This window comes from Nostocoides sp. F2B08 (assembly GCF_009184895.1).
GTDB lineage: Bacteria > Actinomycetota > Actinomycetes > Actinomycetales > Dermatophilaceae > F2B08.
The window spans coordinates 1-106,333 of sequence record NZ_WESE01000011.1; the positions used below are offsets into that span (position 1 = coordinate 1).

80 protein-coding genes and 3 riboswitches are annotated in these 106,333 nt (G+C 70.0%); of the genes, 56 read left to right on the forward strand and 24 right to left on the reverse strand.

Annotated features, from left to right (window positions below; genetic code table 11):
- Positions 1-234: 234 nt before the first annotated feature.
- Entirely contained in the window at positions 235-621 is a 387-nt protein-coding gene (locus tag GA707_RS18115) for a nucleotide pyrophosphohydrolase (RefSeq protein ID WP_152179868.1), read from the reverse strand.
- A gap of 159 nt (positions 622-780) precedes the next feature.
- On the opposite strand from GA707_RS18115, the gene GA707_RS18120 reads away from it, so the two are divergent.
- Both GA707_RS18120 and GA707_RS18125 read left to right on the forward strand, forming a co-directional pair.
- Complete coding sequence (locus GA707_RS18120; RefSeq protein WP_226963933.1) at positions 781-2,601, forward strand: DUF2075 domain-containing protein; 1,821 nt, start codon at positions 781-783, stop codon at positions 2,599-2,601.
- A gap of 56 nt (positions 2,602-2,657) precedes the next feature.
- Positions 2,658-3,314, forward strand: coding sequence for an HNH endonuclease (locus GA707_RS18125; protein ID WP_152179870.1), 657 nt, complete (start codon positions 2,658-2,660; stop codon positions 3,312-3,314).
- Between the two features lie 61 nt (positions 3,315-3,375).
- On the opposite strand, the gene GA707_RS18130 is transcribed toward GA707_RS18125, so the two are convergent.
- Both GA707_RS18130 and GA707_RS18135 read right to left on the reverse strand, forming a co-directional pair.
- The gene (locus GA707_RS18130; protein WP_226963934.1) at positions 3,376-4,068 is read right to left on the reverse strand and encodes a hypothetical protein; all 693 of its coding nucleotides are present in this window, start codon (positions 4,066-4,068) and stop codon (positions 3,376-3,378) included.
- 10 nt (positions 4,069-4,078) lie between these two features.
- A complete protein-coding gene (locus tag GA707_RS18135) occupies positions 4,079-4,618 on the reverse strand; it encodes a GNAT family N-acetyltransferase (RefSeq protein WP_226963935.1) in 540 nt (179 codons plus the stop codon).
- 204 nt (positions 4,619-4,822) lie between these two features.
- Between GA707_RS18135 and GA707_RS18140 the strand changes: the two genes are divergently transcribed.
- The 6 genes from GA707_RS18140 (at position 4,823) to GA707_RS18165 (ending at position 13,786) form a co-directional block, all read left to right on the forward strand.
- The gene (locus GA707_RS18140) at positions 4,823-7,186 is read left to right on the forward strand and encodes a helix-turn-helix domain-containing protein (protein WP_152179871.1); all 2,364 of its coding nucleotides are present in this window, start codon (positions 4,823-4,825) and stop codon (positions 7,184-7,186) included.
- 222 nt (positions 7,187-7,408) lie between these two features.
- Positions 7,409-8,872, forward strand: coding sequence for a DUF222 domain-containing protein (locus tag GA707_RS21410; RefSeq protein WP_152179872.1), 1,464 nt, complete (start codon positions 7,409-7,411; stop codon positions 8,870-8,872).
- 31 nt (positions 8,873-8,903) lie between these two features.
- Positions 8,904-9,395: a hypothetical protein gene (locus tag GA707_RS18150; protein WP_152179873.1), complete on the forward strand. Its 492-nt coding sequence runs from the start codon at positions 8,904-8,906 to the stop codon at positions 9,393-9,395.
- Positions 9,396-9,438: 43 nt separating this feature from the next.
- Complete coding sequence (locus tag GA707_RS18155) at positions 9,439-11,112, forward strand: nuclease-related domain-containing DEAD/DEAH box helicase (RefSeq protein WP_226963936.1); 1,674 nt, start codon at positions 9,439-9,441, stop codon at positions 11,110-11,112.
- Positions 11,113-11,196: 84 nt separating this feature from the next.
- Positions 11,197-12,378: an NAD(P)/FAD-dependent oxidoreductase gene (locus GA707_RS18160; protein WP_152179874.1), complete on the forward strand. Its 1,182-nt coding sequence runs from the start codon at positions 11,197-11,199 to the stop codon at positions 12,376-12,378.
- An 82-nt stretch (positions 12,379-12,460) separates the two neighbouring features.
- Positions 12,461-13,786 (forward strand): nuclease-related domain-containing protein, encoded by a 1,326-nt coding sequence (locus tag GA707_RS18165; RefSeq protein WP_193315409.1) that lies wholly within the window; start codon positions 12,461-12,463, stop codon positions 13,784-13,786.
- 118 nt (positions 13,787-13,904) lie between these two features.
- Here GA707_RS18165 and GA707_RS18170 read toward each other — a convergent pair whose 3' ends face one another.
- From GA707_RS18170 to GA707_RS18180, 3 genes are all read right to left on the reverse strand, one after another.
- Positions 13,905-16,334, reverse strand: a complete 2,430-nt coding sequence (locus GA707_RS18170; protein ID WP_152179876.1) for a M14 family metallopeptidase — start codon at positions 16,332-16,334, stop codon at positions 13,905-13,907.
- Between the two features lie 242 nt (positions 16,335-16,576).
- Positions 16,577-17,101, reverse strand: a complete 525-nt coding sequence (locus tag GA707_RS18175) for a hypothetical protein (RefSeq protein ID WP_226963937.1) — start codon at positions 17,099-17,101, stop codon at positions 16,577-16,579.
- Between the two features lie 85 nt (positions 17,102-17,186).
- Positions 17,187-18,623: a tyrosine phenol-lyase gene (locus GA707_RS18180; RefSeq protein ID WP_152179877.1), complete on the reverse strand. Its 1,437-nt coding sequence runs from the start codon at positions 18,621-18,623 to the stop codon at positions 17,187-17,189.
- Between the two features lie 249 nt (positions 18,624-18,872).
- Here GA707_RS18180 and GA707_RS18185 point away from each other — a divergent pair, with 249 nt between their 5' ends.
- The 3 genes from GA707_RS18185 to GA707_RS18195 are packed head-to-tail and all read left to right on the forward strand — an operon-like array spanning position 18,873 to position 21,968.
- On the forward strand, positions 18,873-20,186 hold the full coding sequence (locus GA707_RS18185) for a hypothetical protein (protein ID WP_152179878.1): 1,314 nt from the start codon (positions 18,873-18,875) through the stop codon (positions 20,184-20,186).
- A 51-nt stretch (positions 20,187-20,237) separates the two neighbouring features.
- Positions 20,238-21,242 carry an NAD(P)H-binding protein gene (locus tag GA707_RS18190; protein ID WP_370460060.1) on the forward strand — a complete coding sequence of 335 codons (1,005 nt, stop codon included), beginning with the start codon at positions 20,238-20,240 and terminating at the stop codon, positions 21,240-21,242.
- A gap of 3 nt (positions 21,243-21,245) precedes the next feature.
- Entirely contained in the window at positions 21,246-21,968 is a 723-nt protein-coding gene (locus GA707_RS18195; RefSeq protein WP_152179880.1) for a CPBP family intramembrane glutamic endopeptidase, read from the forward strand.
- Positions 21,969-22,002: 34 nt separating this feature from the next.
- Here GA707_RS18195 and GA707_RS18200 read toward each other — a convergent pair whose 3' ends face one another.
- Complete coding sequence (locus GA707_RS18200) at positions 22,003-22,611, reverse strand: polysaccharide deacetylase family protein (protein ID WP_226963938.1); 609 nt, start codon at positions 22,609-22,611, stop codon at positions 22,003-22,005.
- A 501-nt stretch (positions 22,612-23,112) separates the two neighbouring features.
- On the opposite strand from GA707_RS18200, the gene GA707_RS18205 reads away from it, so the two are divergent.
- The gene (locus GA707_RS18205; protein WP_152179882.1) at positions 23,113-23,799 is read left to right on the forward strand and encodes a SprT-like domain-containing protein; all 687 of its coding nucleotides are present in this window, start codon (positions 23,113-23,115) and stop codon (positions 23,797-23,799) included.
- A gap of 30 nt (positions 23,800-23,829) precedes the next feature.
- Here the strand turns inward: GA707_RS18205 and GA707_RS18210 are convergent, their stop codons facing one another.
- Positions 23,830-24,729, reverse strand: a complete 900-nt coding sequence (locus GA707_RS18210; RefSeq protein ID WP_152179883.1) for an alpha/beta fold hydrolase — start codon at positions 24,727-24,729, stop codon at positions 23,830-23,832.
- Positions 24,730-24,775: 46 nt separating this feature from the next.
- On the opposite strand from GA707_RS18210, the gene GA707_RS18215 reads away from it, so the two are divergent.
- The 4 genes from GA707_RS18215 to GA707_RS18230 are packed head-to-tail and all read left to right on the forward strand — an operon-like array spanning position 24,776 to position 27,706.
- A complete protein-coding gene (locus tag GA707_RS18215; RefSeq protein WP_152179884.1) occupies positions 24,776-25,645 on the forward strand; it encodes a patatin-like phospholipase family protein in 870 nt (289 codons plus the stop codon).
- Positions 25,646-25,690: 45 nt separating this feature from the next.
- Positions 25,691-26,914, forward strand: coding sequence for an ornithine--oxo-acid transaminase (gene rocD, locus GA707_RS18220; protein ID WP_152179885.1), 1,224 nt, complete (start codon positions 25,691-25,693; stop codon positions 26,912-26,914).
- On the forward strand, positions 26,911-27,273 hold the full coding sequence (locus tag GA707_RS18225; RefSeq protein ID WP_152179886.1) for a hypothetical protein: 363 nt from the start codon (positions 26,911-26,913) through the stop codon (positions 27,271-27,273). Before rocD ends, GA707_RS18225 begins: the two co-directional genes overlap by 4 nt.
- Positions 27,266-27,706 carry a hypothetical protein gene (locus GA707_RS18230; RefSeq protein ID WP_152179887.1) on the forward strand — a complete coding sequence of 147 codons (441 nt, stop codon included), beginning with the start codon at positions 27,266-27,268 and terminating at the stop codon, positions 27,704-27,706. The genes GA707_RS18225 and GA707_RS18230 overlap by 8 nt, the downstream gene beginning before the upstream one ends.
- Positions 27,707-27,804: 98 nt before the next feature.
- Here the strand turns inward: GA707_RS18230 and GA707_RS18235 are convergent, their stop codons facing one another.
- The 8 genes from GA707_RS18235 to mgrA all read right to left on the reverse strand — a co-directional run bounded on the left by GA707_RS18235 (position 27,805) and on the right by mgrA (position 36,562).
- Positions 27,805-29,157 carry an ABC transporter substrate-binding protein gene (locus GA707_RS18235; RefSeq protein WP_152179888.1) on the reverse strand — a complete coding sequence of 451 codons (1,353 nt, stop codon included), beginning with the start codon at positions 29,155-29,157 and terminating at the stop codon, positions 27,805-27,807.
- 69 nt (positions 29,158-29,226) lie between these two features.
- The gene (locus GA707_RS18240; protein WP_152179889.1) at positions 29,227-30,480 is read right to left on the reverse strand and encodes a branched-chain amino acid ABC transporter permease; all 1,254 of its coding nucleotides are present in this window, start codon (positions 30,478-30,480) and stop codon (positions 29,227-29,229) included.
- Positions 30,477-31,391 (reverse strand): branched-chain amino acid ABC transporter permease, encoded by a 915-nt coding sequence (locus tag GA707_RS18245; protein WP_152179890.1) that lies wholly within the window; start codon positions 31,389-31,391, stop codon positions 30,477-30,479. Before GA707_RS18245 ends, GA707_RS18240 begins: the two co-directional genes overlap by 4 nt.
- Complete coding sequence (locus tag GA707_RS18250; RefSeq protein WP_226963939.1) at positions 31,391-33,298, reverse strand: long-chain fatty acid--CoA ligase; 1,908 nt, start codon at positions 33,296-33,298, stop codon at positions 31,391-31,393. The genes GA707_RS18245 and GA707_RS18250 overlap by 1 nt, the downstream gene beginning before the upstream one ends.
- A complete protein-coding gene (locus GA707_RS18255; protein WP_226963940.1) occupies positions 33,295-34,113 on the reverse strand; it encodes an ABC transporter ATP-binding protein in 819 nt (272 codons plus the stop codon). Before GA707_RS18255 ends, GA707_RS18250 begins: the two co-directional genes overlap by 4 nt.
- Before the next feature lie 26 nt (positions 34,114-34,139).
- The gene (locus GA707_RS18260) at positions 34,140-34,925 is read right to left on the reverse strand and encodes an ABC transporter ATP-binding protein (protein WP_152179892.1); all 786 of its coding nucleotides are present in this window, start codon (positions 34,923-34,925) and stop codon (positions 34,140-34,142) included.
- Positions 34,926-35,076: 151 nt separating this feature from the next.
- Positions 35,077-35,523 (reverse strand): nitroreductase family deazaflavin-dependent oxidoreductase, encoded by a 447-nt coding sequence (locus GA707_RS18265; RefSeq protein WP_152179893.1) that lies wholly within the window; start codon positions 35,521-35,523, stop codon positions 35,077-35,079.
- Positions 35,516-36,562 (reverse strand): L-glyceraldehyde 3-phosphate reductase, encoded by a 1,047-nt coding sequence (gene mgrA, locus GA707_RS18270; RefSeq protein WP_304650384.1) that lies wholly within the window; start codon positions 36,560-36,562, stop codon positions 35,516-35,518. Before mgrA ends, GA707_RS18265 begins: the two co-directional genes overlap by 8 nt.
- A gap of 47 nt (positions 36,563-36,609) precedes the next feature.
- Positions 36,610-36,729: riboswitch (SAM riboswitch) on the forward strand.
- A gap of 44 nt (positions 36,730-36,773) precedes the next feature.
- Between mgrA and GA707_RS18275 the strand changes: the two genes are divergently transcribed.
- The 6 genes from GA707_RS18275 (at position 36,774) to GA707_RS18300 (ending at position 46,483) form a co-directional block, all read left to right on the forward strand.
- Positions 36,774-38,129 carry a bifunctional o-acetylhomoserine/o-acetylserine sulfhydrylase gene (locus tag GA707_RS18275; RefSeq protein WP_255425105.1) on the forward strand — a complete coding sequence of 452 codons (1,356 nt, stop codon included), beginning with the start codon at positions 36,774-36,776 and terminating at the stop codon, positions 38,127-38,129.
- Positions 38,130-38,195: 66 nt separating this feature from the next.
- Positions 38,196-38,483 (forward strand): hypothetical protein, encoded by a 288-nt coding sequence (locus GA707_RS18280; protein WP_152179895.1) that lies wholly within the window; start codon positions 38,196-38,198, stop codon positions 38,481-38,483.
- Between the two features lie 4 nt (positions 38,484-38,487).
- Positions 38,488-39,729 carry a hypothetical protein gene (locus GA707_RS18285; RefSeq protein ID WP_152179896.1) on the forward strand — a complete coding sequence of 414 codons (1,242 nt, stop codon included), beginning with the start codon at positions 38,488-38,490 and terminating at the stop codon, positions 39,727-39,729.
- Positions 39,730-39,817: 88 nt separating this feature from the next.
- A riboswitch (SAM riboswitch) is annotated at positions 39,818-39,933 on the forward strand.
- A gap of 65 nt (positions 39,934-39,998) precedes the next feature.
- Positions 39,999-41,393 carry an aminotransferase class V-fold PLP-dependent enzyme gene (locus GA707_RS18290; protein ID WP_152179897.1) on the forward strand — a complete coding sequence of 465 codons (1,395 nt, stop codon included), beginning with the start codon at positions 39,999-40,001 and terminating at the stop codon, positions 41,391-41,393.
- Between the two features lie 88 nt (positions 41,394-41,481).
- Positions 41,482-45,402: an ATP-dependent RNA helicase HrpA gene (hrpA, locus tag GA707_RS18295; protein WP_152179898.1), complete on the forward strand. Its 3,921-nt coding sequence runs from the start codon at positions 41,482-41,484 to the stop codon at positions 45,400-45,402.
- 148 nt (positions 45,403-45,550) lie between these two features.
- Positions 45,551-46,483 carry a proteasome assembly chaperone family protein gene (locus GA707_RS18300; protein WP_193315410.1) on the forward strand — a complete coding sequence of 311 codons (933 nt, stop codon included), beginning with the start codon at positions 45,551-45,553 and terminating at the stop codon, positions 46,481-46,483.
- Positions 46,484-46,520: 37 nt separating this feature from the next.
- On the opposite strand, the gene GA707_RS18305 is transcribed toward GA707_RS18300, so the two are convergent.
- Positions 46,521-48,242 (reverse strand): DNA polymerase, encoded by a 1,722-nt coding sequence (locus tag GA707_RS18305; RefSeq protein ID WP_226963941.1) that lies wholly within the window; start codon positions 48,240-48,242, stop codon positions 46,521-46,523.
- 111 nt (positions 48,243-48,353) lie between these two features.
- Between GA707_RS18305 and GA707_RS18310 the strand changes: the two genes are divergently transcribed.
- The 6 genes from GA707_RS18310 (at position 48,354) to GA707_RS18335 (ending at position 54,489) form a co-directional block, all read left to right on the forward strand.
- Complete coding sequence (locus tag GA707_RS18310; protein WP_152179900.1) at positions 48,354-49,064, forward strand: EcsC family protein; 711 nt, start codon at positions 48,354-48,356, stop codon at positions 49,062-49,064.
- Positions 49,065-49,243: 179 nt separating this feature from the next.
- Positions 49,244-49,630, forward strand: coding sequence for a YkvA family protein (locus GA707_RS18315; RefSeq protein ID WP_152179901.1), 387 nt, complete (start codon positions 49,244-49,246; stop codon positions 49,628-49,630).
- A 95-nt stretch (positions 49,631-49,725) separates the two neighbouring features.
- Complete coding sequence (locus GA707_RS18320) at positions 49,726-50,847, forward strand: DUF4192 domain-containing protein (protein WP_193315411.1); 1,122 nt, start codon at positions 49,726-49,728, stop codon at positions 50,845-50,847.
- Between the two features lie 21 nt (positions 50,848-50,868).
- Positions 50,869-50,984, forward strand: a riboswitch (SAM riboswitch).
- 18 nt (positions 50,985-51,002) lie between these two features.
- Positions 51,003-52,181: a homoserine O-acetyltransferase gene (locus tag GA707_RS18325; protein WP_152179903.1), complete on the forward strand. Its 1,179-nt coding sequence runs from the start codon at positions 51,003-51,005 to the stop codon at positions 52,179-52,181.
- A gap of 82 nt (positions 52,182-52,263) precedes the next feature.
- Entirely contained in the window at positions 52,264-52,656 is a 393-nt protein-coding gene (locus tag GA707_RS18330) for a universal stress protein (protein WP_152179904.1), read from the forward strand.
- A gap of 282 nt (positions 52,657-52,938) precedes the next feature.
- On the forward strand, positions 52,939-54,489 hold the full coding sequence (locus tag GA707_RS18335) for an RNA polymerase sigma factor (RefSeq protein ID WP_152179905.1): 1,551 nt from the start codon (positions 52,939-52,941) through the stop codon (positions 54,487-54,489).
- A gap of 79 nt (positions 54,490-54,568) precedes the next feature.
- Here GA707_RS18335 and GA707_RS18340 read toward each other — a convergent pair whose 3' ends face one another.
- Complete coding sequence (locus GA707_RS18340) at positions 54,569-55,564, reverse strand: LacI family DNA-binding transcriptional regulator (protein WP_255425103.1); 996 nt, start codon at positions 55,562-55,564, stop codon at positions 54,569-54,571.
- 158 nt (positions 55,565-55,722) lie between these two features.
- On the opposite strand from GA707_RS18340, the gene GA707_RS18345 reads away from it, so the two are divergent.
- Together GA707_RS18345 and GA707_RS18350 are read left to right on the forward strand one after the other, a co-directional pair.
- On the forward strand, positions 55,723-57,084 hold the full coding sequence (locus GA707_RS18345; RefSeq protein ID WP_152179907.1) for an ABC transporter substrate-binding protein: 1,362 nt from the start codon (positions 55,723-55,725) through the stop codon (positions 57,082-57,084).
- Between the two features lie 91 nt (positions 57,085-57,175).
- Positions 57,176-58,867 carry a glycoside hydrolase family 13 protein gene (locus GA707_RS18350; RefSeq protein WP_152179908.1) on the forward strand — a complete coding sequence of 564 codons (1,692 nt, stop codon included), beginning with the start codon at positions 57,176-57,178 and terminating at the stop codon, positions 58,865-58,867.
- Positions 58,868-58,937: 70 nt separating this feature from the next.
- Here the strand turns inward: GA707_RS18350 and GA707_RS18355 are convergent, their stop codons facing one another.
- Genes GA707_RS18355 through GA707_RS18365 form a run of 3 tightly spaced genes read right to left on the reverse strand, consistent with a single transcriptional unit; the run spans position 58,938 to position 63,582 of the window.
- Positions 58,938-61,364 (reverse strand): DUF3488 and transglutaminase-like domain-containing protein, encoded by a 2,427-nt coding sequence (locus GA707_RS18355; RefSeq protein ID WP_152179909.1) that lies wholly within the window; start codon positions 61,362-61,364, stop codon positions 58,938-58,940.
- Complete coding sequence (locus GA707_RS18360) at positions 61,361-62,620, reverse strand: DUF58 domain-containing protein (protein WP_152179910.1); 1,260 nt, start codon at positions 62,618-62,620, stop codon at positions 61,361-61,363. The genes GA707_RS18355 and GA707_RS18360 overlap by 4 nt, the downstream gene beginning before the upstream one ends.
- Before the next feature lie 8 nt (positions 62,621-62,628).
- Complete coding sequence (locus tag GA707_RS18365) at positions 62,629-63,582, reverse strand: MoxR family ATPase (RefSeq protein ID WP_152179945.1); 954 nt, start codon at positions 63,580-63,582, stop codon at positions 62,629-62,631.
- Positions 63,583-63,967: 385 nt separating this feature from the next.
- On the opposite strand from GA707_RS18365, the gene mraZ reads away from it, so the two are divergent.
- The 23 genes from mraZ (at position 63,968) to GA707_RS18480 (ending at position 92,059) form a co-directional block, all read left to right on the forward strand.
- Positions 63,968-64,399 carry a division/cell wall cluster transcriptional repressor MraZ gene (mraZ, locus tag GA707_RS18370; protein ID WP_152179911.1) on the forward strand — a complete coding sequence of 144 codons (432 nt, stop codon included), beginning with the start codon at positions 63,968-63,970 and terminating at the stop codon, positions 64,397-64,399.
- Between the two features lie 214 nt (positions 64,400-64,613).
- A complete protein-coding gene (gene rsmH, locus GA707_RS18375) occupies positions 64,614-65,615 on the forward strand; it encodes a 16S rRNA (cytosine(1402)-N(4))-methyltransferase RsmH (protein WP_152179912.1) in 1,002 nt (333 codons plus the stop codon).
- A complete protein-coding gene (locus GA707_RS18380) occupies positions 65,612-66,097 on the forward strand; it encodes a cell division protein FtsL (RefSeq protein ID WP_152179913.1) in 486 nt (161 codons plus the stop codon). The genes rsmH and GA707_RS18380 overlap by 4 nt, the downstream gene beginning before the upstream one ends.
- 92 nt (positions 66,098-66,189) lie before the next feature.
- On the forward strand, positions 66,190-68,262 hold the full coding sequence (locus GA707_RS18385; RefSeq protein WP_152179914.1) for a penicillin-binding protein 2: 2,073 nt from the start codon (positions 66,190-66,192) through the stop codon (positions 68,260-68,262).
- A gap of 37 nt (positions 68,263-68,299) precedes the next feature.
- On the forward strand, positions 68,300-69,841 hold the full coding sequence (locus tag GA707_RS18390; protein ID WP_152179915.1) for a UDP-N-acetylmuramoyl-L-alanyl-D-glutamate--2,6-diaminopimelate ligase: 1,542 nt from the start codon (positions 68,300-68,302) through the stop codon (positions 69,839-69,841).
- Positions 69,838-71,292: a UDP-N-acetylmuramoyl-tripeptide--D-alanyl-D-alanine ligase gene (gene murF / locus GA707_RS18395; RefSeq protein ID WP_152179916.1), complete on the forward strand. Its 1,455-nt coding sequence runs from the start codon at positions 69,838-69,840 to the stop codon at positions 71,290-71,292. The genes GA707_RS18390 and murF overlap by 4 nt, the downstream gene beginning before the upstream one ends.
- Positions 71,277-72,359 (forward strand): phospho-N-acetylmuramoyl-pentapeptide-transferase, encoded by a 1,083-nt coding sequence (mraY, locus tag GA707_RS18400; RefSeq protein WP_152179917.1) that lies wholly within the window; start codon positions 71,277-71,279, stop codon positions 72,357-72,359. The genes murF and mraY overlap by 16 nt, the downstream gene beginning before the upstream one ends.
- On the forward strand, positions 72,349-73,866 hold the full coding sequence (gene murD / locus GA707_RS18405; protein ID WP_152179918.1) for a UDP-N-acetylmuramoyl-L-alanine--D-glutamate ligase: 1,518 nt from the start codon (positions 72,349-72,351) through the stop codon (positions 73,864-73,866). The genes mraY and murD overlap by 11 nt, the downstream gene beginning before the upstream one ends.
- Before the next feature lie 2 nt (positions 73,867-73,868).
- Entirely contained in the window at positions 73,869-75,143 is a 1,275-nt protein-coding gene (ftsW, locus tag GA707_RS18410; protein ID WP_226963942.1) for a putative lipid II flippase FtsW, read from the forward strand.
- A gap of 1 nt (position 75,144) precedes the next feature.
- Positions 75,145-76,233: an undecaprenyldiphospho-muramoylpentapeptide beta-N-acetylglucosaminyltransferase gene (gene murG, locus GA707_RS18415; RefSeq protein WP_152179919.1), complete on the forward strand. Its 1,089-nt coding sequence runs from the start codon at positions 75,145-75,147 to the stop codon at positions 76,231-76,233.
- Complete coding sequence (gene murC / locus GA707_RS18420) at positions 76,230-77,687, forward strand: UDP-N-acetylmuramate--L-alanine ligase (RefSeq protein WP_152179920.1); 1,458 nt, start codon at positions 76,230-76,232, stop codon at positions 77,685-77,687. Before murG ends, murC begins: the two co-directional genes overlap by 4 nt.
- Positions 77,687-78,499, forward strand: a complete 813-nt coding sequence (locus GA707_RS18425; RefSeq protein ID WP_152179921.1) for a cell division protein FtsQ/DivIB — start codon at positions 77,687-77,689, stop codon at positions 78,497-78,499. The genes murC and GA707_RS18425 overlap by 1 nt, the downstream gene beginning before the upstream one ends.
- A 249-nt stretch (positions 78,500-78,748) precedes the next feature.
- Positions 78,749-79,981 (forward strand): cell division protein FtsZ, encoded by a 1,233-nt coding sequence (gene ftsZ / locus GA707_RS18430; protein ID WP_193315412.1) that lies wholly within the window; start codon positions 78,749-78,751, stop codon positions 79,979-79,981.
- Positions 79,982-80,758, forward strand: a complete 777-nt coding sequence (locus tag GA707_RS18435; protein ID WP_152179922.1) for a polyphenol oxidase family protein — start codon at positions 79,982-79,984, stop codon at positions 80,756-80,758.
- On the forward strand, positions 80,755-81,477 hold the full coding sequence (locus GA707_RS18440) for a YggS family pyridoxal phosphate-dependent enzyme (protein ID WP_226963943.1): 723 nt from the start codon (positions 80,755-80,757) through the stop codon (positions 81,475-81,477). Before GA707_RS18435 ends, GA707_RS18440 begins: the two co-directional genes overlap by 4 nt.
- A 65-nt stretch (positions 81,478-81,542) precedes the next feature.
- Positions 81,543-82,046, forward strand: a complete 504-nt coding sequence (locus GA707_RS18445) for a cell division protein SepF (RefSeq protein WP_152179924.1) — start codon at positions 81,543-81,545, stop codon at positions 82,044-82,046.
- Between the two features lie 52 nt (positions 82,047-82,098).
- Positions 82,099-82,380, forward strand: a complete 282-nt coding sequence (locus tag GA707_RS18450; protein ID WP_152179925.1) for a YggT family protein — start codon at positions 82,099-82,101, stop codon at positions 82,378-82,380.
- 159 nt (positions 82,381-82,539) lie between these two features.
- Complete coding sequence (locus tag GA707_RS18455) at positions 82,540-84,024, forward strand: DivIVA domain-containing protein (protein WP_152179926.1); 1,485 nt, start codon at positions 82,540-82,542, stop codon at positions 84,022-84,024.
- Between the two features lie 235 nt (positions 84,025-84,259).
- On the forward strand, positions 84,260-84,760 hold the full coding sequence (locus tag GA707_RS18460) for a TraR/DksA C4-type zinc finger protein (RefSeq protein ID WP_152179927.1): 501 nt from the start codon (positions 84,260-84,262) through the stop codon (positions 84,758-84,760).
- Positions 84,733-85,311, forward strand: a complete 579-nt coding sequence (lspA, locus tag GA707_RS18465) for a signal peptidase II (protein WP_152179928.1) — start codon at positions 84,733-84,735, stop codon at positions 85,309-85,311. The genes GA707_RS18460 and lspA overlap by 28 nt, the downstream gene beginning before the upstream one ends.
- Complete coding sequence (locus GA707_RS18470) at positions 85,308-86,246, forward strand: RluA family pseudouridine synthase (RefSeq protein WP_152179929.1); 939 nt, start codon at positions 85,308-85,310, stop codon at positions 86,244-86,246. Before lspA ends, GA707_RS18470 begins: the two co-directional genes overlap by 4 nt.
- 63 nt (positions 86,247-86,309) lie before the next feature.
- Positions 86,310-89,879: a DNA polymerase III subunit alpha gene (dnaE, locus tag GA707_RS18475; RefSeq protein ID WP_152179930.1), complete on the forward strand. Its 3,570-nt coding sequence runs from the start codon at positions 86,310-86,312 to the stop codon at positions 89,877-89,879.
- Positions 89,880-89,905: 26 nt separating this feature from the next.
- Positions 89,906-92,059, forward strand: a complete 2,154-nt coding sequence (locus GA707_RS18480) for a S9 family peptidase (protein ID WP_152179931.1) — start codon at positions 89,906-89,908, stop codon at positions 92,057-92,059.
- A 4-nt stretch (positions 92,060-92,063) separates the two neighbouring features.
- Here the strand turns inward: GA707_RS18480 and GA707_RS18485 are convergent, their stop codons facing one another.
- Positions 92,064-93,551 (reverse strand): gamma-aminobutyraldehyde dehydrogenase, encoded by a 1,488-nt coding sequence (locus tag GA707_RS18485; protein ID WP_152179932.1) that lies wholly within the window; start codon positions 93,549-93,551, stop codon positions 92,064-92,066.
- A 61-nt stretch (positions 93,552-93,612) separates the two neighbouring features.
- Here GA707_RS18485 and GA707_RS18490 point away from each other — a divergent pair, with 61 nt between their 5' ends.
- From GA707_RS18490 to GA707_RS18500, 3 genes are read left to right on the forward strand one after another with little or no spacing between them, the layout of a single operon-like run.
- Complete coding sequence (locus GA707_RS18490; protein ID WP_152179933.1) at positions 93,613-96,354, forward strand: glucosidase; 2,742 nt, start codon at positions 93,613-93,615, stop codon at positions 96,352-96,354.
- Between the two features lie 52 nt (positions 96,355-96,406).
- On the forward strand, positions 96,407-96,970 hold the full coding sequence (locus GA707_RS18495) for an isochorismatase family protein (protein ID WP_152179934.1): 564 nt from the start codon (positions 96,407-96,409) through the stop codon (positions 96,968-96,970).
- Positions 96,971-96,979: 9 nt separating this feature from the next.
- Entirely contained in the window at positions 96,980-97,762 is a 783-nt protein-coding gene (locus tag GA707_RS18500) for a 4'-phosphopantetheinyl transferase superfamily protein (RefSeq protein WP_152179935.1), read from the forward strand.
- A 10-nt stretch (positions 97,763-97,772) separates the two neighbouring features.
- On the opposite strand, the gene GA707_RS18505 is transcribed toward GA707_RS18500, so the two are convergent.
- Entirely contained in the window at positions 97,773-103,205 is a 5,433-nt protein-coding gene (locus tag GA707_RS18505; protein ID WP_152179936.1) for a carboxyl transferase domain-containing protein, read from the reverse strand.
- A 69-nt stretch (positions 103,206-103,274) separates the two neighbouring features.
- Positions 103,275-106,333, reverse strand: a 3,059-nt coding sequence (locus GA707_RS18510; protein ID WP_152179937.1) for an SDR family oxidoreductase, incomplete at its 5' end; no start/stop codon positions are given.

Below are 106,333 nucleotides of genomic sequence, written 5' to 3' on the forward strand. Positions count from 1 at the left end.
ACCGCCCGCGCTCACACGATGCCCTCCCTGTGAGCATTCCCCCGGCGGTGCGGACGCCGCGTCGGTCATTCCAGGGTCGAGAACTCGCAGGCTGCGAAAGGAGAACTGTGCTCACCCCGAATAGTGCACCCCTACCAGTACGTAACCCCGGCGGCGGGACTTCGGTCCCGCCGCCGGCCCACCGACACAACGGCGCCCCGATGAATCGGCTCTCGGGGCGCCGTTGTCGTGTGCTCAGCGCTTCTCGGGCGCGATCCCTCGCAGGTCTGCGGCGGGGAACCGTTGGCGGGATGCGTCCAGCTTCTCGCGCGCAGCGACGAGCAGGTCCACCTCGAGGACGTCGGCAAGGCCGAGCAGGTAGATCAGGACATCACTCATTTCCTCGGCTGCCCGCTGCTGCTTGGCCGGCTCGCTGAACTGGGTGGCAGCCTCGTCGGCCGGGACCCACTGGAACAGCTCGGCCAGCTCACCGACCTCACCGACCAGGGCGAGGATCAACGACTTGGGATCGTGGAACTGCGCCCAGTCACGCTCGTCCCGAAAGGTCCGCAACTCGGCCTGCAGAGCCTTGAGGCTGTATCCATCACCTGGCGACTCGCCATCTTCACCGTTCCGGCTCATGGCGCGATCCTAGGCACTGCGACGGACGTCGCCGGTGTCTAGAGTGGTGGCTCACGCGGATCGACGAGCTTCCGTCGCCGGACATGCTCCCCCGCACGCCACGTCGTGCTGCCCGGGAGTTCACCGTTGTCGTCGTTGCTTCGCCACTCTGCGGCGAACGTGTCGCGTTTCGAACGCGACCTCGCAGAGAGGCTGGCCGAGCAGTTGGCGATCTCCGTCGGCCACACCGCCGGCCGGGCCGAACGCCGGTCCTGGGAGCGCAGCATCCCGGTTCTGGCGGCCGACCTGACCGATGCCGGACGGGGCGGCGTCGAGATGCTCCTCGAGTTCAAGCTTCCGCTGTCGAGCAAGCGCGCGGACGTCGTCCTCGCCGGTGTTTCGCACGCCGGGGAGCCGAGATACGTCGTTGTCGAGCTCAAGCAGTGGAGTGAGGCCCACAGATTCGAGGACAGCGACTCGCTCGTGACGGTGAGCGGGTACCCGCGACCGGTTCTGCATCCCGTCGACCAGGTGACCGGCTACGGGGAGTATCTGCTGGACTACGCGGCCGTGCTCGAGGAACACCCGGAGCGGATATCGAGCGTCGCGTACCTCCACAACGCAACCGACTTCGGGGTGGCCGATCTGCTCGAGCGTCCCGACACGGCTGGCCGGATCTTCACCGGTCAGCGACGCGGTGCGTTCCGTGACTACCTGAGGTCCGTCTTCGCCCCGGAGTCGGGAGCCGAGGCTGCGGACCTTCTGCTCGGTAGCAGGATCGCGCCGTCGAAGCAGCTGATGGCACTGGCGGCCGACGAGGTCCAACGCCGGGAGATGTTCGTCCTCCTCGATGAGCAGAGGGAGGCGTTCGAGTACGTGCGCCACGCGGTCGAGGCCGCTCGTCGGAGGAACACGAAGACCGCAGTCGTCGTCGCTGGAGGTCCTGGATCCGGGAAGAGTGTGATCGCCCTGTCGCTCATGGGCCAGCTGGCTCGGGAAGGGCGGACCGTCATACACGCGACGGGTTCCCAGTCCTTCACTCAGACGCTGCGCAAAGTCGCAGCCAAGGGGTCGCCGCGCGTGCGGAAGACGTTCCAGTACTTCAACTCGTTCATGACCGCCGAGCCCAACGAGCTCGACGTGCTGATTCTCGACGAGGCTCATCGGATCCGGGAGACCTCGGCCAACAGGTACACCCGGGCTTCCCTGCGAACCGGACGTCCTCAGATCGACGAGCTTCTCTCGGCTGCCCGCACGCCGGTGTTCCTGCTCGACCAGAACCAGGTCGTGAGGCCAGGAGAGCTGGGCACGGTCGCGGACATCCACGCCGCGGCCGCCGAACGCGGCATCGACGTCCTCACCGTGACGCTGGATGACCAGTTCCGTTGCGGAGGATCCTTGGCGTACGTCGCCTGGGTGGAGCGCCTGTTGGGTCTTCGGTCCGGGGGTCCGCAAGCGTGGGGCGGAGACGACGACTTCTCCGTAACCGTCATGGACTCACCCCACGAGCTCGACACGTGGCGTGGCGCCCGGGAGGGCGAGGGGTACGGTGCGCGCCTGACCGCCGGCTTCTGCTGGCCGTGGAGCGATCCGAGACGAGATGGGTCACTCGTGCATGACGTGACCATCGGGGATTGGTCGCGTCCGTGGAACCTCAAGGGCGACAGGTCGGTCGGCGGCGCGCCGCCAGCGCCGCTGTGGGCGACGGACCCGGCCGGTTCCTGGCAGGTCGGCTGCGTGTATACGGCTCAGGGCTTCGAGTACGACTTCGCGGGCGTCATCATCGGTCCCGACCTCGTGTGGCGGGAAGGGTCGTGGCGCGTCGTGCGACAGGCCAACAAGGATCCGGCCCTACGAAGCCGGTCGGCGCTGTCAGACCCGGAGTTCGAGCGGCTCGTGAAGAACGTGTACAAGGTGCTGCTCACCCGCGGAATGCAGGGGGTCGGCATCTACTCGACGGACCCTCCCACCAACGACTTCCTCAGATCGCTCATCGGATAACCACACTCCGGAATTAACTCCCGGGAGATCGCCGGCAGTACAAGTATCGAGTCCCCATGATGGACTTCCAGGATTTGCCACAGATCGACGTGAGGTACTCGGACTTCGGACTTACTGGACGTCCCGATGTGGAGTACGTCCCAGACCATGTTCAACGTGACCTCATAGCGCGACTGGGTCTCCGAGTCTCGGCAATCGAGCTCGCCTTCGACCAAGTTGCTGAAGCAATGACTAGCGGGGGCTCGGAGCCACTTCGGTACGACGAGGATCACCGCATGTGGATCCCGGGAAGCGTCGTCCTTCGCCGCGGGGCATCCAGGTTTCGTGACCAGCTGATACGGGCCTACTCAGGCGAGTGCGCTGTCACTGGCACGTCGATCCCTGGATTGCTCGAAGCCGCCCACATCTCCCCGTACAAGGGTGACCACACGGACACTGTGAGCAACGGGCTTCTTCTCCGGGCAGACATCCACACCCTGTTCGACCTCCACCTGCTGACCGTGTTGCCAGACTTCACGATTCGCGTCGCGCCCGACGCCTTGGCCGAGCCGTACGCCGCCTACGACGGGACCGCGATGAGCGTGCCAGTACGCGAGTCGCACCGTCTGGATCCAGCCGTCCTGACGTCGCACAGCGGCGCCTGCATCTGGTTGAGTACTCACTCAGAGCCGGGCCATCGTGCTCTTCTGACAGTTACCGCCCAGGACCGGTGAACGCACCGACGGCGCCACACCCGACTGACTGCGCAGGTGTGACGCCGTCGCCTGATGAGACTCAGCGCTCCCTGAGCAGCGCGATCGTCACGATGAGCAGCCAGAGCGGCCCGGTCATTCCGGCCATGTACTGCAGCGGGCTGACGGCGAGCAGCGTGGTGAGGGCACCGAGGACGAGGCTGACCCAGGTGAGCCAGCCGGAGACGGCACCGTAGCGGCGACCGGCGACACCGACGGCCAGAGCGGCCAGGCCCGCACCGGCCCAGTACCACGGCACCGTGCCGATCCAGTGACCGTAGAAGACGGCCGTCTCCGGCACGAGCAGCGAGGTGTCGAACAGGCCGAAGATGAACTCGGTGTTCAGCGCCGTGCCCATGAGGAGCACGACGGACACCAGAAGCAGCCCGGTCGAGGCGACCTGGGGCGCCAGGTGGTCGAGCGGGGTCCGCTCGATGAGGAACCGCCGTAGGCCGGCGGCGAAGACGACGAGGAGCAGGGCGGCGATGGAAGATGCGACATGGAACACGACCATTGGGACGACCTGCTCCGACATCTTCTCGACGATGCCGGCGGCGTCGCCGGCGAGCGAAGGCTCGTAGACCGCGCCGGACATCATGCTGGAACCGATGCCGACGACGGACGCGACGGCGGCGCCGATGCCGGCGACGACCCATCCCCGCCTTCGGGGAGCATCGAACGTCGGCTCCAGAGAGTCTGGCGCGGTGGTGGTCTGGGGAACTGCTGTGTCTGTCATGGTCTTTCCTTCACTGGTTGGGGTGGTTCTGGTTGGGTTCTTCGGACGGGAGGTCCGGCAGCGCGGCCCACTCGGACCACGTGAGGTCGCGCCCGATGTGTCGGACGCGCTCGAAGGGCCACTCGCGCTCGAGCCAGAGCGGCACGAAAGCAGCCATCGCCGACTCGACCGGGCCGCCGACGAGCAGGTCGACGACCCACCACGACACCTCGGCGTCGGCGCCGATCTTGGTCGGCGGGTCGATGTAGACGCGGCCGAGGAGCTCGGTCTCGCCGGTGTCGAACAGGGCGTAGTTGAATGACTCGTGCCGCTCGATCTCGGCCTCATGGCGGGCCAGGTCCTCGCGGTCCTGCTCCGCGGTCATAGTGGCCGGCGGCCAGCCCCACGCCTCGCCGTAGATCGACCAGAGCCGTGGCTGGGACCCCATGACGGCGACCATGTCGAGGTCGACGTCAGTGGCCCTGATCGGACGCAGGTGATGGCCGGTCGCCAGCTCTACGCGGGTGGGATGCTCCCATCCGGCCGGAAGCCAGACCGTGGTGGTCATCATCGGTGAACCTCCTCTCTCGTATGCGGCGCGCCCCTATGCGGGTCACTTGCCTCGTCGTTTGCGTGCGGATCAAGTCTCGTGACAGCGGAGTTCACACACCACGCTCAGGACCCGCACACTGCTCGCACACTTGGCGCACCGACTGTTCCGTGAATTGCCGATGAGGTGCTTCTCCGCATCCACGCAGGTCAATAGGCTGCGGCCATGCCGGAGCAGGGTGTCGACACCGAACCGTTCGCCGTCCTACTGCGCCGGCTCCGCGAACGAGCCGGCCTGACCCAGCAGGAACTGGCCGAACGTGCCGCGCTGACCCCGCACGCTGTCAGCGCACTCGAGCGCGGCACGCGCACCCGGCCCTACCCGCATACCGTCAGAGCCCTGGCCGATGCGCTCGGTGCCACGGACGAGGACCGGGCCACCCTCATCGCCTCGGTACCCCGCCGCCCCGGCGGCGCCGGGCGGGGTCCGCTTCCGGATCCCCAACCGGGACCGCCTCGGCCGCGTGGCCTGGCCGCTCCGGTGACCACCCTCTACGGGCGGGAGCACGATGTGGCGCGCGCCGCATACCTCATCCGGAGCGGCACGCGTCTCCTCACCCTGACCGGGCCCGGGGGAGTGGGCAAGACGCGCCTCGCGATCGCCCTGTCGGAGGAGCTGCGACAGGACTTCCCGGGCGGGGTCATCCAGATCTCCCTGGCTCCGCTCGCCGACGCGACCGATGTCATGGGGACGATCGGCCGCGCGCTCGGCGTGGTCGGAAGCGACGGGGACGACGCTATCGACACCGTCGTGGCGCACCTGTCCGGCGAGCAGGTCCTCCTGGTTCTCGACAACTTCGAGCACCTGCTGTCCGCCGCTGCCGAGATCGCCCGTCTCTGCGCGCTCTGTCCGGATCTTGCGGTCCTCGTCTCCAGCCGCTCGCCGCTGCGGGTCCGCGGAGAGCGTGAGTATGCGGTGGACCCGCTTCTTCTGCCCTCGCCCGATGTGCGCAACCTGAATGAGCTCGCCGCTGCTCCTGCGGGAGCGCTGGCGCTCGACCGGGCCAGGGCACTCATGCCGGATGAAGATCTGTCGGGGGAGGACGTGGTCGCGCTGGCCCAGCTCTGTCACCGCCTGTCCGGTCTGCCGCTCGCGATCGAGCTGGCCACCGCGCACCTGCGGATGCTCGACCCGCACACCCTGCTCGAGCGGCTCGACGACCTCTGGGCCTCCGCGGGCGATCGAGATCTGCCGGAGCGACAGCGGACCATGCGCACAACCCTGGACTGGAGCCTGGCGCTCCTCTCGCCCGACGAGCAGCGTCTGTTCCGTCTGCTCGGCGTCTTCCGCGGGGGCGGCACGCTCGAGGCGGTCGAGGCCGTCGTCTGCGCCGATGGCTTCACCGAGACGGTGGACGTGGTCGGCCTCCTCGGGAGGCTGGTCGAGCACTCGCTCGTGCTCGTTCGCACCGGGGTGGACGGCCAACGCCGCTTCGACCAGCTCGAGCCGATCGCCCAGTATGCGCGTAGCCAGCTCGTCGGCGAGGAGGCTCGGTCCTGGGTGAGGGCACATGCGGGGCATTACCTGCGCCTGACGCAGCGCGCGGCCGTCGGCTTCGAGAGAGCGGACCAGACCGAATGGCTGGCACGGACGGAGGCGGACGAGGCTAACCTGCTCGTGGCGGTCGACCGAGCCCTCGACACCGGGGATGGAAATACCGCGGGCGGGATCACGTGGGCCCTGTGGCTGTACTGGTGGCTGCGCGGCCAGTCCTCGATCGGCCGTCGCCGCGCCGAGCAGTGTCTGGGGCTGACGCTGCCGCCGACGCTCGAGGCCCGCGTTCATCTGACCGCAGCCACGATGAGCTACGCAGCCGGGGATGCGGCAGCGGCCGCCGGCCATTGGCGGGCGGCACTCGCGCGCGGTGTGGCCGAGGACGACCCGGAGGTGTTGTGCAAGGCGACGGCAGGTGTGGGTCTGGCCGCCTTGTCGGCGGACGACACCGAGAGTGCGATCACTCATTTCCGCGAGGCACTGGAGTACGGCGCGCGTGCGGGCGAGGCGGGGGTGTGGCTGCGTTCGCTCACCCATGTGTGGCTGGGCACTGTGCTGATCCTGCAGCAGGACTACGAGAACGCGACTGTGGAGATCGAGCGGGGAATGGACCTTGCTCGTGGTCGTGGTGACCGGCTACCGACGTATGTGGCGCTACACAACCTCTCTGTGCTGGCGATCGCCCAAGGCGACCATGGTCAGGCCCGGGAGTACCTCGATGAGGGGATCCGCCTGTCCGAGGAGACGCAGGACAAGGCCAATCTCGCCTACTTCCTCGAGGCGCTCGCCGTGGTGGAGTCCTTCGACGGGCGGTCGAGTCAGGTGGCGCGGCTCCTCGGCGCCGTCCACGGGCTGCGGCAGGACGTCGGGTCGAACGTCTACGCGTACTACCGACCGGACGAGTCGCTTCGTGCCGAGGCCGAGGCCGCCGCTCGGGACAGGCTCGGAACGGAGGCCTTCGACGCGGCGTTCGTCGAGGGTGCTCGGCTCGGGCTGACCGAACTGACCCCTCCCGCTCTCCCTGCCGGAGAGTGACGCCGCCATCCTGCGCCGCGAGGGATGGTTCGGCGGTGGCTATCGGGGGTGGTAGCCACCGCTGCGCCGTCCGTGGCGCGCCAAGCCGGGGCAGCTCGGTTGTCCACATCCGGGTGGGGTGTCCGGCGTGTCGCGGTGTGGTGCCAGACGCGGCGAATCGCGTTTGTGGATAACCCGATTCACTCGGGAAGCAGTGTCAGTGGTGCCCCCTAGCGTTCTTGCATGGACCAGAACACCACCCCCGGAACAGAGCCCACCACCGCCACCCCGTTGACCACGGCCGACATCGCCGCGTTCATCGGGCGGCTCGCAGCCGAGTCGCCGGCCGGGGACGATTCGGCACGGATCGACCGGATCGGGATGCTCGAGGCGTTGAAGGCGGCGGCTGCGGCGGCGCAGGCGCACGACCTGGTCGCCTTCGCCGACTCCCAGGCCGCCGACCAGGCCGCCCGCGGTGTCACGGCCCGTGACCGGGGTTCGGGGGTCGGCGCCCAGGTGGGCCTTGCCTGTCGTCAGTCGCCGTACCGGGGTGGGCGGATGCTCGCCACCGCCAGGGCCCTCCTGGAGGACCTGCCGCACACGTTGGCGGCGCTGGCCCGGGGGGAGACCAGCGAGCACCGGGCGGGCATCATCGCCAAGGAGACCGCGGTGCTGGAGACTGAGCAGCGCCGCGACGTCGACGCGGCCCTGGCCGAGCGGCTGCCCGAGCTCGGGGACCGGCGGGTGGAGGCCGAGACCAAGGAGTGGGTGTACCGCCTCGACCCGCACGCCGTGGTCAAGAAGGCGGCCAGGGCGCGCGCGGACCGGCGGGTCACCTGCCGTCCCGCGCCGGAGACGATGACGTACCTGACCGGGCTGCTCCCGGTCGAGGACGGTGTCGCGGTGTACGCGGCGTTGGATGCCGCGGCCAAGGCCGCCGCAGCGTCCGGCGACGGCCGCTCCCGCGGTCAGGTCATGGCCGACACCCTCGTCGAGCGGGTCACCGGCGTGAGCAGCGCCGAGCATCCGGTCGAGCTGCAGCTGATCATCACCGACACCGCCCTGCTCGGCGGCGGGGAGGAGCCCGCGCAGGTGCCCGGGTACGGCCCGATCCCCGCCGAGACCGCCCGCCGCTGGATCCTCTCCCTCCTCGACACCGACGACCACGACGCCGCCGACGACCACGGCAGCCGCGATGACCGCGGCGGGACGTCGGACCCCGACGATCCGGCGGTGCGGCGGGCGCGGTTCGAGCAGGGCCGGGTGTGGCTGCGCCGGCTGTACACCTCTGCGGACGGGCGGCACCTGGTCGCGCTGGACTCCAAACGCCGCTCGTTCCCGCGGCTGCTGCGAAGGCTCATCGAGTACCGCGACCGGATCTGCGCGACCCCGTACTGCGGGGCCCCGATCCGGCACGTCGACCACACCATCCCGCACCGGTCCGGTGGACCCACCAGCTACCGCAACGGCCGCGGCGTGTGCGCCGCGTGCAACCACGCCAAAGAAGCACCCGGCTGGACCGCCACCGTCACCGACACCACCCACACCGAGGACACCGGTACCGAACCGAAGGAGCGGGCCGTCACCCTGACCACCCCCACCGGCCACACCTACACCAGCCACCCGCCACCCGCGCGACCACCGCGACAGAAGACGGAGCCAGCGGACACTCCAGCAGGGGCGGGGTCACTCGGTCGGGCCGGGTGAACTGTCGGTCCTGACTTCTACCGTCACGTGCATGCACCTCAACCCCGTGCCGCCGTTCTCGTTCGGACCGACTGCCCTGCCCGTTGGTGCGAACGCGGAGGGCTACGTCGCGGCAACCGAACCTGATGCGACCAGGGCCGGGGCGCCGCCCGACGATCTGCGCTGGTGGCTGCAGCTCGCACCAACCCTCGAGTGGACGTGGGCCCGCACCTATGCGAGCACGGCGCCGCACTGGTACGTCGTCCTCGGCCGGACGCCCGGACTGACCGTCGACGACTACGTCAGAGTCGGACGCACGATCCGGACGTTCGGTGAGCCTGGCGTCTTCCACTCGTCGACCAACCTCTACCTCTACACCGGAGACCGGGGCCTGAAGTTCTGGTGCATGTGGAGTCACGAGCCTCAGGACGGGGAGGCAACCCTGGTCAACCTCGCCACGACCGAGCGGAGCTATGGCGACCGACGAGCCATCGATCTGAGCCGGGTGCGTCGCCTGCGTCTCAGCATGCCTCTCCCTGATTGACTGGGCTGCAACCAGAGGTGAAGGTCCGAAGCGGAGGTCGAACGTGGGTGCGGAGGGTCCGAGAGCCAGTCCTGAGGATCCGCAGTTCCGGACCGACTCCGAGCGCGAGGTGTGGAATCGGCTGCGCCGACAGGCCCATGAGGACTGGATCCTGCTCGCCAACGTCCGCCTCACGGACGAGAAGAAGGACCACGAGCTCGACCTCGTCGTCCTCATGCCCGACGTGGGCATCGTCGTCGTCGAGGTCAAGGGCGGTGTGGTGTCGTACGAGGATGGCACGTGGCTCACCGGCGCGGGCGGGCGACGTCGCGCGATCCATCCCGTGGACCAGGCGAGGGATGGGAAGTACGCACTTCGCGCATACATCGAGAGGGACCCGCGCTGGAAGAACTCGTGCCGCTCCAGGGTCCGGTTCGGTCACGCCGTCGCGCTGCCCTATACCGAGGTGGCGGAGGACTTCGCGACGCCGGACTGTCCGCGGTGGATGGTCCACGGACGCAGCGATCAGAAGGATCTCGCAGTCCGCCTCTACGACATCGCCGCTCTGCAGGAGAGCGGTCATCGCGTGCCGAGCGAGGACGACTGCGACCTCATCGTCGAGATCCTTCGCGGGCGATCTCTGCCGCAGCGGAACCTTCTCGCGGAGGCAGACGAGCGGGAGAGTCGCGCGGACCGGCTCACGGTCGAGCAGGCGTCGATCCTCGCCGTCACCAGGCTGCTGAAGCGCGTTGAGGTGCGCGGGGGAGCAGGAAGCGGCAAGACCGTCCTGGCGATGACCCAGGCCCGCCAACTGACCCGCGGCATGCACGGGCTGAAGTCACAGCGGGTGGCTCTGGTCTGTTACTCGATCGGTCTCGCGCAGTGGTTCTCACGATCGCTGGCCACGGTGCCGCGACGGGAGCGACCTGCGTTCGTCGGCACGTTCGAGGAGCTTGCCGGCTACCTCGGCGTGAGCGAGTTCGGTGGCCGCGACGACGTGCGGTTCTGGGAGGAGCGGCTTCCCGCGCACATGGCCGAGCTGGCGAAGGGCCTGCCCCCGGAGAAGCGGTTCGATGCTTTGGTCATCGACGAGGCGCAGGACTTCGCGGACGACTGGTGGACGCCGATGGTGCGGTGTCTGCGCGACGAGGAGCAGGGCGGTCTGTTCGCGTACAGCGACGAGAACCAGCGCGTCTTCGCCCGCTTCGGCCGTCCGCCCTTCCCTCTTGTTCCGCTCGTGCTCGACCACAACCTGCGCAACACGAGGCAGATCGCCGAGGTCTTCGTCCCGCTGGCTCCGATGCGGATGTATGCGCGGGGCGGCGATGGCCCGGAGGTCACCTTCGTCACGTGCGAGGTGGGGGAAGCGATCGACACCGCCGATGACCGGATCGACCCGCTGCTGGACGAGGGTTGGCGCCCCGAGGACATCATGTTGCTGACGACCGGCGCGAGGCATCCCGAGCAGGTGGCCCTCCAGGAGACGCTGGGGCAGGACGGGTACTGGGCGACGTTCTGGGACAAGGATCTCGTCTTCTACGGGCACGTGCTCGGATGCAAGGGCCTCGAACGCCGTGTCGTCGTGCTGTGCGTGAACGACTCCGCGGTGCGCGAACGCTCGCGGGAGCGGCTCTACGTCGGCCTGTCCCGAGCGACCGACCGACTCGTCGTTGTCGGCCCACCCGACCTCGTGCGCGAGATGGGTGGACCCGAGGTCGCGGCACGCCTCGGCCTGTGACCGGCATCGCCGGGGTGGACGGGGGTTAGTTTGGAGAACCAACCCGCTGTGGTCTGTTCGGCGGGAACGCACAGGGGAGGGGTCATGGATCGATCGCACGACGTCGTCATCGTCGGCGGGGGCAACGCCGGAATCTCCCTCGCGGCCCGGCTGCGCCGACTGGGGTTGGACGACGTGGCGATCGTGGCCCCTGGTCCGGTCCACCGCTATCGTCCGCTGCTCAACTACGTCGCCGGGGGACAGGCCGATCTCGACCGACTCACCAAACCGCAGCGCGAGGTCATCCCGGACGGCTGCGTCTGGATCCAGGATCGGGCTGCTGCTGTCGATGAGAGCCGCAACCAGGTCGAGCTCGAGGGCGGTGAGCGAGTCGGCTACGCCGACCTGGTCCTCGCGCCTGGGCTCGAGCACGACCTGCATGCGATCCTCGGCCTCGAAGCCTCCATGCATGACGGATGGTCCACCACGGCGCACCTCAGTGCAACCGCAGAATCGACCTGGACCGCGATCCAGCGGACCCGCCGGGGGAAGGTCGTGTTCACCATCCCGCCGGAGCCGGCGCCCTGCGGGGGCACGGCCCTGAAGCCCCTCTTCATGGCCTGCGACCACTGGAGGCGTGAGGGCGTGCTGCCGGACATCGATGTCCACCTCGTCTCGCCGTACTCAGAGATTCTCGACGTGCCGTCCGTTGAGAACCACCTCCGCCGCGGCGTGGAGCGCTTTGACGTCACCGTCCGCCATCGAGCCACGGTGGCCACCATGGACCCGGCGACGCGGACGATCACGCTCGACAGCAACGGGGTCGACGAAATCATCTCCGATGTGGAGCAGGCCTTTGTCGTGCCCCACTATCGAGCGCCGAGATGGCTCGCACCCCTCGCGGGCGATCAGAGCGCAGGCCTCGTCGACGTCGACCCGCGGACCCTGCGCCATCGGCGACTCGATCGCGTCTGGTCCCTCGGGGACGCCGCGGCGGTCGACACCCGCCCGTCGGGCGGTGCACTGCGCAGGCAGGTCGACGTCCTCGCTGACAACATCCGCCGGAGCCGGTCGGGTGAGACGTTGAGGGAGTACGACGGCTACACGATCATCCCGATCACGCTCGACCGTCGCCGACTCCTCCTCGCGGAGTTCGACCGTGACGGCAACCCGCAGCCGACGGTCTCGTTCGTCGACCTCACGGCACCGCGTCGAGTTCTCTGGGCGTTCGATCGCTACCTCGAGCCGATCGTCTACTACCGCGGTCTGCTCAAGGGACGCGTCTGACCTGGCCTCCTGGGTCGGCCGTTCGGCCATGAGGCTCGCAGCGCCGACTGTGGGAGCGGACTGATCAGCGAAGATGCGGCATGTGACGGGGGAGAGTGCACGACGGAAGGCCGAGTCTCTCGCCGCTGCAGGTGACCCCGATGCGGCGAAGTGGTTGGCCGGGGCTCGCGGCGAGCAGCGGGTCGCAGAGGCGCTGGCCACCTTGCCCGCGGCGTGGACGGTGACCCATGACCGCCTCCTGCTACCCGGTATGGCCGAGTCGAACATCGACCATCTGATCATCGGACCCCCGGGCGTGGTCATGGTGGATGCCAAGAACTTCTCGGGGGATATCACGGTCTGGAACGACTCACTGTTCCAACACCTCGGGGGAGGCGAGCACCGCACCTCGCGGAACCTCGTTCGAGAGCTGCGGAAGGTGCACTGGATGGCGGTTCAGGTCAGCACGCGCCTGCGGGTGCCGGTCACCCCGGTGCTGTGCTTGGCGGGTGATCGCCCCAATCGCTTCGGAGAGCCGCAGCTGGTATGCGGAGTCTGGGTCCTCGCACACTCCTCCTTGGTCGGGTGGCTGAGGAGTCTGCCGGCTCGCATCTCTGACGATGGGATCAGGCGGCTCGTCCCTCGGGTCCTCAGCGAGTTCCCCTCCACCATGACCGATCCCGAACTGCTCGCAGCCATCGGTCGGGACCTCGCCCGAACCTCGGCGGCCGACGGTGAGCAGCGGGCTCTGATCAGTCCGAGCGGTCAATGTCAGTCTGCGCGGAGGAGGAAGGATGGACACCCCCGACGACGCGGCGGCCACCGCTCACTGAAGAGACTGCTCCGCTTCGCGCTGGTCGGCGGTCTTCTCATCTGGGGCTCTCAGTACATCTCTGTCGTCAGTGGTCACGTCGCGACACTCGTGACCTCGGTGCTCGTCGGCGGTCTTTCGCCAGGGGGACATGCATCGGATTCCTCAGCCTCCCTTGCTCGATCGGTCGAGGGTCGGCCGCCCGTCCTCGGCGGGTTGGACTGCCAAGCTCTCTCTCCGGAGCGTCTGTCGTCGTACGTCAAGGTGGACGTCGCGCCGTTGCACGGGGAGGACGGCACGTGCAGGTGGCTGGCGGATCCGCAGGACCCGGCGACCGTCGTGATGACAGCAGAACAGCTCGAACCCCACTCGGTGGCCCACCTTCCCGGTGATCTGGTGAGCCTGACGGCATCTGCCAGTCTCGCTCCGCCGGGACCCACCTCCATCCTGTTGGGCCGGCCGGGTCAATGGATTCCCGTGGCCGACAACCGAACCGAGACTCAATGGCCGATCCGGCTCGAGATATACCGGGGACAGCTCGGAATCGACGACCACCGAGGTCAGCAGATTCTTCGAGCAGCCGCTGCCGACCTCAACGGTGCTGCACAAGGGCAATGAGCTCCCCGTGTCAGCGGCCCGCCGTGCGAGGGTACGCACCGCATACCGCACGAAGCGATAGAGAACGTGAACCGGCCGCGACGCACGAGGCGCCGCGGCCGGTCCGACCGATCATCCGTCAGCGGACGGTGGTCTTGTTGAAGTTCCTTCCGTTGCCGTCGGGGCGATAGTTCTTCTCGACGTTGCCGGCGGCGTCGACGGAGAAGAAGTGGATCGTCGTGCCCACCGCGACGGTGATCGTCTCGGCGCCCTCACGGATACCTGCGGAGGCGTAGAGCGTCGACTCGTACGTCGGGGTCGACTTGTCGAGGGTGTAGAACACCGACGCCGGTTCGGTCGTGTCGAACATGACGTCGACGTGGCCGGGCTCAGCGCTCGGCATGGTGCGGACCGAGCTTTCCGGACGCTGCTTGTCCTTGTCGAAGTCGTACGCGACACGCATGAGCTCGACGAGGCCGTTGGCGAACTCCTGGGACTCCGCGTGTGCCGACGCGCCGTTGGGGTTCTCATTCTCGAACGGCGGCTGGAACTGCGTGCCGACCTCGAAGTTCCAGGCGTAGATGCCGTACTTGTACCAGAGCATGTCACCGGAGTTGCCGGCCGCCGAGTAGAGGACGTCGGAGATCGGGCCGGTGCGAGCCGGCGTGACCGAGAGTCCGCGGTGCCGCTTGATCTCGGTGAGGATCCGCGACGACGAGCCCCAGAAGAACGACTCGTCCTCGAGCGTGGGACGCGGAGCGGAGATCCGACCAGGCGTGATGTACGCACCCGGCGACCACATGAAGTAGTTGCCCGAGCTGTGCAGGTTCATCGCGAACTTGATGTTCGGGTTCTCCCCGGCGATCCAGTCGAGGTTTCTGTTCTCCGGCTCGCTGAGCTCGGATGGTCCGGCGAACGTGCCGCTCGTGCAACTCGTGCTCGCTCCGTTGTAGCCGTCGAACAGGCTGTAGGTGTCGTAGTTGCGGTTGTTGTCGACGCCCCAGTTGTTCCGGGCCAGGAAGTCGCCGACCGTTGTCCCGGCGCAGTAGTTGGTCATGTTCTTGCGCTGGGAGTTGAAGTCGTAGAACGAGTAGTGCCCGCCGTCGGGGTTGATCGACGGGGCGATCCAGATGTCCAGGTTGTTGACCAGCTGCTTGGTCCGCCCGTCGTGCTGGTAGTTGCGCAGCAGTCGCTCGGCGGTCTCGATCGTCACCAGCGGCGGCACCCACTCACGCGCATGCTCCTGGGCATAGGCGAGGACGCCGGGCTTGGAGCCGTCGCGGACCTTGCCGATTCGCAGCGCGTAGACCGGGTGCGGGTCGCGAGACACGGACGCGGGGGCGCTCAGTCCGTCGGAGAGGGTTGCGGTAGTCGCCGTGACGGTGCCGCTGCCTGTGCTGCCGCGGTAGGTGCTTGCGGTGACGAGTGCGCTGGCGACACTGTCGGCATTGATGGCCGAAACGACCTGCGCCGCAGTGCTCGTGAGTGTGCCGGACGCGTTCGTCGCGAGTGACACCGTGACCGTGGACCCGCTCACCGAGACGCCCAAGGCTGAGTCTGCAGTGCCGGGATCGACGAACGACACCGAGATGTCGTTGCCGCCCTCGTGGCCCCAGGCCTTGGAGTCGATCGCGACGCGAGTGGCGTTGGACGAGCCGAGCACGGCCTGCGCCGCCCGACGGTAGCCGTTCGTCTCGTACGGCAGCTCGACGATCTCGGAGATCTGGGGGAACTCCGCTGCAAGAGCGTGGATCCGGTCGTACAGCTCGGTCGGGGTGAGGTAGGAGGTGATGAAGTCCTTCTGGTAGTTCGGGCCGAAGACGTCGTCACCCTCCAGAGGCAGCCAGTCGGTGACCTTCGCGGTCGCGACATCCCCGGTCGGGCTGGTGATGTGGATCGTGTCCGGTCGGGTTTCGACCGCGGCAGCGCCCCGGTGGTAGAGGTAGACGCCCGCATCGACGAAGCGGCTGATGTTCTGCGATCCGCCGGAACCCATTTCGGTGCCGGGTCCGCTGTCGCGTTGGACCGTCAACTGCGAGCTGCTGGTCTGCCCATTCGCCCACTTGGCCTCGACGTTGAGGAAGCCCTGGCCGAAAGAGGTGTAGTAATCGGCGCGGATGATCTTGACGTCCGAGACCTCGGCTGCGGCCGCCTCGGCGGCGAACGCAGTGTTCTCGGCGCGGGCGGCCGAGAGGGTCGCCTCGCGCTCGGCGAGGATCTCAGCCGTGTCCTCCTGCTCGTGGACCGTATCGGCGAAGACGAAACCGCGGGCCTTGAGGGCCGCCTGCTCCGAGGCCGTGGCCACGACATGAGCCGTGATCGAGCCGTCGGCGTTCGGGTGAACGTGGTGGTCGAGGTCGGCTCCCGTGTCGACGAGCCGGTCGAGCTCGCCGACGTCCGGCAGGACGACCTCGAGGACCGAGACCTCTTCATTCGCTTCGCGGAGCAGCTCCGGAAGCGGTTCGGTGCCGACCGCAGTCGGTGCCGTGAGAGTGGCGGCGACGAGTGTCGCCCCACATGCCAGCGCGGTCGCCCGGCCGATCAGCCGGTTGCGAGAGTTTCTGGACATACGTCGTTGTATCTCCTTGCCAGGGAGCGCATGCTCCCCCTTGTGAGGGGTGGTGCCGTCGATGAGGGTCGACAGGTGACGTCTCCGTTGTCGTCACCCGGCGTCAGCGTGGCACAACCGGCCCGACTCGGTGGGGGATAGGTTGACGCGAGTTTCCGCGTGCTCGCACGAGCAGGGAACGAATCACGGCTCAGCTGTGGACGCCAGAGACCGATGTCGTGATCGGCGCGCCAGCGACCGCCTCAGCGGCTGTCGCGCTTGGCCTGCCGTCGGGCACCGGCAGCGGTCGTCTGCGCACGTCGGCGTTCGGTGCGCGCGTTGCGCTGCGCGGCGTCGCCGCGGGGACGGTCCACCTGGTCGCCGGCAGGGGAGCCGTCGGCTGACGAGTCTTCGACCCCACCGCCACTGGAGACACCCCATCTCACCGACCGCGCAGCGGCCAGCCGCTCGGCCTTCAGCTCGCGCGCGGACTCGTTCGCCAGCACGCCGAGGCGACGGCTCACCCTGGCCAGCGCCTCCTCGAACGCCTCCGCGCGCAGCGCCGCTCGCTGGTTGGCCGGACGGGCCTTGCCGCGCCCACCTTTGGCCGGAACCCGCGCGGAGGCTCCCCTGCGGTACTGGCCGGCGTACTTGTTACGGGCCCGCCGGATCCGCTGGTGCAGCTCGAGGGCCGCGTCCTCGTCGAGCTCGGCCAACGCGTCCTTCTCGGTCTGCGCGACGAGGAACCGCTCGTCGGGGGTCAGGGCGGCGAGCAGGGTGGCGTTCACGTGGACCTCCGAGGAGAGGGGCGGGAGTCTGCCTAGGATGGCAGTCGCGCAAACGCTGCACAATGATTCGGACCGCGCGAATCGGCTAAGTCAGCGCCGGCTCCTGCGCGAACCGCGTCGGTGAAACCTCAGGACCGGCGCCGGTCGGGACCTGGAGCGGCTCGAACCGAGCAGTGAAGAACCGCAACGACGGTGGCTCGTAGACGAAGCGCAGCCCGCCGATCGTCTCCCGCTTTCGGTACAGCTCGATGACGGCATCGGCGACGACGTCGAGGTGCCGGTCGGTGTAGACCCTGCGTGGCACCGTGAGCCGCACGAGCTCTAGCTTGGGATGCCGGTCCCGGCCGTCGGCGTCCCGCCCGGCGGAGACGATGCCGCGCTCCATCGAGCGCACGCCCGACTCGACATAGAGCGCCGCCGCCAGGGCCTGAGCGGGATAGTCGTCCTGCTCCAGGTGGGGCAGGAACTCCCGGGCGTCGAGGAACACCGCGTGTCCGCCGACGGGCGTCACGATCGGGATGCCGGCCTCGAGCAGCCGTTCACCGAGATAGCGGACCTGCCCGACGCGGTGGGCGAGGTAGTCGTCGTCGAGGGCCTCGACGAGACCCTGCGCCATCGCCTCCATGTCGCGGCCGGCCATCCCGCCGTACGACGGCATGCCCTCATAGACGACGACGAGCTCGCGGGCCTTGACGAGGATCTCCTCTGAGCGCATCGCGAGGAATCCGCCGATGTTGACGAGGCAGTCCTTCTTCCCCGACATCGTCACGCCGTCGACGTAGCCCATCATCTCCTTGGCGATCTCCGCCGTGCTCACGTCGGCATAGCCGTCCTCGCGCTGCTGGATGAAGTAGGCGTTCTCCGCGAGACGGGTCGCATCCGACCAGTGGACGATCCCGTGCGTCTGGCAGAACTCGTGCACCTCGCGCAGGTTCCGCATCGAGACCGGCTGTCCGCCGGCGAGATTCACGGTCACCGCGTGGTTGACGTAGGCGATCCCCTCGGCCCCGTGCTCGTCGACGAGCCGCTCCAGCTTGGCGAGGTCGATGTCGCCCTTGAACGGGTGGTCCGCATGGGGGTCGTGCGCCTCGTCGATGACGACGTCGACGAAGATCCCACCGGCCGCCTCCTGGTGGTACCGCGTCGTCGTGAAGTACATGTTGCCGGGCACGAACTGCCCGGGATCGATGAGGATCCGGCTGATGATGTGCTCGGCGCCGCGCCCCTGGTGGGTCGGCACGACATGCGGGAATCCGTAGTACGCCTGCACCGCGGACTGGAGCCGGTCGAAGGAGGACGACCCCGCGTAGGCCTCGTCGCCGATCATGAGCATCGACCACTGGCGGTCGCTCATCGCGCTCGTCCCGGAGTCCGTGAGCAGGTCGATGTAGACCTTCCGCGACGGTAGGAGGAACGTGTTCCAGCCCGCCTGGGCGATGGCCTCCTCCCGCTCCTCGCGCGTCGTCATGACGAGCGGCTCGACCATCTTGATCCGGTACGGCTCGGCGGGGTGGCGCATCATCGCGATCTCCTCTCGGTGGGCGTTCACCGTGAGTGTTCACCGAGGCTGATGGGGCGCGCAACCTGCATCGATGCGACCGGATAAAGTGTGCTGAATGACAAGACTGACCCGGCAGGCGCTGAGCACACTGTCCAAGATCCGGTATGCGTCGCAAACCTCCGCTGTGCGTCTCGCCACGCCGTCGGGCCGGTTGCGTGCAACGGCCCACATCCGGGTCGTCGGCCGAGCCGTCGCTCCTACGATGAAGAGGTGACTCGCGCGGTGCGCCTGCTGGGGCTCGTCCTCCTCGCCGCGCTGATGACGCTCTCGCTCGTCTGGCCCCCACCGGCCGCCGCGGAGCCGACGGACGGCGAAGCGCCCGAGCTCGTCCTCTTCTACGGCGATGGCTGTCCATACTGCGAGATGGAGCGGGAGTGGCTCGATGAGGTGCGTCGGGAGTATCCCGACCTGACCGTCCGGGAGTACGAGGTCTGGTACGACGAGGACAACCAGACCCTGCTCATGGAGGTGGCTGCCGACCTCGGCTTCGAGGTCCAGGGCGTGCCGGTCACCGTTCTCGGCGAGCGGCACTGGATCGGGTTCTCGGATCCGCTGCGGGACGATATGGTCGTCGCGATCGAGGCGGCCCTGGCCGAGAACGCCGCTGGCGACGTCTCCGCCGAGACCGCGCCGCAGACGACTGCGATCGAGGTCCCGCTTCTCGGGGAGGTCACGCTCGGCGACTCCCTCGTCGCCTCGACACTTCTCATCGGCTTCGTCGACGGCATGAATCCCTGCTCGCTGTGGGTCATCACCGTGCTCCTCGCCATCGTCGTACGCACCGGTGACCGGGGGAGGGTCTTCGCGATCGGCATCACCTTTCTCCTCGTCACGGCGCTCATCAACGGCCTGTTCATCATGGGCGTGTACTCGGCGCTCGGCCTGGTCTCCCACCTCGGCACGGTCCAGGTCGTCGTGGCGCTGGTCGCCGGCGCGTTCGGCGTCATCGGCATCAAGGACTACGTCGCGTTCAAGCAGGGCGTGACGATGTCGATCAGCGACTCGGCCAAGCCGGGTCTGTACCACCGGATGCGGCGGGCCGCCGGCCACGAGGCGCTGCTCCCGGCGCTCGCCGCGACCGCGGTGCTCGCGATGGGCGCCTCGCTGCTCGAGATCCCGTGCACGGCAGGGTTCCCGCTGCTGTGGGCCGGCCTCCTCGAGGCGAACGGCGTAGGCCCTGCCGAGGCCGTCGGGCTGCTGGTCCTCTATCTCATCCCCTTCCTGCTCGACGAGCTCATCGTCTTCACCGTCGCGGTCGTGACCATGCGCTCGTTGAAGATGCAGGAGCGCCACGGCCGGCTCCTCAAGCTCGTCGCCGGGACGATGATGCTCGCCCTGGCCATCACCGTGCTCGTCGACCCGGAGGCGATGAGTGACCCGGGCACGGCCGTCCTCGTCTTCCTCGGTGCGTTCGGAGCGGCCACGCTCATCCACCTCACGTGGTCCCGGTGGGGTCGCGATCTGGACCGCGACGGGGCAGGTGAGCACCGCATACCCCCACGTCAGCGGTCCGACGTGCGCTGACGGGTGGCCTGCCGACCAGCGCAACCCTCCAGACCTGAGACGATGGCGAGCATGCCTGACCGAGACGAGAGACAGCCCCGCAGAGCGCTCGTCACCGGGGCGACCGGCTACATCGGGTCGCGTCTGGTGCCGAGGCTGCTCGAGGAGGGCTGGACCGTGCGCGTGCTGACGCGCAACCGCGCCAAGATCGAGCAGCGACGCTGGGTCGACGAGGTCGAGGTCGTCGAGGGCGACGCGACCGCCAAGATCACGTTGGCCGAGGCGCTCGCCGATGTCGACGTCGCGTACTACCTGCTGCACTCGATGGACGGACAGCCGGGCTTCGCCGACCGTGACCGGGACATGGCCCGCACCTTCGGCGTCGCGGCCTTCGAGGCGGGCGTCGGGCGTATCGTCTACCTCTCCGGCCTGCACCCCGAGGGTCATCTCTCGGACCACCTCGCCTCCCGCGTCGAGGTCGGCGACCTGCTCATGGCCAGCGGCGTTCCGACCGCGGTCCTGCAGGCCGCGGTCATCCTCGGGTCGGGTTCGGCGTCCTTCGAGATGCTGCGCCACCTCACCCATCGCCTGCCGGTCATGGTGGCGCCGAAGTGGCTGAACAACCGGATCCAGCCGATCGCCGTGCGGGATGTCCTGTACTACCTCGTCGCCGTCGCCGAGCTGCCTCCCGAGGTCAACCGGACCTTCGACATCGGCGGCCCGGACGTCCTCACCTACCGCGACATGATCCAGCGATATGCGCGGCTCACCGGCCACGGCGGCCGCGCCATCTACACGGTGCCGGTGCTCACGCCCTGGCTCGCGAGCCACTGGGTCGGTCTCGTCACGCCGGTGCCCGCTGGCATCGCCAAGCCGCTCGTGCAGAGCCTCGTCCACGAGGTGGTCTGCCACGAGCACGATCTCGACGAGCTCGTGGGCGCTCCCACCGGTGGCGCGCTCGGGTTCGACGACGCGGTGCGCGCGAGCATCGACGCCGAGCACGGTCCGAGACCGGAGCCCGGGACCGTCGACCCGGCCCGGATCACCGCCGCCGACCCGAAGTGGGCGGGAGACTGACCCGTGCGAGCAGCGATCGCCGAGCTCCAGGCCTTCGTCCACGCCGCGCTCGTCGAGCCGGTCCCACGCGACCACGAGGAGTCCGACGCGCGGTTCCGTCGCCGGCGCGTCGTGGCCGTCGTCACGCTCCTGGTCGGCGCCGGTGTCCTCGGGTGGGCGCTGCGGATCGAGCCGGGTGACGAGCTCTTCTACGTCGCCACGGTCGCGCTCGCGGTCGTCTGGCTGGTCGGAGCGTTCGCCTCGGGGCAGCTCCACCTGGGTCACACGGTCACCCGCCGGGGTGAGCACTCCCGCCCGGTCCTCCAGCCGATCATCCTCGGCATCATCCTGCTGGCGGTCTTCTGCGCCGGCGCGCTCGTCGTCGGACGGATTCCCGTCCTCCGCAACCCCGTCCAGGACCTGCTCGACCACGCGCAGTTCGGCTCGCTACCCATCGTCGCGCTGATCACCGCTCTCAACGGGATCTCGGAGGAGCTGTACTTCCGCGGCGCACTCTATGCGGGCGTCGGCCGCAAGCATGCCGTTCTCATCACGACCATCGTGTATGCGCTGGTCACCGCCGCGAGCGGCATTCCCCTCCTGGTGTTCGCGGCCGTCATCCTCGGTGTCGTCGTCGGGCTGCAGCGGCGCGTGACCGGCGGGATCATGGGCCCGATCATCACCCACCTGATCTGGTCGCTCGGGATGCTGTTCCTGCTTCCGCCGTTGTTCGCCTGGGCGAGCTGAGCCAGTCGGGGGACGGCTCTCGGGGGGTCATCGCTCACCGGGGAAGGGTCACGAGGGTGTAGCCGGCGGCCCGGATGCCGTCGATGATGCGCGGAAGCGCGTCCGCGTCGAGAGTGGTGCCGTCCTTCGGGTTGGAGCCGACGTGCATGAGCACGATCTCGCCCGGCTGGAGGCCGGCCATGACGCGTTCGTAGACGATCTCGGCGGTGATGCCGCCTGAGGTTCCCTTCCAGCCGAGGGTGTCGACCGTCCACCGGTAGGCGACGTAGCACTCGTCGTTGACCAGGCCGATCGTCGTCGCGTCACGGGCGCCGAACGGGAAGCGGAACAGCGGCCGCGTCTCGGCGCCGGTCTGGGCGCGGATCGTCGCTCGACCCGAACGGATCTGGTCGACCACCTGGGTGCGGGTCAGGGTCGTCAGGTCGGGGTGCGTCTGGGTGTGGTTGCCGACCGGGTACGAACGGGCGATCTCCCGGGCCAGGGCCGGATGGTCGAGAGTGAAGTCGCCGGTGAAGAAGAAGGTGGCCGGTGCGTTCTTCGCGGCGAGGGTGTCGAGGATCTTCCGCCCACCGGCGTCGCTGGCGCCGCCGTCGAAGGTCAGCGCGACGACCCGCTTCGTCGTCGCGACCCGCTCGACGTCCATTCCCTCGTAGGGGCCGAGGTCGCATGAGGGTGCCGGGGGAGGGGTTGTCGGCGCTGGGGTTGTCGCCGCGGTAGGTGTCGGCGCTGGGGTCGTCGGCCCAGGGCTTGTCGGTGCAGGGGTCGACGATCTCGTGGTCCAGGTGCGCGTCGGCGGCGTCGCGGTGGGGGCGGCGGTGCTCCGTCCCTGCTCCGGAGCGTCCGAACCACAGGCGCTGGCGACCAGTGACACCGTGAGGAGGACTGCGGCCACCGCGCACCGAGCCCATCGTGACCCTGTGGTCGTCGTCCGCATCACGATCGCCTCCTCGGTGGCCACCGATACGACGCCCGAGGGGACCGGACGGTTGACGGCTGACGACGACGTCACAGTGGACGTCGACGTGACGAGCGGACCGTGTCGAGAGGGCTGTGGACGACGGACCTGCGCTGTCGGTGGCGACGCCTACGCTGGTGCCCGCACCACCGCATACCCCCGACTCGAGCGCCAGGAGGAAGGCCGCCGATGCACACCGCGACCGCGCTGCGGCTGGCCCGATCCCTGCTCGACGAGCACGGACTGCGGGACTGGACCCTGGCACTCGACCGGGCGAAGACCCGGGCCGGGGCCACGCATTTCAGGAGCCGCCGGATCACGCTGAGCGGGCCACTGACCCGCGCACACGACGAGGATCTCGTCCGCGACACGATCCTGCACGAGATCGCCCATGCGCTCGTCGGGCCGGACCATGGTCACGACAGGGTGTGGAAGGCCAAGGCCCGCCAGATCGGGGCCAGCGACCAGCGGTGCTTCTCGTCCGAGGCCGCGCGCGAGCTGGCGCCGTTCATCGGCATCTGCCCCGCCGGGCACGAGGTCCGGCGCCACCGGCGTCCGACGCGGCTCATCGCGTGCGCGCAGTGCTCGTCGTCGTTCGACCCTGCGCATCTGTTCGAGTGGACCTACCGCGGCCGAGGTTTCACCGCACACCCGGACTATGTCCGGGCCGTGGCCGGAGCCCGCTCCGACGGTGGTCCCGTCGGCATGATTGCGCAGAAGCCGATGCTCGAGCTCGGGACCGTCGCCCGCATCGTGGCGGACGGACGGTTCCACGGCTGCACCGGCGAGATCGAGGGCGTCGGCCGGAGTCGCTACCAGGTCCGCGTCGACGAGGGCATCCTCAGCGTTCCGTTCGACCTCGTCGAGCCCGCCTGAGGCCGGGCCTCACCGCTGCCGCCACCGCGGTCAGGCCGGAACGACGGCCCGTCGCGCGTTGCGGTCGATCTCCTCGGCCATCTCCGCCAGACGTGGGGTCGGGAGGTCATGCCCCATGTCGGGGAACATCAACAACCGGGAGTGCCGGATCGCTCGTGCGGTCGCGACGCCACCACTCGGAGTGACGAGCTTGTCGCGCATCCCGTGGATGACGAGGGTGGGACATTCGATCCGACGCAGACCCTCGGTGCGGTCGGGGCTCGCACCGATCGCGATGAGCTGACGCACCCCGCCCACGGTGTCGGTGCTGCGCTCGAGCGACAGCTCGACGATCTCCCGGATCCGGTCCTCGTCGTAGTGCGGTCCGGAGATGGAGCGCCACGTGCGCAGCGCCCGGTCGACCGCCGCAGCGCGGTCCTTCGGGGGCTCGGCGAGGAGCGTGGACGGCAGCTTGGTCAGGAGCGAGGGATGGACCCGGCCGACGGTCTTGCGACCTGTCGTCGACATGATCGAGCAGAGCGAGGCGACCCGCTCGGGGTGGTCGATCGTGATCTGCTGGACGATCATCCCGCCCATGGACGCACCGACGAGGTGGACGCGGTCGTGGCCGAGATGGTCCATGAGGCCGACGATGTCGGCCGCCATGTGCTCGATGAGGTAGTCGGCCTTGGCCCGGGCCTTGGCGGGACGGACCACCGACGTGATGACGTCCTTGCGCTGTGGGGCAGGTCCCTCGGTCTTGCTCGACAGCCCGATGTCCCGGTTGTCCATCCGGACGACCTGGTACCCACGCCCCACGAGGTCGTCGATGAGCTCGCGCGGCCAGGCGACCATCTGGGTGTTCAGCCCCATGACCAGATAGAGGGGCACCCCGTCGCCGAACACCTCGTACTCCAGCTCGATCCCATCGGTGACAGCGGCTCTCGGCATGGCGCCAAGTCTACGACCCGGGTGAGCGCCCGCTTAGCATGGTCGTATGCGCGAGTCCGGATCCACGCGCCGTGCCCTCGTGCTCGGCAGCGGAGGACATGCCGGCATCGCCTGGGAGATCGGCCTCATCCTCGGACTGGCCGAGCACGGTATCGACGTCACTGCGGCGGATCTCCTCGTCGGCAGCAGCGCCGGGTCCGTCGTAGCGAGCCACCTCGCCCTGGGGCGGGACATCCACGAGGCGTTGGACCGGCTCGACTCACCCGCCGTCGCCGCCACCGGCACGCGGATGGGACCGAGCGTCCTGGCCCGCTACCTGGCCGCCTCAGTGCGGCCAGGGTCACGCGCGAGCGGGCGGGCCTGGTTGGCCCGACGGGCCGAGCGCTCGGCCGTCATCGACGAGGAGTCCTTCGTCGCCGCCGTCGCTCAGGGGATCGACGACGCCGACTGGCCAGATCGCGACCTGATGATCACGGCCGTGCGGGCCGACACGGGGCAGGCCGTCGCCTTCACCCGCGACAGCGGCGTGCCGCTCGCGCGGGCCGTCGCCGCGAGCTGCGCCGTGCCGCTCCTCTACCCACCCGTGACGATCCACGGGGACCGCTACGTCGACGGGGGCATCCGGACCGTGGCCAACGCCGACATGGCGATCGGCTGTGACCGAGTGCTCGTCATCGCGCCCGTCGCGTTCGCGCTCCGGCGCTCCGACCGCCCCCGGGCCCAGCTCGCCTCGCTCGGGCCTCGGGTGCGCTCGACCTGCATCGTCCCCGACGAGGCATCCCTGGCGGCGATGGGCCGCAACCTGCTCGACCCGACCTGTGCGCCGGCCGCCCGGGAGGCCGGCACCGCCCAGGCCGCGCACGTGGCCGGCCGGGTCGTCGAGGTGTGGCACGAGCCGGTGCGAACCGACGGATAGGCTGCACCGCATACCTCCGACCCCCTGCCCCAGAAGGACCTCGCCGTGACCGACCGCGACGACGCGCAGCACCTCATCACCCTCACCGAGACGTATGCCGCGCACAACTACCACCCGCTGCCCATCGTGTTGCGCGAGGGCCACGGAGCCTGGGTGACCGACGTCGACGGCCGGCGCTTCCTCGACTGCCTGGCGGGGTACTCGGCCCTGAACTTCGGCCACGGACACCCCGATCTCGTGGCGGCGGCCCACGCCCAGCTCGACCGGCTCACGCTGACGTCACGAGCCTTCTACAGCGAGGAGATGGCGCTCTTCGCCCGCGACCTGGCCCGCCTGACGGGCAAGGAGATGGTGCTGCCGATGAACTCCGGCGCCGAGGCTGTCGAGACCGCGATCAAGGTCGCCCGTCGATGGGGCTACGAGGTCAAGGGCGTTCCGGCGCACCAGGCGTCGATGGTCGTCATGGACGGCAACTTCCACGGCCGGACGACGACCATCGTGTCGTTCTCGACGGACGAGGTGGCCCGAGTCGGCTACTCGCCCTACACCCCCGGCTTCCGACTGGCCAAGTACGGCTCGCTCGCCGCGATCGACGAGCGCATCGACGACACGACCGTCGCGGTGCTGCTCGAGCCGATCCAGGGCGAGGGCGGCGTCGTCATCCCTCCGGACGGCTTCCTCCGTGAGGTGCGTGAGATGTGTTCCGCCCGGGGCGTGCTCATGATCGCCGATGAGATCCAGTCGGGTCTGGCGCGCACCGGGCGCACCTTCGCCTGCGACCACGAGGACGTCGTCCCGGACATGTACATCCTCGGCAAGGCGCTCGGAGGCGGCATCCTGCCGGTGTCCGCCGTCGCCGCCGACCGGGACGTCCTCGGCGTCATCACCCCCGGCTCCCACGGGTCGACCTTCGGCGGCAACCCCTTCGCCGCCGCGGTCGGGCGCGCCGTCGTCGCGCTTCTCGAGACCGGCGATTTCCAGGACCGGGCGGCCCGCCTCGGGAGGCGGCTCGAGGAGGGTCTGCGTCCGCTGGTGGGTGCCGGGCTCGTCGAGCTGCGGGTCCGCGGCCTGTGGGCCGGCCTGGACATCGACCCGGGCATCATGACCGGACGTGAGATGTCCGTCGCCATGATGGAGCGCGGCCTGCTCGCCAAGGACACCCACGGCTCGACCATCCGCCTCGCGCCCCCGATCGTCGCGAGCAAGAAGGACATCGACCTCATCGTCTCGACGATCACGGAGATCCTTCGGGAGCGTCGGGCCGGATGATCTTCGCGCTCACCCTCGTCGTCTGCGCGGCCAGCCTCGTCCTCATGGTGCTCGCGGGGGTGTACGCCTACCGCGACCGTCTGATCGACGACCCGCTCCTCGGCGTCGCGGCGGTCGTCCTGCTCGGCACGCTCGTCCAGCTCGTCATCGGGCTGGCCCGGATGTCCTCGATCGACGAGGGGAGTGAGCTGGCGACGTTCGCGGCCTACCTCGTGTCGTTGCCGTTCATCCCGCTGATGACGACCTTCCTGGCGATCAAGGAGAAGACGCGGTGGGCGATGGGCTCGATCGCCGTCGGCGCGTTCGCCGTGCTCGTCATGACGGCGAGGCTCCAGCAGATCTGGAACCTCAATGTCTGACCCGGTCTCGACCCCCCACCCCGGGACGACCCGTGATGCCTCTCACGACCTGCGCTCCGGGCCCGGCATCATCATCGTCTCCGTCTACGGAGTCCTCGCCCTCGCGGCGACGGGCCGATCGATCCTCCAGATCGTCGAGTACTTCGAGCGGGCTCCGCTGTCGTACGTGCTGTCCGCCTTCGCCGCCGTCGTCTACCTCATCGCCACGGTCGCCCTGGCCCGCGGTATGCGACGGCTGGCCTGGGTGGCCATCTCCATCGAGATGGTCGGGGTCGTCGTCGTCGGTATCGCCTCCTACCTCGTGCCGGACGCCTTCCCGGACCGCACCGTGTGGTCCCAGTTCGGCAACGGCTACGGCTACGTGCCCCTGGTCCTGCCGGTGATCGGGCTGTGGTGGCTGGCCCGCAGCGGGCGAGCGCCGCATACCGACTGAACGCTCCGACTGGCGCGCCGCGCACACCGAGGAGCCCCCGACCACCGAGGTGGTCGGGGGCTCCGCATCACCCGACGTCCGTCAGGTGACGGACAGGGTCACGAGGTCGACACGCAGGCCTGGTCGTAGTCGACCTGGTCCCAGGTCGGACCCTCGAAGAAGTCACCGAGTGACACGACACCGAGCGGGTTCTCGGCGTTGGGCTCGAAGACCTTGATGGCGGAGACGGCGATGTCCTTGCCGTTGCCGTTGTAGGACTGGTTCGTCGACATGCCCTGGTAGTCGACCTCGACCTCGGGCACGGCTGCGCGGACCCCCGCCCGGGTCAGGTCGCCGTTCTCCGCGGCCTGCTCGAGCACGGCGTGCATCGGGTAGGACATGAGCCAGCCGATGAGGTAGCCACCGTTCGGCGGCGGGGCGTCGAGGGTCTCCTTCATCGCGGCCAGGCCCTCACTCTCGCCGTCCCACTGCTCGCCGATGGACATGTGGTTGTAGAGAGCGGTGAGGGCCGGCGCTGCGGCACTGTCGAGGAGGGCTGGGTTCCACGTCGGCAGCGAGCCCATGAAGCGGCCCGTGAAGCCACCGGCGGCGAGCTTGCCGACGATCTCGGCGTTCTCGGCCGGCCCGACCGCGAGCACGACGACATCTGGGTCTGCCTCGGTGATCGCCGAGACGACGGCGTCCTGGTTGCCGGTGACCTGGTTCGGACCGGTCGGGACGACCGTGACGTTCTCGGCGGCGATGCCGTTGGCCTCGGCCCACTTCTCGACACCGGCCGCGGAGTCGCCGCCGTAGTCACCGGGGTATCCGACCGCGGCCACCGACTCGGGTGCGGTGTGGTTCTCGGCGAACCAGTCGAGGCCGACGATGGCCTCCGTGCAGTACGAGTAGCCGTTCTCGAGGATGAGACCGAAGTCGTTCTCCTCGAAGGCGTAGCCGGACCACCAGGACGCCGGGGCGCCGACGATGTCGGCGGCGTCCATGTCGGGCAGGATGGCCTCCGTGTTGACGGTACCGAGCGTCTGCGCGAGCGCGAGGATGTTGGGCTCGATCTGCTGGTAGGCGGCTGCGTGCTCGGCGGCCTGGTACTTCGTGTCGCGGGTGTAGGTGTCGATGTCGACCTCGTAGCCGGCGATACCGCCGTCTGCGTTGACCTGCTCCCAGTAGGCGCGCTGTCCGTCGACGATGGGCACGGCCAGCGCCGCGAACGGGCCCTCCGTGAGGTCGGAGAGGACTCCGAGGTAGATGCACCCGGTGTCGGGGTTCACCGCCTCGGGGCAGGGCTCCTCGGTGACGCCGTCACCGATCTGGATCTCGTCGGTCGCCGAGGTCTCGGTGCCGTCGGCGGTGTCGCCGTCGCCGCTCTCGTCGACGGCCGTGCACCCGGCCAGGACGAGCGCGCCTGCGGCTGCGAGGGCGACTGCCCTGCTGATGGGTCGGGGTTTCCTCATGGATGAGCTCCTTTGATCTCGTGAGGCGGGTGGAGAGGGTGGTGTTCTTCGGTCGGGGTGGTGGGGTGGTCAGTAGCTGAAGGGCCAAGCCTTGAAGTAGGTCCGGACGCGGTACCAGAGGCCGAACAGGCCCCGTGGCTCGAGCGTCAGGAACAGGATGATCAGAGCTCCGAAGAGGATGGTCTCGAGCTGGAAGATCGTGATGATGCCGCCGCCCGTGGCACCGCCGATGAAGGGCAGGTACGGCGCGAGCTCCTCGAGAATCCGGGGGAGGAGCACGACGAACGCAGCACCGATGATCGTCCCGGTGATGGTCGCGACGCCACCGATGACGACGACCGCCAGGAGCTGGATGGACAGGAAGATGTTCCACTGCTCCGGGACGATCCTCCCCACGAGGAGGGACATCAGCGCCCCGGCGAGGCCCGCGTAGGCGGAGCTGAGCACGAACGCGAGGGTCTTGGTCCGCAGCAGGTTCACCCCCATGATCTCGGCGGCGATGTCGCGGTCGCGGACCGCGGCGAAGGCCCGACCGGTCCGGCTCCGAGCGATGTTGCGCGCCATGACGCCGAGGGCGACGAGGAGGGCGAGGCAGATGAGGTACAGCGAGATGTCCTCGTCGATGATCCACGGCCCGAGGGCGTACCGGACCGACAGGTCGCGGCCGAACAGGACGGGGAGGGCGACGCCTCGGCCGACCCCCGAGCCACCGGTGAGCTGGCTCCACTGCTTGAAGATCTGCTCACCGAGCATCAGCAGACCGAGGGTGAGCACCGCGAGGTAGAGCCCGCGCACGCGCACCGCCAGCGGCGCGACGAGCAGACCGACGACCGCCGGCACGAGTGCGGCGATGGGAAGCGCGATCGCGAGATCCAGCTCGAACCCCCAGGTGGTGCTGCCCGGGCTGCCGCCGAGAACGGCGGCGGTGTAGGCGCCGAGGGCCATGAAGAACGGATGACCGAGCGAGATCTGTCCCGCGTAGCCCGTGAGGAGGTTCAGGCCGATACCCGAGATCGCGAAGACCATCGCCATCGACAGCAGCAGCGTGAGGTCGCGGGTGAGGTAGAACGGCGCGAGCAGGGCGACGACGAGAGCAGCGATGGTCCACCACCGCTTGGCCGGGGTGTTGAGCAGCGCCTGGTCCTTGGCGTACGCCGTGACGAGTCGCGGTCGGCCGCGCCGGGCCGCGCCGGGGACCGTGCCCCCGCCCTCCGAGGAGCGCAGGGAGCGGGAGTACCCGGTGAGTCGCTCCAGCCCCTGGGCCTCGCGAGCGACGGCGTCGGCCGTGCCCGGGGACGCGTCGGGTTCGGTGGCGGTGGTCATACCCGCTGCACCTCCTTGGTGCCGTACAGACCGTAGGGACGGATGAGCAGGACGAGGATCATCACGAGATAGGGCACGACGTTCTCGAAGTTCGGCCCGAGCCATGGTGCGTAGATCGGCTGGTAGGTGCTCGTGATCGAGGAGATCAGGCCGATGAGCAGACCTCCGACGACCGCACCCTTGAGGGAGTCGATGCCGCCGAGGATCAGCGCCGGCAGCGCGACCAGGGCGAACAGGGCGTCGGTGGCCTGGACGACCGAGCCGTTCGCGGCGAGGAGGATGCCGGCCAGCGCCGCCAACGCCCCTCCGATCGCCCAGGAGAGCGAGAAGACCCGGCCGACGTCGATGCCCTGGGCCAGGGCCGCCTCCTGGTCCAGCGACGTGGCCCGCATGGCCAGTCCGATCCGCGACCGGCTGAGCCACCAGCCGAGCAGGCCGAGGACCACCATCGAGATGACGAACCGGGCGATGGTGTTGTGGTAGACGGGGATCGCACAGCCCGTGTCGCTCGCGAGGAGACACACCTGCTCGAGCTGCCACGGGTCGTTGATCGTGCGTGCCGCCGAGTCGAAGAGCCGGAAGGCGACGATGAGCAGGATGGTGAACAGCCCGACCGTGACCAGGGCCGCCGCGAACACCGGCCTGCCGACCATCGGCCGGATCGCCACGCGCTCGGAGACGATTCCGACGAGAGCGGCGACGAGCATCGCGAGCACGACCGAGACGTAGAACGGCAACCCCTGTGTCACGGCGAAGTAGGAGCAGAAGAAGACTCCGATGATGAGCAGGCCGGGCTGGGCGAAGTTGAGCACACCGGTCGCCCGGAAGATGATGACGAAGCTCACGGCGAGCAGGCCGTAGACCGCTCCCGTCCCCAGTCCGCTGATCACGGACGTGATGAAGGTCGTCATCAGCCCCTCCCGAGGTCGGCGCCGGGGTACTCGCTGGTGCCGGCGTACATGTCGTCGATCAGGTGCGGCACGGTCGCCGCGAACGCGGACCGCTTGAGCTTCTGGGTCGCGGTGAGCTCGCCGTCCTCGTGGTCGAGCTCCTTGTGGAGCATGCGCAGCTTGCGCACCGACTCGACCCGAGCCAGGCGGGTGTTGACGTCGCGGACCACGTCGGCGATCAGCTCGATCACCTCGGGCTTGGTCGACAGGTCGCGATAGGTCGTGTACTCGATCCGCCGGCGGGAGGCCCAGTCCGCCACGGTGTCGAACTCGATGCCGATGATCGCGGTGAGGTAGGGACGCTGGTCGCCGATGACGACCGCCTCGCGGACGTACGGGCTCGCCTTGATCGCGTTCTCGATCTCGCTGGGGGAGATGTTCTTGCCGCCCGCGGTGATGATGATGTCCTTGATCCGGTCGACGATCTTCAGGTGCGTCCCCTCGACCCACTCGCCGACGTCGCCGGTGTGCAGCCAGCCGTCGGCGTCCACCGTCTCCGCGGTGGCCTCGGGCTTGTTCCAGTAGCCGATGAAGGTCCCGCGGTGGCGGGTGAGGATCTCCCCGGTCCGGTCGTCGAGGCGCAGGTCGATCCCCGGCTGGGGCTCCCCGACGGTTCCGAGCCGCACTCTGCCGGGCCGGTTCGCCGTCGCGACTGCGGTGTTCTCGGTCATCCCGTAGGCCTCGTGGATGAGGACGCCGATACTGAGGAAGAAGGTGAGGACCTCGGTCGAGATCGGCGCGGCGCCGGAGAGCGCCATGCGGACCTTGGCGAGGCCGAGGTGGCGACGCAGCTTGCGCCCGGCGAGGACCCAGGCGCAGAACGTCAGCACCCGGGACAGCGGAGTGTGCGCACCACCGGTGCCGATCCGCTCCTGGGCGGCCCGGTCACCGAGACGTCGCGACAGGTCGTAGGCCAGCCGCTTGACCCGGGAGGCGTTCGCCATCCGGATCGCGACGCTCGCCTGGATCTTCTCCCAGATCCGCGGAACCGCGAAGAGCACGGTCGGCTGGACCTCGGCGAGGTCGGCCACGACGGTGTCGATCGACTCGGCGAAGTGGACGATCGTGCCGTTGCGAAGGCCGCCCCATGTCGTGACTCCCCGCTCGACGACGTGTGAGAGCGGCAGGTAGGAGACGAGGACGTCGTCGTGCGTGAGGCCGTCGGAGCCGAACATCCCGTCGTCCTCGGCGAACACGTCGGTGCCGTAGGAGATGTTGTCCGCGGAGAGCATGGCACCCCTCGGCGGACCCGTCGTCCCCGAGGTGTAGATCAGGGTGACGAGGTCCTCGGGAGTCTTCTCCGCGTCGATCCGGCTCAGCAGCTCGGGGTCGCTCGCGCGCCGCTCTGCGCCTCGAGCGACGGCCTCGTCGAGGGAGAGCAGGCGTGGGTCGTCATAGTCGGCGAGGCCGCGGCTGTCGAGGTAGACGACCCACTCGAGGGTGTCGACGTCGTCGATGACCGCCATGGCCTTGTCGACCTGCTCCTGGTCCTCGGCGACGAGGACCCGGGCGCCGCTGTCCTGCAGCAGGTAACGGATCTCGGCGACCGGGTTGGTCGGGTAGAAGCCCACGACCGCGGCTCGGAGCATGTTGGAGCCGAGGTCGACGTAGAGCCATTCCGGACGGTTCTCCGACTGGATCGCCACCCGGTCGGTGGGTCCGACGCCCAGGGCGGCCAACGCATACGCCACCATCTCGACGTTGGCGAGGTAGTCCGCCCAGGTGATGTCTCGCCAGATGCCGTGTCGTTTCTCGCGCAGGGCGACCCGCTGCGGCATCTGCGCGGCGTTCTCGCGCAGCTGTCGGGACAGGTGCCAGGTCGCGTGCGTGGTCGCGGCGGAGCTGGTGGGGGTCGTCGTCGCGGTCACGAGCTCGCCTCCGAGTGGTCGAACTGACCCTTGACGTCATCGGTGGCTCCGCCGAGGTATGCGGCGATCACCGCCGGGTCGCGCTGCACCTGAGCGGGAGTCCCGAGAGCGATGCGCTGGCCGAAGTCGATGACCATGACCCGGTCGGCCAGGTCCATGACGAGCCGCATGTCGTGCTCGACCATGATCATCGCGATGCGCAGCTGGTCGCGGACGTCGAGGATGAAGCGGGCCATGTCCTCGGTCTCCTCGGCGTTCATGCCGGCGACGGGTTCGTCGAGGAGCAGCAGGACGGGGTCCATCGCGAGCGCCCGCCCGAGCTCGATGCGCTTCTTGATGCCGTAGGGGAGGATGCCGACCGGCATCTGCCGAACAGCGGTGAGGTCGAGGAACTCGATGATGTTCTCGACGTCGCGCCGGGCCCCGAGCTCGGCCCGGCGCGCGGACGGCAGCCACGCCATCGCCTGCCACCACGAGCCGCCCATGTGCTGGTGCCGGCCGAGGAGGAGGTTCTCGAGCACGGTGAGGTTGTCGAACAGCTCGATGTTCTGGAAGGTCCGCGCCACACCCTTGGCGGCGACGGTGTCGGGCCGCATCCCGAGCAACTCCTCGCCGCGCAGGCGGATCGAGCCCGTCTGGGGGCGGTACACCCCGCTGATGCAGTTGAAGGTCGACGTCTTGCCGGCCCCGTTGGGCCCGATGATCGCGAACAGCTCACGTTCGGCGACCTCGAAGGAGACCTTGTCGAGCGCGATGTTGCCGCCGAACCGGAGGGTGAGGTCATCGGCCTGGAGAAGGGGCGGGATCCCGCTCACAGATGATGCTCCTGTCGTGGGTGAGGTCATGACAGCCACCGCTTGCGCCGCTTGTAGTGCTTGACCTCGCGCAGCGATCGCTTCTCGCCGGCACCGCCGAGGTAGAACTCCTGGATGTCCGAGTCGCCTCGCAGCGTGGCGGCCGGGGCGTCCATGACGGTGAGGCCGTTCTCCATGACATAGCCGTGGTCGGCGATCGACAGCGCCATCGCTGCGTTCTGCTCGATGAGCAGGACACCCGTGCCTGCCTTGTTGATGTCGACGATGAGGTCGCGGATCTGTTCGACGATCTTGGGCGCCAGGCCGAGGCTGGGCTCGTCGAGGAGGAGGTAGGACGGCTCGGACATCATCGCCCGGCCGATCGCGAGCATCTGCTGTTCGCCGCCGGAGAGGTAGCCGGCGCGTTCGGCCTTGCGCTGGGCCAGGATCGGGAACATGCCGTAGATCCGGTCGTACTTGTCCTTCAAGCCGCTCCCGGCCTGGGTGTGCGCGCCGACTCGGAGGTTCTCCTCGACCGTGAACTCGGTGAAGACCCGCCGCCCCTCCATCACCTGGCTCACGCCCGACGCCACGACACCGGCTGCCTTGCGGGTGTCGATCTTCGCGTCGTCGAGGCTGACGTAACCGCGGGTGATCCGGCCGCGGTGGATGTCGAGCAGACCGGTCATGGCGCGAAGGAGGGTCGTCTTTCCGGCGCCGTTCGCGCCGAGGACGGCGACGATCGAGTCGGGGGCGACAGACAGGCTCGCGCCGCGCAGCGCGAGCATGACGTCTTCGTAGACGACCTCGAGATTGTGGACGGCGAGCGTCATTGCTCTCCTCGGCCTGGTACTGGTCGGGGGAGTCTCGAACGGTAGTGAGCGCACGCGCCGTGGAGGGGTTTGGCCCCACCCCCGTTACCAAGATGTGACCGACGAGTAACCCGCCTCGATCGGCCCGAACGCCACATTCGAGCGGCTGGGGTCAGACCCGCTCGAGGAGGAAGACCGGGATCCGGCGCCCGGCCGCCGTCGCGGTCACGACGTAGTCGGCGTACGGCGGGAAGGCCGCGACGCACCGCTGCCACCACTCGTCGTACTCCGCGCCGTCGATCTCCCGTGCCACCGTCGGCCAGGAGTCCGTGCCGTCCATGAGCTCGACACGTGGGTCGGCCACGAGGTTGTGGTACCACTGCGGATGCTTCGGGCCGCCGCCGATCGAGGCGACCGCCGCATACACCCCGTCGTGCTCGACCCGCATGAGCGGGACCTTGCGGATCGCCCCGGACTTCGCTCCGCGCATCGTCAGCAGGACGACCGGACGGTTCTGGATGTGGACCGAACGCGTGTCGCCGGTCTCCTCGATGACGTCCACCTGGGAACGAACCCAGCCGGTCGGGCTCGGCTCGTATGCGGCGCTCCCCTCATCCATCGGAGGACCGCTTCCACAGGTTGATGCCGGCATCCACGGCGTGGCCGTCGATCCGCTCGAGCTCCTCATCGGTGAAGTCGAGCCGCTCCAGTGCCCCGAGGGAGTCGTCGAGCTGCTCGACGCTCGAGGCGCCGATGAGCACCGACGTCACGCGGTCGTCGCGAAGCGCCCACGCAAGAGCCATCTGCGCCAGCGACTGGTCGCGTCCGCTCGCGATCTCGTCGAGCGCCCGGATGTGCGCGAGGGACGCGTCGGTCAGGAGGGCGGGGTCCAGCGACTTGTCCTGCGCGGCGCGGGAGCCCTCCGGGATGCCGCCCAGGTACTTGGCCGTGAGCATTCCCTGGGCCAGCGGACTGAACGCGATGCACCCGACACCCTCGTCGCCGAGTACGTCGAGGAGGTCTTCCTCGATCCAGCGGTTGAGCATCGAGTAGGACGGCTGGTGGATGAGCAGTGGGGTGCCGAGATCGCGCAGGATCGCGATCGCCTCTCGGGTGCGGGGTCCGGAGTAGGACGAGATGCCGGCGTAGAGCGCCTTGCCCTGACGCACAAGCGTGTCGAGGGCGCCCATGGTCTCCTCGAGTGGCGTCGTCTCGTCGAAGCGGTGGCTGTAGAAGATGTCGACGTAGTCAAGGCCCATCCGACGCAGCGACTGCTCGGCGCTCGCGATGAGGTACTTGCGCGAGCCGCCGCCCTGGCCGTAGGGACCCGGCCACATGTCGTAGCCGGCCTTGGAGCTGATGACCAGCTCGTCCCGGTAGGGGAGGAAATCGCGGCGCAGCAGGGTCCCGAAGTTGCGCTCGGCCGACCCGTAGGGCGGGCCGTAGTTGTTCGCGAGGTCGAAGTGCGTCACCCCGCGGTCGAAGGCCCGGCGAAGGATGGCCTGCTGGCGCTCCAGCGGGACGTCGTCCCCGAAGTTGTGCCAGAGGCCGAGCGAGATGGCGGGCAGGTCCAGGCCCGAGCGGCCGCAGCGGCGCCAGACCATCCCGGCGTCGTACCGGTCGCCCGCGGCGAGGTAGTCCAGGTCGTGATACGTCATGGTCGGCAAGCATGGCACGCTCCGGCCACGGGGGTAAGGTGGGCGCAGGTCATGAGTGCCAGCACGACAAGCCCCGGCTCGCTGGCCGGCAACCCTCCACTCGCGGTGGGGTGCCCCGGGTGAGGACCTGGCGGGCGCATCGTGAGGTGGGCCCGCAAGCGCGGGAGGTGTCCCGCACCCGTTTTCCTGCCGCGGGCCGTGCCCGTGGCCTCTGCTCCACTTCACGGAAAGGGACGATCACTCGATGAGTGACACCTGGGCCTTCGAGACCCGACAGATCCACGCCGGTCAGCAGCCGGACTCGGCGACCGGCGCCCGGGCGCTGCCGATCTACCAGACCACCTCGTACGTCTTCAACGACACCGAGCATGCGGCGAACCTGTTCGGGCTCAAGGAGTTCGGCAACATCTACACCCGGCTGATGAACCCGACGACCGACGTCGTCGAGCAGCGGATCGCCAGCCTCGAGGGCGGTGTCGGCGCGCTGCTGCTCGCGAGCGGCCAGTCCGCCGAGACCCTCGCCATCCTCAACATCGCCGAGGCCGGCGACCACGTCGTCGCCAGTCCGAGTCTGTACGGCGGGACGTTCAACCTGCTCAAGTTCACCCTGCCGAAGTTCGGCATCCAGGTGGACTTCGTCGACGACCCGACGTCCCTGGAGTCCTGGCGGGCGGCGCTGCGGCCGAACACCAAGCTGCTGTTCGGCGAGACGATCGCCAACCCCAAGGGTGAGGTCCTCGACATCGAGGGGATCGCCGGAGTCGCCCACGACCACGGCGTGCCCCTCGTCGTCGACAACACGATCGCGACACCGTTCCTCATCCGTCCCCTGGAGTGGGGGGCCGACATCGTCGTGCACTCGGCCACGAAGTATCTCGGCGGCCACGGCACCTCGATCGCCGGCGCGATCGTCGACGGCGGTCGCTTCGACTTCGCCGCCGACCCGGAGAAGTTCCCCAACTACAACACTCCGGAGGAGAGCTACCACGGCCTGCGCTACGGCCCCGACCTCGGTGTCGGGAGCCCGTTCGGGGCCAACCTGTCCTTCATCCTCAAAGCACGCGTGCAGCTGCTGCGCGACATCGGCCCGGCAGTCTCCCCCTTCAACGCCTTCCTCGTGGCGCAGGGCATCGAGACGCTGAGCCTGCGCATGGAGCGGCACATCGAGAACACCCACAAAGTGGCCGCCTTCCTCACCGGCCACGACCAGGTCGAGAAGGTCATCTGGGCCTCGTTGCCGGACGGGCCGACCCACGACCTGGCGCAGAAGTACTCCCCGAAGGGTGCCGGCGCGGTGATCTCGTTCGAGATCGCCGGTGGCGTCGAGGCCGGTCGACGCTTCGTCGAGGGGCTCTCCCTGCACAGCCACGTCGCGAACATCGGCGACGTCCGGTCCCTCGCGATCCACCCCGCCACGACGACCCACTCCCAGGGCACCGACGAGGGCCGGCTCGCCGCGGGGGTGACCCCGGGCCTCGTGCGCCTCGCGGTCGGCCTCGAGCACATCGACGACATCGTCGCGGATCTCGAGGCGGGCTTCGCGGCGGCGGCCGCGAGCGACGCCTGAGCCGTCCCGAAACGGGCCTGTGGATAACCCGCAGGCGTCGTCGCCGGACTGTGGCAGCGTGTCGCCATGGCAACCCTGCGTGTCGACGGTGCCGCGGTCGCGGCGCTCGGTGAGGACCTCCGCGAGGTGGCGGAGGTCCTCACCGACCTCGACGGGGTCGGGGTCCACGCGGGCGACCTCGGCGACGTGTCGGTGGCCCGCGCCCTCGACGAGCTCCTCGGCAACTGGACCGCGGTCCGGGTCGAGCTCGTGAGCGGACTGACCGCCCTGGCGTCGGCCGCGGGTGAGGCGGGCGCCGCATACCTCCAGGTCGAGGCGGAGGTCGGAGCGATGTTCGGTGGCGTTCGTGGGTAGCGGGATGACCCTCGGCGGATCGCTGGTGCCCGTGAGCGGCAGCACGGCGGGGATCCGGTCGATGGCCGACGGGCTGCGCGCCGTGGCTCTGCGGGTCGGGCTCGTGGGCGAGCGGCTCGCCGACCTGCGCGGCGCCGCCGCGTGGGAGAGTCCCGCGGGAGACCGGTTCGCGGTCGCGCTCGGGGTGCTGCCCCCGGCGCTCGACCAGGTCCGGCACCGCTACCTGGCAGCCGCCGACGCGCTCGACGAGTTCGCCGGTCACCACGACCGGGCCGCGTCGGAGACCGAGCGGCAGGCGGTGGCGCATCGCGCGGCGCTCGACGACGTCCACGCCATCGAGGACGAGATCACCCGGGCCGCGGCCGAGCCCGGCGGGGAGCACCGAGTGCCGGACCTGTATGCGCGGCAACGGGCCGCGATCGCGCGCGGCACGGCGGCGGAGGAGGAGTTCGGGGCGCAGTGGCGGTGGTTCGACGCGGCGGCTGCCGAGTGCGCCACCCGGCTGCGAGCGGCCGCCCAGGACGGGATCGTCGACACCGGCGACTACGAGGCTCTGCGCCGCGTGCGGGACCTGGCGCAGGACCTGACGTCGGCCTTCGGAGTCGCCGGCATGCTTCCCACCCCGGTCAAGGCGTTCTCGGCGGCTGCTGCGGGGGTCGGGGCGGGGGTCGTCATGGCGGCGGACACCCTTCTGCTGCTCGGCTACGACGAGGGCTCGTGGTCGGCTTTGGTCGAGACCGCTGGGTGGAACCTCGCCGGTCGGGGCGCCGCGACGATGTCGAGCGCGGCGGGGATCGGAGCGGTCAAGGGCCTCGACGGACGATGGCGCGGACAGCACCTGGCGACGGGCGACCGGCTCCGACAGGGACGGGACGAAGTACGCACACAGTCCGCCCGCCAGCGGGCCGCCCTGCGCACGCCGGTGGCCGACCGGGAGCTCTACTCGCCGCGGACGGGAGGCACCCGACCCGCGACGATCGGTCCGCGTCAGCGGGCCCACGTCCGCCTCGTCCGAGCCGTGGAGGACCGGATCGCGGTCAAGGTGGCGGGCGTCAACGACCGATGGCGGATGGCCGCCTCGGGGGGCTCCAACGCTGTCGTGCTGCAGGTGGGTGCCGACGCGGTGCGGGTTGCGGCGGCGGCTCGGGCGACCGAGCAGCACGTCCGGTCTGCCCGTGAGACGGTCCCCGCCGCGGCCGAGCGGACGAGGGACCGCTGGCAGGCGTGGCGCGAGGGCGACCGCTAGCTCGACCCGCGGGAGCGATGTCTCACATCGCGGGAGACCTTCGGGACGGCTCGACATCAGGCGACGCGGATCCTCTACGGTTGAGCCAGGTCATGAGTGCCAGCGCCAAGCCCCGGCTCGCTGGCCGGCAACCCTCCTTCCGCGGTGGGGTGCTCCGGGTGACGACCTGGCCGACGGACGCCCGTCCGGCGGCAAGCGCGGACCCGTGGTGAACCCTCCGATCCAAGGTCGGTCGACGCCTCCGGGTCCATCAGGACCAGGAGATCTCCATGTCGACCATCGCTACCGACCCTCGACCGCTCGCCGCCGGTCCGGGCCTCCACGTCGCCGGGCCGAGCCCCGTGCCGACCACGCTCGCGGCGGGGCTCACCTGTCGGCTCGCCGACGGACGGGTCGTCGAGCACGCCAACCTCGACCACGGTGCATCCGCACCGGCCCTGACGACCGTCAAGCAGGCCGTCGACTCCGCGACCCGAAGCTACGCGTCGGTGCACCGGGGGAAGGGCCACGCCTCCCAGGTGTCGAGCCGCTACTACGAGGCCGCCCGCGACGAGGTAGGCCGGTTCGTCGGCGCCCGGAGCCACGACATCGTCGTGTTCACCCGCCACACCACGGACTCGATGAACCTCCTGGCCTCCGCCCTGCCGGCCGGGACAATCGTCTTCGTCTTCGAGTCCGAGCACCACGCGACCCTCCTGCCCTGGGCACCTGAGACGACCGTCCGCCTGCCGATCCCGCACACGGTCGAGGAAGCCGGCGAGATCCTCGAGGCCGCCCTGGCGGCACACCCGGCGGCCCATCGTCTGGTGGCCCTCACGGCCGCCTCGAACGTCACCGGCGAGGTGTGGCCGCTGCACCGGCTGACCCCCATCGCCCGACTCCACGGCGCACGAGTGGTCATCGACGCGGCCCAGCTCGCGCCTCACCGGCCGGTCGACCTGCGCCGGCTCGGGGCCGACTGGGTCGCCTTCTCCGGGCACAAGCTCTACGCACCGTACGGAGCGGGAGTCCTCGTCGGCCGCCGCGACTGGCTCGACGCGGCCGACCCCTACCTCCGCGGCGGCGGAGCCTCGGTCGCGGCCACGCGCACTCACGTCGCGTGGCACCGCGGGCCGGCGCGCCACGAGGGCGGAAGCCCCAACGTCCTCGGCGCGGTCGCGCTCGCGGCGGCCTGTGCCACGTTCACCCGGCACCGGGCCGCGATCGAGGATCACGAGCGCGCGCTCTTCGAGGGCCTGCAGGACGCGCTGGCGGCGATCCCCGGGGTGCGTACCCACAGCCTCTTCGGCGCCGAGCACGACCGGGTCCCCGTCGTCACCTTCACCGTCGAGGGGCTGGACGCCGACCTCGTCGCGACGATCCTCTCCGTCGAGCACGGCATCGGGGTCCGGGACGGCCGGTTCTGCGCCCACCTGCTCGTCGACGAGCTGCTCGGGCGGGCAGGAACGGCCATCGGGTCGGGCGCCCAGCAGCGGAGTGCGGGCGCCGGGTCGGCTGTCCGGGTCAGCCTCGGGCTCGGCAACCGCCCGGAGCACGTCGAGCGCCTCGTCGCCGCCGTGCGCGATCTCGCGGAACGCGGGCCTCGGCGCACGTGGCGCCGCGACGTGCAGGGCGTCTGGCGCACCCCCGGCGTTCCGGAGGCGCCCATCGACCTCCCGTGGTGAGCGGGACGCGCCCGGGGGCCCTGCGGCAGGGCCACTCGAGTGACGTGCGCGCACCGAGAACCCGAGGTGCCCGACGTATCCTGGGCCGATGCCCCTGGCCGCAGCGCGATCCGGCGGGCGGCCCAGGTCGGGCGCCTCCGACCCGACCCCCTGGCAGGGCCGTCCGGACCTGCTCGGCTACCCCGAGGAGCTGCCGGTCGTCGCGGCCCACGACGAGATCCTCGCGGCGATCCGGGACAACCAGGTGGTCGTGATCGCCGGCGAGACCGGGTCGGGCAAGACCACGCAGATCCCGAAGATCTGCCTCGAGCTGGGTCGTGGGGCCGACGGGACGATCGGGCACACCCAGCCCCGACGGATCGCGGCCCGCTCCGTCGCCGAGCGCGTCGCCGAGGAGCTCGGGGTCGACCTCGGCGCGGAGGTCGGCTACCAGGTCCGGTTCACCGACCGCTCCACCCGCGACACCCGCCTGAAGGTGATGACCGACGGAATCCTGCTCGGTGAGCTGCAGCGCGACCGCGACCTGCGTCGCTACGACACGATCATCATCGACGAGGCGCACGAGCGCAGCCTGACGATCGACTTCATCCTCGGCTATCTCAGGTCGCTCCTGCCTCGCCGTCCGGACCTGAAGGTCGTCGTCACGTCCGCCACGATCGACCCGGAGCGCTTCGCTCGACACTTCACGACAGACCCGAGCCGACCGGTCCCGGTCATCGGGGTCTCCGGCCGGACCTATCCGGTCGAGATCCGCTACCGACCGCTGGTCGAGCGGGACGAGGAAGGCCGCACCACCGCCGACCGCGACCAGGTCACGGCGATCTGCGAGGCCGTCGAGGAGCTGTGGACCGAGCGGGCGCCGGGACCCGGCGGCCAGGACATCCTCGTGTTCCTCTCGGGCGAGCGGGAGATCCGAGATGCCGCCGAGGCGCTGCGCGGGATGGAGCTGCCGCGAACCGACATCCTCCAGCTGTACTCCCGGCTCTCCGCCGCCGAGCAGCACCGGGTGTTCGAGCGCGGCTCCAATCGGCGGATCATCCTGGCCACCAACGTCGCCGAGACCTCGATCACGGTTCCCGGCATCCGCTATGTCGTCGACACGGGCACCGCGCGGATCTCCCGCTACAGCCAGCGGACCAAGGTCCAGCGGTTGCCGATCGAGGCGATCTCCCAGGCCAGCGCCACCCAGCGCTCCGGACGGTGCGGCCGCCTCGCCGACGGCATCGCGATCCGTCTGTACGGCGAGGAGGACTTCGAGTCCCGGCCCGCCTTCACCGAGCCCGAGATCCTGCGCACCTCGCTCGCCGCCGTCATCCTCCAGATGACCTCGCTCGGCCTCGGCGACGTCGCGCGGTTCCCCTTCATCGACGCGCCGGACTCGCGACAGGTCGCCGACGGTCTCCGGCTCCTCGAGGAGCTGCATGCGATCGAGGACGCCCAGGTGAGCGGACGCGCGGACCGGCGGAGGGGTCGGGACCGACGCGGAGGGCGAGGGGAGCGCAGACGGCTCACCGCATACGGACGTATGCTCGCGAGACTCCCGCTGGACCCCCGCCTCGGGCGGATGCTCATCGAGGCCGACCGACGTGGCTGCACGGCGGAGGTCCTCGTCATCGTCGCGGCGCTTTCCATCCAGGACGTCCGGGAGCGGCCGACCGACCAGCAGACTCAGGCCGACCAGGCCCACGCCCGCTTCAAGGCGACGGGTGCAGGTGAGGGAAGTGACTTCGCCTCGGTCCTCGCCCTGTGGCGCTATCTCAAGGCGCAGCAGAAGGCGCTGTCCGGCAGCGCGTTCCGCCGGATGTGCAAGGCCGAGTTCCTGCACTACCTTCGGGTGCGCGAGTGGCAGGACCTGCACACCCAGCTCGTCTCGGCTTGCAAGGACGTCAAGCTCGACCCCCGCCGCTCGACGGCGGCGCCCGACGCGGACCCGGACTGGGACCGGATCCACCAGGCCCTGCTCGCAGGGCTGCTCTCGCACGTCGGACTGCGCGACGAGCGCACCCGCGACTACCTCGGTGCTCGCGGAGCGCGCTTCGCGATCCAACCGGGGTCCGTGCTCTTCCGACGCCAGCCCGACTACGTCATGGCGGCCGAGCTCGTCGAGACCACGCGCCTGTGGGCACGCACCAACGCCCGGATCGACCCGCGGTGGGCCGAGGAGCTCGGCGCCCACCTGGTGAAGCGGTCCTACGCCGAGCCGCACTGGTCCCGCGCCCAGGGGTCGGTGCTCGCGCGCGAACGGGTCACCATGTACGGCGTCCCGCTCGCGGTGGACCGGCGTGTGCAGTACGGCCGGATCGACCCGGAGGAGGCGCGCGAGCTGTTCATCCGGCACGCTCTCGTCGAGGGCGACTGGGACACCCGGCACCGTTTCCTCGCCGACAATGCCCGCTTGCGCACCGAGCTCGAGGAACTGGAGGAGCGATCCCGCCGCCGTGACATCGTCGTCGGCGACGAGGTGGTCTACGACTTCTACGACCGTCGCATCCCGCCCGACGTCGTCTCCGGACGGCACTTCGACTCGTGGTGGAAGAAGGCCGGTCGCACCACGCCGGACCTGTTGACCATGACGCCCGACCTGCTGACCCGCGAGGAGGCCGACGACGTCAGCGAGCGGGACTACCCCCTGCGCTGGAGCCAGGGGGAGATCGACCTGTCGGTCGGCTACCAGTTCAACCCCGGGGCGACCGACGACGGCGTCACGGTGACCGTTCCCGTCGGGGTGCTCAACCAGGTCCGGCCCGAGGACTTCGAGTGGCAGGTCCCCGGGTTGCGTGGCGAGCTCGTCACCGCACTGATCAGGACCCTCCCCAAGGAGCTGCGCCGCCGGCTCGTGCCGGCGCCCGACCACGCGGCGAAGGTGCTGCGCGACCTCCACGAGGGGCGCGGGCGCCTCGTCGACGAGGTCGCCCGGCTCGTGCAGGAGCAGACCGGGGTGCCCGTGAAGACGGCCGACTTCGACCTCGCCCGGCTGCCGGACCACGTGCGGGTCACGTTCGCCGTCACCGACGACTCGGGCCGCGTCATCGGCCGCGACAAGGATCTCGACGCACTGCGGGAGCGGCTGGCGCCGGAGGTCCGAGCCTCCGCCGAGTCGATCAGCGCGGCCGTGGGCATCGAACGGGCGGGCCTGCGGACGTGGGACCTGGGTCATCTCCCGGACGGACGTCTACCCGAGGAGATCCGGACGGTCGTCGGAGGGCTCGAGGTCGTCAGCCACCCGGCGCTGGTCGATGAGCACGACAGCGTCCGGTTGACGACACTCCCGGACCGGGCCGAGGCCGAGGCCGCGACGCGACTCGGGGTCCGGCGGCTCCTCCTGCTCGGCACCAGTCCGCCGTGGAAGCGGGTCCTTGCCCGGCTGGGAAACACCCAGAAGCTCGCCCTCGGACACAACCCCCACGGCAGCGTCCCGGCGCTGCTCGAGGACTGCCTCGCCGCCGCCGTCGACGACATCGTCGCCGAGCGCCTGCCCGCGGACGCGGTGGTCCGCACCCCAGAGCAGTTCGCCGACGTCCTGGGCGCGGTGCGCACCCATGCGGCGACGCGCGTGCTCCTCGTCATCGAGGACGTCGAGCCGGTGCTCACTCTCGCCGCCGGCGTCCGCGCCGATCTCGCCCGGCCCCGCCCGCCGGCGATGGCGGCCACCGTGGCCGACGCCCGGGCCCAGCTCGACAGCCTGATCCGACCCGGCTTCGTCGCCACTACGGGCGTGGCCCGGCTGCCGCATCTGCGGCGGTACCTCACCGGCATCCAGGTCCGGATGGAGCGTGCCGACGAGTCACCGAGTCGTGACGCCGGCCTTCAGAGCGGCATCGACGAGGTCGAGACCGCCTATGCCGATCTTCTCGACTCCCTGAGTCCGGGACGCGCCCGTGCGGCGGATGTCCGGGACATCGCGTGGATGATCGAGGAGCTGCGGGTCGGCACCTTCGCCCAGCGCCTGGGCACGGCGCATCCGGTCTCCGTCAAGCGGGTGTTGAACGCCATCCGAGCGGTGGACTGAGGGCCTGTCGCCCACCCTGCCGGTCGGCCGAGGTGCTGGGTCGGGAATGCGGACAGCGCGCATACTCGTTGGACAGGTAGTTCCCGACATGTCCGGCGGCGACGTTCCGACGGACGACCCGACACCGACGACACGAGAGGCTGGCCCCGTGCTCGACCCCCGCGCACTCCTCCGCTTCGAGGCCGACGCGACCGCCCAGGACCTGCGTCCCGGGCCGCTCGTCATCGCCATGGGTGCCTTCATCGACGCCGGGGCGACGGCCCGGCTGCTCGGCGAGCACCTGACCGGCTCCAGCACCGCCCGCGTGCTGTGCTCCTTCGACATCGACCAGGTGCTGGACTACCGCGGCCGACGCCCGGCGATGGTCTTCGAGACCAACCGGTGGACCGCATACGACGACCCGTCCCTCCTCCTCTACGCGATGGAGGACCGCGACGGGTCGCCGTACTACCTCCTCGTCGGTCCCGAACCGGACTACCAGTGGGAGCGCATGGTCGACGCCGTGCGGTTCCTCGTCGACGCGCTCAAGATCACCCTCGTCGTGCACGCGCACGGCATCCCCATGGCGGTGCCGCACACCCGGCCTGTCGGCATCACGGCGCACGCGACCGACCCCCGGCTCATCGCCGGCGCCGAGTCGCCCTTCGGGACCGTCCAGGTGCCCGCCTCGTTCACCTCGCTGCTCGAGTACCGTCTCGGTGAGCAGGGTCGCGACGCGATCGGATACGCAGTTCACGTGCCCCACTACCTGGCGCAGTCCGAGTTCGCCGAGGGCGCGCTCACCGCGCTCAACGCGATCGTCGACTCGACCGGCCTGAACCTGCCGAACGACGAGCTCGTCGAGGCGGCCGGCCTGAACCGGGCCCAGATCGCTCAGGAGGTGGCGGGCAACGACGAGGTCGGACACGTCATCACCGCCCTGGAGAAGCAGTACGACGCATTCGTCGAGGGCCGACAGCGGCCGAGCCTGCTGGCGACCGAGAGCAGCGATCTGCCGTCGGCTGACGAGCTCGGAGCCGAGTTCGAACAGTTCCTTCGCGGTGTGGGCGACCACGACCAGGACGGACCGGGCAGCCCCTGACCCGGCCGGGCGCCCTGTGAGGGCGCTCGACCCAGGGTCAGGCCTTGGCTTCGGACCACCGCTCGATCACACTGACGTCGGCGACGAACCGCACGTCCTCGGAGCCGAGCCATCGGCGGGCAGCGTCGGCCAGCGCGGCGTCCACCCGAGCCGCACACTCGGAAGCGGCCTCGACCGGCACGTGCACGAGCACCTCGTCGTGCAGGCACAGGACGATCTCCGCCCCGAGGTCACCGGTGGTCGCCCGGATCGTCGCGGCCCACGCCTTGAAGAGCTCGGCGGCACTGCCCTGGATCACCGCGTTGCGCGCGAACCGGCCACGGCCGGCCGCGACAGGAGGTGCCACGATCGCACCCTCCTCACCCGGCCGGGCCGTTCGGACCAGCCGCCCTCCGAAGGTGCGCACCGGTTCACCCCGTGCACCGCGCTCGGCTGCGTCCTCGAGCAGCGCCATCGCGACCGGGTATGCGCGCCGCAGCCCCGCGAGTGCCTCACCGGCGGTGCCGCTTCGCTGGCCGTACATGGCCGCCAGCACGGCGACCTTGGCCACCGACCGGTCCACGCCCAGACGGGAGGCGACCGGCGCATACAGGTCCGGGAAGGCGGTGGCCTGGGCCAGCGCGCGGTCGCCCGAGACCGCCGCGAGCACGCGTGGCTCGATCTGACCCAGGTCGGCGCGGACGAAGCGGTGCCCGGCGGCGGCGCGCACAGCCGGGCGCAACGCTGCCGGGAGGTTGTGCAGGCCGTTCTCCGCGGTCATCCGACCCGCCGCTCCGTCGGAGGCGGCCCAGCGGCCCCGGAGCCGGTCGTCGGGACCGACGTGGGCGTCGAGCCAGCGCCAGCCGTACGTCGTCGCGATCCGCTCACGGGTGCGCCAGGCCAGCAGCGCGGGGACGACCGGGTGCGCCTCCCGGAACGACTCCAAGGTCCATTTGCGGGTGTCGCGGACCTCGATGCCCGCCGCGAGCAGCAGCGCCCGCACCTGTGCCGGGTTACGCAGATCGGTCGACTCGCGGCCGGGAAGGTGACGCAGCACCACCGCATCGCGCTCGGCTCGGGACGCCAGCTCCTCCTCGAGGCTCGTCGGCCGGGGTCCGGCGCTGTTCGTGATGAGCTCGACGAGCCGCTCGCGGTCGACGGGCAGACCGGCCCGCTCCAGCTCGAGGCACAACAGGGCCGCGGCCGACTCCGAGGCTGCCGTCGCCAGTGCCCGCGACGCGGACCCTGAGCCCTGCCCCTGCTCGCGGGCCAGGGCCGCCTGTTGGTGCTCGGCCACCTCGAGGAGCGCGTGAGCCCACGTCAGCAGCCGCGTGGTGTCGTTCGGCAGACCCTGGGTCTGCCACGAACCGTCGAGCGCGTCGCCGCGCAGGTAGCCGGCCGGCGTGGTCAGCGACTCGGGCTCGGCCCGGTCCGCGTTCTCCTCGAAGTCGAAGAGGTCGGATCGTGGAGCGACGGGAGCGTCGGACACCGGCAGGCCCGATCGATCGCACCACAGGGTCTGCACCGAGGCGTCCACGCCGCCGCGGCGAAGGCGGTGCACCTCGGCGCAGTCCCAGACCCGCCGAGGTGCTGTCCCCAGGTCGAGGAGCGGCCTGAGGTCGGACGCCGACCAGACCGCCCAGCGCGGTGAGGGATCCAGACGCTCCACCTCGGCGATCGCTCGCGGCGCGTCGGACACGGCGCCCACCCAGGACCAGTCGTGGCGCCGGATCGCGGCATGGGTGCCGGATGGGCTCGTGACCAGGCCGTTGAGGGACACGACACCGACGATAGGCCCACGCGGGGACACCGCACTCGTGTCACGATGGCACCCGACACCGAACGATGGACCGGCCGACGAACCCCGATGCCGGCGAGGAGGAGGGCCGAGATGGGCATGTTCGACCTGATCAAGAAGGACGAGGCCCGAGAGCGCAGACCATCCGCTCTCGAACAGGCTCAGAACCCCGAGGACCCCGGGCTGGTCGGGGGTGCCGCGGTCTCGCTGGTCACCCGGCTCCTCGAGAGCGGTATCGACGGTCGCGGCCCGCTCGGCAGTGCGGAGGAGGTGGCGGCGGACGCGCTCGCCAAGTCGGGTACCCCGGAGAAGGCGGTGCTTCGTGTCGTCTCGAACCACGTCAAGCTCGCAGCGGCCCAGGGCTTCGTCACGAGCCTCGGCGGGTTCATCACCCTGCCGGTCTCCCTTCCTGCCAACGTCGCCGGTTTCTACATGGTCGCCACTCGGATGACGGCCGCGGTGGCGCACCTGCGCGGGTACGACATCGCCGACCATCAGATCCGCTCCGCCGTCCTCCTGACGCTCGTCGGTGCGGAGTCCGACGACCTGCTGCGCAAGGCCGGATCCGTCGCCCCGCCGTCCGCTATGGCGAACCTCGCGGCGCAGGGGCTGCCGGGCCCGGCGCTGATGATGGTCAACAAGGCGGTGGGCTTCAAGATCCTCACCCAGGTGGGCAAGACCTCGCTGTCCAGGTTCGGGCGCGCGGTGCCGGTCATCGGCGGGGTGGTCGGCGCCGGCCTGGACGGCATGCTGATGAAGTCCGTCGGCAAGCAGGCGGTCGAGGAGTTCCCCCCTCGCTCCTGATCTGATCGGCCCCGAGCTGACCCTGAGCTGATCGGAATGTCGAGTCGGATTGTCACGGTGGGTGACGCGCGTCACGTGACGTCGAGTGCGTCACCGCGGGAATCCGGTAGGCGGGTTCGACGTTCTTCTGGATGCGGCACCGTCCGGTGCCATGGCCACACCCCATCAGGAGCCTCGACATGGCCCGTGCCCGCTCTCGCGTCGTGCTGTTGACCACCTTCTACCGTGCCGCCCGAATCGCCATGCGTCCCGGCGGCCCCGGACTGGCCGCCCGTCTCCGCGCGGTTCCTCGGATGGTGTCCGCGACCCTCAGTGGCCGGTACGAGGGACTGGGCAAGGGTCCGCTGGCCTTGATGCTCGCAGCTGTCGCCTACGTGGTCTCACCGGTCGACCTCGTCCCCGAGGGGGCGCTGCTGATGCTCGGCCTCGCCGACGATGCAATGGTCCTCGGCTGGCTCGCCGCGGCCCTCGTGGGCGGGACCGAGGACTTCCTCGCGTGGGAGCGGAGCGAGCCCACCGCCCCCGAGGACGTCGGCCCGGCAACCGTGGTGTCGAGCACCCGCTGAGGCCTATCCACAGCGCCTGGTGAGATCGGGCGTGTCGTCCCCACCGGGAGACACGCCCGATGTCGTGCACGCGTCCGATGGGCTTGGCTCGGTGCATGCCCACCTCGACATCCCCCGCAGCGCCGACCGTCCGCCTCAGATCTCCCGGCGAGATCGTCTCCGCCGTCCCCTTCCTCCTCGGCTTCGCGCCGGAGGCCTCCGTCGTCGTCATCGCGCTCCGTGGAGGTCGGATGACCCTCACGTGCCGCGCCGACCTCGGCGATGTGCTGTCCGACCCGGGGCCGGCCGGCAGCATCGTGGCGGCCACACGACGCTCCGGGGCGACCGACGTCCTCCTGATCGGCTACGCGGACGTGCGCGCCTCGGCCGCCGTCGCCGTCCGTGCGCTCAGCGCCGGGGTGCAGTCTGCAGGGCTGCGGGTGCAGGAGGAGCTGACGGTCGCCGGAGGTCGCTGGTACAACGAGGTCTGTCACGACGAGCGGTGCTGTCCGAGCGACGGGGTCCTCGTCTCGGACCACGATGCTGCACCGAGCACGATGGCCTTCCAGACGCTGAGCGAGGGATACCGCTCGGGTCGGGACGATCTGGTCAGGGAGTGCCACCCGGACCGGCCGCTGCTCGCTCAGTCCATCAGGTCGGAGCTGCTGCACCCCGCCGATGACGAGGACCTCCTCGAGGAGACCCTGGTCGCCGACCTCTTGGCCGTTCTCCAGTGGTCGGGCGGGTCCGAGCCCACCGCGGCCCAGCTCGCGCGGTCCGCCCTGGCCTGCTCCGACCCCTTCGTCCGCGACCTCTGGTACGCGGTTGTCGCGCCCGCCGTCATGGGCACCACGGCTCCCACGATGCACCGGGCCTACGAGGTGCTGCGAAAGGCCGGGCAGGATGCGGGTGAGCTCGACGCGGATGGTCGGGCCCACGACCCGGCGACGCGGGACCGCGTGCTGCAGCGCGTCCTTCGGTTCGTCCGCAACCTGCCGGACGAGCTCCCCGAGGTCACGATGCCGGCATTGGTGGTCGCCGCCGCCGCGCACTGGGCTGCCGGCGACGGTGCTCGGGCCCGCATCCTCGTCGAGCGCGCTTCGGCTCTGCCGGTCCAGCCGCTCGGGATGCTCGACACCATCGCGCAGTGCCTCGCCCGTGGCGTCGGCCCACAGGAGCTGGAGCGTCCTGGTTCCGCCGGTCCGGGGGACGGACGAGAGAGCCGTTGTATCGCGTAGTGCTCCTATACTGGCGGGCACGGTCATGAGTGCCAGCGCAAAGCCCCGGCTCGCTGGCCGGCAACCCTCCTCGCGGTGGGGTGCCCCGGGTGATGACCAGGCCCGCGCGTGGTTCCAGCGCCGGGCAAGCGCGACGTGAGCTCGAGGGCAGACCGATGGACAGGCAGCGGCACCGTGATCCGGCAACCCGGTGGTCCGGGCTGCAGTCGGTCCACGTCGGTGACGTCGAGCTCGTCAACGGGGAGGTGCTTCCCGATGTCGTCGTCGCCTACGAGACGTGGGGGACGCTCGACGGAGCCGGTGGCAATGCGGTGCTCGTCGAGCACGCCCTGACCGGCGACAGCCACGTCGTGGGTGGCACCGGTCCGCAACACCCCACACCGGGCTGGTGGGACGGCCTCATCGGACCGGGCGCGCCGTTGGACAGCGATGAGCTGTTCGTCGTCGCCACGAACGTCCTCGGTGGGTGCAGGGGTACGACCGGGCCGTCCTCTCCGGCACCCGACGGCCGAGCCTGGGGAAGTCGGTTCCCGCGCATCACGATCCGTGACCAGGTCCGCGTCGAGGCCCGGGTCGCCGACCTGCTCGGCATCGACCGCCTCCGTGCGGTGCTGGGCGGTTCGATGGGCGGTATGCGCGCCGTCGAGTGGGCGGCGACCTATCCCGAGCGCGTCGACACGGCGATCGTCCTCGCCTCGACGGCGCGCGCGTCGGCCGAGCAGATCGCGTGGGCCAGTGTCCAGAACCAGGCGATCCGCGCCGACCCGCACTATTCCGGTGGGGACTACTACGACTCAGGGTCCGCCCCTACGACGGGTATGGCCATCGCGCGCGAGATCGCTCAGGTCACCTACCGCTCCGAGCCGGAGCTGGCGGACCGGTTCGGCAACCGCACCCTCGCGCCGGACGAGGTGAGTGGCCGGGCCCATCTCGACAGAGGTGAGGGGCGGCCGCTGTTCCAGGTGGAGTCCTATCTGCATCACCACGGAGCGAAGCTGGTGAGCCGCTTCGACGCCGGGAGCTTCCTCGTGCTCAACGAGGCGATGTCCACGCACGATGTCGGCGCCGGACGCGGGGGAGCAGCCGCTGCCCTGAACGACTTCCAGGGGCGGCTCCTCGTGGTGAGCGTCGACTCCGACCGCCTCTACCCGCCGAGCCAATCCGAGGAGCTCGTCGCCGCACACCCACGGGCCCGACACGTCCAGATCAAATCCCCGCACGGACACGACGGCTTTCTCATCGAGCGGGAGCAGGTCGGCCGGGTCATCCGTGAGGCACTGCGCGGGGTTCCGGCGATCGATGCCGACACCGGACGCACACGCACGAGCGCATGAGGACATCGGGTAGCGTCGAGGTCGAGACAGACCAGCGTCGCCCGTCTCGAGCGGGGACACGTCACGAAGGAGTGCGTCCGCTATGAGCGTGATCGTCGGCTACGTCCCGACCAAGGAAGGCCGGGCCGCGCTCGACTACGCAGTTCAGGAGTGCCTCCTGCGCGGCACCGACCTCGTCGTGGTGCAGACACCACGACGAGGAGGAGACGTCGACTACCACGACCTGGGGCCCGAGCTCGAATCCGCACGCGGCGAGCTGGAGGGTGCCGATCTCACCGTGTCCGTCACCTCGGGAACCGACGGCAACGAACCGGCAGAGGACCTGATCGAGGCCGTTCGCAACGGTCCGGACGACCTCATCGTCATCGGCCTGAGGCGGAGGACGCCCATCGGCAAGCTCATTCTCGGCTCGAACGCGCAGCGCATCCTGCTCGACGCACCCTGTCCGGTCATCGCTGTCAAGGCCGAAGCCTGAGAGGGGATTTCCACCGGTCGGACGGACCGAAGAGGGCGCGGGGACCGGCGTGCACCGGATGGGTTTTATAATGGTGGGACGAGGACACGCCGACACCACGCATTGCGACCACTCTCGGGCACGCCTGACGTTGAACCCCGACCACACACTTGTTCGCCGCAGCGCGATGTCCGAGTCCCGGTAGACGCCACAACTGGAGCTCGTAGGGCATGACCCGTCGGCATGCTCGTGCTTCGCCCGCGCCGCGGGCCGCACGTTCGATGTGCACCCCCTCGACCTCCCATGACGAAAGGCCCAAGGACCTTGGCTCCGTCCCGGACGACGACACCCGCGAAGAAGAGCACCGCGAAGAAGGCCGCCGCAAGCGCGGCACCGAGCGACACCACATCCCCCGCGAAGAAGTCAGCGGCCAAGAAGTCGGCCGCGACGAAGTCAGCGGCCAAGGCCGCCACGACGAAGAAGGCGCCGGCGAAGAAGGCCCCGCCGGCGAAGAAGGCCGCCACGACGAAGAAGGCCGCATCCGCGGCGTCGAAGGCTGCCGCGCCCAAGGCCGCGGCGCCGGCGTCGAAGACCACGACCCGCAAGAAGTCCACCTCAGCGTCCCGGACAGGGCAGGCGGCTGCGGCCGACCCCGCCGGCGACGACACAACCGACGACGACACTCCTGCCGAGCCCGGCGAGGATGTCGAATCGGAGCTCGTCACCGACGACGCCTCGGGCGATGAGGCCGGCGAGTCGGGCGACGCCGCGGACGAGGGCGTGACGGTGACCGGATCCGGCACGCCGACCCGCTCACGGACCCGCCGGGGGGCGCGGTCGGGGGACGACGCCGCTGAGCCGGAGGAGAGCGACGAGGGTGGCGGGTTCGTCATCCGCGACGATGACGAGGACGATGCCCCCGCGCAGCAGGTCGTCACGGCCGGGGCGACGGCGGACCCGGTCAAGGACTACCTGAAGCAGATCGGCAAGGTCGCGCTCCTCAACGCGGAACAGGAGGTCGAGCTCGCCAAGCGCATCGAGGCCGGCCTCTTCGCCGAGGAGAAGCTGAACTCCGGCGAGAAGATCGACATGAAGCTCAAGCGTGAGCTCTGGTGGATCGCCCAGGACGGCAAGAAGGCAAAGAACCACCTCCTCGAGGCCAACCTGCGGCTCGTGGTCTCCCTGGCCAAGCGCTACACCGGGCGCGGCATGCTCTTCCTCGACCTCATCCAGGAGGGCAACCTGGGTCTGATCCGGGCGGTCGAGAAGTTCGACTACACCAAGGGCTACAAGTTCTCGACCTACGCGACGTGGTGGATCCGGCAGGCGATCACCCGAGCGATGGCGGACCAGGCCCGCACGATCCGCATCCCGGTTCACATGGTCGAGGTCATCAACAAGCTGGCTCGCGTGCAGCGTCAGATGCTCCAGGACCTCGGTCGGGAGCCGACGCCGGAGGAGCTGGCCGCCGAGCTCGACATGACACCCGAGAAGGTCGTCGAGGTGCAGAAGTACGGCCGTGAGCCGATCTCCCTGCACACCCCTCTCGGTGAGGACGGCGACAGCGAGTTCGGCGACCTGATCGAGGACTCCGAGGCGGTCGTCCCCGCCGACGCCGTGTCGTTCACCCTGTTGCAGGAACAGCTGCACTCGGTCCTGGACACGTTGTCCGAGCGCGAGGCCGGCGTGGTGTCGATGCGTTTCGGCCTCTCCGACGGTCAGCCGAAGACCTTGGACGAGATCGGCAAGGTCTATGGCGTTACTCGTGAACGAATCCGGCAGATCGAGTCCAAGACCATGAGCAAACTGCGGCACCCGAGCCGCTCCCAGGTGCTGCGCGACTACCTCGACTGACAGACCGCTCGTCGTCAGCGGGCGCCCGACGTGACGGGTGAGGCGCCACCCCGACGGTCCCGCAGCGCACCCCAGGAGGTCAGTCCCGCGCGCCCACAGCAGGCGGGGCGGTGCTCCGGCGCACCACGAGCTTCGCGGGGAACGTCGTCGACGACGGGAGATGCTGTCCGTCGATCATCTCGAGCAGCGTGGCTGCGGCGCGCTCACCGATCGCACGGACCGGCTGGGCGACGGTCGTCAGATCGGTGAGCGCCGCGATGGGGTGATCGTCGATGCCGACCACCGAGATGTCGCCGGGCACGTCGAGCCCAGCCCGTCGGGCGGTTCGGATGGCGCCGACGGCGATCTCGTCCGAGTGAGCGTAGACGGCGGTGGGTGGTTCCGCGCGGCTGAGCAGCTGCGCCATCGCGTCGGCGCCGGCTTCGCCACCCCAGGGAACGGTGCAGACCAGGCCCGGCCCCGAGCGTATCCCGGCGCGGTCGAGCGCGTCGTGGTACGCCGCGCTGCGCGGCGCGAGGGTGGGCCAGCCGGGCTGGTCCGGGTCGATGGCTTCGATCATGGCGATCCGCCGGTGACCAAGGTTGAGCAGGTGGGTAACCGCGATGGTGCCGACCTCGTAGTCGTCGACGCACGCGTAGGGGTAGGCCTCCTGCTGGCCCCCGGCGGACACGATGGACACGCCGAGCAAGTCAAGGCGTTCGCGCTCGGCCTCGAGGACGGGGAAGCCGACGACGATGAGACCGTCGATCTTGCGACGCGCGGGGAGCCGATGGAAGAAGTCGCGGCGGTCGTCGGCATCGCCGACGCGGAAGAGTAGTACGTCGAGGCCGGCGTCACCGAGCACCCCTTCCGCGCCGGCGACCAGCGTGCCGAAGAACCAGCGGTCGATGTGGGGGACGACCAGTCCGACACGCCCGGTGCGTCCACCCGCGAGCCGGGACGCCTCGGGGGAGACGACGTAGGCGAGTTCCTCGGCGGCTGCCAGGACCCGCCCGCGGGTCTTCGTCGAGACGCCATAGCTGTCGTTGATGGCCCGGGACGCGGTGGCGAGGGAGACGCCGGCGCGACGCGCCACGTCGACCAACGTCGTTTGCCCGCTGGGTGAGTGCGACATGGTGGCTGACCCATCGTGATCGGATACGTTTCCGAAACATTCTAACAGTGGCTTGACGTACCTCGTGACCCGTGCGATTCTAAGTTCGGAAACGCTTCCGAAAACCAAGGAGAAGTAGCATGTGGACCTTCAAGCGAGTACGTGTGGTGGCGCCCATCGCGGTCGGGGCGCTGTTGCTGTCGGCATGCGGGGAGTCGTCCGACTCCGATGCAGCCGCAGCAGCCGCGAACGTCGACTGCGCTGCCTTCGAGCAGTACGGGGACCTGTCGGGCTCGACGGTCACCTTCTACACCTCGGTCGTGGCTCCCGACGACGCGCCCTACATCGCTGCGTTCGAGCCCTTCGAGCAGTGCACTGGCGCCACGGTCGAGTACGAGGCGAGCAAGGAGTTCGAGGCGCAGCTCGTCGTGCGGGTACAGTCCGGGAACGCACCCGACATCGCCCTGTTTCCCCAGCCGGGCCTGCTCCGCACCGTCGTCCGGGACACAGGCGCGCTCGTTCCAGCGCCGGCCACGGTGGTCGATAACGTCGACGAGTACTACTCCGAGGACTGGAAGCCGTACGGCACTGTCGACGGCACGTACTACGCGGCGCCGAACGGTGCCAGCGTGAAGTCGCTGGTGTGGTACTCGCCGACGAAGTTCGTGGAGGCCGGGTACGAGGTCCCCACCACCTGGGACGAGATGATCGCCCTGTCCGACCGCATCGTGGCCGACAACCCCGACGGCGCCGCCAAGCCGTGGTGTGTGGGCATCTCGTCCGGCGACGCCACCGGCTGGCCCGCAACGGACTGGATGGAGGACGTCATGCTCCGCCTGCAGGGGCCCGAGGTCTACGACCAATGGGTCAACCACGAGATCCCGTTCAACGGTCCCGAGGTCGCCGAGGTGATCGCTGAGACCGGCGGCATCCTGAAGAACCCCGACTACGTCAACGGTGGCTTCGGTGACGTCCTGAGCATCGCCTCGACGACCTTCCAGGACGCCGGCCTGCCCATCCTGGACGGGTCCTGCTACATGTACAAGCAATCGTCCTTCTACTCCTCGAGCTGGCCCGAAGGCACGACCGTAGCCGAGGACGGCGACGTGTGGGCTTTCCCGCTTCCTCCGATGAGCGAGGAGACCGGCAACCCCATCCTGACCGGCGGTGAGTTCGTCGGCGCCTTCAGCGACCGCCCCGAGGTGCAGGCCTTCCAGACGTACCTGACATCCCCCGAGTTCGTGAACGCACGTGCCGGCCAGGGCAACTGGACCGCTCCCCACAGCGGCCTCGACCCGGCAAACGTGGCCGACCCGATCGCCCGTCTCGGCCTCGAGCTGCTCCAGGACCCGGACCTCACCCTTCGTTTCGACGGCTCGGATCTGATGCCTGCCGCGGTCGGCACCTCCTCGTTCTGGACCGAGATGACCGAGTGGATCGCCAGCGACAAGCCCGATCAGGACGTCCTGGACGCCATCGAGTCGACCTGGCCGACCTCCTGACACATGCCCAGGACGCTCGGGTGGGGTCGGACCAGCACGGCCGGCCCCGCCCGACGCGTGGCACAGCGAGACCCGAGTGAAGGAGCCCACCATGACCCGTGAGAAGCCGGCGACTCACTGGTGGCGGTCCGCAGTGGTCTACCAGGTGTACCTGCGTAGCTTCGCGGACAGCAGCGGCACCGGCACCGGCGACATCCGCGGCCTGATGGATCGGCTGCCACACGTGGTCGACCTCGGGGCCGACGCCCTGTGGCTCAGCCCGTGGTTCCGGTCCCCGATGCACGACGGTGGGTACGATGTCGCCGACTATCGCGACATCGACCCCACCTTCGGTGCCACGTCGGATGCTCTGGCGTTGATCGATCGGTGCCACGACCTGGGACTACGCGTCCTGATCGACCTCGTGGCCAACCACACCTCGACCGACCATGCCTGGTTCCGCGCCGCCGTCGGCTCGCCTCCCGGGAGCCGGGAGCGGCAGCGCTATCACTTCCGGCCCGGACGTGGAGAGGGCGGCGAGGACCCGCCCAACAACTGGATCAGTGCATTCGGTGGTCCTGCCTGGACCCGCATCATCGAGCCCGACGGCACCCCGGGGGAGTGGTACCTCCACTTGTTCTCGGAGCACCAGCCAGACCTCAACTGGGAGTGCCCCGACGTCGTCACCGAGTTCGACGACGTCATCCGGCACTGGTTCGACCTGGGCGTGGACGGCATCCGCGTCGACGCTGCGTCCGCGCTCGCCAAGGACCCCGACCTGCCGTCGGTCGATCTCGATCTGTCCCGAGGTTTCATTCCTCGGGACTGGCCCGGAACCCCCTTCTGGGATGTCGAGCGCGTTCACGACCTCCTGCGCCGCTGGCGTGCCATCGCCGACGCATACGAGGGGAACCGGTGCCTCGTGGGCGAGGTCGTCGTCAACACCCCGGACCGCTTCGCAGCCTATCTTCGTCCCGACGAGCTGCACTCCGCGTTTGCTTTCGACCTCCTCCATTCCCCATGGGACGCCACGGAGATGCGGGCGGCGATCTCTCGCAGCCTTGCCGTGGTGGAGAAAGATGCCGACAACCCTGCGACCTTGACGTGGGTGCTCTCAAACCACGACGAGATCCGCCACGTCACCCGCTACGCGCCCACCGTGGCCAGGGGCGGTGACTGCACGGTTGCCCTCGACATCGGGTTGTCACGCGCTCGCGCCGCCCTCCTCCTGGTTCTGGCGCTGCCCGGGGCGACCTGCCTCTACCAGGGCGAGGAACTCGGTCTGCCCGAGGTGCTGGACCTTCCTGCGGAGCTGCGTCGGGACCCCACCTTCCACCGGACCGCAGGCGCCGTCCTTGGGCGGGACGGCTGCCGGGTACCGCTGCCCTGGTCTGGCGACCGCCCCCCCTTCGGCTTCACGGCCGCGGAGCCGTGGCTACCTCAGCCGGCTGACTGGGCATCGCTGACCGCAGCGGCCCAACGGAGTGAGCCGACCAGCACCCTCGCCCTCTACCGCGACGCGCTGAGAGTGCGGCGGCGGCTGCTCGGCGCGAACGACACTGCGCTGCGCTGGCGGGAATCGTCCCCCGGAACATTGGTCTTCGACAGGCCAGGAGCCCTGACCTGTGTCGTCAACGTCGGTGCCGAGCCCGTCGTCCTCGAAGCCGAGCCGGTACTCCTCAGCCATCACCAGGATGACCCGATGCTCCTGCCACCCGGTTGCGCAGCATGGCTCGGTTGGCAGCGGACCGACGAGGACGGCGGCGCGCCACCTTCCCCCGCCGGACCTGCCTCCACGGTCTGACAGCCTGCAGTCCCGGATCTGGCGGGCTGCCGCACACGGCACCACAGCGTCAGGCGTCCACCCTCTCGGACTACCTGGATTGCGCGGACTCGGCAGCGGACGTCGAGTCGTTCGGCCGGCTGAAGGCGTCCGACGCGGTCGAGTCGACCGGTGCGTCGAACTCCGGCTCGGACGCCCTGACCCTTGTGCGGGAGAGCCGGTCGGTTGCCTGCTGGGCGAACCGGCCCCAGGCGCGCACCCCGGCCGTGGGCCACCACGTGGCACGGATCCGCTCCGAGCGTTGGAGCGAGTCGACGATGTTCGACGACACGAGGTGGGCGTCCTTCTCCAGGGCGGCGATCCACTCGGGATCGGCCACCTCGGTGGGTCGTGCGTAGCGCGCCCGCTCGACCGCGGCGACCACGCGCCCCAACGCCGTACGCGACTCCTTGGTCAGGAACGTCTCGTCCCAGATGTGCGCGCCCACCTGGCGCGGCGAGGCATCCGGGGGAGCCGTCACGCCGACGTCGTCGAGCCGCTCGAGGAGGTCCTGCCAGATGACCTCCACCCGGGCGGCATCCCCTCGCGCCGCCCGGCGGCGGCGTCGGCGCTCCCACCACGCCGAGACGGGGAGGGTAGCGGCCCCGAGTGCTCCGACGAGGAGGACGAGGCCGAGCCACGCATACCGGTCGATGACGGCCCGGATGCCGCTGTTCTCCAGGGAACCTCCGCTCTGGAACTGCGGGTCGTCGATGGGGACGTCCTGCGGTAGGTCGCGCGTCGGCGCCGCCGTGGCTGTCGGCGTGGATGTCGGCGTCGGACTCTCCGCGGTCGAGTCGCCCCAGCTCGCGCTCGTGTAGCCCGGAGTGCCACTGACCCGGGACGCGGGCGTGGGCTCGAACCGGAGCCAGCCGAGCCCGTCGAAGTAGAGCTCGGGCCAGGCGTGGGCGTCCGCCGCGACCACGGTCCGCTCACCCTCGGCCGACGCGCCCCCGGGCAGGAACCCGATGGCGAATCGCGCCGGGATGCCCTCGGTGCGGGCCATCATCACCATGGCGCTGGCGAACTGTGTGCAGTAGCCCTGGCGGGTCAGCAGGAAATGGCTCAACGGGTCGAGCTGGACGAGGTTCCCGGAGCCGTCGACGGTCGGGCCGGCCAGGTCGAGGGAGTAGGTGTAGTCCGGACCGCGCAGGTGGTCCTGGATCGCCCGAGCCTTGTCGATGGGGGACATGTCGTCCGAGACGATGTTCGAGAGGACCGACGCGACGACGTTCGCGGATGCGGCGTCGACCCGCAGATGTTGCAGGCCGACTCCGGCGGGAACCTCCCGTGACGCCTGCAGGTCCTCCTCGGTGGGGACGCGTGAGAGGTACTCGGCGCTGTAGGTGTCGACGCGCTGGTCCACGAGGACCGTGCCATCGCCGCGTGTGCGCCACCTCGTCTCGATCGTCAGGTCGGACGGGGGATACGGAATGGCCAGCTGCGGCGCGGCGAGGTTGTTCGTCGACACCTCGATCGTCTCCCGCTCGGAGGCCTCGTCGACCGGACCCGGAACCAGGGCGTCGAAGCGGGGAACCCCGGCCAGGGCCCCCTCCCGCTGCCGCCACTCTCCGTCCTCGTACACGTCGAGAATCGCGACCCGAAGTGGCTCGGGCGTCGTCGCCGTCGTGGCGTAGGTGAGCACGGGGGTCTCGGACTGGCTGTCGAGGCTGCGCTCCAGGTTCACGGTCGAGTTCAGAGTCATGCTCTCGGTCGAACCGGTGGCGTTGGTCGAGCGCCCCAGCCCTTCGAGGAGGAACCGGGTGGGCAGGTGGGGGAGAGCGGCGGCGACCGCCGCTGCGACGACGACGGACGCGAAGGCGACCCCCCGGGCCATCGACGCCAGTCGCCAGCCGCTGGGCCCGGTCCGCTCGCGGCGCAGAGCGGCGCGACTCGTCGCATCCCACCGGGAGAGCGCGAGCGTGCCCGATCGACTGAGCATGAGCAGCCAGACCAGCGCGGCGACGGCGAAGTACAGCACGGGCATCCCGGAGCCGGAGTTGCTCGCCGCGATGAGGAAGGCCACGAACAGCGGAATCCCGGCCAGTGCCGGCGATCCTCGCGTCACCGCGAGGAAGTCCACGAGCAACATGGTGACCCACACGATCAATGCCATGGCGAGGAGGATCCCGCGACCCGACGGAGCCGGGGGCGCGAAGGTCGTGATGGTCTCCCGGGCGTCGACGAGGATGTTGTTGAAGGCGATCATCGTTCGCCACGTCGGCAGGCCGTACCAGAGGTGTCCTCGGCCGAAGAGCCAGCCGGCCAGGAGCACACCGACGACGACCTGGGCGACGACGACGGGCACGTCGCGGCGGGTCAGAGTCCGCACGAGCATCCCGGTGACCGTCACGCTCACCGCCATGATGACGGCTCCCGGAATCCAGGAGTCCGGAGTGAAGAGCGGCCTGATGGGCGCGACGACGGCGGCGACGCAGAGCAGGGCGAGCAGGCTGTCACCCACCCGTGCGCGCGTCACGAGCGCACCTCCGCGCGGGAGGCGCGGGCCGTCAGGTCGGCCCACGCCTGTGCCCACGTCTTCGCGGGGCCGACCAGGGTGGTGTCCCACCCCGCGCTTCGCAGGACCTCGGCCGTGGCGAACGGACCGCCCCCGGGCGGGAGGTCTTCCGTCGAGGCCGACATCGTGGTGCGGTCCACGACGATCGCGGATCCGGTGCCACCGGGGGCGCGCAGTGACGCTATCGCGCTGGCCGTCTCGTCCGTGCACGTGCCGACGATGGCGATGACGAGGCCGCCCGCGCCGACGAACGGCCCGGCGGTGTGCAGGACTCCCGTGAGGTCCTCCTCGGGTCCGGGCGTGACCAGGGCGAGGGCCTCCAGGGACGTCGACAGCCGACTGGTCTCGCGGCCGATGCCCGCCCGGGGAGAGGCGGTCACGAGATGGACGGCGTAGCCGAGCCGCTCGCAGTGGGCGACGATCGAGGCCGCCATGGTCACCGCCCACTCCAAGGAGGGAGAGACAGAGAGGCCGTGCACCGAGGCTCGGGAGTCCAGGATGACGACGGCACGTCGCATCGCGGGCCGGTCCTCCTGGCGGACCATCAGTGACCCGGTGCGGGCCGTGGCCGGCCAGTGGACCCGCCGGAGGTCATCGCCGTCCCGGTAGTCACGCACCGCGATGTCGTCCTCGCCGTGCAGGGCCACCATGTGGGGGATCGTCCCGTCCGATCCGACGCCTCTCGCTCCCGCCCCGCCCGAGCCGAGCCAGACGACTCTTGGAAGGACGAGGATCTCCGAGCTGCTGCGCAAGGTGACGAGTCGGTCGGTCAGACCGAACGGATCGGAGACCGCGAGCGAGAGTGGTCCGAGCCGGTGCAGGCCACGCACGGGACTGCTGACCTCGTAGGCCACGGTGTGGGCGGCCCCCCGGCGGAGTGGCGGGATGACCCAGCGCGGCACGTCTCCGAGGACGAGATCGACGTCCTCCTCCGCGACCAGCACGGGGGAGCGCACTCTCGACGGATTCGCCACGGTGAGCTCGACGCTGGCCGGCTGGTCGATCTGTACCTGGGCCGGCAGCAGACGTCGCGTCACCTCGAAGCCCAGAGGGTGCCGGCGGACGATGAGCAGGGTGAGCAGGGGCAGAAGGAGCAGCAGGGCGCCGATGCGGGTCAGGTCGATCATGCCCAACCCGGGCCCGGTGATCAGCAGAGCGATACCGAACAGGGCGAACAGCCGGCCGCGCCGGGTGAGCGAGGACACGATGCCGGTCACCGGACGGGTCAGCTCTCTCGGGGCACCGGCACCCGGACGCGGTGCAGGAGCTCGCCGAGGACGTCCGCCGACGACCGGCGGGCCGACTGGGTCTCTCCCGTCGTGAGTATGCGGTGGGCCAGGACCGGGACGACGACCCGTTGGACGTCGTCCGGGAGCACGTGGTCGCGACCGGCGAGGACCGCATAGGCGCGAGCCGCGCGCAGCAGGTGCAGGGTCGCACGGGGTGAGGCACCGAGCCGCAGCGCGTCGCTGCGCCGCGTCGCGTGGGCGATCTCGACGATGTACTGACGGACCGACTCCGCAACGTAGACCTCTCGGACCGCCTCGATCATGCGTCGCACCGACGCGGCATCGACGACCGGCCGCAGGTTCTCGAGGGGGGAGGCCAGGCCGTGGCCGACGAGCATGTCCATCTCGCTGCGGGCGGACGGGTAGCCCATCGAGATGCGGGCCATGAACCTGTCCCGTTGTGCCTCGGGCAGCGGGTACGTCCCCTCCATCTCGATCGGGTTCTGGGTCGCCATCACGATGAAGGGAGCCGGCAGCACGTAGGTGTGGCCATCGACCGTCACCTGGCCCTCCTCCATGCACTCGAGGAGAGCCGACTGGGTCTTGGGCGAGGCCCTGTTGATCTCGTCGCCGACGACGACGTTGGCGAAGATGGCCCCCGGGCGGAACTCGAAGCTGCGGACGTCCTGGTTGAAGACGCTGACCCCGGTGATGTCACTCGGCAGCAGGTCGGGGGTGAACTGAACCCGTCGGACGGTGCAGTCGATCGACCTGGCCAGTGTCTTGGCCAGCATCGTCTTGCCGACACCGGGGACGTCCTCGATGAGAAGGTGCCCCTCGGCGAGAAGCACCATGACCGCCGTCGAGACCACCTCCGGCTTGCCCTCGATGACCGAGTTCATCGTCGCCATCAGGTCGGCGGCGAGCCGGCGCACCTGCTCCAGACGCATGGGTTCCGCGGTGCTTCCGCCCGCGCTGGAGGGCCCGACGACCGACAGGTCGCCCGAGGCCAGGTCCTCTCGTCCACCGGGTGCCGGTGTCGATGACGTCACCAGGACGCCCCCTTCCACGTGGTTCTTCCTCGATCGTGCCCTATGCCAAGCCCAAACGTCACCGGGTCGAAGACAGTTCCGTGCCGTCTGCTTCACCCGAGCCCATCGGATGGCGCCGAGGTGGAGATCTTCCTCCACTTTCCTCCACCTGTTTGACCTGCATAAATTGCGAGATGAAAGCGATCACAGGCCGATCTTGCGTGATTTGTGGAGGAAAGTGGAGTACGGTGGGGCAAGCGGGAGCGCCGTGGCGATCGAGGGTGAGAGGTGGAGGTGACGGCCCATGTTCATGGGGACGCACACGCCTCGACTCGACGACAAGGGCAGGCTCTTCCTGCCGGCCAAGTACCGGGACCGGCTCGCCTCGGGCATCGTCGTGACGCGGGGTCACGAGAAGTCGCTGGTGATCTACCCGGCGGATACCTTCGAGTCGCTCGCCGGCCGGGTCATGGCCATGCCGACGACGAACCGCCGGGCACGCGCATACAGCCGCCTCCTCCTCTCCGGAGCCTCCGACCAGATCCCCGACAAGCAGGGGCGGATCTCGATCCCGCCCCACCTGCGTGAGTACGCCGGACTGCTCCGTGACATCACGATCACCGGCGCCGGAGACCACCTCGAGGTCTGGGACAGCGCTGCGTGGACCGAGTACCTCGAGGCATTCGAGGGCGACTTCGCCGACCAGGAGGACGAGGTGATCCCCGGCCTGATCTGAGCGTGCGGCTGGCGCGGCCGCGAGACACCAGTCCACCGACGCACGATCGCTGACCTGCACCTCGGCCTCCAGCCGGAGACCGCCCCCGACACGCCTTCCCCCGTGCCGGGTCCGGACCGGATGGGGACCAGGGTCCAGGTCAGAGCCGTACCAGTCCCGAGCATTCCCCCAGGGCAACCAGAACGTGAGAGACGAGCGAGAGGAGAGACCGGCCATGGCGGCTACCGATTCCGGCGCGGAGCGGCATGTGCCGGTGCTGCTCCAGCGCTGCGTCGACCTGCTGGCGCCGGCCGCCACTGCGTCCGGCTCCGTGATCGTGGATGCCACGCTCGGGCTCGGTGGGCACAGCGAGGCGCTGCTCGCGGCGTGTCCCGAGGCCCGCGTCATCGGCATCGACCGGGATCCAGCCGCGCTGGCCCTCGCCCGAACCCGTCTGGCCCATGTGGGGGACCGGTTCGTCGCCGTCCACGCGATCTACGACGAGCTGCCGACGGTGCTCGCGGATCTCGACGTCCAGCACGTGCAGGGCATCCTCTTCGACCTCGGCGTCTCCTCCCTGCAGATCGACGAGGCCGACCGTGGCTTCTCCTACATGACCGACGCTCCCCTGGATATGCGCATGGACCCGACCACCGGCCCGAGCGCTCGTGAGGTGGTCAACGACTACCCGTCCGAGGAGATCGAGCGCATCCTGCGGCGGTTCGGTGAGGAGCGGTACGCCCGACGCATCGCCGAGCGCATCGTGCACGAGCGCCGCGACGCCCCCATCCTGCGCACCGGCCAGCTCGTCGACATCGTCCGGGCGGCGATTCCCGTCCGGGCCCAGCAGGGCGGCCATCCGGCCAAGAGGACGTTCCAAGCGCTGCGTATCGAGGTCAACGCAGAGCTGCGCGTCTGGGAGCGCGCCGTCGAGGTGGCGATCGAGGCGCTGGCGGTCGGAGGCCGGATCGTCGTCCTCAGCTACCACTCCCTCGAGGACCGGATCACCAAGCGCGCCCTGGTCACCGCGTCCCGTAGTTCGGCGCCGGAGGGGCTTCCCGTCGAGCTCCCGGAGCACGCTCCCACCCTCCGACTGCTCACCCGCGGCGCCGAAGAGGCCTCCGCGCAAGAGCAGGCCGCAAACCCACGCTCGGCCTCGGTCCGTCTCCGAGCCGCCGAACGCATCCGTCCGTCCAGCACCACCCGTTCACCGGTCACGACAGGGGTCACTCCATGAGCACGCTCGCATCCGCACCGCTGCGCGACACCGGCGTCCGCACCCGCCGCCGCGGGGCGCCGCGTCCGGTCCTCACCGCGGTGCCCGCCCCCGCCCCCAGCCACGGGGGGATGCTCCTGGTGTGTGCAGGTCTGCTGTTGTCCGGGCTGCTGACGCTGTTGTTCCTCAACATGTCGCTCGCGGAGGGCTCCTTCACCGTGCACGAGCTGCAGCGCACCGCCGGCGAGCTCGCGGAAACAGAGGACGCTCTCGAACAGAGCATCACCGCAGTGAGCTCGCCGGCGGCGCTCGCATCTCGGGCGAGCCGGATGGGCATGGTTCCCGCCGCGAGTCCGGCCTTCCTTCGACTCGACGACGGTGCCGTCCTCGGCGTGGCGGAGCCGGCCTCGGACGACACCGCCTTTAGCGTGGTCGTAAAGCCGCCGCGCACGGCTCCTCCAGCATTGGCCGTCGCCCGCAGTGCGACGACCGACCGGCGGTGACCTGACAGGCCGGCGGACCCGTACAGCACGGCGACTCGCACCCAGATGGACCTGACCCACCCGGATCGCACCACCATGAACCCAGAGGATCGATGACCCCTCCGGACCAGCCCCACAGTGGCCGCCGACGTGCCGACGGCGGCACCCGGCGTGCCCGGCCGCCCGGCGCGTCCGGTGCGCGCCACGCCGCCCGGCCCACGGGTGCTCCGGCGAAGTCCACGGGCACGGCGGGCGGCCGGCCGGCGCAGAGAAGTCGCGGGCGTGGTGGTTTCACGCGCACGGCGCCGGGGTCTCGCGCGGGCACCGCCCGGCCCGTCGGCGCGCGCTCGGCGCCGGCGCCCCGCCCACGTCGCACCCGCCGGCCCGTCCAGATCAACTCCCGACGTCGGGTCCGCGGCATCCTCGTCATCACGCTCGCGGTGTTCTCGCTCTTCGCGGTCCAGCTCGTCCGGATCCAGGGTCTGGATGCCGCGGCGGTGGCGGCCGAAGCCCTCGACCAGCGCAACCGCACCGAGGTGCTGCCGGCGTTGCGCGGTCAGGTCGTCGACAGTGAGGGCGTCGTCCTCGCCCAGAGCATCGAACGGCGCACGGTGACGGTCGACCAGACCGCCATCCCGGAGTTCGTCCAGCGCGTGGACGGCGTCCGAACCAAGACCGGTGTGTGGGGAGCCGCCCAGGAGCTCGCGCCGTTGCTCGGCATGAGCGACACCCGGCTGCGCGACGAGCTGATCGGCACCGCCCGCTACAAGATCATCGCCAAGAACGTCACGGTGCCGACCTGGCGCAGGATCAGCGCCCTGGGTATCCCCGGCGTGTACAGCGAGCGCACCGCCGAGCGCGACTACCCACAGTCGACGACCGCGGCGTCACTCGTCGGCTGGGTGTATGCGGACGGCCGGGCGGGGGGTGGCGTCGAGTCCATGGTCGACGAGGTCCTGGCCGGCTCCAACGGCTCGGCCAAGTACGAGACCTCGCCGAGCGGACGGATCATCCCCAACGGCCGACAGGTCCTCGAGGAGGCCGTCGACGGTCGGACCGTCCAGCTCACCATCAACTCGGCGATCCAGTGGTACGCACAGAACTCTCTCGCACGAGGGATCTCGCGGGTCGGCGGCGAGTCGGGGACGGTCGTGGTCCAGCACGCGCGCACCGGAGAGCTGCTCGCCGTCGCCTCCTATCCGTCCTACGACCCCAACGACCTCTCGTCCGTCAAGGGGTCGCTCGACAACCTCGCGTTCTCCCAGATCTTCGAGCCCGGGTCGACCAACAAGATCGTCACCATGGCGGCCGCGCTCCAGGAAGGCGTGGTCACCCCCGACCAACCGGTGGTCGTGCCCAACCGACTTCCGCGGGCCGACCGCAGCTTCAAGGACAGCAGTGACCACCCCACGTGGTACCTCACCGCCACCGGCGTCCTCGCCAAGTCGAGCAACATCGGCACGATCCTGATCGGTGAACAGCTCGAGCCCGAGGTCCTCGAGAAGTACTTCCGCGACTTCGGCATGGGCGCGATGTCCGGGGTGGACTTTCCGAACGAGTCACCGGGCCTGGTCACCCCCGCCGACCAGATGAGCGGGTCTCAGCGGTTCACCGTCATGTACGGCCAGGGTATGTCCGGCACTGCGATCCAGAACTCGATGGCCTACCAGGTGATCGCCAACGACGGGGTGCGCGTGCAGCCGAGCCTGATCAAGTCGGTCGAGACCGACGACGGGGTGATGATGCCCGCCGAACCACCGGAGAGCCGGCGCGTCGTCGACGCGGACGTGGCCCAGCAGGTCATGGCGATGCTCGAGGGAGCGGTCAGCGACGAGGGAAGTGCACCGCAGGCCGCGATCCCCGGATACCGCGTCGCGGGCAAGACCGGCACGGCGGACCGCTACGACGACCGACTCGGCCGCTACAGCGGCAAGACGGCCAGCTTCATCGGCATCGCTCCGGCCGACGACCCCCAGATCATCGTCAGCGTCTTCGTCCAGAAGCCCAGCATCCTCTTCTACGGCGGCCTCGTGGCGGCCCCGATCTTCAAGGACGTCATGACGTATGCGCTGGCCGAGCTCGCCATCCCGCCGACGGGGGCGGAGCCGGTCGAGCAGGTCATCGAGCTCGACGAGCCGCCGGCCCGGAGCGACCAGCGGGTCCTCGGGTCCGAGTACCTCCCGTAGTTCTTGGATACCCGTAGTTCTTGGATAATGGTCGCCCGTGTCGACACTCCACCCTCAGACCGCAGGCCTGACGCCGGCCGCGTGCGCCAGGATCGCCGGCGGGCGCCTCGTCGATCAGACACCCGATGAGGGGATCGGCCTCGTCCACGGCGTCACGCTGGACTCGCGAAGCGTCATGCGAGGCGACCTCTACGCCGCGCTGCCCGGGGCCAACGCCCACGGAGCGGACTTCGCGGTCCAGGCCGCCGGATCCGGTGCGGTGGCCATCCTCACGGACGATGAGGGGGCGGACAAGGTCGCAGCCGCCGGGACATCACTGCCCCTCGTCGTCGTCGCAGATCCGCGGTCGGTCCTCGGAGCGGTCTCGGCCGCGGTCTACGGCACGACCGACCTCGGCCTGCGGATGATCGGGGTGACGGGCACCAACGGAAAGACGACCACCGCATACCTCATCGCCTCCGCCCTGGGTGCGCTGGACCGGCGGGTCGGGCTGATCGGGACGGTGGAGACCCGGATCGGCGCCGAGCGGGTCCCGAGTGTCCGCACGACCCCCGAGTCGTGCGACCTGCACCGGCTGCTCGCGGTGATGACCGAGAGGTCCGTCGACGACTGCGTCATGGAGGTCTCCAGCCACGCCCTGGCCCTGCACCGCGTCGACGGGGTGCGCTACGACCTGGCGCTGTTCACGAACCTGAGCCAGGACCATCTCGACTTCCATCCCGACATGGACGACTACTTCGCCGCGAAGGCGAGCCTGTTCACCCCGGAGCGGTCCGGGCGGGCGCTGATCTGCGTCGACGACGAGTGGGGTCGTCGGCTCGCGGCGCAGTGCCCCGTGCCCGCCGTCACCATCGCCCGCGCGCACGGCCCCGGAGCCGTGGGGGCGGACTACGTCGTCGAGTCGGCCCATACGGGGGAGTTCGTTCTCACGGGACCGGACACCTCGCTCCGGCTGCGGTCGGCCCTGCCTGGGGACTTCAACGTCATGAACACCGCGATGGCGGCCGTCTCCCTGCTCATGCTCGGGCACCCGGCGGACGAGGTCGCGATGGCCGTCCTGACCGACCCGCACGTCCCGGGACGGATGGAACGCGTCGGACCGTCCGGCTCACGGGTCCCGCTCGCGGTGGTGGACTACGCCCACACCCCCGACGCCGTCGAGGCGGCGATCGCTGCCCTGCGACCCGGCACCGACGGTCCCCTCGTCGTCGTGCTCGGAGCCGGTGGGGAACGCGATCGCGGCAAGCGGGCCGCCATGGGCCGGGCCGCCGCCACCGCCGATGTCGTTATCGTCACCGACGACAACCCCCGCAGCGAGGACCCCGAGGTGATCCGGGCGGCCATCCTCGAGGGCGCCCGCTGCGCGGGGACGCACGCACGGATCGAGGAGGTGGGCGAACGACGCGATGCCATCGCCCGGGCGGTCGAGATCGCCGCCCCCGCCGGGTCTGCGGCGACCATCGCCGTCGTCGGCAAGGGCCACGAGACCGGACAGGAGATCGACGGCGTCGTCCACCCCTTCGACGACCGCGACGAGCTCAGCCGCGCCCTGAGTGCCCGCCTGGGAGCGGACGCATGATCGCGTTCACGCTCGCCCGCCTCGCCGAGCTCACCGGAGGTCGGTTGACGGGCATCTCAGCCGAGCAGGCGGCGCTCACCGTCATCGACGGACCCGTCGTGACGGACTCCCGGGATTGCGCACCCGGTGGCCTGTACGTCGCGCGCATCGGCGAGCACGCCGACGGTCACGACTTCATCCCCCAGGCGCTGGAGGCGGGCGCACTGGCGGCGCTCACCAGTCGCCCCGTGGACGGGGTGGCGTGCATCGTCGTCGACGACGTCCAGGACGCCTTCGCCGCGCTCGCCCGCGGCGTCGTCGACGCGGCGCCGCAGCTCACCGTGGTCGCCATCACCGGATCGTCCGGCAAGACCTCGACCAAGGATCTGCTGGGCCAGGTGCTCGCCGTCGCCGGCGAGACCGTGGCGCCGCACGGTTCCTACAACTCAGAGGTCGGCGTTCCCCTCACCGTCACGAGGGTCACGGAGAGCACCCGCTTTCTCGTCGCCGAGATGGGTGCCCGCGGCGTGGGGCACATCGCCTACCTCACCCGCATCGCTCCGCCGGACGTCTCGATCGTGCTCAACGTCGGCACCGCCCACCTCGGCGAGTTCGGGTCGCGCGAGGCCATCGCCCTCGCCAAGGGCGAGATCGTCGAGGCGCTCGCGTCGACGGGGACGGCGGTGCTCAACCACGACGACCCGGCGGTCTCGGCCATGGCCTCGCGCACCCGTGGATCGGTCGTCACCGTCAGCGCCGCGGGGGACCCCGCCGCCACCGTCCGCGCCGAGGAGGTCGAGCTGGACGCCGCCTCCCGGCCCCGCTTCGTCATCACCGACGGCTCGTCCCGCTGGCCGGTCGCCCTCTCCCTCCACGGTGTCCACCACGTGGGTAACGCGCTCTCCGTCTTCGCCGCGGCCCGCGCTTGCGACCTGGACCCGCAGGTCATCGCCGACGCACTCGGCTCCGCCGCTTCGGTGAGCAGGTGGCGCATGGAGGTGACCGACCGCGACGACGACGTGACCGTCGTCAACGACGCCTACAACGCCAACCCGGACTCCATGCGCGCCGCGCTGGACGCGCTGGCCCGGATGGGGGAGGGGCGGCGCACCATCGCCGTGCTCGGAACCATGCTCGAGCTCGGAGCCGACAGCGATTCCGAGCACGCCCGGGTGGGCCGGTATGCGCTGGACCGGGGCGTCGACCTGCTCGTCTGCGTCGGTGCCGGAGGTCCCGCCCTCGCGGCCGACGCCGCGCAGGATGCACCCCGGTGCGCCGTCCTCGACGACGCGGATGCCGCATACGATCTCCTGATGAGCGAGATCCGCTCCGGTGACGTCGTCCTGTTCAAGTCCAGTCGGGACGCCGGGCTGCGACACCTCGGTGACCGCATCGCAGGGCTTCCCCCAGGGACGTTCGCGTCGGAGCGTTCCGCGCGCGAGGGGGGAGACACCACGTGCTCGCCGTCCTGATCGCCGCCGTCTTCGCCCTGCTCGTCGGGCTGTTCGGCACGCCGATGTTCATCAAGCTCCTCGTCCGCCGCGGCTATGGCCAGTTCATCCGCGACGACGGACCGACGTCCCACCACACGAAGCGCGGCACGCCCACGATGGGCGGGGCCGTCATCATCCTCGCCTCGGTCTCGGCCTACGCGGTTGCCCATCTGCTGACCTGGACGCCGCCGACGATGAGCGCGATCCTCGTGCTGTTCCTCATGAGCGGACTGGGGCTGGTCGGGTTCCTCGACGACTACATCAAGATCAGCAAGCAGCGCAGCCTCGGACTGCGGTCCGCCGAGAAACTGTTCGGGCAGACCCTCGTCGCCACCGTCTTCGCCGTCCTCGCTCTGCAGTTCCCCAACGAACGCTGGCGGACCCCCGCCTCGACGAAGATCTCCTTCGTCCGGGACACCGGCTTCGACCTCGCCTTCGCGGGGCCGCTGCTGGGCGTCCTGCTGTTCGTCATCTGGGCCAACCTCATGATCGCCGGCACCTCCAACGGCGTGAACCTCACCGACGGCCTCGACGGCCTGGCCACCGGCGCGTCGGTCATGGTGTTCGCGGCCTACGTCCTGATCGGCATCTGGCAGGGCAACCAGAACTGTCAGACGACGCCGGGCATCAACTGCTACGAGGTCCGCGACTCACGCGACCTCGCCGTCGTCGCCGCAGCGGGCATGGGGGCGTGCTTCGGCTTCCTCTGGTGGAACGCCAGTCCGGCCAAGATCTTCATGGGCGACACCGGCTCGCTCGCGCTCGGTGGAGCGCTCGCGGGACTCGCCATCACGACGCGAACCGAGCTGCTCATCGTCATCCTCGGCGGACTCTTCGTCGCCATCACCCTCTCGGTGATCATCCAGGTGGCCTCGTTCAAGACGACCGGCAAGCGGGTGTTCCGCATGGCCCCGCTTCAGCATCACTTCGAGCTGCTCGGCTGGGCGGAGGTCACGATCGTCATCAGGTTCTGGATCATCGCGGGTCTGTTCGTCGCTCTCGGCCTCGGTCTGTTCTACGCGGAATGGGTCGTCGGTGGCGCCTGACCTGAAGGCCGTGCACGAGGACGGTTCCCCACCGTTCGACCCGGCCGGCCTGACCGTCCTCGTGACGGGCGGTGGAGTGAGCGGCTTCGCCGCCGCCGACGCGCTCGCGGAGCGCGGCGCGAGGGTGACCCTCGTCGACGGTGCCGACCCCGCGCCGGGGAGCGCACTGTTCGAGCGCCTCAAGGTTCTCGACATCCTCGGCGTAGACGTCCGCGCCGGATCCGCCTACGTGGCCGCCCTTCCGGATGATCCGCCCGACCTGGTCGTCACCTCTCCCGGGTGGCGACCGGGCCAGCCCATGCTCGCCGCCGCGGCAGCGGCCGACATCCCGGTCTGGGGTGAGGTCGAGTTGGCGTGGCGGCTGCGTGGACCCGGTGCGGCTCCGTGGCTGACGCTGACGGGGTCCAACGGCAAGACGACCACGGTCCAGATGCTCACCGCGATGCTGCGGGCCGCCGGGCTGCGGGCCTGCAGCGCCGGCAACGTCGGCACCCCGATCCTCGAGGCGGTCCTGCACCCGGAACCCTACGACGTCATCGCCGTGGAGCTCTCCAGCTTCCAGCTGCACTGGTCGACGTCGATCTCACCTCTGGCGTCGGCGTGTCTGAACGTCGCTCCCGACCACCTCGACTGGCACGGATCGTTCGCGGCCTACCGCGCGGCCAAAGGCCGCGTCTATGAGCGGACGCGCGTGGCGTGTGTCTACAACGTCGAGGATCCGGTCACCGAGCAGCTCGTGCGCGAGGCGGATGTCATCGAGGGCGCTCGCGCCATCGGGTTCACCCTGGGCGTTCCCGCCCGCTCGATGGTCGGACTCGTCGACGACGTGCTGGCCGACCGGGCGTTCGTCGCCGAGCGCGAACACTCGGCCGCCGAGCTCGGCACCCTCGCCGACATCACGGCCGACGGCGTCCCGCCACCGCACCTGGTGCAGAACGCCCTGGCCGCCGCGGCTCTCGCGCGGGCTGCCGGGGTCCCTCCCGTGGCGGTGCGCGATGGTCTGCGAGCCTTCAGCCCGGAGCCGCACCGGATCGCGGAGGTGACCACGGTCGAGGGGGTGCGCTTCGTCGACGACTCGAAGGCGACCAACCCGCACGCCGCGAGAGCCGCGGTCCTCGGATACGAGTCGGTGGTCTGGGTCGCGGGCGGGCTGCTCAAGGGTGCCGACGTCGAGCAGCTCGTGCGGGACGCCCGAGACCGCCTCCGGGCCGCGGTCCTCATCGGAGCGGACCGGGCGGTCATCGCCGAGGCACTGCGGCGACACGCGCCGGATGTCCGTGTCATCGAGGTCGCCGCCACGGACACTGATGCCATGGACCAGGTTGTGGCATCCGCGTTCGACGCCGCCCGTCCCGGCGACGTCGTGCTCCTGGCGCCGGCCGCCGCCTCCATGGACATGTTCGCGGACTACGGCGCCCGCGGCGACGCGTTCTGCGCCGCCGTTCACAGGCTTGCCGAGCGGCGGGACGGTCGCGACGGACGGCCCGGCGGCGCCGAGGGAGGCTGAGGGTGACGACGACCGCCCCGCCGCGCGGGACCGTCGGTGCAAGGGCCCAGCGCGCCGCCGCCCTCGTGCGCGACTCCGGCCCGACTGCGTGGCTCCGGCGCCTCGAGTCGCCGACCACGACCTACTACATGCTCATCGCCGCGACGAGCATCCTCGTCGGCTTCGGGTTGATCATGGTCCTCTCGGCGTCCGCCATTGTGTCGCTCGCCAACACGAGCTCGTCCTACACCGTCTTCCGCAGCCAGCTCACCTTCGCGGCCCTCGGCACGGTGGCCATCCTCATCGCCGTCCGAATACCTCCGCATCTGTGGAAGCGCCTCGCTCTACCGATGATGGTCATCGCGATCGGGCTCCAGGCGCTCGTCTTCAGTCCCATCGGTTCGTGCCAGTCCGGCAACTGCAACTGGATCGACTTGGGCCCTTTCGTCGTCCAGCCGAGCGAGATCCTCAAGCTCGCCTTGGCCCTTCTCGGTGCGGCGATCCTGTCGAAGAAGCGGCGGGTGCTGGGTCAGTTCAGACATGTGCTGGTCCCTTACGTCGTCCCGTTCGCGGCGGTTGCGATCGGTCTGGTCCTCTACGGTGAGGACCTGGGCACGGTGCTCATTCTCGGCGCGGTGGTCGGGGCGGTCCTGTGGGCGGCCGGCGTTCCCGCACGCTACTTCGGGTTCGCGGGTGGACTGTTCGTCGCGCTCGCAGTGGCCATGGTCGTCTACAGCCCGAACCGGCTCGGTCGCTTCGACGTCTGGCTCGGGCGTGACACCGACCCGTTCGGCATCGCCAGGCAGAGCATCCACGGCCGGTATGCGCTGGCCGACGGAGGCTGGTTCGGCCTCGGCCTCGGGGGGAGCCGGGAGAAGTGGCAGTGGCTTTCCGAGCCACACAACGACTTCATCTTCGCCATCATCGGGGAGGAGCTCGGGCTGGGCGGAACCCTGCTCGTCATCGCCTTGTTCCTCATGGTGGCGTACTGCAGCTACCGCATCGTCATGAGCTCCTCGGATCTCTTCGTGCGACTGGCCACGGCCGGCATCATGGGCTGGATCATCGTCCAGGCCATGATCAACATCGGATCCGTCATCGGCATGCTGCCCGTCATCGGGGTCAACCTCCCGCTCGTCTCGTCCGGCGGCTCGTCGTTGATCATGACCATGACGGCCCTGGGGATCCTCATCTCCTTCGCCCGCCACGAGCCGGACTGCGCCGCCGAGCTTGCCGCTCGTCCGCGACGCCGGCTCCTTCCGAGCCGAGCGCGGCGACCTCTGCGCAGGAGGGTGTGACGTGCGCAGCGTCGTGCTTGCCGGCGGTGGCACGGCGGGCCACGTGTCCCCCCTGCTCGCCCTGGCAGACACCCTCGTCGACCGGCATCCGGGCCTCGACGTCGTCATCCTCGGCACCGAGTCAGGGCTGGAGGCCGACCTCGTGCCCGCGCGCGGCTACGAGCTGACCACGGTCCCGAAGGTCCCCATGCCGCGGCGTCCCACTGGAGACCTGCTGCGTCTTCCGGGTCGGCTCAAGGCCGCGGTCGACGCCGCGGGCGCGGCGATGCGTGAGCCTGGGGCCGAGGTCGTCGTGGGGTTCGGCGGCTATGTGAGCACGCCCGCCTACCTCGCCGCGCGCCGGCTGGCGGTCCCGCTCGTCGTGCACGAGCAGAATGCCCGCCCGGGTCTCGCGAACCGCCTCGGTGCTCGACTCACCCGCTACGTCGGCGTCACCTTCGCCTCGACGCCGCTGCCGCACTCGACGCTCACGGGCATGCCGCTGCGCGAGCAGATCCGGACCCTGGACCGCACCACGCGCCGGACCGAGGCGGCCCGCGAGCTGGGGTTGGACCCCGGTCGACCCACACTCCTCGTGACCGGCGGAAGCCTGGGTGCCCAGCGGCTGAACGACGCATTCGCCGGTGCGGCGTCCTCGCTCGTCGCCGCCGGCCTGCAGGTCGTCCACGTCACGGGCCGGGGCAAGGAGTTCGAGCCCGAGGTCCCGACCGGCCCCGGACGCTACGTGGTTCTGCCCTACGCCGAGCGGATGGAGCTGTGCCTCGCCGCCGCCGACCTCGTGGTCGCCCGCTCGGGCGCGAACACCGTCTGCGAGCTGAGCGCCGTTGGGGCGCCGTCGGTGCTCGTCCCGCTCCCGATCGGCAACGGGGAGCAGCGACTCAACGCCCACGACGTCGTTGCTGCCGGGGGAGCGATCCTCGTCGAGGATGCGGCCGTGGACTCCCAGTGGGTCGTCGATGTCGTGGTGCCCCTCGCCCTCGACGACGAGCGCCTCGCGGCGATGTCCGTGGCGGCCGCGGCCGTGGGCGTCCGGGACGGACACGAACGCCTCGCCGACCTCGTCGAGCGGGCAGCGCGGAGGGTCACGTGACGGGGTTCGTCCCGGACCTCGCGGCGGCCGTTCCGGCTCCGGCCGATCTCGGCAGGGTCCATCTCATCGCCATCGGTGGCGCCGGGATGTCGGCCGTCGCGCGACTGCTCCTCGCCGCCGGCCTCACCGTCAGTGGCTCCGACGCGAAGGACTCTCCCACCTTGAGCGCCCTCGCCGCAGCGGGCGCTCGCGTGTTCGTCGGGCACTCCGCCGACCGCCTCGACGGGGTCGACACGGTCGTCGTCTCGTCGGCGATCAGGACCGACAACCCGGAGCTCGTCGCCGCTCGCGAGCGGGGGTTGCGGATCCTGCACCGCTCCCAGGCGCTCGCGTCCCTCGGTTCGGGGCGACACGTGGTCGCGGTCGCCGGCGCGAACGGCAAGTCGACGACGACGTCGATGATCGTCGCCGCCCTGGTCGCCGCCGGTCGAGACCCGTCCTTCGCATCGGGTGCTGAGATCCCTCAGCTCGGCACGAACGCCGCCATCGGGACCGGCCCCGACCTCGTGGTCGAGGCCGACGAGAGCGACGGGTCCTTCGTCGTGTACGCCCCGGACGTCGCCATCGTGACCAACGTGCAGGCCGACCACCTCGACTACTACGGCGACCTCGCCGGTGTCGAGCGCGCCTATCGTCGCTTCGTCGACTCAGCGCCCGACGGTGGCCTGCTCGTCGTATGCGCCGATGACCGTGGCTCCCGTGAGCTGGGGGAGTATGCGCGGGGGACCTCTCGCCGGGTCCGCACCTATGGTGCGCGCGAGGATGCGGACGTCCGGCTGACGTCAGCCGACCCGACCGACGTCGGGGGGCGGGCCGAGCTCTCGGTGGGGGCGCGCAGGCACGAGCTGGTCCTCCAGGTGCCGGGCCGGCACAACCTAGAGAACGCCGCCGGTGCCTTCACCGTGCTCACCGAGGCGTGCGGACTGACCCCGGAGGCTGCACTCGGCGGCCTGGCCTCGTTCTCCGGGGCGGCTCGGCGTTTCGAGTCACATGGCGAGCCTTTCGGCGTGCGGGTGATCGACGACTACGCACACAACGCACCCAAGGTGACCGCCGCGGTGCGGACCGGTCGGGAGATGGCGGACCGGCGGGGCGGACGGCTCCTCGTGATCTTCCAACCCCACCTGTACTCCCGAACCCGCGACTTCGCGCAGGAGTTCGCCGCCGCGCTCGAACCTGCGGACGAGATCGTGCTGCTCGCGGTCTATCCCGCGCGCGAGGACCCGATCGAGGGCGTGTCGAGCAACCTGATCAGCGACCGGATGTCCGAACGCGGCCCGGGACGTTCCGTTGTCGTGGAACCCGACTTCGAGGCCGCCGTCCAGCATGTGGCGGCAGTCGCCCGCCCGGGCGACGTCGTCATGACCATCGGCGCCGGCGACGTCACGAGCCTGGCACCCCGCCTCGCCGACGCGCTTGCGCACCGTGCAGGAGAGGCGGGAGAGGCGTCGTGATGGCTGCGCGCACCACGATCGTCGGCGACCGCTCCGGTCGCGCGTCCACGAGCGCGTCCACGAGCGCGTCCACGGCCGCGGCGGTGACTGCCCAGGAGCGGTTCGACCGGCGGATCCGGGCTCGGCGCCGGCGAGCGTGGCAGCTGGGCGCCGCCCTCGCCGTCGTGACCTTGATGACCGTGGCGGGCTGGTGGGCACTGTGGCGGAGCGACTGGTTCCTCGTCGAGAGCGTCGTGGTCACCGGGGTCGAGGAGCGTTGGGAGGCCTCGATCCGTGCCGCCGCCGCCGTGCCCATGTCTCAACCTCTTGTCGAGGTTGACACTTCCGCAGCCGAGCGCTCGGTCAGCGAGGTCGGCATCGTCCGTGAGGTCCGCGTCGTGCGGAGCTGGCCGACGACGATCTCCATCGAGGTGATGCCACGCCTGCCTGTCCTCGCGGCCCAGCAACCCGATGGGGACGTCGCGGTCGTGGACAGGGACGGGGCGGTCATCGAGGTGGTCCCGGCGGCGCCCGAGAACCTGCCGAGGGTCCTGGCGGCGGGCGAGGCCGGTGCGTCGCAGGATGCCTACCGCAGCGCCTGGCGCGTGATGTCGGCGCTGCCGGACGGCCTGCTGTCGCAGGTCACGACCGCGACCGTGAGCAGTGCCGACCTGGTCACGCTCGATCTCGGTGACCGCACCGTGGTGTGGGGCGGACCGGGGGATGCCGAGCTCAAGGCGTCCGTCGTGGAGGCCCTGCTCGACTCGGGCGCCCAGTACGTCGATGTCAGCGCGCCGCGCAGTCCGGTGACGAGGGAGACGGGCGACTCCTGACGAGAGCGCGGATGGTCCGGCACGGGGGTCGGAGCGCGCCGGAGGTCTCGTCGTCTGCGGCGGGAGTGACGGGTGTGACGAACCGGGCGCTTCGGGCCGACGAATGTGGCGACACGCGCGGGTGCAACGTTGCTCTGTCCGGCGACCCGACATAGCGTCGTTCCAGCAGCGCACAAGAGCCAAACTCTAACTCTACACATCACATTGAGACTTTTCGTCGAGATGTCCCATTGTTGAAAGGCCCCGCTCGTGGCAACTCCCCAGAACTACCTGGCCGTCATCAAGGTCGTCGGCATCGGCGGCGGTGGCGTCAACGCCATCAACCGGATGATCGAGGTGGGCTTGAAGGGTGTGGAGTTCATCGCGATCAACACCGACGCCCAGGCGCTCCTCATGAGTGACGCCGACGTCAAGCTCGACGTCGGCCGCGAGCTGACCAGGGGCCTCGGCGCAGGCGCCGACCCCGAGGTCGGCCGGAAGGCGGCCGACGACCACGCGGAGGAGATCGAAGAAGTCCTGCGCGGAGCGGACATGGTCTTCGTCACCGCGGGTGAGGGCGGCGGCACGGGGACGGGCGGCGCGCCCGTCGTGGCCCGGATCGCGCGGTCGTTGGGCGCCCTGACGATCGGTGTCGTCACGCGACCCTTCACTTTCGAGGGTCGGCGCCGGGCCAATCAGGCGGAGACCGGCATCGCCGACCTGCGCGACGAGGTCGACACCCTGATCGTCATCCCGAACGACCGGCTCCTGTCGATCAGCGACCGAGCGGTCAGCGTGCTGGACGCCTTCCGCAGTGCCGACCAGGTGCTGCTTTCCGGTGTCCAGGGAATCACGGACCTGATCACCACGCCGGGTCTGATCAACCTCGACTTCGCTGACGTGAAGTCGGTCATGCAGGGAGCGGGCTCGGCCCTCATGGGCATCGGGTCGGCGCGAGGTGAGGACCGCGCGGTCCAGGCCGCTGAGCTCGCCATCTCGAGCCCGCTCCTCGAGGCGAGCATCGACGGGGCCCACGGGGTCCTGCTGTCGATCCAGGGTGGCAGCGATCTCGGCCTCTTCGAGATCAACGAGGCGGCCAGGCTGGTCCAGGAGGCCGCGCATCCCGAGGCCAACATCATCTTCGGCGCGGTCATCGACGACGCCCTCGGAGACGAGGTGCGCGTCACCGTGATCGCCGCGGGCTTCGACGGAGGCAGCCCCAAGAAACGCGGGGACGAGATGGCTCTCGGAACGGTCCACGGTGGCGGTGCACGGGTGGCCGCCCAGGCACCGGCACCGCCGACCGGCGCGAGCGTCACGTCCGCCCCTGACGCCTCCGCGCCGGCGACCGAGCCGCAGGCGGGGTCCGCCGAGCCGGAGCAGTCGGCCGGCGAGTCCGCACCGGGACGGACCGATGCCGCTCGTCCGGCGCCGCAGCCGGTGCCGAGAGCTGTCACGTTCGACGACGAGGAGGACCTCGACGTCCCGGACTTCCTCAAGTAGGTGTCCGCAGCCAGCCCGTGGTGGTGGTCCGAGCGAGGTGGCGGCAGTGTCCTCGCCTTCACGAGCCGGGGTTCGGGCGCGTCGGCCGGTCCCTACGCCGGACTCGACCTGGCGCTGCACGTCGGTGACGACGAGACGGCGGTGCGGCTCAATCGCGCCGCTGTGATCGGCGAGCTGGCCGACCTCGCCAGGGTGCCGCAGGATGGGGTGACCCCGGTCTTCATGGACCAGGTGCACGGATCGGAGGTCCGGCTCGTCACGCGCGAGGAGGAGCTGCTCGGTCCGGTTCCCTCATCGGACGCCGTCGTCACGACCCTGCCGCGGGTGGCACTGTTCGCTCTGGTCGCCGACTGCACCCCGGTCCTCCTCGTCGACCCGGACGCCGGCGTCGCCGGAGCCGTTCATGCCGGGAGGCCCGGGATGCTCGCCGGAGTCGTGCCCGTCGCGGTGGCCGCCATGAGGGACGTCGGCGCGCGCTCGATCCGCGCCGTCGTCGGGCCCTCGGTCTGTGGGCGGTGCTACGAGGTGCCCGCCGAGATGCGCGAGGCGGCCGCTCGGGTGGAGCCCGTATGCGCCGCCGTCACCTGGACCGGGACGACGGCGATCGACGTCGCCGCTGGGGTCGTCGAGCAGCTGACCCGGGCGGACGTCGCCACGCGATGGCTCCCCGGCTGCACTCGCGAGAGCCAGGACCTGTACTCATACCGGCGGGACGGCCGCACCGGCCGATTCGGGGGAGTCGTCATGCTGACCGACACGTCGCCGGATACGCCGTGACCGACGGTCGACGGATCGAGGAGCTGCGGGCGGGCCTGGCCCGCACCGAGGAGCGGATCCGAGCCGCATGCGCTGACGCCCACCGCGACCGGGCCGAGGTGTCGCTGATCGTGGTCACGAAGTTCTTCCCCGCCACGGATGTCGTCTCGCTGCTCGAGCTGGGGGTTCGGGACATCGGTGAGAACCGCGACCAGGAGGCTCGCGCCAAGGTGAGGGAGACCGCCGAGCTCCTGGGCGGCGCCCGTCTTCCGCGCATGCACTTCATCGGACAGGCCCAGCGCAACAAAGCCGGCTCCATCGCGCAGTACGCCGACGTCGTGCACTCGCTGGACCGGCCCGCGCTGGCTGAGGCGCTCGACCGGGGGGCCGCCCGCGCCGACCGTACGCTCGATGTCCTCATCCAGGTCGACCTCGATCCCGAGCCGGACCCGGGACGCGGCGGGTCCGCTCCGGCGGACGTGGGCCGACTCGCGCAGCTTGTCGAAGGCCTGGAGCGACTCCGGCTCCGAGGAGTGATGACCGTCGCCCCTCTCGGGATGGATCCCGACCGCGTCTTCGGCCGGCTCGCCGAGGTCTCCTCGGAGCTGCGAAGCGACCATCCCGACGCGCGGTGGATCTCCGCGGGGATGAGCGGCGATCTCGAGTCCGCCGTCGCCCATGGTGCGACACACCTGCGTGTCGGAACCGCAATCCTCGGTTCTCGCCCGTCACACCGGTAACTTCAATCACGAACTTCAGCTCGACCGAACGTCGGTCCCGGCGCACAACGAAGTCAGGAGCTTTCATGGGCGGCGCACTGCACAAGACGATGGTCTACCTCGGCCTCAAGGACGAGGGCGAGCGCTACGAGGACGACTACTACGAGGACTACGACGCCCAGGACACCTTCGACGATGCCGCCGAGACCGCGCGTGACGACGAGCCGGAGCCGGCCGGCGCCTCGGTGACGCCGCTGCGCTCCGGTGCCGCGAACGTCCGCCTGGTCCAGAACCGCGAGCTCGGCACCATCCGGCGGATCACGACGATCCACCCTCGCACCTACAACGAGGCGCGCGTCATCGGGGAGAGCTTCCGGGACGGCACTCCGGTGATCATGAACCTCACCGAGATGGACGATGCGGACGCGAAGAGGCTCGTCGACTTCGGCGCGGGCCTGGTCTTCGGACTGCGGGGTAGCATCGAGCGGGTCACGGCGAAGGTCTTCCTCCTGTCACCCCATGGCATCGAGGTCGGCAACGGCGAGACCGCGGGAACCCCCGCGCGCACCGCACCGTTCAACCAGAGCTGAGGGCCCCGCACCGGCGAGGCCGTCCGGTCGAGGTCAGGAGTCGTTCCAGTCGATGAACAGCATCAGAGGCCTCATCGCGCTGCTCCTGTACCTGTATCTGTTGGTGCTGTTCGCCCGGCTCATCCTGAGCTGGGTTCAGGTCTTCTCCCGCGAATGGCGGCCGAAAGGGCCCGTCCTGGTCCTGGCCGAGGGCGTCTACAGCGCGACCGACCCGCCCCTTCGAGCGTTGCGGAAGGTCCTGCCCCCTCTCCGCATCGGCGGAGTCGCCCTGGACCTGGGGTTCTTCGTCCTCGTGCTCGTCATCTACATCCTGCTCGCCGTCGTCTCGCCCTGACCTGATCCCGCGTCCCGCGACCCACCGATTGTGACGTGGTCGTGACATTGCCTCTACAGTGGAGCAGGTGCCTGGTGTGCCCGACCCTTTCCAGCGACGGGCCGCCACGTGATGTCCAGCGGCGTTGACGAGCAACGCCGAGAGCGAAAGAGGTGACAGATGGCGCTGACGCCGGAGGACGTCCTCAACAAGACGTTCACTCAGACGCAGTTCCGCAAGGGGTACGACGAGCGCGAGGTCGACGACTTCCTCGACGAGATCGTCGCCGAGATGCGTCGGACGAACCAGTCCACCGAGGACCTTCGCACGCAGCTCAACGACTGCCGCGCCGGTCGCGGACTCAGCGCCGTCCCGTCGGGCGGGGCAGAGGAGCCGGAGTCCGTCGCGCAGCTGGCCGCCTTGCGCAGCGAGCACGAGGACCTGCAGAGTCGCTTCACTGCCGTCAACGGTGACCTCGAGACCCTCACCACCGAGAACCACTCCCTCACTGCGCGCATCTCCGAGCTCGAGTCCCAGCTCGGCGACGTGGACCAGCGCGAGTCCGGCCGTGCCGACGAGGTGGCCACGCTCCAGGAGCGCCTCCGTGAGGCCGAGCAGCGCGCGGAGGCCGCGGAGGCGCGGGTCGAGCAGCTCGAGCAGGGTGCCGAGGACGCTCGCTCGACGATCGCGGACTACGAGGGTCGGATCGCGGATCTCGAGCGACGCGTCGAGGACGCCGACCGTCGCGCGGACGAGGCGGACCAGCGCGTCGCAGCCGCGGCAGCGTCCGCTGACGAGGCTGCTGGTGCCGCGGAGGGTGCCGCGGACAGCAGGGTCGCAGCAGCGGCGCAACGCGCCGAGGAGGCTGAGCGCGAGGCGCAGGCGCGGGTCGAGCGAGCGCGCGCGGAGGCCGAGGACGCCGAACGACGCGCCGCCGAGGCGGCCCGCCGGGCCGAGGAGTCCGCGGCCTCACACCCGGCGGCGTTCGCCGGTTCCATGGACGACACCGCCACGATGAACGCAATCGGTGGCGGGGGCAACGCCGCCGGGATCATCGCTCTCGCCCAACGGGTTCACGACGAGCATGTCGCGGAGGGCGAGTCCCGCCGGCAGAGTCTCTTCGACGAGGGTCAGCGCCGGTTCGACGAGCTGCTCGCCACGGGGCAGTCGCAGCACGATGAACTGATCTCCACCGCCCAGGCGCGGCATGACGAGCTCGTGTCGACGGGGCAGGCTCAGCATGACGAGCTGGTCTCGACGGGGCAGGCTCAGCATGACGAGCTGGTGTCGACGGGGCAGGCTCAGCATGACGAGCTGGTCTCGACGGGGCAGGCTCAGCATGACGAGCTGGTCTCCACCGGCCAGACGCGACACGACGAGCTCATCGCCGAGGCGACGTCCCGGCACGAAGAGATGATCACCGAGGCCCGGGAGCGCTCCACCGGCATGGTCCACGAGGCACAGCAGCGCAAGCAGCAGATCCTCGAGGAGCTCGCCGCCGAGCGCACCCAGCTCGAACAGAAGATCGACGAGCTGCGCACCTTCGAGCGCGACTACCGCTCGCGCCTCAAGGTCTTCATCAGCGGTCAGCTCTCGGCCCTCGAGGACATGACGGTCGACTCCGGATCTCCCGCCGAGGAGGGCGAGGAGGTCTCCGCCAGCTGACGGCAGGCTACGACACGAGGACGACCCGGGCAGGGCGCCGACCCGGCGCCCGCCCGGGTCGTTTCGTCGGTGTCGCGATGGTTCTCGCCGTCCTCGACACGAGGTGTCTCATGAGCCATTTTGCGCGTTTCGGGCTGCTGGGGTCCGCTTCAGTCGCTACCATTCGCTCACGCCGATCCCACGGCACGGTCGTGCGGGGGGTGACCGGACGGGCCCACGGAAGGGAAGACGATCGATGGCCGCGAAGGCTACGACACCGGCCGCGCAACGCGGCGCGACGACGAAGGCTGCGACGGCGCGGTCTCGTTCTCGGGGGACGAAGGCGAGCACAGCCGCGCAGGCCGCCGCCATGGCGGTCCGCGACGACGAGGAGCCGTGGACCGAGGCCGAGCTCACCGAGCTCCGAGCGGAGGTCGAGTCCGACATCGCCCAGCTCGAGCGCGAGATCGCCACGGCCGAGGCGGAGCTGCACGACCTCATGCTCGACGCGGGCGACGGAGCGGGCGACGACCAGGCCGACGCCGGGGCCAAGACGTTCGAGCGGGAGCAGGAGATCTCACTGGCCAACAACGCGCGTGACCTGCTCGACCAGAACCGCCGGGCTCTGCAACGGATGGCCGACGGCACATACGGCCTGTGCGAGAGCTGCGGCAACCCGATCGGCAAACTTCGACTTCAGGCCGCACCTCGTGCGACCCTATGCATGCCATGCAAGAAGAAAGAGGAGCGTCGCTGACCGCTCGACGCGTCCCACGGCTCGCGTGGATCTCCCTGCTCGTCGCTCTTGCCGTCGTCGTCCTCGACCAGCTGACCAAGGTCTGGGCGCTGCGAGCGCTCACGCCGGGGGAGTCCGTCCCGGTCATCGGTGACCTCATCAGACTGACGATCATCCGCAACCCGGGCGCGGCGTTCTCCATCGGCAACCAGGCGACCTGGCTGCTGACCCTCGTCGCGGTCGTCGTCCTCGCCGTCGTGCTCGGGTCGTTGCGGCGTCTGGGTCACCTCGGCTGGGCCCTGTGTCTGGGCCTGCTCCTCGGCGGAGCCGTCGGCAACCTCCTGGACCGGCTCATCCGCGAGCCGGGGATCGGTCGGGGGCACGTGGTCGACTTCATCGACTACGGAGGGCTGTTCATCGGCAACGTGGCGGACATCGCGATCGTGGCGGCAGCGCTGTCGATCGCCGTGCTGGCCTGGAAGGGCATCGGCCTCGACGGCTCCCGCGAGGCGCGCGAGAGCGGCGGAGTCGCCTCGACGGACTCGACCGCGAGCCGGGCGGACGACGCATGAGTGGCGGTGAGGTGCGCACCGTCCTGGTGCCGGACGGACTGGAGGGGAGCCGAGTCGACGCGGCGGTGGCGCGCCTCTTCGGGTTGTCCCGGACCAAGGCCGCGGACGTGGCGTCCCGAGGGGGTATCCGCATCGACGGCACCCAGGTCGCCAAGTCGGCGATCGTTCCGGTCGGTGCCATGCTCGAGGTGGAGCTGCCCGGCGCCCCCACGTCCCCGTCGGTCGAGCTCATCGCGGAGCCGGTGCCGGGGATGCGGATCATCCATGACGACGAGGACATCGTCGTTGTCGACAAGCCCGTCGGCGTGGCCGCCCACCCGAGTGCCGGGTGGCGTGGGCCGACCGTGGTCGGTGGACTGGCGGCCACCGGCTACCGCATCGCCACGAGCGGTGCGAGCGAGCGGCAGGGCGTGGTCAGTCGGCTCGACGTGGGCACCTCGGGACTGATGGTGGTCTGCAAGAGTGAGCGCGCATACTCGATCCTCAAGCGTGCCTTCAAGGAGCGCCGGGTCGACAAGACGTACCACACCCTCGTCCAAGGCCTGCCGGATCCAATCGTCGGCACCATCGACGCCCCGATCGGCCGGCACCCGGGCCACGACTACAAGTTCGCGGTGATGGACTCGGGCAAGCCGGCCGTCACCCACTACGAGCTGCTCGAGGCGTTCCGGCATGCCTCGCTGCTCACCGTGCGGCTCGAGACCGGCCGCACGCACCAGATCCGCGTGCACATGGCGGCGGTCCGACACCCCTGCGTCGCCGACCCCCTCTACGGCGCAGACCCCCGGCTCGCCGCCCGCCTCGGTCTGGACCGCCAGTGGCTGCACGCGGTCGGGCTCGGTTTCGAGCACCCCGGCTCGGGGGAGTGGGTCACCTTCGAGAGCTCCTATCCCGAGGACCTCGCCGCGGCGCTGGAGCGACTCGAGAGCCGCTGATCGGCGACACCCCGCGGCGACACGCCGAGGAGTGTCCGACGCGCGACCTACGATGGTCCAGCCATGGGAAAGTCTGAGTCGTTCGTCCACCTCCACGTCCACACCGAGTACTCCATGCTCGACGGGGCGGCGCGGATCGGCGACCTCTTCACCAAGGCCGAGCAGCTGGGGATGCCGGCGGTCGCCATGACCGACCACGGGTACCTCTTCGGGGCGCACGAGTTCTGGAAGAAGGCCCAGGAGACGTCGGTCAAGCCGATCATCGGCCTCGAGGCCTACGTCACGCCTGGCACCCACCGCTCGGACCGGACGAGAGTGAAGTGGGGTGACGAGCGCACCCGCGGAGGGGACGATGTCTCCGGTGGCGGTCTGTACACACATATGACGCTCCTGGCCCGCACCACGGCAGGCATGCACAACCTGTTCCGGATGGACAGCCAGGCCTCCCTCGACCAGGAGTTCGCCAAGTACCCACGGCTGGACCGGGAGCTCCTCGGCCGGCACAGCGAGGGCCTGATCGCCACGACCGGCTGCCCGTCGGGCGAGATCCAGACCCGGCTGCGGCTCGGGCAGTACGACGCCGCACGAGCGGCAGCCGCCGAGTTCCGGGACATCTTCGGCGCCGAGAACTACTACTGCGAGGTGATGGACCACAACAACGAGATCGAGCGCCGAACGATCAAGGACCTGCTCCGCCTCGCGAAGGACCTCGGCCTACCGCTGCTCGCGACCAACGACTCCCACTACACCAACCCCGAGGACGCGACCGCCCACGCGGCCCTGCTCTGCGTCCAGTCCGGCTCGACGCTGATGGACCCCGACCGCTTCAAGTTCGACGGCGAGGGCTACTACCTGCAGTCGCCGGAGGAGATGCGCAGGACCTGGCGCGAGTTCCCCGAGGCCTGCGACAACACGCTGCTCGTCGCCGAGCGCTGCGAGGTCGAGTTCACCGAGGGCGAGGGGCGCTACATGCCCAAGTTCCCGTGCCCGCAGGGGGAGAGTGAGCAGAGCTGGTTCGTCAAGGAGGTCTACCGGGGTCTCCATGAGCGCTTCCCCGGAGGCGTTCCCGACTACGCCCGCACCCAAGCCGACTTCGAGATCGACGTCATCGTCTCCAAGGGGTACGCCGGATACTTTCTCGTCGTCGCCGACTTCATCACGTGGGCCAAGGACAACGGCATCAGGGTTGGGCCAGGCCGTGGCTCGGGTGCGGGATCGATGTGTGCCTACGCCATGAAGATCACCGACCTCGACCCGGTCCCGCACGGTCTGATCTTCGAGCGGTTCCTCAACCCGGAGCGGATGTCGATGCCGGACTTCGACGTCGACTTCGACGAGCGTCGCCGTGGCGACGTGATCAAGTACGTCACCGACAAGTACGGATCAGAGCGCGTTGCGCAGATCGTCACGTACGGCACCATCAAGGCCAAGCAGGCCGTCAAGGACGCCGCCCGTGTCATGGGCCACCCCTTCGTTGTCGGGGAGTCGCTGACCAAGGCGATGCCCGCCGACCAGATGGGCAAGGGTGTGTCCCTCTCGGAGGTCTACGACCCCGAGCACCCCCGACACGGTGAGGGCAAGGAGTTCCGCGAGCTCGTCGAGACCGAGAGTCACCTCCAGGAGATCGTCGCGACCGCCAAGGGCCTCGAGGGCCTGAAGCGCCAGTGGGGTGTGCACGCCGCCGGCGTCATCATGTCGAGCGAGCCCCTGATCGACCTGATCCCGATCATGAAGCGGGTCCAGGACGGCCAGATCATCACCCAGTTCGACTACCCGACGTGCGAGTCGCTCGGACTGGTCAAGATGGACTTCCTCGGGTTGCGCAACCTGACGATCCTCGACGACGCGATCGCCAACGTGCGCGACAACCGCGGTGAGGACATCGATCTCGACGAGCTCTCCCGCACCCTGGACGACGCAGCGACGTACGAGCTGCTCGGACGCGGTGACACCCTCGGGGTGTTCCAGCTCGACGGCGGGGGCATGCGCTCGCTGCTGCGCCTGATGCAGCCGGACAACTTCGAGGACATCTCGGCCGCCCTCGCCCTGTACCGTCCCGGTCCGATGGGGGTCAACGCGCACACGAACTTCGCGCTGCGCAAGAACGGCAAGCAGGAGCTGATCCCTCTCGACCCCCAGCTCAAGGGCAAGCTGCAGCCCGAGATGGTGGCGGCGTTGGAGCCGATCCTCGGCACGACCTATGGCCTGGTCATCTACCAGGAGCAGGTCATGGAGATCGCCCAGAAGCTCGCCGGCTACACACTGGGCAACGCCGACCTGCTCCGCCGCGCGATGGGCAAGAAGAAGAAGAGCGTCCTCGACGCCGAGTACGTCCCCTTCTCGGAGGGAATGAAGGCCAACGGCTTCACCGAGGAGTCGATCGCCGCACTCTGGGGTGTTCTGGTCCCCTTCTCGGACTACGCCTTCAACAAGGCGCACACCGCCGCCTACGGCCTGGTGTCGTACTGGACCGCGTATCTCAAGGCGAACTACCAGGCCGAGTACATGGCCGCCCTCCTCACCAGCGTCGGTGACGACAAGGACAAGTCCGCGCTCTACCTCGGCGAGTGCCGCCGGATGGGCATCAAGGTGCTGCCGCCCGACGTCAACGACTCCGTCGGTCGCTTCGCCGCGGTCGGCTCCGATATCCGCTTCGGGCTCCAGGCGATCCGCAACGTCGGACACAACGTCGTCGAGGACATCATCCGGGCCCGACAGGAGAAGGGCCGGTTCGCCTCCTTCCGCGACTTCCTGTCCAAGTGCTCCCTCGTCGTGGCGAACAAGCGCACGGTCGAGTCGCTCATCAAGGCCGGAGCGTTCGACGGGCTGGGCGAGCCGAGGATGGGTCTGCTGCGGATCCACGAGGAGTACGTGGATGCCACCGTCGCGATCAAGCGGGCCGAGGCGATCGGTCAGGACTCCCTCTTCGGCGGCCTCGGGATGGACGACGGTGCCGCCTCAGACCAGCTCATGGGGCTGCCACCGGTTCCGCAGACGGAGTGGGACAAGGCCACGCTGCTGACCTTCGAGCGCGAGATGCTCGGTCTCTACGTCTCCGACCATCCGCTGCTCGGCATCGAGCACGTGCTGGACCGGCATGCGGACACCCCGATCTCCGCGCTGACCCAGGACGAGGGTCGCGCGGACGGCCAGACGGTGACCATCGCGGGCCTGATCACCTCGCTGACGCAGAAGCGCAACAAGAAGGGTGAGCTCTATGCGATCGCGACGGTCGAGGACCTCGACGGTGCGGTCGAGGTGTTCTTCTTCGCCAAGACGTGGATGACCGTCAGCACGATGCTCGGCACGGACGTCGTGTGCGTGGTCAAGGGCCGGGTCAACAAGCGCGACGAGACCGTCTCGATCTACGCCTCGGACGTCACCCTGCCCGACCTCACCGACGGCCCGCGCGGCCCGGTCGTCCTCCAGATGGACACGATGCGTGCGACCGCGGGCCGCATCGAGGAGCTGCGAGAGGTGCTGGACAACCACCCGGGAGTGACCGAGGTCCAGCTCCGTCTTCGCCAGCCGGGACGCTCGACGACCCTGCGACTCAAGCACCGGGTCACGGCGTCGGAGGCACTCTTCGGCGACCTCAAGGCGCTGCTCGGCCCGGGCTGTCTGGGAGCGTGATCCTCAGGGTCATAGGCTTGGCGCCCATGACCCTTCCCGAGCCGCCCTCAGCGGCGCAGCGACCCCGCACACGCACTCACCACGGACACTCCTTCGAGGACCCCTACGAGTGGCTGCGGGACAAGAACGACCCAGAGGTCATCGGCTACCTGGACGCGGAGAACGCCTACGCAGAAGCCCGTACCGACCACCTGGCCCCGGTGCGACGCAGCATCTATGACGAGATCCGCTCGCGCACCCAGGAGACCGACGCCAGCGTCGCCGTCGGCAGCGGTCCGTGGTGGTACTACACCCGGATGGTGGAGGGCGGCTCCTACGGCATCCATGCCCGCTCACCACGCGTCCCGGGCGGGCCGCGCCCAGACCTGAGCACCGGTCTGCCCGTGGCAGACGAGCAGGTGCTGCTCGACGCCGACGCGCTGGGTTCAGGGCGCGACTACTTCGCGATCGGCGCCTTCTCGGTCAGCGCCGACCACCGAACCCTCGCATACTCCATCGACGTCTCCGGTGACGAGCGCTTCGATCTCGTCGTCGTCGATCTCGAGAGCGGCTCGGTCCGCGACGACTCCATCCGCGGCATCGGCTACGGCGCGGAGCTGACCATCGACGGATCCACCGTCTACGTCACCCGGGTGGACGACGCCTGGCGACCACACGAGGTGTGGCGCTACCCCGTGGGCTCCGGAGACGCGGACGGCGCGTCGAGCGGAGAGCTGGTTCTGCGCGAGGAGGACGAGCGGTTCTGGCTGGGCATCGGCGCCAGCCGCGACGACCGCTTCATCCAGATCGGGCTCGGGTCCAAGACAACGTCGGAGCACTGGCTGGTCGACGCCTCCGACCCTGTGGCCGGCCCTCGCTGCGTCGCCCCACGCCGGGAGGGCGTCGAGTACGACGTCGAGGTCGCCGCGGACCGGCTCCTCATCGTGCACAACGCCGACAACCGCAACAGCGACCTCGCCTGGGCGCCGCTGTCGAGCAGCACCCACGAGGACTGGCGACCTTTGCTCCAGAGCGCTCCCGGCGAGCGGTTCACGGGCGTGGACGCCTTCGCTCATCATGTGGTGCTCTCGCTGCGGTCGGCCGGTCTGACCGCGCTCCGGCTTCTCGAGCGTGACGACACGGTCGATGCCGGCTGGCGGCTCGGGCGCGACCTGGTCTTCGAGGAGGAGATCCACACCGTGGGCCTCGGCGACAACGCGGAGGTGGACACCGAGTCGGTGCTCGTCGTCTACGAGTCCTACCTGACACCGCGCACCGTCCTCGAGATCGACTTGCGCACCGACGAGCGCGAGGTGCTGCGCCGGGTGCCGGTCCTCGGCGACTACGACCCGACGGCGTACGTGCAGCGACGACTCTGGGTCAGTGCACCGGACGGCGTCGAGGTCCCCGTCTCGCTCGTCACCCGGGCGGGCGTCGAGCCAGACGGTACGCATCCTGGCTTCCTCACGGCCTACGGCTCGTACGAGCACTCCCACGACCCCTACTTCTCGATCCCGCGCCTGAGCCTGCTGGACCGCGGTGTCTCGTTCGCGGTCGCCCATGTCCGCGGCGGCGGGGAGATGGGTCGCGAGTGGTACGAGCAGGGGCGCCTCCAGCACAAGCGCAACACGTTCACGGACTTCGTCGCCGTCGCCCGCCACCTCGTCGACTCGGGGTGGGTGGCGGCGGACCGCCTGGCCGCCTCAGGCGGCTCGGCCGGCGGTCTGCTCATCGGTGCCGCGGTCAACCTCGCACCCGAGGCGTTTCGGGTCGTTCACGCGGACGTGCCGTTCGTCGACGCCCTCACGACGATCCTCGACCCCTCGCTGCCGCTGACGGTTGTCGAGTGGGAGGAGTGGGGTGACCCGCTGCACGACCCCGAGGTCTACGAGTACATGCGCTCGTACACCCCGTACGAGAACATCGCGGCCGCGGTCTATCCCGCGATCCTCGCGACGACGAGCCTGAACGACACCCGGGTCTACTTCGTCGAGCCGGCCAAGTGGGTTGCGGCCCTACGAGCGACCGTTGCGAACGACCCGGCCGCCCGGCCGATCCTGCTGCGCACCGAGATGGTGGCCGGCCACGGTGGGCGCAGCGGTCGGTACGCCGCGTGGGAGCAGACCGCTTGGGAGTGGGCGTTCGTCCTCGACCAGCTCGGCGCGACGGTGCCGGTCGGCGGGGGAGCACCGCAGGGCTGACCGGTCAGCGCAGGCCGAAGATCGTGCGGTGCCACTCCTTTGCGGTGGCGCCGGTCAGGTCGGCCATGACGTGCTTGACCTGGGTGTACTCCTCGAAGGAGTACGTCGACATGTCCTTGCCGTAGCCGGAGGCCTTCATGCCGCCGTGGGGCATCTCCGAGATGATCGGGATGTGGTCGTTGATCCACACCGTCCCCGCGCTGATCCGGCGTGCGGCCTCCTGCGCCCGAAAGACGTTGGTCGTCCACGCCGACGCCGCCAGCCCGAAGGGGGTGTCGTTGGCAAGCTCGAGAGCCTCGTCGTCGGAGTCGAAGGGCAGCGCCGCGAGGACCGGGCCGAAAACCTCGTCCTGGACGATCTCGCTCTTCTGCTCGGCGTCGACGATGAGCGTGGGCTCGTAGTAGGCCCCGGTCGCGAGGTCGCCTCCGGGTGCCCTGCCGCCGGTGAGGGCCCGTGCCCCGGCCTGCACGGCACGCTCGACCATCGCGGCGACCTTGTCCCGCTGCCGGAACGAGACGAGCGGCCCCTGGTCGGTGTCCGGGTCGGTCGGAACGCCGAGGCGCACCGAGGCCATGAGCTCGGCGACCCCGGAGACGAAGTCGTCGAATCGGGAGCGGTGCACGTATGCGCGGGTCGCCGCAGTGCAGTCCTGGCCGGTGTTGATCAGACTGGCGGCGACCGCCCCGTGGATGGCCGCGTCCAGGTCTGCGTCGTCGAAGACGACGAAGGGAGCCTTGCCTCCGAGCTCGAGGTGCAGCCGCGTCCCGTTGACCGCAGCCAGACCCGCGATGTGCCGCCCCACGGTCGTCGAGCCCGTGAACGACGTCATCGCGATGTGGGGGGAGGAGACGATCGCCTCACCGGTCAGCGGACCCGGACCGTTGACGATGTTGACGACCCCCGCCGGCATGCCCGTCCGGTCGCACGCCTGCGCGAGCATGAGCGTGGTGAGGGGCGTGACCTCGGCGGGCTTGAGAACGATCGTGTTGCCGGCCGCTATGGCGGGCAGGATCTTCCACACGGCCATCTGCAACGGGTAGTTCCACGGCGAGATCGAGCCCACGACCCCGATCGCCTCGCGTCGGATCGAGGACGTGTGATCGCCCGAGTACTCCGCAGTCGCGTGCCCGGGGAGGTGACGTGCCGCACCCGCGAAGAATGCGACGTTGTCGACCGATCCCGGCACGTCGAACTCGCGGGCCAGCCGGATCGGCTTGCCGGTCTGCGAGGTCTCCGCCTGGGCGAGGTCCTCCGCCATCGCCTCGAGCTCGGTGTGCAGTGCGTAGAGAGCGGCGGACCGCTCCGCGGGGGTGGCGCCCGACCACTCGGGGAACGCGGCCCTGGCGGCGGAGATCGCGGCGGCGACGGTGCTCTCGTCGTCCGCCGTGTAGGTCCAGACCGTCTGACCGGTCGAGGGGTCGATGACCGTCTGCTCGGGTCCGGTGCCGGTCCCGTGCGTGCCGCCGATGTAGTTGCTCGTCTCCAGGCTCATGAGGTCTCCTTGCGCGCCGCGTTGCGTCCGTTCAGCCTACTGATCGGCCAGACTGAGGAGCATGCCCACCCCTGCCGGCCCAGGCCGTCGTCCCCCGTCCACCGCCGAGCACGCACGTCTCGCGGAAAGCCCGGACGACATGGATCCGTGGCGGCTGTGGGGACCCTACGTCAGTGCCCGTCAGTGGGGTACGGTGCGCGAGGACTACAGCCCCGACGGTGATGCATGGGGCTACTTCCCGTTCGACCACGCCCACCGTCGGGCGTACCGCTGGGGCGAGGACGGACTGGCCGGCCTCACCGACCGCTTCGGGTTCCTCAACCTCGCCGTAGGGTTGTGGAACGGCCGCGACGACCGTCTCAAGGAGCGGCTCTTCGGGCTGACGAACCCCCAAGGCAACCATGGGGAGGATGTCAAGGAGTACTGGTGGCCCCTGGACGCCACGCCGACCCACTCCTTCGCGTCCTGGCTGTACCGCTACCCCCATGCCGCCTTCCCCTACGACGAACTCGTGGCGCGCAACGCGGAGCGGGGGCTGGAGGACCGAGAGTTCGAGCTCGCAGACACCGGAGTCCTCGCGGGGGACCGTTTCTTCGACGTCGTCGTCAGCCATGCGAAGTCATCTCCAGAGGACATCTGCGTGAGCATCACCGCGACGAACCACGGCCCGGAGCCCGCGCCGCTGCACATCGTGCCGCAGCTGTGGTTCCGCAACACGTGGGCCTGGGGCCGGGACGACCGGATGCCGTCGCTGCGGCTCGTCGAGCCACCCGAGCACGACGACGGCGACCTCGTGGCGATCGAGGCCAGGCACGGCTGGCTGGGGACGTACCGCCTCTTCGCCGCCGACTCGCTGGGTCGCGGCGGCGAGCAGCGGTTCGTGCCGAGCCCGCTGTTCTGCGACAACGAGACCAACGACCGGGCGCTGTGGGGGACCGAGGGGCGCAGCGCATACCCGAAGGACGCGGTGGACCGCGCGGTCGTCCACGGGGACCGCTCCCTGCTGAATGCGGCCGGGCGAGGCACGAAGGTGGGCCTGCACTACGACTGCGGCGAGGTCGAGCCGGGCGAAAGCATCACCGTGCGGCTCCGGCTCAAGGGCGGGCCGGCGCCCGACCGGCCGTTCGGCGCCGCCTTCGACGCGGTGTTCCGGCAACGCCGACGGGAGGCGGACGAGTTCTATGCCGAGGTCATCCCCGCGGCTGTCTCGCCCGAGCGGCGGCACGTCGCCCGGCGCGCCTACGCCGGGCTCCTGTGGGGCAAACAGCTGTACCGGTACAACGTCGAGCAGTGGCTCGAAGGCGACCCCGCGCAGCCGCAGCCCCCGGGCAGCCGCCTGGCGCCCGAGCATGCCGGTCGCAACACGTCGTGGCAGCACCTGGCTCTCGCCGACGTCATCTCGATGCCCGACGAATGGGAGTACCCCTGGTTCGCCGCGTGGGACCTCGCGTTCCACTGCGTGGCCCTGGCGAGGATCGACCCCGACTTCGCCAAGGAGCAGCTCGTCCTCATCTGTCGGGAGTGGTCCCAGCACCCGGACGGCCAGCTGCCGGCGTACGAGTGGGCCTTCTCCGACGTCAACCCGCCGGTGCACGCGTGGGCCGCGTGGCGGGTCTTCGAGATCGACGGGAAGCGGGATCTCGGGTTTCTCAAACGGATCGTGACCAAGCTGCTGCTCAACTTCGGCTGGTGGGTCAACCGCAAGGACGAGGACGGCTCGAACCTGTTCGAGGGAGGCTTCCTCGGCCTGGACAACATCGGCCTGTTCGACCGGTCGAACGCGGTGCCGGGCGGGTGGAAGCTGGAGCAGGCGGACGCGACCGCCTGGATGGGCTTCTTCTGCCTGGCCATGCTGCGGATGTCGCTGCAGCTCGCCCGGCAGGACGCGGCGTGGGACGACATCGCCACGACCTTCCTCGAGCGGTTCCTCGCCATCTCGATCGCCATGGAGACCGGCGGCACCAACGGCGTCTCCCTCTGGCACGAGGAGGACGGCTTCTACTACGACGCGCTCATTGCGCCGGACGGCGGCTCGGAACAGATCCGGGTCCGCTCGCTCGTCGGCCTGCTGCCCCTGCTCGGCGTGGCCCTGGCACCGCGCTGGGTGCCGCGCGAGCTGCCCGACTTCACCGAGCGGCTCGCCTGGTTGCGCCGCCATCGACCGGAGCAGACCGAGGCGTTGATCCCCACCCGGGGGCCCGACCACATCGCGGTCACGGTGATGCTCACCAGCCCGGACCGGTACCTGCGGCTGGTCACGCGCATGTTGGACGAGACCGAGTTCCTCGCCGGCCACGGAGTTCGGTCGATGTCGGCGGCCTACCGGGACGGATACTCCGCGAACGTCGCGGGTGTGGAGATGTCACTGCGTTACGTTCCCGGCGAGTCGGACTCCGGGCTGTTCGGTGGCAACAGCAACTGGCGCGGACCGGTGTGGTTCCCCATCAACGTCCTCCTCATCGACGCCCTGCGGGTGTATGCGGGCGGGGTAGGGGTGGAGGACCGCATCGAGATGCCGACGGGGTCGGGTCGCTTCGTGACCCTCCACGAGGTGGCAGACGAGCTCGAGGACAGGCTGATCTCGCTCTTCGAGCCGGGTGCCGACGGCGCGAGACCGGGGGACCCGCACGACCAGGGCAACGGGCGCCTCTGGGCCGAGCACCCGTTCTTCTGCGAGTACTTCGACGGCGACACCGGCGAGGGGCTTGGAGCGACCCACCAGACCGGCTGGACCGCCCTCGTTGCCCACCTCATCTGCGAGCATGCCGATCGCAGCCCGACGGCGGACTCGGACGAGGACTGAGTGACGCTATTCGGGATGCGCCGTGCCGGTGTCGGGAGTACGGTGCTCGCCCATGAGCACTCTGTCCCGGGATGGAACCGCACTTCTCGTCGTCGACGTCCAGCGGGGCGTCGTCGCCGAGGCCCATGAGCGTGACGCCGTCATCGGGCGGATCCGCCGGCTCGTCGATCGGGCCCGCGAGTCCGACGTGCCGGTCGTCTGGGTGCAGCACGACGACGACGACTTGGTCCGGGGAAGCGCCGAATGGGAGATCGTGCCAGAGCTGGCTCCCGCGGAGGGTGAGCCGGTCGTCCCGAAACACTACGGCGACTCCTTCGAAGCGACCATCCTCGAGGACGAGCTCGCGGCGCGGGGTGTGGGGCACCTCGTCGTGACGGGGGCTCAGACCGACGCGTGTATCCGGTCGACGATCCACGGCGCGTTCGTGCGAGGGTACGACGTCACGCTCGTCGGCGATGCCCACACGACCGAGGACTTCACCGAGTGGGGGATGCCGCCGCCCGCGGCCGTCATCGCACACACGAACGGCTACTGGGAGGACCAGGACGGCCCAGGACGCCAGGCCTTCGTTGTCAAGTCCGCCGATGTGACGTTCCGGGCGTCGACCCCGATCTAGAGTTGCAGGGTGCAGGACCGCCCCGCCTGGCTGGCCCAGAACGAGGCCACCATGCCGGCGGGGCTTGACTGGCTGTCACCGCGCGAGCATGCCCGGGTCGAGCGGCTGCGCTTCCCCAAGCGGCGGACCGAGCACCTTCTGCGTCGCTGGGCGGGGAAGACGGCCGTGGCACGGTCCATCGGATGGACCATCGACCGCGCGACCGTGAGCCGCATCGAGCTGCTGAACCATCCGGGTGGCGCACCATACGTCGAGCTCGACGGTCGGCGCGCCGACCTCGAGGTCTCGCTCAGTGACCGGGCCGGAACCGCTGTCGCGCTGGTCGGACCGGCCGGCAGCGACTCGGGCGCTCTGGGAATCGACCTCGAGATCGTCGAGTCGCGCAGTGAGGGCTTCGTCGTCGACTTCCTCACCGAGGCCGAGCGGACGTGGGTGCACGCTCGACGCGTCCGTGACGGCGAGGACGGCTGGCAGGAGGCGGCCAACCTCGCGTGGTCTGCGAAGGAGGCGGCGCTGAAGGTGCTGCGGGTCGGGCTCAGGGCCGACACCCGCACCGTCGAGGTGACCGTCGACGAGAGCCGCCGTGCCGATGGCTGGGCCGCCATGGTCCTGACCTCGGCTGCCGTCGGGGTGCTGCCCGGTTGGTGGCGTCGTGACGGGGTCTTCCTCCTCACCGTCGCCTATCCACCGGGGAGTGCCCGGCCGGACCCGCCCGCCGTCGTTCCCGGGGGCGTTGACCTCGCCGCCGCGGTGCCCATCCACAGCTGGATGGGACGCGCGCCCCTGGCGTGAGCGGAATCCCTCAGACGGCGGTGTTGGCGGCATGCTCCTCCCGGGCGATGCCGCGCTCCAGGGCATCGATGATCCACGCGCGCAGCCGCTCGGGCTCGATGATCTCATCGACGGACCCGACCCGACGCGCCCGCTCGATCGTGTGGATCGCGTCGAACTCGTCGGCCACCTCGCCGAGCTTCTCCGCCCGGACCTGAGCGGTGATCTCCGCGATGCGGGCCCTGTCGCCGGCCATGGCGGCGGCGACCCGCTCGTCCCGCTCGGTGCGTTGCTTGACCTCGCGGGCGAAGACCGTCGCCGCCGCAGGTGCGCCGCCGATGACGGAGGCGTACGCACCCTGGACGGCGGCGATCTCCATCGTCTCGGTCAGTGCCTTCGAGAACACGACGAAGGCGCCGCCGTGGTAGCGCGAGACCACGGCGAAGACGATCGGCCCGCGGAAGTTCGTGACTGCGCGGCCGATCTCTGCTCCGTACTCGAGCTGTCGACGACGCATCGACTCCGGCGAGCCGTCGAAGCCGGACAGGTTGGCGAGCACGACCAGGGGTCGGTTGCCGCTCGCGGCGTTGATCGCTCGGGCGGTCTTGCGTGAGGACTGTGGGAAGAGCGTTCCCGAGGTCCAGGACGGCGGCCCATCGGCAGGCACGGGGCCTTGGCGCGGCACGCTCCTGGACTCCATCCCGAGCATGCACACCGGAAGTCCGCCCACTGTCGCGTCCCAGACGATCGAGGTGTCGGCGTCACGCCAGTCGGCCCACCGCTCGAGCGGAGTGCAGTCGCTGTCGGTGACGGCGCGCATGACCGAGCGCATGTCGAACGGCTGCTTGCGTTCGGGGTTGTGCCGCTCGTCGAAGATGTCTCCGACGGTGCGGAAGGTGGACCCGTGGACTGCCTCATGAGGGGCCTCGCGGACGTCACGGTCGGGTGGGTCATCGGTGGGTCGCCGGCGTGGGAAGCGTTCTCCCGGAACGACGTACGTGTAGTCGTAGTGACGGAGCAGCAGGAGGCAGGCGTCGTGGAAGCTCGGTGCCCAGTACTGCGCCTGCCCGTTCGGCCCCATGACCCGGTCGTAGCCACCGATGCCGTAGTTGTCGTCGGCCGAGACGGCTCCAGAGAAGTCGAGAGCCTGCTTCCCGGTCAGCACCATCGCCGATGCGGGAGTCATGATGAGGATGCCGCGGGTGTGCATGAGCATCGTCGCCTCAGCGTTCCAGTAGGGCTGGCCGCCGACGTTGATGCCGGTGACGATGATGTTGATCTCCCCGCCGCTCTGTGTGAACTCGATGATCCGACGCAGGCTCAATGCGATCCAGTCCATGTTCTCCGTGCCGGAGTCCATGGCGATCAGCGCACCCGACGAGACCGCGTACCACTCGACCGGCAGCCGGTGAGCGGCCGCGTAGGCCAGTGCCGCGTTGATCCGGCGGCACTCCGGCTCGGCGAGGTTGCCCAGCCCCTGGGTCGGGTCGGAGAGGATCGCCACTCGCGTCATGCCCTCGGGAACGACGTGGGTGTAGGACGTGAGGAGGCCGACGACGAGATGGGCGGTGTTCTCGGCCGGAGGTCGCACCACCGGGTCGAGCCGGTCCTGGGCGGGGTCTTCGGCCGCGGCGAGCTCGAGCTCGGCGAACTCGCCGCGCGGGAACGCCGATGTGCCGTCCTCGCCCGGGGTGAGCATGTGAATGATCTCGTAGGGATAGGGCGAGCCGAACCGTGCCGCGGTGAGGAGCTTCTGGGCGTATCTCGTCAGCGGTCGGACCGGGTTCGCTCCGGGGTCGGTGACGCGGATGGCGGTCCCCGATCGACCCATGCCCTCGACGTGGATCACCTTGTTGACGAACAGCTCTCGACCCTCGGAGTCGGTCAGGGGCACCTTGATGTGGAGCACGAGCTTCTCCAGCCCGGCGTTCCTTGCCAGCGGCTCGTAGGCTGCGGCCAGGGCAGGCAGCTCGGTTCGGGGAATGTCCCAGGGCGGGCGCACCCAGAGCATCAGCCGGTTCGCCGCCGGGCGCTGACGCGGCGGGTATGCGGCGAGCGCGTCGCGCATGGCGGCCAGCGCCCGCAGACCCATCCGTCCGAGGCCGGGGTAGTCCGCGGCCCCCGTGGCAGGGTCGGTGACCCGAAGGAGGTCGCGGACCTCCGCCAGGGCGAAGAGGCGGTGGTCCTTCGGGTTGTCCCGGGCCACGCCCGAGAAGAGATAGACGTCCTCGGGAGAGGGGAGGCGGGTGAGGTCGAACGTCGAGAGCCGCCACAGCTCGAGCCGCTTGGCGAGCATGGGGTGCAGGTTGCGGTAGGTGACATCCTCGACGAAGCCGTCCCGGCCATCCACACCCACACTGCGGAAGGTGAGGTGCTGGGTCCCCGACGCCGATGTCGAGGCCACGTCACCGTGCGTGGAACCGAGTGAGGTGACGGTGAGGTCGAGACGGTGCAGTGGGCGCCCGAAGTCGCACTCGGCCAGGATGGCGCCGGCCTCGTCGGCGAGCTCCCCGATCGATGAGCGCGTGGTGTCTCGCCAGAGGACGAGATCGACGACGAGCTCACGCGTCTCGGGGAGGAGTTCGAGATGTCCGGCCAGGGCCCGCGAGATCGACGGCAGCCGGTCCCAGCGCGAGTACGCGACGACGAGGTGGAACGGCGCGCCTTCGTGGTCGTACTCCGCTGTGACGACCTGGACACCGCCCACGTCCCGCGCCTGGAGGCCGTGCAGGTCGCGGATCCGGTAGAACCGGCGGGCGTAGGCCTCGAGGATGCAGTCCCGGAATGCGCCGAGCCCCGGGTCCGCGGCGTTGTCCAGCCAGACCTGCAACATCGTCGCCCGGAGCGGATGGGGGCAGGCGACGAGCGCGGCGATGTGCTCCTCGCGGTCGGATCTGTGAGCGTCCTCCCTCAGCGCAGCGAGACGCGTGCGCATCTCTGTCTCCACCTCGGCGCGGACGGCGTCGAGCAACGGTGCGTCGAGATAGTGGAACACGACGTCCCGCGCAAGATCCGCAACGGGTTGCTGACGACCCTCCGCCGCCCGGGCGAGCCGGTCCATCCGCGAGCGCAGGCCATGGTCGGCGTCCGGCCCCAGTGTCTCGACGTGGGTGAGCCTCCGGTCGAGGATCGTCATCACGGCGGGAACGAGGGCAGGGACGCGGGCAAACGAGCGGAACAGCCACGTCACAGCCGACTCGAGTGCCCGGCTCCGTCTCAGTCCGCTGATGCCGTACCGGGTGAGTGCGCGCTCGAGGCGCACCCGGTAGCCCTCGGGAAGCCCGGCACGGTCGGCGTCGAGGTCGGTGAGGAAGTCGATGAGGTACTCCTGGGTGTTCGCCTCGATCTCTTCTCCGGCCTCGGTCCTGGGACGGTACAGCGACGCTGTCTCGGCGAACAGGTCCAGGAACTCGTCCTCGAGTCCCGCGAGCGTGGCATCGTCGGCCGGCCGCCGGGCCGCCTCGGCTCTCAGCGAGCGGAGGAGCGCGGCGACCTCGCCGGGGTCCCGGTCGTATCCGAGCAGGTACTGCGTCAGATGGCCGAAGATATCCGGCAGGGTCGGCTCGGCCGCCGCGCCGTCGTCGGACACCAGGGCGGATAGCAGGCCGGCTGTCAGCCCGTCGGAACCGGCTGTCCCGTCGGTGCCGGCGGGCATCGCCGTGTCGTCCATGCCCTCGAGACCATCCGCGGCACGGATGCGCAGCAGCGGCGCGCCCCGCTCCACCTGCGCGTTGGCCACGACGGGCACCGACGTGACGGTTCCGGCATAGGGCGCGGTCACCGTCGAGACCATCTTCATCGACTCCAGGACGGCGACCTCGTCGCCGGCCGCCACCCGGTCGCCGGGCTGGACGAGGATCGCGGCCACCAGGGCCGGCCATCCGGCGCGCACGACGAAGCCGTCCGTTCGCTCCACGGTATGCGCCGCGCCGTCGATCTCGAGCCGGAACCCCGCTCCCTGAGCCACCGCGAGGACCCGGTGACGGAGGCCTCCGACGGCGATGCGCCGCTCGTAGGGACCGAGGCGGTCGACCTGGACGTCGAGGGCGACGCCATCGTGGATCCGGTATCGGTCCGCTCCTGTGCGGTACACGCGAAGTCGGTGACTGGCTCCGCGGTAGTCGAGCGTGACCATGGTGCCGACGGCCTCGGGATGCTCGGGGCGGCCCCTGGCCGCGGTGGCGAGGAAGGCCTGCTGCGCCAGCGCGAGGTCGGCCTCATACGTCTCGACCGCGGCGGCGACCACGGCGACAGGGTCGGGCGGCGGGACGATCTCCGCACTGTGAGCCAGCCGGTCCCACCACGAGGCGTCGACCGGACCGGAGATGACCTCGGGACGTTCGAGCAGGGTCAGCAAGGCCGTCCGGTTGGTCGGGCCCCCACTGAGGACGACGAGTGTGCGCTCGATCGCGCGCCGCATCCGGGTCACGGCCTCGACTCGCGTATGGCCCCAGGAGGTGAACGTCGCGACAAGCGGGTCGGCGTCCGCGTCGACGAGATCCTCGTCGCGGAGACTGGCGTCGATGCGCACTCCGGTGCCGACGGGCTGGGCGAGCAGCTGGACAGCACCGCCGGTGGGTGCGAAGTCGCGCTCCGGGTCCACGGCGATGAGCCGGGTCTCGACGGCGTGACCCTCGATGGCCGGCTCGGTGTGGATCAACAGGTCACCCTGGGCGATGGCGAGGCGCAGGCGGAGGAAGCTCGATCCGGTGCTCTCCTCGAGCAGCGAGTGCTCCGCGCGCGCAAGGGTGTCGATGCCGAGAAGCCGCGCACCGGTGCCGTCCATCGCCGTGCTGAACACGAGCACCCCGGCGCCCTGGTAGGCGAGCGCCCTTGTGATCGTGCGGGCCGCGACGAGAAGGGATCCGATCGTCTCGTCGGTCAGCCCGGGGGCCGGCAGCTCGGCGAGGATCAGGTGCTCTCCCCGTCGCACAGTGGTCTCCCGCGCACCCAGGGCCCAGACCGTGCCGACGGAGTCGGCCAGGACGTCCACCTCGATGCGCCGTCGTTCGGGTGGGAGAGCGGCTCCGGGGACCAGGATTCCGGTGTCGTTCTCGATCGGGATCCCGGCCCGGTGCGCAGCGGCCCGGAGCTGATGGGGATCCGCCACCCGACGGATCGTGGCGCTGTCAGGGCCGACGACGCTGATTCCGGCCTCCTCACACGCGGTGACGAGGGCGAGCTGGTCGTGGCACGGAACCCGACCGACCCACACCGCGTCTATCCGGGCCTCCCGGAGCGCGGCGAGGACCGCCTCGGTCGTGAAGGCCCCATCGGCGCCGGCGACGCTGACGGTCTCATCGGCCTCCCTCGCATACCAGGCCCGCCCTCGCGGCTCGGTCAGGACGATGACGCAGGTGACCGGCGCCTCCCGGTCCGTGCGCTCGAGGTTGCCGACCGCAGCCAGCAGCCGGACGGCCGGCTCTCCGCGGTCGAGCACGGCCAGGCGGATCCTCTGCTCCATCGTCGTGACCTCCTCCTCAGGTGGACCCGGTCCCGAGACCGGTCGCGGACCTCGACGGAACGGGCGACATCACGTGCCGAACGTCTGGCGCAGCGGCGCCGCGACGTCGGGGTCGAGCGGCACCGGCAGGGGGATGCTGACGTAGTCGTCCAAGCGGACCAGGACCCGCCCGTTCTCGTCGACCACCCGTAGGTCGAAGGTGGACTCGCCGGTCTGGCGAGCCACCGCATACCGTCGACCGTTGCTCCCGGCTTCGGGCCGGACGCGCAGAGACCCCACCCGGTGCGGCAGCGCGAGGCGGCCCTCCCGGCCGGCCTCCCACAGTCCTGCTGCCTGGAAGCCGAGCTCGGCAAGGCGTGGCGCACCGACCACGGGTGCGTCGGCAGGCGTGCGGTCCTCGGGGAGGTCCTCGCGGAGTCGCGCGACCGCGGCCCCGTTCGCCGCCCATGCCCCACCGACGACCTGGTAGGCCGGACCGTGGAAGTAGAGCCGATAGACCTCGTCAGCGGTCAGCTGCCTGCCCTGCGGCTCGCCGACCGGGTCGATCGACTCCGCCTCGGCCTCGGCCGTGGTCAGGCGGACCGTGCCCGTGAAGTGCGTCGTGACCGTTGGGGTGTCGTGACCGGGAAGCGTTCGCTCGGCCGTCAGGGCACAGTCGACGAGCAGGTCGTCACCCTCGAAGGCGGGGTGCACGAGCGCGTAGACGGTGACCGTCCGCGGCTCGTCTCGGTAGAACTTCACCGGGGCGTGGAAGCTCACGTGCTCGACCGCGGCGACGCGGTATCCCTCGGGCGCGACGAGGTCGGCGGTCTCGGCGAAGGCCTCCATGCCCATGACGCCCGGGAGGACCGGGGTGCCGTCGATGCGGTGATGATCGAGGAACGGCTGGCGGTGCGGGTCCAGGGCCGTCGTGACGACGAACCCCCGATGGACGCTGCAGCTCACCTCGCCGGTCATCGGCCCTTGGGCGCGACCCCGACGCAGCTTCTCACCGTCGACCCCGCCGCTCTCGGCGTATTCGGCGGCCATCATCCCGAGAGCACCGGCGACGACGACCTCACCGCTGAAGTCACCGGCCGTCAGCTCGCGCCGGATCCACGCGACGCCCGCCTCCGGTGGCAGCATCTCCACTCCGGCGAGCTCCATGATCCTGGGGATCGAGCCGCGGGTGGCCATGCCGATCCCGCCCCAAGCCGTCCAGTCCAGAGCCAGGGCGCGGGTCTTGGGCCGGGTCCGCCGCATCCCGGACGCGACCTTGCAGAGCAGGTCGTTGGCCGAGGAGTAGTCCGTCTGTCCCTGGTTGCCGAATCTGCCGGCGACCGAGGAGAACACGACCGCCGCGCCGATCTCGAGCCCACGCAGCGCCTGCCACAGGGTGAACCACCCAGTCGTCTTGACGTCGAAGACGAGGTCGAACTCGTGCGGCTCCTTCTCGGGAAGATTCCGACTGATCTCGAGTCCTGCCGCGTGCAACAGCACGTCCACGCGGGCGGTCGTCTCGGTGATCCGCCGGCCGACGGCGGCTACGGCGTCCGCGTCGGTGAGGTCGACGCAGTGGTAGTGCGCCGTCCCTCCGGCGGACTCCACCGCGTCGATGGCGGCGGCCGCGGAGGCCAGCCGCTCGAGGCGGGACATCTCCTTCTCGATCGAAACGGGGGTGGGCCGCTGGCCGGCAGACCTGATCCGGTCGGCTAGCGTGCCCTTGAGCGACTCCCGATCCGTGGCGAAGGCGACGAGGTCAGGGTCGTCGCGGTCGGGCTCAGGAGTGAGGTCGAGGAGGTGGAACGTGCCTCGGCTCGCCGCAGCGAGGTCGGCGGTGATCGCGGAGACGATGCTGCCGGCGGCGCCGGTGACGACGACGACGGAGTCGGGTCCGAGGTTCATTGCGTCTTCCGCGGCGTCGATCCCGTCGAGAGCGGTGAACGGGCGCTCGGCCAGGGCGACGCCCCAGCGCTTCTCGTCAGTCCGCCCGACTTCGACCGCTCCCGGGTCGTACAGGGTCTCCTCGACGAGGATGTCGGCCAGGGCGGCGGTCTTGCGACTCGGCGAGAAGTCCACGGCCTTGACGAGCGCGTCGGGACGCTCCTTCTTGTACGACTTCGCGAAGCCGGTGACCGCCCCACCCATCGGGTTGGTCGCCCCGGCTCGGTCGTAGCCGTGGTACCCGCCGAGCCGGGTCGCGGCGACGAGGAACGGTGAGTCGGCCCACATGCGGCGCATCGTCGCGTAGAGCGCCTTCACGCGGCGCTGAAGGGCGCCGGTCCAGGTCGCGAGGTCCATCTCCGCCGCGTCACCCTCGGCGTCGAGCGCTGCCAGCCAGTAGACACCGGACACTGCGCCGCCGGCCAGCCAGCTGTCGAGAGTGGCTGAGAGCTGCTCCATGGGCACCCCCGGCAGCAGAGTGAGAGGTGTCGCGCCGGCCTGCTCGAGACGGCGCACCAACGCCTGGCCCACGCCGCCCTCGTCAAGCATGACCACGACCCGGCTTCCGTCGAGCGTCACGCCGGTCTCGGAGCACGCGTTCGCCGCGGGCCGCAGGGCCGGCACGGGTATGCGACGCGGCAGGGCGTCGGTCGCCGCCAGGTCGCCCCGGACCATCGACATCGTCGGTGCGTGCGGATCTTGCGCGTCGCCGCCGGTGTGGGGCGCTTGGTGCGCGGGTGGTTGTTGCGCGGCCGCTGGTGCCGCTGCTGCGGTCGCGGGTAGGCCGGTCTTGTCGCGGATCCAGCCGGCGACGTGGTTGAGGGTGGGGAAGTCGCGCAGCTGGAGGGTGGCGTCGCGTTCGACGCCGTACTCCTGGCGGACCGCGGCGAAGACCTCGGCCTGCTTGACGGTGTCGACTCCGAGGTCGGCTTCGAGGTCCAGGTCCGGGTCGAGCAGGTCGACCGGGTAGCCGGTCATCTCGGCGACGATGTCGGTTACCTTCGCCAGCACCGGGTCCCCACCCGCAGCCGACCCCGGGGCGGGCGCCGCCGGTGCGGCGGCGGGCGCCGGGGTGGGGGTGGCGGGTAGGCCGGTCTTGTCGCGGATCCAGCCGGCGACGTGGTTGAGGGTGGGGAAGTCGCGCAGCTGGAGGGTGGCGTCGCGTTCGACGCCGTACTCCTGGCGGACCGCGGCGAAGACCTCGG

What these genes read in the sequence shown, in the direction of transcription:
- GA707_RS18115 (WP_152179868.1), bottom strand. Translation starts at nt 621, where the DNA reads ATGAGCCGGAACGGTGAAGATGGCGAGTCGCCAGGTGATGGATACAGC.
- GA707_RS18125 (WP_152179870.1), top strand. Translation starts at nt 2,658, where the DNA reads ATGATGGACTTCCAGGATTTGCCACAGATCGACGTGAGGTACTCGGAC.
- GA707_RS18130 (WP_226963934.1), bottom strand. Translation starts at nt 4,068, where the DNA reads ATGACAGACACAGCAGTTCCCCAGACCACCACCGCGCCAGACTCTCTG.
- GA707_RS18135 (WP_226963935.1), bottom strand. Translation starts at nt 4,618, where the DNA reads ATGATGACCACCACGGTCTGGCTTCCGGCCGGATGGGAGCATCCCACC.
- GA707_RS18140 (WP_152179871.1), top strand. Translation starts at nt 4,823, where the DNA reads ATGCCGGAGCAGGGTGTCGACACCGAACCGTTCGCCGTCCTACTGCGC.
- GA707_RS21410 (WP_152179872.1), top strand. Translation starts at nt 7,409, where the DNA reads ATGGACCAGAACACCACCCCCGGAACAGAGCCCACCACCGCCACCCCG.
- GA707_RS18150 (WP_152179873.1), top strand. Translation starts at nt 8,904, where the DNA reads ATGCACCTCAACCCCGTGCCGCCGTTCTCGTTCGGACCGACTGCCCTG.
- GA707_RS18160 (WP_152179874.1), top strand. Translation starts at nt 11,197, where the DNA reads ATGGATCGATCGCACGACGTCGTCATCGTCGGCGGGGGCAACGCCGGA.
- GA707_RS18170 (WP_152179876.1), bottom strand. Translation starts at nt 16,334, where the DNA reads ATGTCCAGAAACTCTCGCAACCGGCTGATCGGCCGGGCGACCGCGCTG.
- GA707_RS18180 (WP_152179877.1), bottom strand. Translation starts at nt 18,623, where the DNA reads ATGATGCGCCACCCCGCCGAGCCGTACCGGATCAAGATGGTCGAGCCG.
- GA707_RS18190 (WP_370460060.1), top strand. Translation starts at nt 20,238, where the DNA reads ATGCCTGACCGAGACGAGAGACAGCCCCGCAGAGCGCTCGTCACCGGG.
- GA707_RS18200 (WP_226963938.1), bottom strand. Translation starts at nt 22,611, where the DNA reads ATGGACGTCGAGCGGGTCGCGACGACGAAGCGGGTCGTCGCGCTGACC.
- GA707_RS18205 (WP_152179882.1), top strand. Translation starts at nt 23,113, where the DNA reads ATGCACACCGCGACCGCGCTGCGGCTGGCCCGATCCCTGCTCGACGAG.
- GA707_RS18210 (WP_152179883.1), bottom strand. Translation starts at nt 24,729, where the DNA reads ATGCCGAGAGCCGCTGTCACCGATGGGATCGAGCTGGAGTACGAGGTG.
- GA707_RS18215 (WP_152179884.1), top strand. Translation starts at nt 24,776, where the DNA reads ATGCGCGAGTCCGGATCCACGCGCCGTGCCCTCGTGCTCGGCAGCGGA.
- GA707_RS18225 (WP_152179886.1), top strand. Translation starts at nt 26,911, where the DNA reads ATGATCTTCGCGCTCACCCTCGTCGTCTGCGCGGCCAGCCTCGTCCTC.
- GA707_RS18230 (WP_152179887.1), top strand. Translation starts at nt 27,266, where the DNA reads ATGTCTGACCCGGTCTCGACCCCCCACCCCGGGACGACCCGTGATGCC.
- GA707_RS18235 (WP_152179888.1), bottom strand. Translation starts at nt 29,157, where the DNA reads ATGAGGAAACCCCGACCCATCAGCAGGGCAGTCGCCCTCGCAGCCGCA.
- GA707_RS18240 (WP_152179889.1), bottom strand. Translation starts at nt 30,480, where the DNA reads ATGACCACCGCCACCGAACCCGACGCGTCCCCGGGCACGGCCGACGCC.
- GA707_RS18245 (WP_152179890.1), bottom strand. Translation starts at nt 31,391, where the DNA reads ATGACGACCTTCATCACGTCCGTGATCAGCGGACTGGGGACGGGAGCG.
- GA707_RS18260 (WP_152179892.1), bottom strand. Translation starts at nt 34,925, where the DNA reads ATGACGCTCGCCGTCCACAATCTCGAGGTCGTCTACGAAGACGTCATG.
- GA707_RS18265 (WP_152179893.1), bottom strand. Translation starts at nt 35,523, where the DNA reads ATGGATGAGGGGAGCGCCGCATACGAGCCGAGCCCGACCGGCTGGGTT.
- mgrA (WP_304650384.1), bottom strand. Translation starts at nt 36,562, where the DNA reads ATGACGTATCACGACCTGGACTACCTCGCCGCGGGCGACCGGTACGAC.
- GA707_RS18280 (WP_152179895.1), top strand. Translation starts at nt 38,196, where the DNA reads ATGGCAACCCTGCGTGTCGACGGTGCCGCGGTCGCGGCGCTCGGTGAG.
- GA707_RS18285 (WP_152179896.1), top strand. Translation starts at nt 38,488, where the DNA reads ATGACCCTCGGCGGATCGCTGGTGCCCGTGAGCGGCAGCACGGCGGGG.
- GA707_RS18290 (WP_152179897.1), top strand. Translation starts at nt 39,999, where the DNA reads ATGTCGACCATCGCTACCGACCCTCGACCGCTCGCCGCCGGTCCGGGC.
- hrpA (WP_152179898.1), top strand. Translation starts at nt 41,482, where the DNA reads ATGCCCCTGGCCGCAGCGCGATCCGGCGGGCGGCCCAGGTCGGGCGCC.
- GA707_RS18310 (WP_152179900.1), top strand. Translation starts at nt 48,354, where the DNA reads ATGGGCATGTTCGACCTGATCAAGAAGGACGAGGCCCGAGAGCGCAGA.
- GA707_RS18315 (WP_152179901.1), top strand. Translation starts at nt 49,244, where the DNA reads ATGGCCCGTGCCCGCTCTCGCGTCGTGCTGTTGACCACCTTCTACCGT.
- GA707_RS18320 (WP_193315411.1), top strand. Translation starts at nt 49,726, where the DNA reads ATGCCCACCTCGACATCCCCCGCAGCGCCGACCGTCCGCCTCAGATCT.
- GA707_RS18325 (WP_152179903.1), top strand. Translation starts at nt 51,003, where the DNA reads ATGGACAGGCAGCGGCACCGTGATCCGGCAACCCGGTGGTCCGGGCTG.
- GA707_RS18330 (WP_152179904.1), top strand. Translation starts at nt 52,264, where the DNA reads ATGAGCGTGATCGTCGGCTACGTCCCGACCAAGGAAGGCCGGGCCGCG.
- GA707_RS18335 (WP_152179905.1), top strand. Translation starts at nt 52,939, where the DNA reads ATGACGAAAGGCCCAAGGACCTTGGCTCCGTCCCGGACGACGACACCC.
- GA707_RS18345 (WP_152179907.1), top strand. Translation starts at nt 55,723, where the DNA reads ATGTGGACCTTCAAGCGAGTACGTGTGGTGGCGCCCATCGCGGTCGGG.
- GA707_RS18350 (WP_152179908.1), top strand. Translation starts at nt 57,176, where the DNA reads ATGACCCGTGAGAAGCCGGCGACTCACTGGTGGCGGTCCGCAGTGGTC.
- GA707_RS18365 (WP_152179945.1), bottom strand. Translation starts at nt 63,582, where the DNA reads ATGCGTCTGGAGCAGGTGCGCCGGCTCGCCGCCGACCTGATGGCGACG.
- mraZ (WP_152179911.1), top strand. Translation starts at nt 63,968, where the DNA reads ATGTTCATGGGGACGCACACGCCTCGACTCGACGACAAGGGCAGGCTC.
- rsmH (WP_152179912.1), top strand. Translation starts at nt 64,614, where the DNA reads ATGGCGGCTACCGATTCCGGCGCGGAGCGGCATGTGCCGGTGCTGCTC.
- GA707_RS18380 (WP_152179913.1), top strand. Translation starts at nt 65,612, where the DNA reads ATGAGCACGCTCGCATCCGCACCGCTGCGCGACACCGGCGTCCGCACC.
- GA707_RS18385 (WP_152179914.1), top strand. Translation starts at nt 66,190, where the DNA reads ATGACCCCTCCGGACCAGCCCCACAGTGGCCGCCGACGTGCCGACGGC.
- murF (WP_152179916.1), top strand. Translation starts at nt 69,838, where the DNA reads ATGATCGCGTTCACGCTCGCCCGCCTCGCCGAGCTCACCGGAGGTCGG.
- GA707_RS18425 (WP_152179921.1), top strand. Translation starts at nt 77,687, where the DNA reads ATGGCTGCGCGCACCACGATCGTCGGCGACCGCTCCGGTCGCGCGTCC.
- GA707_RS18445 (WP_152179924.1), top strand. Translation starts at nt 81,543, where the DNA reads ATGGGCGGCGCACTGCACAAGACGATGGTCTACCTCGGCCTCAAGGAC.
- GA707_RS18450 (WP_152179925.1), top strand. Translation starts at nt 82,099, where the DNA reads ATGAACAGCATCAGAGGCCTCATCGCGCTGCTCCTGTACCTGTATCTG.
- GA707_RS18455 (WP_152179926.1), top strand. Translation starts at nt 82,540, where the DNA reads ATGGCGCTGACGCCGGAGGACGTCCTCAACAAGACGTTCACTCAGACG.
- GA707_RS18460 (WP_152179927.1), top strand. Translation starts at nt 84,260, where the DNA reads ATGGCCGCGAAGGCTACGACACCGGCCGCGCAACGCGGCGCGACGACG.
- lspA (WP_152179928.1), top strand. Translation starts at nt 84,733, where the DNA reads ATGCAAGAAGAAAGAGGAGCGTCGCTGACCGCTCGACGCGTCCCACGG.
- GA707_RS18470 (WP_152179929.1), top strand. Translation starts at nt 85,308, where the DNA reads ATGAGTGGCGGTGAGGTGCGCACCGTCCTGGTGCCGGACGGACTGGAG.
- dnaE (WP_152179930.1), top strand. Translation starts at nt 86,310, where the DNA reads ATGGGAAAGTCTGAGTCGTTCGTCCACCTCCACGTCCACACCGAGTAC.
- GA707_RS18480 (WP_152179931.1), top strand. Translation starts at nt 89,906, where the DNA reads ATGACCCTTCCCGAGCCGCCCTCAGCGGCGCAGCGACCCCGCACACGC.
- GA707_RS18485 (WP_152179932.1), bottom strand. Translation starts at nt 93,551, where the DNA reads ATGAGCCTGGAGACGAGCAACTACATCGGCGGCACGCACGGGACCGGC.
- GA707_RS18490 (WP_152179933.1), top strand. Translation starts at nt 93,613, where the DNA reads ATGCCCACCCCTGCCGGCCCAGGCCGTCGTCCCCCGTCCACCGCCGAG.
- GA707_RS18495 (WP_152179934.1), top strand. Translation starts at nt 96,407, where the DNA reads ATGAGCACTCTGTCCCGGGATGGAACCGCACTTCTCGTCGTCGACGTC.
- GA707_RS18505 (WP_152179936.1), bottom strand. Translation starts at nt 103,205, where the DNA reads ATGGAGCAGAGGATCCGCCTGGCCGTGCTCGACCGCGGAGAGCCGGCC.